The sequence below is a fragment of the Thermomonospora sp. CIF 1 genome (assembly GCF_001896795.1).
Lineage (GTDB): Bacteria > Actinomycetota > Actinomycetes > Streptosporangiales > Streptosporangiaceae > Thermomonospora > Thermomonospora curvata.
In genome coordinates this window covers 226,605-338,674 of record NZ_MOYN02000018.1, presented here as the reverse complement: position 1 = coordinate 338,674, position 112,070 = coordinate 226,605, and the positions used below count along the sequence as shown (strand labels likewise).

The window sequence follows — 112,070 nt, the reverse complement described above, 5'->3', positions numbered from 1 at the left end:
CGCTACCTCAAGGACGTGGGCGGGGAGAGCTGGCTGGAACGGCTGGACCGGGGCGAGCTGGACGGCGAGCTCAACGACCCGCAGAACCTGGCGGAGTTCGCCGGGCGGTTGTGCTACCGCTCCTGGGAGCCGGGGCTGAACCCCAACGTCACCCGCGTCCGCACCGACCAGACCGAGTACCTGCAGAACATCCTGCGCAGCATGCACGGCTCGGTGCTGGAGCACCTGAGCTTCAGCTTCGTGCTGCACAACGTCAGCCGGGTCGCCACCCACGAGCTGGTGCGGCACCGGCCGGGCGTGGCGATCTCCCAGGAGTCGCTGCGGTTCGTCCGCCTGACCGACATCCCCTTCTGGTTCCCCGAGTGGGCGCGCCAGGACGCCGAGCTGATGGAACGGGCCACGGCCCTGCTGGAGCAGATGGAGCAGTTCCAGCGCTGGATGGCCGACCACTTCGGCCTCGACGAAGAAGGCGTGCCGTTCAAGGAGAAGAAGCACAAGACCTCCTTCATGCGCCGTTTCGCACCCGAGGGCGTGGCCACCGGCCTGGTGTGGACGGCCAACGTGCGCACCCTGCGGCACACCATCGAGACCCGCACCGCCCCCGGCGCCGAGGAGGAGATCCGGCTGATCTTCGGCAAGATCGGCGAGCTGATGCGGCGGGAGGCGCCGGCCCTCTTCGGCGACTACACCGTCGAGGACGGCGCCTGGATACCGCGCTGGCGCAAGGTCTGAAAAGGCCGCTACCCGACCTCTGCGCGCAGCACCCGGTAGCAGCCGATCAGCAGCGGCACCAGCAGCCACACCGCCTCCGAGACCGCCAAGCGCGCCCACATCTCGGCGGTGAGCTGCACCCCGGGCTGCAGCAGCGGCTCGGTGGTGCGGTTGAGGTCCAGCCATCCGGCCGCCTTCTCCAGCGCCGAGACGGTCTCGCCCAGGATCGTCCAGACGGTCGGCAGCAGGAACAGCAGCACGATCGCCAGCGGCGAGTTCAAAAAGACCATCCCGAACGCCACGCCGCCCAGCATGCCGAGCACCGCGAACAGCAGCGCGGTGCCCAGCAGCTGCGGCGGCAGGCCCCAGCCGGCGTCGGTGCGGTCCAGCGCGGCCGCCGCCGCCCGTCCCGCCCAGGCGACGAGCGCGGCGGCGGCCAGGCACACCGCCGCCAGCACCGCACCGGCGGCCAGCTTGGCGGCGATCACCCGGCGGCGGTCGGGGACGAGCACGAACGTGGTCAGCGCGGTGCGCTGCGACCACTCGCCGGTCACCGACAGCACCCCGACGACCGGCAGCAGCAGGGACACCCCCGAGATCGCGGCGCTGAACAGCTCCGGCATGGTCAGCTCGGCGCGGGGCACGGCCACCAGCACCACGACCACCAGCGCCACGCCGATCAGCGCGACGAACGCCAGCAGCCAGCGGCCCGCCCGGGTATCGGTCATCTTGCGCAGCTCCACCAGCGTCAGGCGGGCCAGGGACGGGGCGGCGGGACGGTTCACTGCGGCGGTCATCGCGGCTCCTCCTGCGGCGCGGCGGTCAGGGACAGGTACAGCTCCTCCAGAGCGCCGCCGCCGGCGGGGCGCAGCTCCAGCAGCACCACACCGGCCTTGGCCGCGGCCCGGCCGACCGCCTCGGCGTCCGCGGCGACGGTGAAGGCGCCGTCGCCGCAGTGCCGAGCGCTCAGCCCCGCCTCGGCCAGCGCCGTCTCCAGCTCCGCGGAGTTCAGGGCGCGCACGAACGTGGCGGCGGAGGCGGTCAGCAGCTCCCGGCCGCCTTGGGCGACGATCCGGCCGCCGGCGATCACCACGAACCGGTCGGCGACCGCCTCCACCTCGCGCAGCAGGTGCGACGACAGCAGCACCGTCCCGCCCCGGTCGGCGAAGTCGCGCAGCATGGTGCGCATCCAGTGGATGCCCTCCGGGTCCAGCCCGTTGGCCGGCTCGTCCAAGATCAACACGCGGGGGTCGCCCAGCAGCGCCTGGGCGATGCCCAGCCGCTGCCGCATGCCCAGCGAGTAACCGCCGACCCGGCGGCGCGCGGCGGCCGGCGGCAGCCCGACCCGCTGCAGCATCTGAGCGGCCCGTGCGGCGTCCACGCCCAGGGTCCGCGCGGTCAGCTCCAGCGTCTCCCGGCCGGTGCGGCCGGAGTGCTGGGCGGAGGCGTCCAGCAGCACCCCCACGTGCCGGCCGGGGTTGGGAATGCGCCGGTAGGGGACGCCCAGCACGGTGGCCGACCCGGAGGTGGGCGGGGTCAGCCCGCAGATCATCCGCATCGTGGTGGACTTGCCGGCGCCGTTGGGGCCGAGGAAGCCGGTGACGGTGCCCGGTTCGCAGCGAAAGGACACCCCCTGCACGGCGACCGCGTCCCCGTACCGCTTGGTGAGGTCGGTGACTTCGATCATGCGCCCCAGGCTGGCGGCACGGCGGCGGGCCGCGCAGCGGCCGGTGGTCGACGCCGCGGCGACTCCGGTCGAACCCCGCGGCGACCGAGGTTCGCCGCAAGGGCCGTCTCAGGTCTGGGCGGGCGGCTCGTCCTCCAAGGCGGCGTCGTGCACCAGCAGCGCCACCTGCACCCGGTTGTTGAGGTCCAGTTTGGTCAGCACCCGCGACACATACGCCTTCACGGTCGCCACGCTCATCGACAGCTCCCGGCCGATCTCGCCGTTGGAGCGGCCCTGGCCGATCAGCAGGGCCACCGCCCGCTCGCCCGGGCTGAGCCGCTGCAGCGCGGCGCGGGCGCGTTCGCGGCGCGGGTCGGGCGGGGCGGCGGCCAGGTCGCCGACGTAGTTCATCAGGCGGCGCAGCACCGAGGGGGAGATGATCGGCTCCCCGGCCGCCACCTGCCGGATGGCCTGCACGATCTGCGGCGGCGGGGTGTGCTTGAGCAGGAAGCCGCACGCTCCCACGCGCATCGCCCGCAGGATGTGCTCGTCGGTGTCGAAGGTCGTCATGATGATGACCTCCGGCGGATCGCGGCGGGCGCGCAGCCGTTCGGTGGCCGTCAGGCCGTCCATGCGCGGCATGCGGATGTCCATCAGCACCACGTCGGGACGCAGCTCGCCCGCGGCCGCCAGCGCCTCGGCGCCGTCGGCGGCCTCGCCGACGATCTGCAGGTCCTCGGCCCCGGCCAGCATCATCGACAGGCCCAGCCGGACCAGCGCGTCGTCATCGACGATCAAAATCCGGATCGGAGCGCTCATGGCGCAGGCCACGGTAGCCAGGCGTGCAGCCGGAAGTCGCCGTCGGGGGTGTCGCCGTGCTCCAGGCGCCCGCCGACGAGCCCGACGCGTTCGCGCAGCCCGATCAGGCCGGCCCCGGCGCCGGGCAGGGCGGGCACGGCGGTCCCCACCGGCAGCGGGTTGGTCACCTCGACCGTCACCCCCTCGCCGGGCACCGCCGCGACCTTCACCCGTACGTGCGCGCCCGGGGCGTGCTTGCCGGCGTTGGTCAGCCCTTCCTGGACGATCCGGTAGGCGTGCCGCCCGATCCGGTCCGGGACCGCCGGCCGGGCGGGGACCTGTTCTTCCAGCGTGATGCGCATGCCGGCCTGCCGGGACTGCTCGATCAGCTCCGGCAGGTCGGTGAGGGTGGGCTGGGGCCGGTCGGCGCCGGCCTCGGCGCCCCCGCGGAGCATCCTGATCACCTCGCGCAGCTCCTCCAGCGCCTCATGGGCGCACTCCCGGATCACCTGGGCCGCTCGCTGCTCGGCCTCCGGAAGGTTGCCCCGGTACTCCAGCGCCCCGGCGTGCAGGGCCAGCAGCGAGATCCGGTGCGCCAGCACATCGTGCATCTCCCGGGCCAGCCGTTCCCGCTCGTGGTGGCGGGCCTCCTCGATGCGCAGCCGCTGCCCTTCCTCGGCCTGCCGGGCGCGTTCCTGGGCGGCCAGCACCAGCTGCCGCTGGGAGCGGATCAGCATGCCCAAGGCGATCAGCGCGACGTACAGCAGGGCCAGGACGGTCACGCCCTCCCAGTAGTCGCGTTCGGTGCCCGGCTCCAGCCGCCACAGCAGGCTCACCACCGTCAGGTGCAGGGCGGTCAGCGCCACCGTGATCCGCCAGGGCCGGTGGATCGCCAGGTTGAACAGCGCCATGGCGGTGAAGCCCAGCCCGCCGGCCGACATGATCCCGCCCGCCTGGAAGATCACCGCCAGCGCGACCGGCCTGCGCCGCCGCAGCCACAGCGTCAGCGCGGCGCACAATACGGCGATGGCCGCCTCATAGCCGAGCGGCGGCACGTCCACCTGGTCGGGGTCGGTGCGGATGGCGACCACGAAGAAGGCGCCCACCAGCGTCGCCAGGCCGAGGTAGCACAGGTCGGTGCTCCATTCCCGGAGCGATCGTCGCGGCACGGACTCCACCGTAGGGCCGGTTCCGGCCATGGGCATCATCCACCGGTCGGCGGCGGCATCGACTTTGGTCTATCTCCGGGGGCCGCGGGCGTCTGGGGGAGAGCCGATGGGATGTCCCGGGCCGCTCGCCGGGAGGCGAGGGCGAGCCGGACGGTTCCCGCGGCCGGCCGTGAGCGGCGCCGCGTCCTCGTGACGCCGGGCGGGCGCCGCATGCGTCCTCTCCGCCCAAAAGAGATCTACGTTGTAAAGGCGTCGGCCCGCTCGTCACCCCACGGGTAATCGCCTGCGCGAACGCGCCGGTTGGTGAGGGCGGCCGGAATGCGGCAGAGCGCCCGTGATAGACACCTGCACCGAGATCGTTCCCCGGGACGAGGAGCGCGCGGTGCAGCACCGGCGTGGCAGGACAAGGTGCTGCCGCCCGTCGAGCGGGTGCGGCCCGGGCTGTGGTCCTTCCCGGCGTTGCCGCGGGGGTGCGGCTGCGCACGGTGTGGACGCCGGGGCACTCGCCGGGCCACCTCTGCTTCCTGGACCTCGACCGCGCCCTGCTGCTGTCGGGGACCATGTGCTGCCGCGGATCACCCCGGTCATCTCCGTCCACCCCCAGCAGCGCCACGACCCCCTGGAGAAGGTGCGGGCGCTGCCGGTGGAGGAGGTGCTGCCGGCGCACGAGTACCGTTTCGCCGGCCTGGCCGACCGGGGCGATGCGATGGTCGCCCACCACGCCGGCCGGCTGGAGGAGATCGCCCGGCAGGTGGAGCAGGCCGACGCGGCGGGCGTCACCGCCTGGGCGCCGGCGCGCCGGCTGACCTGGTCGCGCCCCTGGGAGCAGATCCGGCCGTTCATGCGCCGCTCGGCGCTGCTGGAGACGCTCGCCCACCCGGCGGCGGGTCGCCGCCACGGCGGAACGGCCCGTCAGATGGCGGGCTGTCGAGCGGTGACCCGCTGCTCGACAAACCTTGCCGCGGCGACCTGCGGCTCGGCCTCCTCAGGCTCATCGTGGTGGATCCGCTCCGGCGGCACGCCCCGGTCGCGCAGCACGCCGACCGTGCGGGCGACCATCGCGGCGGGGCCGCTCACATAGACGTCGGTGTCGGGGCCGAGGGGCTCGTCGAGCCGGTCGAGCACGTCGGCCGCCGTGCCCTGCAGCCCGTCGAAGGAGGGATCGTCGGAGACCGCCACGGTGACCCGCAGCCCGGCGCAGCCGGCCTCCAGCGCCCGCAGCTGCGGCAGGGCGTACAGGTCGACGGTGGTCCGCACGCCCCACACCAGGTGGACCCGGCGCCCCGGCTCGGTGGCGGCGACCTGCTCGGCCAGCGCCTTGAGCGGGGCCAGCCCGGTGCCGCCGGCCACCAGCAGCAGATCGCCGCCGGAGGAGGCCTGCAGGGTCAGGCCGCCCATCGCCGGGCCGAGCGTCAGCCGGTCGCCGACCTTGGTGTAGCGGACCAGGGCGCCGCTCACCCAGCCGCCGGGCACCGCCCGCACATGCAGGGTCAAGGCGCCGTCCGGGCGAGGCGCGTTGGCCACCGAATAGCGCCGCCACACCCGCGGCCAGCGCGCGGTCTGCACCGAGATGTGCTGCCCGGCGACATGGCGCAGCGGCTGGTCGGGGCGGATGGTCAGCACCGCCAGGTCGTGGCCGTAGCGTTCGTGGCCGACCACCTCGCCGACCCACCAGGGCGGCGAGTGCTCGGCCTCGGCCTCGGCCGCGTCGATCATCGTCGCCGCGGCGGCGGAGAACGCCGCGGTCCAGGCCGCCTCCATGCGCGGTGTCCACCACGGCCCGCCGAACTTGCGCAAGGTGGCGATCAGCGCCGTGCCGACGGCGGCGTAGTGCTCGGGCCGGATGCCCAGCTTGCGGTGGTCCCGGCCCAGGTCGCGCAGGTAGCCGGTGAGGGAGTCGGGGTCTTCCAGGCTCCAGACGATCCGGGTCAGCGCCCGCAGCATCCGGTCGCGCTGGCGGTCCATCGCGGGCGGAAACAGCGTCCGCAGCTGCGGATGCTCGGCGAACAGCCGGCCGTAGAAATACGCCGACGCCTTATCGGCCTCTGGCGCCATTAGTGCGAAACTCTCTTTGATGATCCGGGAGTCGGACGACATGAGCCAAGCACGCCCCCTGGAGGTTTCCGTGATTTTCCGGTGAGTCGGCATGCGGAGCAGCGTGATCGGCCCGCATGGGCACGGCATGTCCGGCTTGCTGAGAGTCTCGCACCTTCCGTATGCACGCTCAACCGATTCGCGTTGAAAATTGCAATCGAATCGTCGTCTGCGCCGGTTGAAGTCGCCGATTTATTAGATCTCTTTCATGGATACCGGTTGGTATATTCGCCGAATATTCCGCAGTGGAAGTCACCGATCGTGACCATTCGCCGGGACCACGGCGGGGCTGGGCTTTTCTCGTGTGCGGCCCGGTGGGCAAGGGGGCGGCCGAGTAGTTCCCGAGGTCGAGAATCCCCAGGTCACGGTGCTGTCCTCGGTCGCGGCGCCCCGCCTGCGAGCGGCGGGGCGGCACACTGGAAAGGCCGGGCGTGTACGTTCGGTGGTCACGGCGAGAGGTCGGCGGCGGGCCCGCCCGCATCGCGGTGCAGAGATTTTCACCCGCCGGTGCATCTATCGTCGGACCCGCCCGACGATCGTCCGCGGCAGGGCGCCGTGCATGCCGGAATCGGGCATCGTGCATCATGGTGACCGCCAGGGGAGAAGAGCGACGAAAACTGTACGATGACCATCTTTCCGGCGTGCCGATCCGCGGGCCCGGCCGCCCCCCGCCCCCGGCGGGCGCGGACGGCGGGCCGGAAAGATCCGTTGGGCGAACCGGAGGCCTGGAGCACCAGGAGCGTTCACGAGCAAAGGAGAGTCCCCCATGACCGAGGGCAGGACCGGAACCGGCGAAACACTGGGGCGGACTCCGCCGATCATCGGCGTGACGGCTTACGAGGAACCGGCCCGGTGGGGGGAGTGGGTGCGCGAGGCCGCCCTGCTGCCGTCCTCTTACCTGCGGTCGATCGAACGCGCCGGCGGAGTGCCGGTGCTGATCCCGCCGCAGGAGACGCTGCGCGGCCTGGCCACGCTGATGCGGCAGCTGGACGGCCTGGTGCTGGCCGGGGGATCTGACCTGGACCCGGCGCTGTACGGGGCGCAGCGGCACCCGAAGACCGGCCCCGCGCACCCCCGGCGGGACCGTTTCGAGCTGGCCCTCGCCCGCGCCGCCATAGAGGCGGACCTGCCGTTCCTGGGCATCTGCCGGGGCCTGCAGGTGCTCAACGTGGCCCGGGGCGGCACCCTCATCCAGCACCTGCCGGAGGCGGTCGGCCACCACGAGCACCGCCCCGCCCCGGGCAAGATCGGCACCCACCGGGTGCGGATCGACCCGGCCAGCCGGCTGGGCAAGATCCTCGGTGAGACGGCCGACGTGCCCACCTACCACCACCAGGCGGCCCAGCGGCTGGGCAGCGGGCTGGTCGCGGTGGCCTGGACCTCCGATCAGGTGGTGGAGGCGGTCGAACTGCCCGAGCACCGGTTTGGACTGGCGGTGCAGTGGCATCCCGAAGACGGAGATGACCTTCGTCTGTTCGAGAGCCTGGTGGCCGAGGCCGCCGGGCGCTGACCCCCGGGAGGCCGATTGAGCCCGCATCCGCAGATCGTCAAGTTCCGGGAACTGCTGGCCCTGTGCGGGCAGATGGTCGGAGACGACCTCAGCGTGGAGAATCTGCGGCGGGCCGGCCGGCACGGCCTGGGAACGGGGCCGACCGGTCCCGCGCTGCCGGAGGTGCGCGACCTGCACGTCGCCGGGCCCGGGGGACCGATCCCGGTGCGCCTGTACCGGGCCGTGCCGCGCGCTGCGGGAGCGCTGCCGACCCTGGTGTACCTGCACGGCGGCGGCTGGGTGATCGGCGGGATCGAGGATGTGGACGCCCTGTGCCGGGAACTGGCGGCCGGGATCGGCTGCGCGGTGGTCAACGTCGGCTACCGGCTGGCGCCCGAGCACCCCTTCCCGGCCGCCACCGAGGACGCCTGGGCGGTGCTGGCCGACGTGGCCGCCGACCCGGGCCGCTATGGCGCCGACCCGGCGGCGCTGGCGGTCGCCGGGGAGAGCGCCGGGGGCAACCTCGCCGCGGTGACCGCCCTGCGGGCCCGCGACGAGGGCCTGCGCCTGGCCCACCAGCTGCTGGTCTACCCCGTCACCGACACCGCCATGGACACCCCCAGCTGGGAGCGGTACGGGACGGGCCTGGGCCTGGACGCGGCGGCGATGGCCGCGTTCATGGAGATGTACCGGGCCGGCGCCGACCCCGCCGACCCCCGCCTGGCCCCGCTGCGCGCCCCGGACCTGTCCGGCCTGGCGCCCGCCACGGTGATCACCGCCGAGTGCGACATCCTGCGCGATGAGGCCGAGGCCTACGCCCGCCGGATGGCCGAGGCCGGCGTGCCGGTCGAGCTGCACCGCTACCCCGGGATGATCCACTCCTTCTTCCTGCTCCCGGAGATCTTCGAGGCCGGGGCGCAGGCCCGTGCGCTGGCGGTGCGGCGGCTGCGGGAGGCGTTCACGGCGGTGCGGCGGCCCGGCCGGGTGTGACGGGCCCGCCCGCCGCCGTCAGCGAAAGCGCCGGCGCAGCAGATCCAGCCCCGGCCCCAGCACCGCGCGGTCGAAGGTGGCGGTCATGGCGCGCTCGTCGGCGGCGTCGGCGGTGAACTCCGCCTGCCACTCCACGAACGCCTGCCCGGTGTCGGTGACCGGCGCCACCCGGATCGTGGCGCGGCAGTCGCGCACCGGCAGCGGGCATTCGAGGATGTCGTAGGCGCAGCAGCGGGCCTCGTCGTCCAGCAGGGTCAGCCGTTCGCGGAAGGTGCTGCCCACGCCGATGAGCCGGCGCACCGAGCCCACCCGGTCCGCCGGCCCGTCGTCCTCGATGGCGCAGGTGGTGATGCCCGGCCGCCACTGCGCCAGGTTGCCGCTGTCGCGCACGTAGGCCCACACCTCGTCGGCGGGCGCGTCGATCACGGCGCTGGCGTAAGACCTGGGCATGGCGATCTCCTCGGCGTCCGGTGAAGCGGGTCCGACGCCCCCATGATCCGCCGGGAGTGTGATATGGGCAACACCCCGCTATCGGGCATGCCCGGTCAGTACGACTTGGGCAGTCCCAGCTCGTGCTGGGCGATGTGGGCCAGCACCAGCTCCTCGGCCACCGGGATGTTCTTGGCGATCCGGGCGTCCCGGAAGAAGCGGGCCACCGGGTACTCCAGCGAGTAGGCCATGCCGCCGTGGACCTGGAAGGCGCGGTCGGCGGCCTGCCAGGCGGCGTCGGCCGCGGTCAGCTTGGCGATGTTGGCCTCCGCGCCGCAGGGGCGGTGCCGGTCCCACAGCCAGGCGGCCTTGTAGGTCATCAGCCGGGCCAGCTCCACCTGGGCCTTGATGCGGGCCAGCGGGAAGGCCACCGCCTGGTTGGCGCCGATCGGCTTGCCGAAGGGGGCGCGCTCGCGGGCGTAGTCGCAGGCGATCTTCAACGTCAGCTCCGCCGAGCCCACGCCGCCGGCCGCCGCCAGGATCCGCTCGGGGTTGAGGATGTCCCACAGCACCGCAAAGCCCTGGTCGACCTCGCCGAGCACCCGGTCGGCGGGCACCCGCACATCGTCCAGGAACACCATGTTGGAGGCGACCGTGTTGGTGCCCAGCTTGGGGATCGGCTGGTAGGTCAGCGTCCCGGCGGCCACCGCCTCCTTGATGTCCACCAGCAGCACGGTGAACCCGTTGGTCCGCGGCCTGGCCTCGGCGGCCGGGATGGTGCGGGTCACCAGCACCATGTAGTCGGCGCGCTCCACCCCCGAGATCCAGATCTTCTGGCCGCGCACCAGGAAGTGGTCGCCGTCGCGCACGGCGTGGGTGGAGATGTTGATGGAGTTGCTGCCGGCGTCCGGCTCGGTGATGGCGAAGCAGGTCTCCAGCTCACCGGCGGCGATCTTGGGCAGGAACTCCCGGCGCTGGGCCTCGGTGCCGTGGCGGGCGATGGTCAGCCCGCCGAAGGCCGGGGTGAGCAGGTACATGAAGGTGGCCGCGCCGCCGGCGCCGCCGGCCGCCAGGTTCTCCAGGGCCACCGCCAGCTCCAGCAGGCCCTGCCCGGCGCCGCCGTACTCCTCGGGGATGGCCAGCGCCGTCCAGCCGCCCTTGACCAGTTCCTGCCAGACCTCCTCGGGCCAGCGCTTCTCGGCGTCGCACCGGTCCCAGTACTCCTGGTCGTATCGCTCCGCGATGGCGCGCACTCCCTCGCGCACCGCGTTCGCGCTCTCCGGCAGGTCGAAGTCCACCGCGCCTCCTCACCTTCGTCGGTCCGCAGCACACGGTACCAACTCCAGTAAGGGATTACTGACGCACCTTGGGGGGCGGGCACGGCTCGCCCAGGTAGCGGGCGACCATCCGGGCGATCTGTCGGGCCACCTGCTCGGGCGGATCGGCCGGCAGCAGCATGTGGCTCATCGTCAGCCGGATCGCCGCGTCCGCCACCTCCGCCAGCGCCCGCCGGTCCAGCTGCGGCCACTGCGCGGCCACATGCTCGATCAGGCGCGTGCGGGCGCCGAACAGCACCGGCTCGGCCTGGGTGGTCATCAGCGGCAGCAGCTCCTCGCCGCCGGCGCCGGTCAGGACCGCCTTGGAGACCGGGTCGTCGGCCGACATCTCCAGGGTGTAGGCGACCGCCGCGGCCACCGCCTCATACAGGTCGTCGTGCCGGCGGAACACCTGGTCGATGCCGTCCAGGTACTGCTCGTTGCGGCGGATCATCAGGGCCTGCGCCAGCCCCCACTTGTCGCCGAACTCGTTGTAGACCGTCTGCCTGCTGACCCCCACCGCGTCGGCCACGTCCTGCATGCGGACGCCCCGGTAGCCGCGCAGGGGGAGCAGCTCGGCGAACGCGTCCAGCAGCGCATCGCGCAGGGAACGCCGGCCGGTGGTCATGTCTGCCTCGCCTCCGTCCGCCCTTGCTCGCCGGCATTACCTTATGCGGTCGCCGCTGCGCACCGGCGGGCGGGAGCGGACCAGCCGGTCGATGAGCTCCTCCCAGCGGGCGCCGATCACCGGCAGCCGGTAGGCCTCGGCCGAGCGGCGGGCGTTCTCGCCCATCCGGCGCCGCAGCGCCGCGTCGGAGACGATCTCATCGAGCGCGGCGGCCAGGGCGGCCACGTCCCGCGGCGGCACCAGCAGCCCGTCGTGGCCGTGGCGGATCAGCTCGGCCGGGCCGGTGGGGCAGTCGAAGGCCACCACCGGCAGCCCTTTGCTCATCGCCTCCAGCACCACCATCGGCATGCCCTCGAACCGGGAGGAGAGCACATACACCGACGCCTTGGCCATCTCCGCCCCCAGATCACCGGTCGGGCCGCACAGCTCGACCACATCCTCCAGGCCATGGCGGGCGATCAGCCTGCCGAGCCTGCGGCGCTCCCGGCCCGACCCGAAGATGCGCAGCCGCCAGTCCGGGTGGGCCGCGGCCACCTGCGCGTACGCCTTGATCAGCAGGTCGTAGCCCTTTTGCGGCACCAGCCGCCCGGCGGTGATGATCACTTTGCGGTCCGGGTCGGCCATGCCGCCGTTCAGCGGCGGGACCGCGTTGGGCACCCGCACCACGCGCGGCCCGCGCTCGCCCAGCAGCTCCCTAAAGCCGCGCACCGAGGCGTGCGTGAGCACGGCCAGCAGGTCCAGCCGGGGATAGGAGCGGGCGATCCCCGCGCGCAGCCACGGCCGGTAGGCGGTCAGGTTCATGTGGTCCTGCCCGATCGCGGCCACCGAGCGCGGGGCGACCTCGGCGATCAGCATGTTGTGCACCGGCTTGGTGCCGATCAGCACGTCGGTGCGGCCCCTCAGCAGCGCGCGGGCCAGCCGCAGGTCCGTCAGCAGCGAGACCCCGGGGGCGGTCACGTCGCGGGGCGGGGTCAGCGCGCTGGGCAGCCTCGCCAGCAGCCGGCCCAGCGGCCCGGGCCGGACGGTCTGGTCGTCGACGTCGACGATGCGCACCCCCGGCGGGACGGCGAAGAACGGCTCCCGCCGCTTGCGGATCACGCTGAGCACCTCGACGTCGTAGCGGTGGGCCAGATGCCCCGCCAGGTTCAAGGCCGTGCGGATCGTGCCGCCCATCCCGTAGGCGTGCTGCAGCAGGATGCGCACCCGCACCCGCTCCCCGTGCCGCTCGCCGTGCCACCGGGCCGCCACCGCGAAGGCCAGCCGCAGCAACAGCAGCGCCAGCCGCCGCGGTATCCGGTGGATCCGCCCGGCCACTCGGCGCCCCGCCCGCCTGATCGATCGTCCGCGCACTTCGTTCCCCCGTCGTTCCCCGTCAAGCGCGCTCGTCAGCCGCCCCAGGCGGGGGATATGCCCCCCGATCACCCGGAATATCGCCCGGCCTCTTTTTGGAGGACGCCCGGACCTGCGGGGTTGTTGCCTGCCGAAGGGCCCAGATCGCGTGATCAAATGGCCAGATCGGGACATAACGGGACGCTCGGGTGTGTTCATCGGGGGCTGTTACCGGCATGTGTCGTCCGGGTGACATGCCGATTTCGTGAACACGCCTGACGGAAAGCGGCTTACGAGAGATGCTTGCCCGCAGGGGGTGAGGGGGAGAGGCAAAGCCGCGCCGGGCCGCTCGGCGAACGGCTGGCGGAACGGCGTTCGGGTAGGAGGCCCGAGATGGCGAACACGGCCGAGATCCTGCGGGTGAAGACGCACCGGGTCGGTTTGTGGACGGTGCTGGAACTGACCGGCGAACTGGATCTGGCCGGGCTCCCCGCCCTCCGGCGGCGGGTGGACGAGGCGTGCGCCGCGCCGGGCCCGCCCCGCCTGGTGATCGACATGGCCGCGGTGACCTTCATGGACTCCTGCGGGCTGGGCGGGCTGGTGCGCTGCTGGAAACGGGTCGGCGAACGCCAGGGCCGCTTCATCTTGGTCGGGCTGCGACCGCAGGTGGCCAGGGTGCTGGACATCACCGGGATGCGCCGTGCCTTCGAAAGCTACGGCAGCCTGGAGGAGTTCACCCGCTCCTGAACGCGGCCGGAGCCGGCGGCCCGGCACCGCCGCGCGGCGCGACGGCACGCCCTCCTCCACGGCCCCGCCTGAACCGGCGAACCTTTTCGCCATGCCGTTTCCGCGGCCCGGGACGGGAATGCCGCACCCGGGGGCGAGGCGGTTGCAGGGCGCCACCGGGCTCGGTGCCCTCCGGCTTCTCGGCTCCCGCAGGGAAAAGCAGGCACCGGGAAAGTTCGGCGACCGATTTCGCGCAACTCGTCCAGAATGCGGCTCGCTTGTCGCTGTGTGCGAAAAGAGCGCTGACCAGGACGCATACCGGCAGTGAGGAACCGCTGTGACCGCGCGTTTCCGCTGAGCGGAAAGACGACGGCCGCGTGCGTCCCGTCCGGCGGCAGGATCGTGGAGAATCCCGGACGAGGAGGGCGCGATGCGGACCGAGCGGACTCAGGTGGCGATCGTGGGCGCGGGCCCGGCCGGCCTGCTGCTGTCGCACTTGCTGCACCGGCGCGGGATCACCTCGGTGGTCCTGGAGATCCGTTCCCGCGACTACGTGGAAAAACGCGTGCGGGCGGGCGTGCTGGAACAAGGCACGGTCGACACCCTCATCGAAGCGGGCGTGGGGGAGCGGCTGCAACGCGAAGGAATGCCGCACCACGGCATCGAACTGCGCTATGGAGGACAAGGGCACCGCATCGCCTTCGAAAAGCTGGTGCCCGGCCGCTGCATCACCGTCTACGGGCAGCAGGAAGTCGTCAAAGACCTCATCGCCGCACGGCTGGCCGACGCGGGCCGCATCGAGTTCGAAGTCTCCGACGTGGCCGTGCACGATGTGGACTCCCCCGCCCCGTCGGTCACCTACACCGACTCCCACGGCCGGGACGTCCGCCTGGAGTGCGACGTGATCGCCGGCTGCGACGGCTTCCACGGGGTGACCCGGCGGTCCATCCCCGAGGGGGTGCTGACCGTCTACGAACGCGACTATCCCTTCGCCTGGCTGGGCGTCCTGGCGCGCGTGGCGCCCTCCTCACAGGAGCTGATCTACTCCCGCACCGAGCGCGGTTTCGCGCTGCACAGCATGCGCACCCCCCAGATCAGCCGCTTCTACCTGCAGGTCGCCCCGGACGAGACGCTGGAGGCCTGGCCGGACGAGCGGATCTGGGCGGAGCTGAAGGCCCGGTTGGAGACCGTCGAGGGCTTCACCCTGCAGACCGGCCCGATCCTGGAAAAGGGCATCACCCCGATGCGCAGCTTCGTGGTCGAGCCCATGCAGTACGGGCGGCTGTACCTGGCCGGGGACGCCGCCCACATCGTGCCGCCCACCGGGGCCAAGGGCCTCAATCTGGCCGTGGCCGACGTGCGCGTGCTGACCAACGCGCTGGTGAGCTGGTACCGCACCGGGTCGACCGAGCTGCTGGAGCGCTATTCGGCCGACTGCCTGAAGCGGGTCTGGCGGGCCCAGCATTTCTCCTGGTGGATGACCACGCTGCTGCACACCTTCGACAGCGACGACGCCTTCGGCCGCCGGCTGCAGCTGTCCCACCTGGACTACGTCACCGGCTCGGAGGCGGCGGCCACCACCCTCGCCGAGAACTACGTCGGCCTGCCCTTCGAAAGCGCGCTGTATGACTGACGGGCTGCTGTCGCCGGTCCGGGCGGGCAGCGGGGCCGAGGCGGCCACCGGGGATGAGGCCTGGCTGCGGGCGCTGCTGGACGCCGAGATCGCCCTGGCCCGCGCCCAGGCCCGCCTGGGCCTGATCCCCGCCGACGCCCCCGCGGCCGTCGCCCGCGCCGCCGGGCGCATCACCGACGCCGGCCGGCTGGCGGTGCAGGCCCGCCGGTCCGGCAACCCGGTGGTGCCGATCGCCGCCGAGCTGCGCGCGGCCACCCCCCACGCCCACCACGGGGCCACCAGCCAGGACATCGCCGACACCGCCGCGATGCTGGTGGCCTCCCGCACCCGCGCGCTCATCCTGCGGGACCTGGACCGCACCTGCGCGGCGCTGGCCGGGCTGGCCGAACGCCACCGCGGCACCCCCATGGCCGGACGCACCCTGGGCCGGCCGGCGCTGCCGGTCACCTTCGGGCTCAAGGCCGCCGGCTGGCTGCTGGGCTGCCTGCAGGCGCGGCGCCGCCTGGCACAGGTGCGCCTGCCGGTGCAGCTCGGCGGCGCCGCCGGGACGATGTCCGGCTATGGGGAGCGCGCCGTGGAGCTGCTGCCGCTGTATGCCGCCGAGACCGGTCTGGACGAACCCGTGCTGCCCTGGCACACCGTCCGCACCCCGGTGGTGGAGCTGGGCGCGGCGCTGGCGCAGACCGCCGGGGCGCTCGGCAAGTTCGCCACCGATGTGATGCTGCTGTCCCAGGAGGAGGTGGGAGAGGTCGCCGAGCCCGCCGCCCCCGGCCGGGGCGGCTCGTCGGCCATGCCGCACAAGCGCAACCCCGTGCTGTCCACGCTGATCCGCTCGGCCGCCCTGCAGGTGCCCGCCCAGGTCGCGGTGCTGCTGACCGCGCAGGGCGGCGCCGCCCACGAACGGCCCGCCGGGGAGTGGCACGCCGAGTGGCAGCCGCTGCGCGAATGCCTGCGGCTGACCGGCGGGGCCGCCGAGACGGCCGCCGAGCTGGCCGCCGGCCTGCAGGTCTTTCCCGACCGGATGCGGCAGGCCCTGGACCGGCTGGTGCAGACCCTGCGCGCACACGGCTCGGGCACCGGCCTCGGCTCCGCCCAGGCCCTGGTGGACCGGGCACTGGCGCACTACCGGACGTCCGGGGCATAGGGCGGCATGTCCTCGGCGCGGCGTTCTGCGGCACGGCGGCCCTTGGGCGTGGCCGGCAAGGTCATGGCGATCCTGGAGGCGTTCGCCGACGTCCCCGGCGGCCCCGGGGGCGGCGGGCTCACCCTGACCGAGATCTGCCGCCGCACCGGGCTGCCGCTGGCCACCGGGCACCGGCTGGTCGGCGAGCTGACCGCCGGCGGTTTCCTGGAACGCGGCTCCGACGGCGCCTACCGGATCGGGATCCGGCTGTGGCGCATCGCCGCCCAGACCCCGGCCGCCGCCGCCCTGCGCGAGCTGGCCCTGCCCTACCTGGAGGACCTGTATGAGGTCACCCGGGAGAACGTCCAGCTCGCCGTGCTGCGCGAGGGCCGGGCGCTGTATTTGGAGCGGCTGCGCGGGCCGCGCTCGGTGCCGATCCTCACCCGCGTGGGCGCCGAGCTGCCGCTGCACGCCACCGGGGTCGGCAAGGTGCTGCTGGCCTTCGCCGCCGAGCCGGTGCAGCGGGAGGTCATCGAGGCCGGGCTGACCGCCTGCACCCCCTACACCATCACCGACCCCGACCGGCTGCGCAGGGAGCTGGCCGAGGTGCGCCGCCAGGGCTATGCGGTGACCCGCGAGGAGATGACGCTGGGCTCCTGCTCGGTGGCCGCGCCGGTCCGCGACGGGCGGCAGCGGGTGATCGCGGCGATCTCGCTGGTGGCCCGCAGCGGCACCGCCGACCCGCGCCGCCTGGCGCCCACCGTGCTGACCGCGGCCCGCGCCCTGTCCCGCGACGTGGCCGCCTCCTGGGTCGCGCTGCCCGAGTGAGGGGAGGAGGGCGAAGTCAGCCCCAGCCCTCCTGGACGGTCTCTGCGACCGGGCGGAGCTTGGCGGTCTGCTCCCGGAGGGTCAGCGCATCGCCGCCCTCCACCGTGGAGGAGAACCCGCATTGCGGGGACAGGCACGGCTGCTCGATCGGCATGTGGCCGGAGGCCTCCTCGATGCGGCGTTTGAGGCGGTCCTTGCTCTCCAGCGCGCCCCGCTTGGCGGTGACCAGCCCCAGCACCACCGTCTTGCCCTTGGGCACGAACCGCAGCGGCTCGAACCCGCCGGAGCGCTCATCGCCGTACTCCAGAAGAAGCCGTCCACCGCCGGCTCGTTGAACACCGCCTCGGCGACGAACTCGCAGCCGCCCCCGGCCATCCAGGAGGAGCGGAAGTCGTCCCGGCACATGTGCACGGTGACCGTCATGCCCTCCGGGCGGCCGGCTCATCGCGCAGGAACACGAAGCCGTCGGCGAAGATCGTCTCCTCCGGCCGCACCCGCTCGTGCACCCGCGGCGCGGTGCCGGTGAGCTCAAAGCGCCCCTCGGCGTTGCGGAAGCTCATCGTGACCCGCTCCCGGCCCGGGCCGGTCCCGCCCAGCCGGTAGATGAAGTCCATGTTCCAGGAGGCGCGGCGGAACCCCCGTCGGTGGCCGATCGCAGCCCCGCCTCCCGCTGCGGGGCGATCGCCGAGCGGATCGCCTCGTCCTCGGCGCGGCGCAGCTCCCGGCGCCCGATCCGGCCCGCGGCGGCGTCGGCGCGGGCCTTGAGCGGCTTTGGCGGCCGCAGCAGGCCGCCCACGTGGTCGGCCGCGGAACGGCGGGGTCTGACGCATGGCATCACTCCTTCAACGGCCGCCCGTGTGCCCTGGATTTCGGGCATAGGCGTCACCACCGCCACCTGTCCATTGAGAATGCGGGCCGGGCCCCGAGTGACCGCCCGTCCTCCGGGGAGACAGCGGGAAAAGAGGAGCTGAGCCGGGAGGACGCATGGCACATGAGGTTCGCGGGGTGATCGCCCGCGGCAAGGGCGAGCCCGTCTCCGTGGAGACCGTGGTGGTGCCCGACCCCGGCCCCGGCGAGGCGCTGGTGCAGGTCCGCGCGTGCGGGGTGTGCCACACCGACCTGCACTACCGGGACGGCGGCATCACCGACGACTTCCCGTTCCTGCTCGGGCACGAGGCCGCCGGGGTCGTGGAGGCGGTGGGCCCGGACGTCACCGCCCTCGCCCCCGGAGACTTCGTGATCTTGAACTGGCGGGCGGTGTGCGGCCAGTGCCGATCCTGCCTGCGCGGCCGGCCCTGGTACTGCTTCGACAGCCGCAACGCCGTCCAGAAGATGACGCTGGCCGACGGCACCGAGCTGACCCCCGCCCTGGGCATCGGCGCCTTCGCCGACAAGACGCTGGTGGCCGCCGGGCAGTGCACCAAGGTGGACCCGGCCGCCGACCCGGCCGCGGCCGGGCTGCTGGGCTGCGGGGTGATGGCCGGGATCGGCGCGGCGCTCAACACCGGGGCGGTGACCCGCGGCGACAGCGTCGCGGTGATCGGCTGCGGCGGGGTGGGCGATGCGGCCATCGCCGGCGCCCGCCTGGCCGGCGCGGCGAAGATCATCGCGGTGGACATCGAGGACCGCAAGCTGGAGTGGGCCAAGGACTTCGGCGCCACCCACACCGTCAACTCCGCCAAGACCGACCCGGTGGCGGCGATCCGCGAGCTGACCGGCGGGTTCGGCGCGGACGTGGTGATCGAGGCGGTCGGCCGCCCGGAGACCTACGAGCAGGCCTTCTACGCCCGCGACCTGGCCGGCACGCTGGTGCTGGTGGGCGTGCCCACCCCGCAGATGAAGATCGAGCTGCCGCTGCTGGAGGTCTTCGGCCGGGGCGGGGCGCTCAAGTCCTCCTGGTACGGCGACTGCCTGCCCTCGCGGGACTTCCCCATGCTCATCGACCTGTACCTGCAGGGCCGGCTGGACCTGGCGGCGTTCGTGTCGGAGACCATCGCCCTGGAAGAGGTCGAGGCCGCCTTCGACAAGATGCACCGGGGCGAAGTGCTGCGCTCGGTGGTGGTGCTGTGAACATCCGGCATCTGGTCACCTCAGGGCAGTTCACCCTGGACGGCGGGACCTGGGACGTCGACAACAACGTCTGGCTGGTCGGCGACGACCGCGAGGTCATCGTGATCGACGCCGCCCACGACGCCGAGGCGATCGCGGCGGCGGTGGGCGACCGGGAGCTGACGGCCATCGTGTGCACCCACGCCCACAACGACCACATCAACGCCGCGGCGCCCCTGGCCGACCGCACCGGCGCCCCCATCTGGCTGCACCCGGCCGACCGGGTGCTGTGGCGGATGGTCTACCCCGATCGCGACCCCGACGGGGACCTGGCGGACGGCCAGGAGCTCACCGTGGCCGGGACCGTTCTGCGGGTGCTGCACACCCCGGGCCACGCCCCCGGGGCGGTCTGCCTGCACGCCCCGGAGCTGACCACGGTGTTCACCGGGGACACCCTCTTTCGCGGCGGCCCGGGCGCCACCGGCCGGTCTTATTCCGACTTCGCCGCCATCATCGCCTCCATCCGGGAGCGGCTGCTCACCCTGCCCGCCGAGACGGTCGTCCGCACCGGGCACGGCGAGACCACCACCATCGGGGACGAGGCGCCCCACCTGGAGGAGTGGATCGCCCGCGGCTACTGAATCGCCGCCGTTCCCGCAAGACAGAGCGGTACCTGATGGTGAACCGGCCCGGCCGGGGCATTGCGGCCAGGAACTGACCGCAATCACCCCTAGCGTGGATCCTGAAAGACCCGCACGCTTCGCAGAGAGGGAGCCGCCATGCCGGCCGACCGGGTGCTCGGGCTGCGCGAGCTCAACCGCGCCACCTTGGCCCGCCAGTTCCTGCTGGACCGTACGACCCTGCCGGTGCCCGAGGTGATCGAGCACCTGGCCGGGCTGCAGGCGCAGACCCCGCACACCTGGTACACCGGCCTGTGGAGCAGGGTGGAGGGCTTCAAGCCCGAACAGGCCGCCGAACTGCTCACCGGCCGCCGGGCCGTCCGGATCGCGCTGATGCGCTCCACCCTCCACCTGGTCACCGCACGGGACTGCCGGTGGCTGCGCCCCCTGGTGCAGCCGGTGATCGAACGCGCCACCGAGGGCATGTACGGCCGGGACCTGGAGGGGGTGGACCGCGGCGAGCTCGCCGCCGTGGGCCGGGCGCTGGTGGAGGAACAGCCCCTCACCCCGGCCGTGCTCGGCGCCCGGCTGGCCGAACACGGCCGGGCGGCCGGGTGGGGTGAGCGCCACCCCCACGCCCTGGCCCAGATGGTCCGCGCCCTGGTGCCACTGGTGCAGGTCCCGCCGCGCGGCCTGTGGGGCAGGAGCGGACCGGGCGCCCACACCAGCGCCGAAGCGTGGCTGGGCGAGCCGATGGACGCGGAGGCCTCCGTCGAGGACCTGGTGCTGCGCTACCTGGCGGCCTTCGGGCCCGCCACCGTCAAGGACGTCCAGACCTGGTCGGGACTGACCCGGCTGCGGCAGGTCCTGGAGCGGCTGCGGCCCCGCCTGGTGATCTTCCGCACCGCCGACGGCCGGGAGCTGTTCGACCTGCCCGAGGCTCCCCGGCCGGATCCGCAGACCCCGGCGCCGGTCCGCTTCATGTACGACTTCGACAACCTGTTCCTGTCGCACGCCGACCGCAGCCGCGTGATCACCCCCGCCTACCGGCGGCACACCCTTCCCCGCAACCTCATGCCGTCCCTGCTGCTGGTGGACGGGTTCACCGAAGGCACCTGGAAGATCGTCCGCAACCGGGGCGCGGCCACCCTGCTGATCAAGCCGTTCCGCCCGCTCACCCGCGCCGAGCGGGCCGAGACGGCCGAGGAGGGCATCCGGCTGCTGGAGTTCGCCGAGGCCGAGGCCGACCGCCACGACGTGCGGTTCATCCCGCACGATGCGCCGGAGGAACCCTGGCGTGCGGGCGCGCGGTGAACGGGGATGTTTGTTCCGCTTCCTGCGCGGTAGACGAAAGCGGTGTTCATCGTCAGACCGCCGGGCGTCTACCGGCCGCAGGGCGACACCGCCCTGCTGACCGAGGCGCTGCGCCAGGCCCCCATCCGCCCGGGAGCGCGGGTACTGGACCTGTGCACCGGGACCGGCGTGGTGGCGATGGCCGCCGCGCGGGCGGGCGCCCGGCAAGTGGTGGCCACCGACGTGTCGGTCCGCGCGGTGCTGGCCGCCCGGCTCAACGCCCGGCTGCGCGGCCTGCCGATCCGGGTGTTACGGGGCGACCTGGTCGAGCCGGTCGCCGGCGAGCACTTCGACGTCATCACCGCCAACCCGCCGTATGTGCCCTGCCGCGGCGGCCCGCCCGCCCGGCACGGACGCTCCCGCACCTGGTACGGCGGGCCGCACGGCCGGCTGTGGCTGGACCGGCTGTGCGCGGCGGCCCCGCCGCTGCTGGCGCCCGGCGGCGTGCTGCTGGTGGTGCACTCGGCCCTGTGCGGGGTGCAGGCGACCGTGGAGGCGCTGCGCGCCCACGGGCTCAAGGCGGCGGTGACCGCCCGGCGCCGCGAGCCGTTCGGCCCGGTGCTGCGCAGCCGCGCGGCCGAACTGGAGGCCGCCGGGCTGATCCGGCCCGGCCAGCGTCATGAGGAACTGGTGGTGATCCGTGCGGACCGCACCGACGTCCCCCAGCGGCCCTGAGCGCCGCCGCGTCATCGTCGAACCGGGCGGCCCGGTGCTGGTGGAGGGCCCGGTGGAGATCGTCATGGCCGACGGCGCCACGGTGGTGTGCGACCGCTTCATGGTGGCGCTGTGCACCTGCCGCCGCAGCCGCACCATGCCGCTGTGCGACACCAGCCACCGCCGCACCCGCCGCGCGGGCTGAACGCCCGCCCAGGGCCCGGCGTGGGCCGTCACCCGGGCGGCAGCGGGTGCAGCAGCGAGCTGCGGCCCGCCCGCCAGCGGTCCAGCAGGTGCTCGCCCAGGCGCCGCTCCAGCAGCGTGGTCGCCTGCACGCCCAGCACCACGTCGGCGGCCAGGTCCGGCTCGGTGCGCAGCAGGTCGCCCAGCACGTCGTGGCGCAGCACCTGCTCGTGCACCGCGTCCGCCTCCACATGCTCGGTGAAGAAACGCACCCCGCGCGCACCCACCCCCAGCCGCTCCAGCGCCTGCGCCATCCGCCGGGCGCTGGGCGCGGTGGTGATCTCCGCCGCCGCGAAATGCCCCGCCATCGCGCCGCGCAGCGACCGGTGCAGCCCGAACAGCGACATCATCGTGACCGTCGCCAGCGTCACCGCCGGCACCGCGTCCAGGTAGCGCAGGTAGCCGGTGTCCAGGCCCATCTCCTCCATCAGGTCGGCGTACAGCCGCGAGTGCATCCGCGCGCCGTGCCCGCCGCCGTACTCGTCGAACTCCACCGCCACCAGGGACGCCTTGGCCTGGCCGCGCAGCCGGGGGATGAGCCAGGCGTGCGGGTCGGCCTCCTTGAGGTGGTAGATCGACCGGTGGACCAGGTACTCGCGCATCTGCCACCGCTCGCCCTCGTCCCGCAGAAAGTGCGAGACCCCCTTGGCGCCGGCCGGTTCGACCAGCAGCTCCTCCAGCGCCGGACCGACCCGGTCGCCGCCGGGCACGCGGGCCCGCAGCTCCGCCAGGAACGCCCGCTCCATGGCCGCCCGCAGCCGCAGCAGATCCGGATCCCATTCCCAGGCGGCGTCCACCCCGGCGAAGCCCTGGTAGTGCAGCTCGTAGCACACGTGCAGGGCCAGCTGCAGGTCCTCGCCCAGCGGGTCGGCCGCGGCGGCCCGTCCCGGCAGGACGCGGTCGGCGAGGGCACCCGATCCCGGCGCCCGTGTCCCCAACGCCGAGATCACCGTCTCAGACAGCGGTCCGCGAGGCGCCGGCAGCGCCGCAGCCGACGGGCCGGCACCGGCGGCGGGCATGGTGGCCGAGGTCATGGCGGTCTCCCCTCGGGCGACGTTCATGGGCGGGCCGTGCCTACCCGCTCAGGCGCCCGCCATGCGGGCCGGGCGGTCTGGCGGATCAGCATGGCGGCCGCCCCGGCCGTCCCGTTGACCGCGGCCGCGCGGCGCTGCCGCACCGCGCCCGTCCCCACGACGCGCAGCCGGGCCAGCGCCGCCTCCACCGCCGCCAGGTCACCGGACTCCTCCAGCGCCGGCCGCACCCGTCCCATCAGCTCCTTCACCAGACGCATCGCCGGCACCGCGGTCCCCTCCAGCGGGTGGACGCCCGGCCCGTCCAGCCCGTACCGGGCCGCCGACCACACCGCCGCCGCGCACACCTGGTCGTCGACGCGCGGCGCCTGCCGCCCGGCGGCCAGGTCCCACAGCGCCCGGCGCACCAGGGCGCGGGTCAGCGCCGCCTGCAGCACCGCTTCGTCCACGGTGCCGGCCGCGTCCGCCACCCGCACCTCCACCGTCGGCAGGTGCGGGGAGGGACGGGCCAGCCAGAACGTCATCGCCGGGTCGGCCAGCACCCCGCCGTCCACCAGGCGCTGCACCCGCCGGTCGAACTCGGCCGCGTCGGCGGACCACGGCGGCACTCCCGCCCCCGGGAAACGGGACTGCTCCACGATGCGCCAGGAGGCGTGGCCGCTGTCGCGTCCCCGGTCGAAGGGGGAGTTGACCGACAGCGCCAGCAGGGTCGGCAGCCAGGGCCGCAGGTGATTGACCACGGCCACGGCCGTCTCCCGGTCCGCCACGCCCACGTGCACATGGCAGCCGCAGCACTGGTACCCGGCCACGACCCCGGCGTACATCCGCCGGATCCGGGCGAAGCGTTCACCGGGGCCGGGCGGGGGATCGGGGCCGGGCCGCACCGGCGTGCCCGTCGACACCAGGCGGGCGCCCTCCGCCGCGGCGGCCGCCGCCAGCCGGCCCCTGCCCTCGCGCAACTGGTGCCGCAGGGAGCGCAGCGTGGTGCACACCCCCGTGGCGGCCTCGACCTGGGTGCTCGCCAGCTCGGGGTGAAAACGCGTCCCGGACGAAAGCGGATGCCGCCCGGCCCGTGCCAGCACCCGCGCGGCCCGCGGCACCGTCGCCCCGGTGACCGGGTCGACCAGGAGGAACTCCTCCTCCACCCCCAGCGTCACCCCGGATCCCGCCGCGACCGCTGCCACGCGTCCTCCCTGCCGTGCGGTGACTCGGCAGGCCCGTCCTACCCGCACCCCGCCCGGTCACGCCCGCGCCGATTTTGACCCGGTACGCCGTTAATCCGGCTGGGCCGGGGTAGGGGAAGCGTCCGGCCGAGGAAGCCGGGGCAAGCTGACACCGCAGGGAGGGAACCCCGCCATGACGGACGTTTCACGCCAGGGACTGCAGCCCGGCGACGAGCGACCGATTCTGACCAACCGCCAGGGACACCCGGTCCACGACAACCAGAACCAGCGCACCATCGGCGCCCGCGGCCCCGCCACGCTGGAGAACTACCAGTTCCTGGAGAAGATCAGTCACTTCGATCGCGAACGCATCCCCGAACGGGTGGTGCACGCCCGCGGCATCACCGCCTACGGCTACTTCGAGGCCTACGGCACCTGGGGCAAGGAGCCCATCAGCCGCTACACCCGCGCCAAGCTGTTCCAGGAACCCGGCAAACGCACCGACGTGGCGGTCCGCTTCTCCACCGTGATCGGCGGGCGCGACTCCGCCGAGACCGCCCGCGACCCGCGCGGCTTCGCCGTCAAGTTCTACACCGAGGACGGCAACTGGGACCTGGTCGGCAACGACCTGGCGGTGTTCTTCATCCGCGACGCCATCAAGTTCCCCGACGTCATCCACGCCCTCAAACCCGACCCGGTGACGTTCCGGCAGGAGCCGAACCGGATCTTCGACTTCATGTCGCAGACCCCCGAGAGCATGCACATGCTGGTCAATTTGTTCAGCCCGCGCGGCATCCCCGCCGACTACCGGCACATGCAGGGCTTCGGGGTCAACACCTACAAGTGGGTCAACCAGGAGGGCCGGACGCACCTGGTCAAGTACCACTGGATGCCCAAACAGGGCGTGCGCAGCATGACCGAGGAGGACGCCGCCGCCGTCCAGGCCCGCGAGCTGGGCCATGCCACCAGGGATCTGCAGGAGGCCATCAACCGGGGCGACTACCCCGAGTGGGAGCTGCTGGTGCAGATCATGAGCGACGCCGAGCACCCGGAGCTGGGCTTCGACCCGCTGGACGACACCAAGGTCTGGCCGGAGAACCAGTTCCCGCCGCTGCCGGTCGGCCGGCTGGTGCTCAACCGCAACGTCTCCAACTTCTTCGCCGAAAGCGAGCAGATCTCCTTCGGCACCGGGGTGCTGGTGGACGGCCTGGACTTCTCCGACGACAAGATGCTGGTGGGGCGGACCTTCTCCTACAGCGACACCCAGCGCTACCGGGTCGGCCCCAACTACCTGCAGCTTCCGGTCAACCAGGCCAAGAACGCCCAGGTGCGCACCAACCAGCGCGATGGCCTGATGACCTACTTCGTCGACGCCGCCGGGGAGAACCCGCACGTCAACTACGAGCCGTCCATCACCGGCGGGCTGCGCGAGGCGCCGCGTCCCCTGCACGAGGAGCAGGGCCCGGTCATCACCGGGCGGCTGACCCGCAAGCGCATCCCGCTGACCAACGACTATGAGCAGGCCGGGCAGCGTTACCTGCTGATGGAGCAGTGGGAACGCGACGACCTGGTCGGCAACTTCATCACCAACCTCTCCCAGTGCGACCGGCCCATCCAAGAGCGCATGGTCTGGCACCTGCTGATGTGCGAGGACGAGCTGGGCCTGCGGGTCGGCGAGGGCCTGGGCATCACGCCCGAGGACGTCAAGGACCTGCCGCCGCTGCCCACCCAGACGCTCAGCGACGCCGAACGCGAGCGCATGGCCAACCTCGGCAAGAACGGGCCGCGCGACGTCAGCGGGCTCAAGATGACCCACTGCGTCCCCAACGAGCGCGCGCAAGTGACGTACGCCGGGTAAGGGAGGCCGGGTAGGCAAGACACGCGAAGGAGCGCCCAGGACGCCGCGCCGGTCCTGGGCGCCCCTCGCCGTCGCGATGCATGCGGCGCCCCCGCCGCGGGGACCAATGCGATATCGGCCTTTTCAGCACGCGGCCCGCGGCCCCGAGCGGTCCGCGCGGCACCGGGCAGGGGGTTGAAGAGGCGCACCGAAGAGTCGGGGGACTGGGGGGTCCGATGCCAGGCAAGGCGATGGTCTTCGCGCCGATACCGCTACTGAGCGTGACTGTTGATACGCGTGAGGAGATGCCCGACATCCGGCTGCGCGCCGAGGGCCCGGGATGCCGGCAGACCCGGGTGCTGGCCGCCTTCGGCGTCTCCACGGTGCTGTGCGGGTGCTTCGGCGGGGAGAGCGGGCCGGTGCTGCGGCAGCTGCTGGCCGAAGAAGGCATCGAATGCCGGGCGGTGCGGCGGCCCGGCCGCAACGGCACCCGCGTCCGCGAGCAGGGCGCCGGCACGATGCGCACCGTCGCCGAGTCCCCGGGCGATCCGCTGACCCCCCAGGAGGCGGACCGGCTGCGCGCGGCCGCGCTGGAGGCCGGGGCGCGGGCGGACGTGTGCGTGCTGACCCAGGAGGCGGACCCCGCCGCGGTGCCCCCCGGCCTCTACCGCGGGCTCACCGGCGACCTGCGCGCCCGAGGGGTGCGCGTGGTGGCCGCGTTGAGCGGCGAGGCGCTGGCCGCCGCGCTGACCGGGGGAGTGGACGTGCTCTGCCTGGACCAGCGCCGGCTGCCCGTCGGCCCGGGCGGTCACGCGGCCCATGCCGGGGTCGGTGACCTGGTCGCCGCGATGCGGCGGCTGCGCTCGCGCGGCGCCGGCACCGTCGTGCTCCGCCGCGCCGAGCGGCCCGCGCTCGTCCTGATCGGCGAGGACGTGGTCGCCGTTCCCGCGCCGGTGCCGCCCGGCGGCACGGCGGCCGCCGGCCTTTGCGGCGACCGCCTCATCGCCGCGATCGCCGCCGGCCTGGCCACCGGCCTGCCGGAAGAGGACGCCGTCCGGCTCGGAGTGGCCGCCGGGACGCCGCACAGCGACCGGCCGGAGGCGCCCAGCGGCATGGATCCGGAAACCGCCCGGCAGCTGGCCGGGCGGGTGGAGCTGCACGAGCCCGCCCTGGAGGAGACCCCGGGCGGGTCCGGCGCGTTCTGGTGACCTGCGCCGCAGGGCCCGCCGAGGGCCGGACGGCGAGCGGGCGGCGGAAACCGGGGCGGTGCGATGACCCGGGACCGCCCGGAAACGGGCGCCGCCCTTCGAAGCCGCAGAGTGCTCCTTGAAAAGGGATCAATGGCTGCACATGCCGATCTCGGCACTCTGGATTTGGCGTGAGTTGCTGACGAGTACACACCGTGTGTTGTGATCAGTCAAGAGCCGGGACGGCATTGTGAGGTTCCCCGATAACGACCGGGAGCTGTCGCCGATGCCATTGTTCACCGTGACAGGGGAACCGGTCTGCATGGTGACGTGATGTGGTCCGGCCGGGAAGGTGCGCAAAGGCCGGCGCGGGCGCTTGCGGTGGGGCGGCCGGCGGGACGTAAAAACTGAAAAAATCTCCCGCCGTCCTTCTCTCGCTCCACCAGATGGCTGATGACCTGCGGTTTCGTCCCTCAGATCCGGGGCGGGCGAGCCGGTGCCATAAAGAGTTTTGCCCGCCGGAGGCGCTGATCGCCTTGCGGACCTGCGGCGTGCCCGGGGATTCTCTTCCTCGGCCGCACGCCCGCCGGAAGGGAATTCATCGGTTATTCACCCTGGTCCGCGACCGCGGCTCCGGGGAAGATAAAGGTCGGCGGTCGACGGTTTCCTGGAGTTGTGATGACACAGCAGGCCGAAGGACCGGGGGCAATTCTGGACGATGTACTGCGTACGGGGCCTTTTGACCGTGCGCTTCATCTGGCGATCCAGGCGCGGGGGCTGAGCCTGGAACGCCTTCACGCCCGGCTGCGCCACCGGGGGGTGCGCGTCAGCGTGGCCAGCCTCAGCTACTGGCAGCGCGGCCGCTGCCGGCCCGAACGCAGCCAATCCCTGCGGGCGGTGGAAGCGCTGGAGGAGATCCTGGAGCTGCCGGCGGGCGCCCTCATCGGGCTGCTCGGCCCGCGGCGGCCGCGCGGCCGCTGGCTGAGCCACGCCTCCGGCGACGCGCTGAGCCCCCGCGATGTCTGCCCCGCCTATTCGGGGCTGCGCGACCTGCTCGGCGAGCTGGCCGTGCCGCTGGACGACCAGCTGGAGACCCTCAGCCACCATGAGATCTTCACCGTGGGCCCCGACCGCGGGGAGCGGTCGGCCCGGTCGCGGATCGTCTTCCGGGCCCGCCGCGACGGGGTGGACCGGCATGTGGCGATCCACCACTGCCAGGGCGGCCCCCCGCCCGAGGACTTCAGCAGCGAACTGTGCCGGGTGGGACGCCGCCGCATCAGCCGGGACGACGGGCTGGCCGCGGTGGAGCTGCTGTTCGACCGCCCCCTGGCGGCGGGGGAGACCTACGTGGTGGAGTACGAGTTCCGCTGCGGCGACGGGCGGCCCGAGGTGCGCCGCTATGTGCGCGGCTTCCGCTTCCCCACCCGCGAGTACCTGCTGCAGGTGCGCTTTGCGGACGGGGCGACGCCCCGGCGCTGCTTCCGGGTCTGGCAGCCCACCGTGGGAGCGGCCTGCACCGACCGCCAGGAGCTGCGGCTGACCACGTGGAACTCGGTCCACCTGCTCGAACACGGCATGCGGCCGGGGATGTACGGCATCCGCTGGGAGTGGGCCTAGCCTCCGCAGCGGGCGGCCTGCGGCAGCCAGCGGCGCAGCCGGTCGTCGGTGAGGTTGGCGCCGCAGGCCACGGTGCCCACCGACAGGCCGGCGAAGGCCGCCGGATCGGCCAGCACCGCCGCCGCCCCGGCCGCCCCGGCCGGCTCGGTGACCAGCCCCAGCGTCCGGTGCAGCAGCCGCATCGCCGCCACGATCGCCTCATCGGGCACCACCACCACATCGTCCACGCAGCGCCGCATGACCTGCAGGGCGTAGGGGATCGGCACCCGCACCGCGATGCCGTCGGCGATGGTGTCGGCCGTGGGAGTGGTGATCAGCGCGTGCTCGTGCCAGGAACGGGCCATGGCGGGCGCGCCCTCGGCGGCGACCGCGATCACGCGCGTGCCGGGCCAGGCGTGCTTGATCCAGGTCCCCACGCCGCCGGCCAGCGCCCCGTTCCCCAGCGGGACGAGCAGCACCTCCAGCGGGTCGGCGACCTGGCGGGTGAGCTCCCAGGCGATGGTGCCCGCCCCCTCGGCGATGCGCGGCTCGTCCCCGTCGGTCACCAGGCGCCCTCCACCGGCCCGGGCGTGGGCGATGGCCCGCGCCCGGGCCTCGTCGAAGTCCCGGCCGCCCAGGCGGACCTCGGCGCCCAGGCGCCGCATCGCCGCCACCTTCACCGGGCTGGCGTTCTCGGCGGCGAAGACGGTCAGCGCCCGGCCGCGGCGGCGCGCCGCGTACGCCATGCCCTGCCCGAAGTTGCCCACCGAGGCGGTCACCAGCGGCTCGGTGTCATCCGCCGGCAGATGCGCCATGAACCAGTCGGCGCCCCGGCCCTTGAAGGAGCGGATGGGATTGCCGGTCTCGTCCTTGACGACGGCCCGCCGCACCCCCAGCGCCTTGGCCAGCTCGGCGCTGTCGTGCGCGGGGGAGCCGGTGAACACCGGGTCGATGGCACGGGCGGCTCGTTCGATGCCCTCGGCGGTCGGCAAGGGCCGGCGGGACGGCGGCAGGTCGCGCATGCCTCCAGACTAGTGACCGAATGTGCACAGAAAGTGTGCATACTATGCTGATCGCGCAATGAACGTGCATGAACGGCCTTCCGGACGGTGAAACATCGACCTGGACGACATCGACCGGCGGATCCTGGCGCTGATCCAGCGGGACGCCCGCCTCACCGCCGCCCAGATCGGCGAGCGGGTGGGCCTGTCGGCCTCGGCGGCGCACCGCCGCCTGCAGCGGCTGTGGCGGAGCGGGGTGATCGAGGCTCAGGTCGCGGTGGTCAACCCCAAACTGGTCGGCCGCCCGCTGGTGATGATCGTGGGGGTGGAGATCGAGCGGGAGCGGCCGGAAGACCTGCACGAGCTCAAACGCTGGCTGGCCGCCGAGCCGGCCGTGCAGCAGGCCTGGTACGTCACCGGCGAATCCGACTTCACCCTGGTGATCACCGCCCGGGACGCCGAGGACTACGACGCGTTCATGCAGCGCCTGGTCGCCGAGAACCGCAACGTCCGCCGCTTCCGCACCAGCATGGCGCTGTCCACCCTCAAACGCGGACTGGCCGTCCCCGTGGAGGAATAGATCCTCCGACCCGCCGCCCCGGAAAAGCCGCAGTGCGCCCGCGGCGGTCGCCGCAAGGTCAGCGCAGCGGCGCCACCGGGCCGTCCGGACGCTGCCGGCGGGCGCCCACCACCGACTCGGTCAGCTCGGCCACCTCCTGCTCCGGCAGCCGCCGGTACCCGTCGGCGGTGACCGTCGCGATGGTGGGGAAGATCCGCCGGGCCAGATCGGGGCCGGCGGTGGCCGCATCGTCCTCGGCGGCGTCATAGAGGGCCTGCACGCACACCGCCGCCGCCTCCGCCTCGGTCAGGTCCGGCCGGTACAGCTTCTTGAGCGCGCCGCGGGCGAACGGGGAGCCGGACCCTTCGGCGTGGAAGTCCCGGGACTCCTGAGGCATCCCGGTGATGTCGTAGTTGTAGATGCGGCCGACCCCGGCGTCCAGGTCATAGCCGGCGAACACCGGCACCACCGCCAGGCCCTGCATGGCATGGGCCAGATTGGCCCGGATGACGGCGCCCAGCCGCCGGGCCTTGCCCGGCAGCGACAGCTTCGCCGACTGCAGCTTCTCGTAGTGCTCCAGCTCCACCTGCAGCAGCCGGATCATCTCCAGGGCCAGGCCCACGGTGCCGGCCATCGCCACCGCCGAGTGCTCATCGGCCCGGTGGACCTTCTCCAGGTCTTTTTGCGCGATCAGGTTGCCGGAGGTGGCGCGCCGGTCACCGGCCAGCATCACCCCCTCCGGGTAGCGCACCGCCACGATCGTCGTGCCGTGCGGGATGTCCGGCATGGGGTGCGAGCCGTCGCGGACCCGGTTGACCGGCAGCAGCTGCGGCGCGGTCCGGCTGAGCAGCTCGACGAAGGACGCCGTGCCGACGGCGAAGAACTCCGCGGGCAGTCCCTGCCCCCGCTCCCGCTCTGTCATCGCTGCCCCCTTCGTCGTGGTCGCCGTGCGCTGATCCCGATCTTTGCACGGCCGGGCGGGTCACCGCACACGGCGCGACGAACGCGATCTTCGGCCGTGAATCCGTGGAGCGCGGACGCGCCGCCTGAGCAGGGGCGGCACCGGCCGGCCTCGGGAATGCGAAGTGAACACAGAGTCATCAGTTGTGGGCAATACGCTTAATTTTTCGCCCTTGCCGGGCCGGGTCTCCTTAATGACGATTTGACAAGGGTCAAGGGCAGTTCAACCCTCTCCACCCACACCCGCAGGAGGCACCGTGAGGATGAGACCCGTCCGCCTGGCCGCCCTGGCCGCAGCCGCCGCGACGGCGACGGCCACAACCCTGCTGACCGCGCCGGCGGCCACCGCCGCCCCGGCGCCGTCCGACCCGGGCCGCCTGGCCGCCACCCTGGCCGAGCGTCTCGGCTCCCGAAGCGCGGGCTCCTACTACGACAACGCCCGCGGCAAGCTCGTGGTGACCGTCTCCGACGACGCCGCCGCCCAGACCGTCGCCCGCGCCGGCGCCCTGCCGCGCCGCGTCGCCCGCAGCGGCGCCGAGCTGCAACGGATCATGGCCGACTTCGACCGTTCCATCGACGTGGCGGGCACCGCCTGGGCCATCCAGCCGGCGTCCAACCAGGTGGTGCTGACCCTGGACGCCACCGTCACCGGCGCCGAACTGGCCAAGGTGCGCGCCATCGCCGCCAAGTACGGTACCGCCGTGCGCATCGAGCAGGTCTCGGGGACCTTCCGCACCACGATCGCCGGCGGCCAGGCCATCTACGCCTCCGGCGCGCGCTGCTCACTGGGCTTCAACGTGCGCGACAACAGCGGCAACCTCTACTTCCTGACCGCCGGTCACTGCACCAACATCTCCTCGACCTGGTACGCCAACTCCAGCGGGACCACCGTGCTGGGCACCCGCGTCGGCACCAGCTTCCCCGGCAACGACTACGGCATCGTCCGCTACACCAACACCGGCATCGCCAAGCCCGGCACCGTGTACCTGTACGGCGCCGGCGAGCAGGACATCACCTCCGCCGGCAACGCCTACATCGGCCAGTCGGTGCGCCGCAGCGGCAGCACCACCGGCGTGCGCAGCGGCATCGTGACCGCCCTCAACCAGACCGTCCGCTACGCCGAGGGCACCGTGTCCGGCCTGATCAGGACGACGGTGTGCGCCGAGCCGGGCGACAGCGGCGGCCCGCTGTTCGCCGGCACCACCGCGCTGGGGTTGACCTCCGGCGGCAGCGGCAACTGCCTGTGGGGCGGCACCACCTTCTTCCAGCCCGTCACCGAACCGCTGAGCGTCTACGGCGTCAGCGTCTACTGAGAACGGATCCGCCGGACCCGGCCGGCGGTTCCACCCTGTCGTTCCCGAAGACCACGGCCGGAGACCAGGCCATGGCCCGCGGCGCCACCGGGCGTCCGCGCGGCACGGCGGGGTGCGCCCTGCTCGGGGCGCACCCCGGCAGGTAGATCCGCCCGCCGGAGGCGGTGAACTCCTCGGCCTTGGCCCGCATGCCCTCCCGGAGGGCCTCTTCCTCGGTCAGCCCTCGCTCCCGGGCGAAGCGCCGCACATCCTGAGTGATCTTCATCGAGCAGAAGTGCGGCCCGCACATCGAGCAAAAGTGCGCGGTCTTGGCCGGGGCGGCCGGCAGGGTCTCATCGTGGAAGGACCGGGCGGTGTCGGGGTCCAGCGACAGGTTGAACTGGTCCTCCCAGCGGAACTCGAACCGGGCCTCCGACAGCGCGTCGTCCCAGGCCTGCGCCCCCGGGTGCCCCTTGGCCAGGTCGGCGGCGTGCGCGGCGATCTTGTAGGCGATCACCCCGGCCTTGACGTCGTCCTTGTTGGGCAGCCCCAGGTGTTCCTTGGGGGTGACGTAGCACAGCATCGCGGTGCCGTACCAGCCGATCATGGCCGCGCCGATCGCCGAGGTGATGTGGTCATAGCCCGGCGCGATGTCGGTGGTCAGCGGCCCCAGGGTGTAGAAGGGGGCGTCGTCGCACAGCTCGCGCTGCAGGTCCACGTTCTCCTTGATCTTGTGCATCGGGACGTGGCCGGGCCCCTCGTTCATCACCTGGGTGTCGAACTCGGCGGCGATCTTGGTCAGCTCCCCCTGGGTGCGCAGCTCGGCGAACTGGGCCTCGTCGTTGGCGTCGGCGATGCACCCGGGCCGCAGCCCGTCCCCCAGCGACCAGGTGATGTCGTAGGCGGCGAAGATCTCGCACAGTTCCCGGAAGTGGGTGTAGAGGAAGTTCTCCTTGTGGTGGGCCAGGCACCAGGCCGCCATGATCGACCCGCCCCGGGAGACGATCCCGGTCTTGCGCCGCGTGGTCAGCGGGATGTACCGCAGCAGCACCGCCGCGTGCACCGTCATGTAGTCCACGCCCTGCTCGGCCTGCTCGATGACGGTGTCGCGGAAGACCTCCCAGCTCAGGTCGGCGGGGTTGCCGCCGACCTTCTCCAGCGCCTGATACAGCGGGACGGTGCCCACCGGCACCGGGGAGTTGCGCAGGATCCACTCCCGGGTGGTGTGGATGTCCCGCCCGGTGGACAGGTCCATGACCGTGTCGGCGCCCCAGCGGATCGCCCAGGTCATCTTGTCCACCTCCTCCTCGATGGAGGAGGCCACCGCCGAGTTGCCGATGTTGGCGTTCACCTTCACCAGGAAGTTCCGCCCGATGATCATCGGCTCCAGCTCGGGGTGGTTGACGTTGGCCGGCAGCACCGCCCGCCCGGCCGCCAGCTCCTGGCGCACGAACTCCGGATCCACGCCCTCGCGCAGCGCCACGAACTCCATCTCCGGGGTGATCTCCCCGCGCCGCGCGTACGCCCGCTGCGTCACCGCCTTGCCGGTGGCGCGGCGCGGCCTGCGCGGCGGGAAGGCCCCCTGGTCCCGCAACGGGTCCGAGGACCTGCGCCCGTCGTCTTCGGGACGGACGGGCCGCCCGTCGTATTCGGCGGTGTCGCCGCGTTCGGCGATCCACTTCGCCCGCAGGGCGGGCAGTCCGCGCCGCACGTCCACCTGGTAGGAGGGGTCGGTGTACGGGCCGGAGGTGTCGTACAACACCAGCGAGTCGCCCGTGGTGAGCACCACCTCGCGCATCGGCACCCGGATGTCGGGACGGGATGCGCCGGTCAGGTAGGTCTTTCGGGCAGCGGACACTGAGGCTTGCGTCATGGCGATTCGACTACTCCCTACGCCGGCATTACCCGGTCAGGTTCCAGCGGTCAGCGGCCGTCTCAGCCGCACTCTCAGCCCGGTTCGCCAGGCTCCCGCGCTCGTCCGCCCCAGACGTTAACCCGCCTCCGCCCCGTTGCCGCAAGGCCCGGTCATCAGGTATAGGAGGGCGGCCAGGGTGCTGCCGGCGCCGATCTGGCCCCGGGCGGCCAGCTCCGGCACCCGCTCCAGCGGAACCCACTCGATCCGCTCGGCCTCCACGTCGGTCGGCTCCCCGACACGCACCGCGCCCTCGGCCCGGAAAATGTGATGAACGCCATCCGTCAGGCCCGGAGAGGGGCGGATGTCCAGCAGATGATGGAGCGGTCCGGGCCGCCAGCCGGTCTCCTCCAGCAGCTCCCGGGCCGCGGTCTCGGCGGGGTCCTCGCCCGGCTCCACACGTCCCCCGGGAATCTCCCAGCCCCAAGAGTCACTGATGAAACGATGCCGCCAGATCAGCAGCGCCCGGCCGCGGTCGTCGAGCGCCACCACGCCCGCCGACGGGCGCACCCGCACCAGGTGGTGCTCGAAGCGACGGCCGTCGGGAAGCTCCACATCCGCCACGCGCAGGTCCACCCACGGACTGCGGTAGATGGACCGTTCTCCATGCCGCCTCCACTCCATGGGGCAGGACGCTACCGAGGCCGAGCACAATCCGGCAGGTAGGGTCAGGATCATCGGGACGGGAGGTGAACGGGGTTGGAGGTACGGGCCGATCCGGCCGAGGGGCGGGCCGGAGGGGCCGCCGACCGCATCTGGACGGTGCCCAACGCGCTGAGCCTGGCCCGGCTGCTGGGCGTGCCGCTGTTTTTGTGGCTGGTGCTGGCCGGGCACGACACCTGGGCGCTGGGCCTGCTGGTGGGCGCCGGACTGTCGGACTGGCTGGACGGCCGGCTGGCCCGCGCGCTGGGCCAGACCAGCCGGCTGGGCGCGCTGCTGGACCCGGCCGCCGACCGCCTGTACATCCTGGCCACCCTGGTCGGGCTGACGATGCGGGAGATCATCCCGCTGTGGCTGACCCTGCTGCTGGTCGGCCGCGAGGCGGCCATCACCCCGATCGTCCCGGTGCTGCGCAGGCTCGGTTACAACGGCACGCTGCCGGTGCACATGGTGGGCAAGGCGGGAACGCTGTGCCTGCTGTACGCCTTCCCGCTGCTGTTGCTGGGGGACCACTCCGGCGCGGTGGCCACCGCGGCCCGGGTCTTCGGTTGGTCCTTCGCCATCTGGGGAACGGCACTGTACTGGTGGGCGGCCGTCCTCTATTGGGTCCAGGTGCGGCAGCTCGTGCTGGCCGACCGCACCGGCGCCGGACCGCCGGGCGTCCCGCCGGGCGGCTCCGGCGCGGACCCCCGAACCTCGGCCGGCTGACCGAAGGGAGCGCGACACGCCCATGAAGGCCGTTGTGATGGCGGGCGGGGAGGGGACCCGGCTGCGCCCGATGACCGCCAACCAGCCCAAGCCGCTACTGCCGGTCGTCAACCGGCCGATCATGGAACATGTGCTGCGGCTGCTCAAACGCCACGGCCTGACCGAGACCGTGGTCACCGTGCAGTTCCTGGCCGCGCTGATCCGCAACTACTTCGGCGACGGCGAGGAGCTGGGCATGTCGCTCAGCTACGCCACCGAGGAGGTGCCGCTGGGCACCGCCGGCAGCGTCAAGAACGCCCAGGACGCGCTGCGCGACGACCGCTTCCTGGTCATCTCCGGGGACGCCCTGACCGACATCGACCTGACCGACATGGTGCGCTTCCACAAGGAGAACGGCGCACTGGTCACCATCGGCCTCAAACGGGTGCCCAACCCGCTGGAGTTCGGCATCATCATCGTCGACGAGGCCGGCCGCATCCAGCGCTTTCTGGAAAAGCCCACCTGGGGGCAGGTCTTCTCCGACACCGTCAACACCGGCATCTACGTGATGGAGCCGGAGATCCTCGACCACGTGCCCGCCGGCGAGGTCGTGGACTGGTCCAGCGACGTGTTCCCCAGGCTGCTGGCCGAGGGCGCCCCCCTGTACGGGTACGTCGCCGACTGCTACTGGGAGGACGTCGGCACCCACGAAAGCTACCTGAAGGCCCAGGCCGACATGCTCTCCGGCAAGGTCGACGTGGAGATGGACGGCTTTGAGGTCTCCCCGGGCGTGTGGATCGCCGAGGGCGCCGAGGTCGACAGCGACGCCATCCTCAAAGGCCCCCTCTACATCGGCGACTACGCCAAGGTCGAGGCCGGGGTCGAGCTGCGCGAGTTCACCGTGCTGGGCAGCAACGTGGTGGTCAAGGAGGGGGCGTTCCTGCACCGGGCCGTGGTGCACGACAACGTCTTCATCGGCCCGTCGGCCAACTTGCGCGGCTGCGTCGTCGGCAAGAACACCGACGTGATGGCCGGCGCCCGCATCGAAGAGGGCGCGGTCATCGGCGACGAGTGCGTCATCGAATCGGAGGCCTACGTCTCCAACGGCGTCAAGGTCTACCCGTTCAAGACCATCGAGGCCGGCGCGGTGGTCAACACCAGCGTGATCTGGGAGTCGCGCGGCCAGCGCCACCTGTTCGGCCCGCGCGGGGTCTCCGGCCTGGTCAACGTGGAGATCACCCCCGAGCTGGCGGTCCGGCTGGCCAGCGCCTACGCCACCACCCTCAAAAAAGGCGCCACCGTGGTCACCGGCCGCGACGCCTCCCGCGCCGCCCGCACCCTCAAACGCGCCGTGATCAGCGCGCTGACCGCCAGCGCCATCAACGTCCAGGACCTGCAGGCCTGCGCGCTGCCGCTGGTGCGCTTTGAGACCGCCCGCGAGGACGCCGGCGGCGGCATCTACATCCGCACCACCCCCGGCGACCCCCAGGGCGTGGACATCCTCTTCCTGGACGCCGACGGCGCCGACCTGTCCTCGTCCGCCCAGCGCAAGCTGGAGCGGGTCTTCGGCCGCCAGGAGTTCCGCCGCGCCTTCCCCGGCGAGATCGCCCAGCTCGGCTACCCGGCCCGCACCCTGGAGACCTACACCCGCGACCTGCTGAGCCGGGTGGACCAGCGCGGCGTCCGCGAGGCCGGGCTGAAGATCGTGCTGGACTGCGCCGGCGGCACCGCCTCGCTGGTGCTGCCCGCCCTGCTGGGGATGATGGGCGTGGACGTGCTGACCATGAACAACCGGCTGGATGAGGCCAACCCCACCGAGACGCTGGCCGAGCGGATGCGCGACCTGCAGCGGCTGGGGGAGCTGGTCTCCTCCTCCCGGGCGGCCTTCGGCGCCCGCTTCGACCCGGTCGGCGAGCGGCTGTCGCTGGTCAACGAGAACGGCGAGCTGATCGACGACGAGCGGGCGCTGCTGGTGTTCTTGGACCTGGTGGCCGCCGAGAGCCACGGCGGGAGGGTGGCGCTGCCGGTCACCACCACCCGCGTGGCCGAGCAGGTCTGCCGCTTCCACGGCGTCCAGGTGGAATGGATCTCCACCTCCCAGGACGCGCTGACCAAGGCCGCCGCCGCACCCGGCGTCGTCTTCGCCGGGGACGGCCGCGGCGGGTTCGTCTTCCCCGAGTTCAGCAACACCGTCGACGGGATCGCCGGGTTCGTCCGCCTGGTCGGGCTGGTGGCCCGCACCCGGCTGACCCTCTCCCAGATCGACGCCCGCATCCCCGAGGCCCACCTGCTGCGCCGCTCGGTGCCCACGCCGTGGGCCGCCAAGGGCGGTGTCATGCGCCGCGTGGTGGAGGCGGCCGGCGACCGCACCATCGACACCACCGACGGGGTGCGGGTGGTCGAAGACGATGGCCGGTGGGTGCTGGTGCTGCCCGACCCGGCCGAGGCCCTCACCCACCTGTGGGCCGAGGCCGGCGACCACGACGCCGCCCAGGCCCTGCTGGAGGAGTGGGCCGGCGTCGTCGAACGCGCCGTGTCCTGAAAGGCCGGCTCCCGGTACGACTCGTTCCCGGCCGCAGGGTCCTGCGGCCGGGAACGAACCGCGGGCGCTCTGGTGGGGAGGGTCAGCCGACCTTGCCGACCCCGGCGCCGGCCGTCACGATCGCCTTGACGTTCGGCGCCCCGTCGGGGATGTAGGGGTAGGGGATCGGGGCCACCAGGGACGGGTTGCGCGAAGCCGGGGTGCCGGAGTTGACCAGGTGGTTGTTGAGCAGCTTGATGTTGCCCGGGTCGGAGTCGCCGGTCTGGGTCACCGTGGGCCTGCGGGTGTTCTCGAAGTAGTTGCGCTCGACATAGACCCCGGCGTTCTCGGTGGAGGCCACCCCGTAGCTGCCGATGTTGCTGTAGTAGTTGTTCAGCACGTGCACCGGGTTGCCGAAGCGGACCCGGGGATGGCGCTGGTTGGTCCCGTCGAACCAGTTGTGCACGTAGGTCACCCGCAGCCGTCCGCGGTCCTCGGAGCCGTTGTCGTCGGAGTGCCCGAGCAGGAACGTCTTGTCCTGGTTGCGCAGCCGGTTCCAGGAGACGGTGATGTAGTCCGAGCCGCGCTTGATGTCGATCAGCCCGTCCTTGGCGCCGCTCAGGTCGTTGTGGTCGATCCAGATGTTGGTCGAGGACTGCTCGATGTTGATCGCATCGTCCCGGGAGCCGGTGAAGGTCAGGTTCCGGATGATGACGTTGCGGACCTTGCTGAGCGTCAACCCGCCCCCGGTGATCCGCCCGGAGGCGCCCACCCCGATGATCGTTTTGTCGGAGGACACCTTCTGCATCCCCGGCAGGGAGATGGTGCCGCTCACCCGGATCACATACCGTCCGCTCGCGGTGGCGTAGCGGGCGAACTCGGCGGCGGTGCGCACCGTCACCGTGGCGCCGCCCGCCCCGCCCGTGGTGCCTCCGTTGAGACTCGCGAATCCGACCGGGCTGTTTTCGAAGGCCGCGACGCGCTGCGCCTGGACGACGGGCGCCCGGACGGCGCCCGCGCAGCCGGCGGCGGCCAGGGCGAGCGCGATGCCGCTGCCGGCGAGCATGGTCGAACGCGTGATGGACATGCCTCCTCCTCGTGCTGCGGGGCCGACAGTCCAGCACGGAGCTTTCCGGCCGCTCCAGGGCCGCGGGAAAGTTTTCACGCCTTCGGGGAGCGCCCCCAACGGGCGGCCGGGACGGCTGTGAGCCGGCACCCGGCGCCCGGTGCGCCGGGGCGGGAATGAGCGCGGCGCCGCGGGGTAGACGCCAGGGGCGCCGGGTGAATCCGGCCGGCGACCTGGGAGGGGCAGATGACGCGGCACCGGGCTGTCGGCGAGATACGGGTGCAGGAGACCTCCGTGCCCGACACCGTGCGGCTGGGCGGCACCCTGCTGGTGCCCTGGCCGGTGCGGGGCCAGGGCCCCGGCGGCTCCCGCCTGGCCGCCCTGACCGCCAGGCTGGGCGCCGACCGCCGTCTCGTCCGCCTGCTGGCGCACCTGCGCCGCCGCTACGGCCCCGGACCGCTGCGGCTGGCCGTCCCCGGCCGCCGGCTGGTGCTGCCGCTGCTGCGCGAGGACGTCCGGCGGCTCTTGGCCGACTCCTCCGGGCGTTTCACGCCCGCGATCGACGCGCGGGCCAAGGTCCCGCCGCGCCTGCAGGCCCACGGCGTGCCCGCCCCGGCGGGGGAGGACCGGCAGCGGCGCCGCCGCGCCGATGAGACGGTGCTGGACACCTATCAGGTGGTCCACCGGCTCGCCGGCCCGTTCATGGTGCGCATCTACCAGGAGGCGGCCGCCCTGCTGGGGGGAGAGCGGTCCGCCGGCCGGGAGCTCACCTGGCGGGAGTTCTCCGCCGCCTTCGGCCGCCTGGGCCGGCGCCTGGTGCTCGGTGATTCGGCCCGCGAGGACCGGATGCTCACCGAGCTGCTCGCCCGGACGGCCACCGGCCGGCGACGGCGGGGCGGGCGGGAGAGGATCGCCGCCGAGGTCTGCCGGCGGCGGCTGCGGGGGTATGTGGAGCGCGCCGAGGCCGACAGCCTGGTCGGGGAGCTGTCCCGCCTGCCGGAGGGGATGCCGGGCGACCCGGTGAGCCAGGTCTCCCGGTGGCTGGCGGGTTTTGAGGCGACCGCGCTGGTCTCCTACCGGACGCTGGCGCTGCTGGCCGCCCATCCCGGCCACCTGGCGCGGGTCCGCGGCGAGCTGTCGGTGCTGCCGGGCACCGCCCTGGCCGGGCCGGTCGCGGTGCCCTACCTGCGCGCCTGCGTGCTGGAGGCGGCGCGGCTGTGGCCGGTCGCCCGCACCGTCCTGCGGCAGAGCCGCGGCGAGACCGTCTGGCACGGCCGCACCGTCCCCGCCGGCAGCGTCTTTGTGATCGTCGTGCCGTTCTTCAACCGCGACCGCGAGGCGCTGGCTCATGCCGACCGCTTCGCCCCCGAGGTCTGGCTGGACGGCCGCGCCGTTCCCGACGAGGCGGTCGTCCCCTTCGGCGGGGGAGCGGGCCGGTGCGCGGGGGAGAACCTGGCGCTGCTGGCCGCCACCACCTTCCTGGCCGCCCTGCTGCGCCGGCACGAGCCGTTGCCGATCCGTTCCCCCAGGCTGGGGGAGGGCCGCCCGGTGCCCTACGGCCTGGACCACTTCGCCACGCGGCTGACGCTCGTCGCGGCTCCCACCCCGAACCGCTAAAAATCTACAATGTAAAGCTCGTGGCCGTTATGACCTTCGCCACTGTGCGCCAAAGGAGGCCCAAAACCGGCTCTGAGCCCCCATTCGCCGATGCGTCCCTGGTCACAGCGCCGTACGATGCCCTGACCGCGCGGTTCGGGCCCGCGGACGGGGCGGCGGGGGCGCCCGGTGGCATTTTCCGGCCGCCAATGCGTGCGCCTCGTCCCGCGCGGCGGCGTAGACCTGCGATCATTGAAGAAGTAGCTTGGATGGTCCCGGGCCTTGTCTCGGTTGACCCTCCGGGCTCACCCGGCATAAGTTGCGGCAACCGTTGTATTGACGGGCGGGAGCCGGGAAGAGCAGCGCGGGTCGTCGCGTTCGCGCAAGCGGGCGCGCCGTAGCACGCCGAAGGTAGGAGGCCGAGCCGATCGATGCCGAGCGTCTACTGCACGCAGTGCGGTCACGCCAATCCGGACGATGCCCGCTTCTGCTCTCAGTGCGGAACTCCGCTGACCCGTAACGCCCCGCCCCCCATGCCCCCGCGGGAGTCGCCCGGCGAGTCCACGTCCACGATCTCCCTCAGCGGGATCGAGGCGTTCGAACCCGACGCCCAGCCCGCCGACGAGGCCGGGGCCGACCACGTCGCGGTGGAGGCGCTGCCGCCGGGCACCGCCCTGCTGGTGGTCAAGCGCGGCCCCAACGCCGGCAGCCGCTTCCTGCTGGACAAGGACCGCACCTCGGCCGGCCGGCACCCCGAAAGCGACATCTTCCTGGACGATGTGACGGTCTCCCGGCGGCATGCGGAGTTCACCCGCCACGGCAGCGCCTTCGCGGTGCGCGACGTGGGCAGCCTCAACGGCACCTACGTCAACCGCCGGCGCATCGACTCCGCCGGCCTGTCCAGCGGCGATGAGGTCCAGATCGGCAAGTTCCGCCTGGTGTTCCTGACCAACCCGCACCACGGCTGACGGACGCGGCAGGCGAGCGGTGACGGGCGGTGGCAGGCGCGTGAGCGATCCGCGGGCGCCGGAGCGGGCGGTGCGGCGGCCCGCGCCCTGCGGCGCCGTCGCGGCGGCGGGAGGGGCCCGGTGAGCGCCCAGCCGGCCCGCCGGATGATGAACATCGGGGACGCCCTGGCCCTGCTGCGGGAGGAGTTCCCCGACGTCACCGTCTCCAAGATCCGCTTCCTGGAGGCCGAGGGCCTGATCGAGCCGCAGCGCACCCCCTCGGGGTACCGCAAGTTCAGCCACGCCGACGTGGAGCGGCTGCGCTTCATCTTGACCGCGCAGCGCGACCACTACCTGCCGCTGCGGGTCATCAAGGAGTACCTGCAGGCCATCGACCGCGGGGAGCGGGTGCCGCCGCCGTGGGAGGCAGCCTCCGCCCGCGGCCCCCGGCGGCTGGTGGCCGCCGGCGCCGCCGGCCGGGCGCCGGCGGACATGCGGCTGACCCGCCGCCAGCTGCTGGACGGCGCCGCGATCGACGAGGAGCTGCTGGCGGAGCTGGAGGAGGCCGGGCTGGTGCGGCGCTCGGGCCGCCACTACGACGGCGACGCCCTGGCCATCGCCCGCGCCGCGGGCGCCCTGGGCGCCTACGGGGTGCAGGTGCGGCACCTGCGCGTGCTCAAGGCCGCCGCCGACCGGCAGCTGGCGCTCATCGAGCAGGTGATCGCCCCGCTGCTGCGCCGCCGCGACGGGCATGCCGAGGCCGAGCGCACGGCCCGCCGGCTGGCGGAGCTGTCGCTGAGCCTGCACTCGGCCCTGGTGTCGGCGGGACTGCGGGAGAGCCTGGGCCCATAAGGGGGGTACATCTTCCGGTGAACGGCCCGGCGCCGGGCGCCGAACCCGGCCGGGAGGCGCTAAGCGGCGGAGGGTGTACGTTGGCATACAGGGTTCACCAAGAGTCGATCTAGAAAGCCGTCAATCAGCAGGGAGCCGCTGTGAAACAGATGGAGGTCGTCGGCGTCCGGGTCGAGATGCCCTCCAACCAGCCGATCGTCCTGTTGAAGGAGGCGGCTGGGGATCGGTACCTGCCCATCTGGATCGGCGCCGTGGAGGCCACCGCGATCGCCTTCGCCCAGCAGGGCGTGCTGCCCGCCCGGCCGCTCACCCATGACCTGTTCCGGGACGTGCTGGAGGCGCTGGGGGTGCAGCTGCGCACCGTCAACATCACCGCGCTGCGCGAGGGCATCTTCTTCGCCGATCTGGTGTTCTCCAACGGCGTGGAGGTCAGCGCCCGCCCGTCGGACTCGATCGCGCTGGCGCTGCGCACCGGCGCCACGATCTTCGCCAGCGAGGACGTGCTGGAGGAGGCCGGGGTGTCCATCCCCGACGAGCAAGAGGACGAGGTGGAGAAGTTCCGCGAGTTCCTCGACACCATCTCGCCGGAGGACTTCGGCCGGTCCGGCTGAGCGCGTCCGCCCGCCCCTGTCGCATCTGCGTTGTCACACCGTCGGCATGGCGTGAATGGGCGCACCTCCATGCGCGTGCGCATCTGAACGCGCCCCCGCCATGGCCGTGCCATGTCCGTGTTACGGCCGTGTCACCGAAAAGGTGACCTTGTGTCAGGGCCGGTATCGGCCGTTGGTTACTCTGGGAAACGGGGTAAGGGAACCAAGAGGGCGACGGCGTGCAGTTTGCCCACGTGAAGCCGGTTCATCCGGGCATGCGACGCGCCGACGCCGAACGTTGACCACACCCTGACCGGCACCTACCGTGCTGGTGGAACACCCGTGGTGTTAATTCGTCAAACCCCCTTGACGAAGCGGCACGGGATGATAGAAGCCGGAGGTCCGCGTGGCGGTGAGCAGCGGCGAGGGCAAGGCGCACTCTGGGCACCCTGACAGGCGAGTCGCCTCACGGCGTGCCGGGGAGCAGGGACTGCTGTTCGACACTCAGGTATCCCCCCCGCCTGAGAACGTCGGTTACCGCGGTCCCACCGCGTGTGCGGCGGCCGGGATCACGTACCGGCAGCTGGATTACTGGGCCCGCACCCAGCTGGTGGAGCCCAGCGTCCGCGCTGCGCACGGATCGGGCACCCAGCGGCTGTACAGCTTCCGCGACATCCTGGTGCTCAAGGTGGTCAAACGGCTGCTGGACACCGGGGTGTCGCTGCAGCAGATCCGTGCCGCGGTGGCCCATCTGCGCAATCGCGGGGTGCGCGACCTGGCCCAGATCACCTTGATGAGCGACGGGGTCAGCGTGTACGAGTGCACCTCCGCCGATGAGGTGGTCGATCTGCTGGCCGGGGGGCAGGGAGTGTTCGGCATCGCCTTGGGGCGCGTGTGGCAGGAGCTGGAAGGCAGCCTGGCCAAACTGCCGGCCGAGCGCGCGGTGCGCGACGACGACCGCGATGAGGTCCACTCGCACGACGAACTCGCCCGCCGCCGGGTCCGCCGCAGCGGCTGACTCATTCGTCCACCCCCTTCACAAAAACCCCCGTTTTTCAAATCCCCCCAACTCCCCCATATTTCGCAAACGATCATATACGCGCTGGGGTTCCCGCTGGAACCGAGCACGATCGTCAGATCGCCTCCTTGCGCTGCAGATAAGCGAACGCCGCCCAGCCCGGCAGCACCGGCAGCCAGAAAGTCAGCAGCCGGAACAGCAGCACCGCCGAGGTGGCGGTTTCCGCCGGCAGCCCCGAGATCGTCAGCCCCACCGACAGGGCGCCCTCCACGGCGCCCAGCCCGCCCGGCGTGGGCGCCGCCGAGCCCAGCGCGTTGCCGGTCAAAAAGACCACCATCACCGCGCTCCACTCCAGCTCCCCGCCGAAGGCGCGGATGGAGGCGTCCAGGCACACCACGAACCCCACGGTCAGCAGCAGCGTCCCGCCGAACCCGGTGGCCAGCTTGCGCGGCGACTGCACCACGTCCGCCAGGCGCGGCACCACGCCGGAGAACATCGACCGCAGCCGCCGGACGGCCATCCGGCGCACCGCCGGGATCGCCGCGGCGACCCCGGCGGTGACCGCCACCGCCAGCAGCACGATGACGATCACGGGGGAGGGGGCCAGGTTCTCGGTGGCATGGGCGCTGGAGCCGGTGATGAAGCCGAACAGCACCAGCAGCAGCACATGCACCGCCAGCCCCACCAGCTGCGAGGCGCTCACGCTGGCCACCGCCGGCCCCGGCCGCACGCCCGCCCGCTGCAGGTAGCGGGTGTTGAGCGCCACCCCGGTGACCGCGGCCGGCGCCACCAGCTTCACGAACGAGGCGGCCAGCTGCACCAGCAGGGTGCGGCCCAGCGGCAGCCGTTCGGGCACGAACCCCATCAGCATCCAGGCCGCCGCCAGGTAGGTCGCCGCCGCCCCGGCCGCGGCCACCGCCACCCACCACCACTGGGCGCGCGCCACCAGCCCGCCGATGTCGACGTTGCTCAGCTGCGGGAAGACGATGTAGGCGGCGATGGTCAGCGCGACGATGCTGACGATGGTGCGGGGCCGGAAGCGCTCCAGATTGACCGGGGCGACCTCGATCTCCGGCTCCAGGCGCACGATCTGCTCGCGGATGCGGGTCAGCAGCTCCCGGTCCTGCCGCAGCGCCGCCCGGGTGCCGCGGTGCAGCGCCACCGGCTGCAGCAGCGGCACCGCGGTGGCCAGCGCCTGCGCCCCCAGCACCCGGGCGGCGCTGCGCACGGCCCGCTCGGCGCCCACCCGCAGCGCCAGCGTGGTCAGCAGCTGCGCCAGATCCAGCCGCAGCAGCAGGTCGTTGGCGGCGGTCTCCCCGGCGCGCAGGTCCACGATCCAGGCGGCGCCGGCGGCATCGCACACGATCGCCTGCGGCTCCAGCCGCCGGTGCGCCAGGCGGGCCCGCTGCATCACCTGCAGCTGCCGCCAGATGTCGGTGAGGAAGGCGTCGCTGATCTCCGCGTCGTCCAGCTCCGCCAGCGTGCGTCCCGGCACCTGCTCATAGGCCAGCAGCGCCGCCTCGGTGCCCACCTCGCTGGTGCCCAGCAGCCGGGGGGTGCGCACCCCGGCCGCGTGCAGCGCATAAGCCATCAGCGACTCCTGCTCCAGCGAGCGGCGCAGCGAGCGCACCGCGCGGCGGGTGGAGCGGTCGCGCAGCCGCACCAGCCGCCACACCCGGTACAGCAGCCCGGCGGTCTGCTGGTCGCGGTCCAAGACGATGACCTCCAGCCGCCGGCCCTGCGGCCCGGCGGTGGTCACCTCATAGCGGCGGACCTCATCCAGGTCGGGCAGCCGGTGGGCGCGCACCGGCTGCAGGCCCAGCCGGCTCAGCGCCGCCATCACCGCGGTGCCGGGCGGGCGGGGGTTGGGGGTGCCGACCGCATACAGCGTGCCGTAGCCGATGGCCCGGCCCAGGAAGTAGGTGGCCACCAGCGCCGTCACCGAGGCGTACTGGGCGGTCAGCCCGGTCAGCGCCGCCAGGGCGATCATCGTCCAGATGGCGGCCTGCCAGCGCGGCCGGCCGGTCATCCGCACCGCGGTGACGAACGCGATCACCGGGGTGATGTCGGTGTGCAGCGGCACGGTGTGCGTGCCGCCCCAGATCAGCGAGTCCAGCACCCCGCCGGGGGCGGCCGAGATCTCCCAGCCGTCCAGCACCACGGTCAGCGCGAAGGCCAGCACCGCGGCCAGCAGCCCCACCGCCAACCGCAGCCCGTCGCGGCGGATCAGCCGGTCGACGGCGAAGGCCACCGGGACCGCCAGCACCCCGAAGCTGGAGATCAGCGTGGCCAGGCTCAGCAGCAGGTGCGGGGCCAGGCGGGTGCCCTCCTGGATGTCGGTCTGCAGCCCCTGGGTGGTGCCCTGGGCGACGTTGACCAGCAGCAGCATGCCGGCCACCCCGGCCACCGAGCCGGCGAACTTGAAGGCGTCGGCGGGACGGCGGATGCGCTGCGGCTGTGAGGGCTCCTGCACGAAGGGCACCGCCGCGGCGTGCGGGCCCTCGCCCGGGGCCGCGGCGTCGGTCTGCGGCCCGCATGCCGCGGGCCGCTGGGCGGATTCCTCGGCGTGCACCTGGGATTCCTCTCCGGCGGGCCTGCCGGGGGAGGCGACCGGCCGGGTCACCGCGTGGTCACGGGCCGCCGTCATGCGGCACCACCGTCCGGGCGCTTCATCGCGATCAGCGTCCCAGAACCGGCGGCGGCGCGTCGAGGGCCTCCCTCAGCTCCACGTCCGCCTGCTCCCAGCCACGTCCCGCCGTTCCCGGCCTCAAGCCGTCCAACCATCCGTCGTGCCGGGACATCGTAGCGGCCCCCGCGGACCGCCCATGCGGCACTGGCCTGCGCCTTCCCGGCGGGAGCGGGCCGGTTTGGGCCGCAGCGGCGACGGTTGGATAGAGTTTTCCGGCATAGCCGACGACCCCGTGCGGGAGAGACCCCACACCGCCAGTGTGGGGCGCCGAAGGGGCAACCCTCCCCGGAACCTCTCAGGCAAAAGGACCGTGCGGGCGAGGCAGCTCTGGAAAGCAGGCGTGTTCCCGGGCATATCTGGGAACGGCGTCTCACCGACGGTGCAAGTCCGCCGCGCAGCGGGCGGGCGAAGCTCTCAGGTGCAGACGACAGAGGGGGAGACCGGTGGTCATCGGCCGCCCGAGGCGGCCGGGGGCCCGCACGACCGCCAGTCCGCCGCGCCGGCCGCGGTGCAGCCCAGGGAGGCTCCCCAGCGATGACGACAGCACAGACCACGTTCGCCGACCGGCACATCGGACCTTCCCCCGACGAACGCGCGCGCATGCTGGCGTATCTCGGCTACGCCGACATCGACGCGCTGATCGACGACGCGGTGCCCGAGGCGATCCGCACCGCCCGCCCGCTGCGGCTGCCGCCCCCGCTCAGCGAGAGCGCCGCCTTGGCCCGGCTGCGTGAGCTGGCCTCCCGCAACCGGGTGCTGACCTCCATGATCGGGCTGGGCTACCACGGCACCGTCACCCCCGGGGTGATCTTGCGCAACGTGCTGGAGAACCCCGGCTGGTACACCGCCTACACCCCCTACCAGCCGGAGATCTCCCAGGGCCGGCTGGAGGCGCTGCTGAACTTCCAGACCGTGGTGGCCGACCTGACCGGCCTGCCGGTGGCCAACGCCTCCATGCTGGATGAGGGCACCGCCGCGGCCGAGGCGATGGCGCTGGCGCACCGGCTGACCAAGGCCAAGACCGGCGGCACCTTCCTGGTGGACGCCGATGTGCTGCCGCAGACCATCGAGGTGGTGCGCACCCGCGCGCTGCCGCTGGGCATCGAGGTCGTGGTCGCCGATCTGACCGCCGGCCTGCCCGAGGGGGCGTTCTTCGGGGCGCTGGTGCAGTACCCGGGCACCGGCGGTGCCGTGCGCGACCTGGCCCCGCTGGCCGCGCAGGTCAAAGAGCGCGGCGCCCAGCTGATCGTGGCCGCCGACCTGCTGGCGCTCACCCTGCTGCGCCCGCCCGGGGAGCTGGGCGCCGACATCGCCGTGGGCTCGGCCCAGCGGTTCGGCGTCCCCTACGGCTTCGGCGGCCCGCACGCCGGGTACCTGGCCGTCCGCGAGGGCATCCAGCGCCAGCTGCCCGGACGGCTGGTCGGGGTGTCGGTGGACGCCGACGGCCGCCCGGCCTACCGGCTGGCGCTGCAGACCCGCGAGCAGCACATCCGCCGCGAGAAGGCCACCAGCAACATCTGCACCGCCCAGGTGCTGCTGGCGGTGATGGCCGGCATGTACGCCGTCTACCACGGCCCCGAGGGGCTGCGGGCGATCGCCGAGCGGGTGCACCACCGCGCCCGCTCCCTGGCCGCCGGGCTGCGGGCGGCCGGGATCGAGCTGGTCCACGAGGTGTTCTTCGACACCGTGCTGGCCCGCGTGCCCGGCCGGGCCGCCGAGGTGATCGCCGCCGCGCTGGAGCGCGGCATCAACCTGCGCCCGGTGGACGCCGACCATGTCGGGATCACCTGCGATGAGACCACCACCGACGAGCACATCTCCGCCGTCCTGGAGGCCTTCGGCGCCGGGCCGCAGGCGCCCGAGCCGGAGGGGGACCTGCTGGCCGGCCTGCGCCGCGACAGCGACTACCTGACCCACCCGGTCTTCCACGCCCACCGCTCCGAGACGGCGATGCTGCGCTACCTGCGCCGCCTGCAGGACAAGGACCTGGCGTTGGACCGCACGATGATCCCGCTGGGCTCGTGCACGATGAAGCTCAACGCCACCACCGAGATGGAGCCCATCACCTGGCCGGAGTTCTCCGGCATCCACCCGTTCGCCCCGCTGGACCAGGCCCAGGGGTACCTGGAGCTGATCGATGAGCTGGAGGGCTGGCTGGCGGAGATCACCGGGTACGCCAAGGTCTCCGTGCAGCCCAACGCCGGCTCCCAGGGCGAGCTGGCCGGGCTGCTGGCCATCCGCGGCTACCACGCCTCCCGCGGCGAGGGCCACCGCAACGTGTGCCTGATCCCGGCCTCGGCGCACGGCACCAACGCCGCCAGCGCCGCCATGGCGGGCATGCGCGTGGTGGTCGTCAAGTGCGACGCCGGCGGCAACATCGACATGGACGACCTGCACGCCAAGATCGCCCAGCACGGGGAGAACCTGGCCGCGATCATGGTGACCTACCCCTCCACCCACGGGGTGTTCGAGGAGACCATCACCGAGGTCTGCCGGGCCGTGCACGAGGCCGGCGGCCAGGTGTATGTGGACGGCGCCAACCTCAACGCGCTGGTGGGGCTGGCCCGGCCCGGGGAGTTCGGCTCCGACGTCTCCCACCTGAACCTGCACAAGACCTTCTGCATCCCGCACGGCGGCGGCGGTCCCGGCGTCGGCCCGGTGGCCGTGCGCGAGCACCTGGTGCCGTTCCTGCCCGGCCACCCGCTGCGCCCGGAGGCCGGCCCTGAAGGCGGCGGGATCGGCCCGATCTCGGCGGCGCCGTGGGGCTCGGCGGGCATCCTGCCGATCTCCTGGGCCTACATCGCGATGATGGGCGCCGACGGGCTGCGCGAGGCCACCGAGGGCGCCATCCTGGCCGCCAACTACGTGGCCCGGCGGCTGGACCCCTACTACCCGATCCTGTACACCGGCCGCGGCGGGCTGGTGGCGCACGAGTGCATCGCCGACCTCCGCAAGATCACCAAGGAGACCGGCATCACCGCCGAGGACGTGGCCAAGCGGCTGATCGACTACGGCTTCCACGCCCCCACGCTGGCCTTCCCGGTGGCCGGCACCTTGATGATCGAGCCCACCGAGAGCGAGAACCTGGCCGAGCTGGACCGCTTCTGCGACGCCATGATCCAGATCCGCCGGGAGATCGACCGGGTGGCCGACGGCACCTACGACCGCGCCGACAACCCGCTCAAGAACGCCCCGCACACCGCCGAGCACCTGATCGGCGACGACTGGAAGCACCCCTACAGCCGGGAGGAGGCCGCCTACCCGCTGCCGTCGCTGCGGGAGTCCAAGTACTGGCCGCCGGTGCGCCGCATCGACCAGGCCTACGGCGACCGCAACCTGGTGTGCTCCTGCCCGCCTCCGCAGGCCTTCGAGGACTGAGACGCTCCGGGCGGAGCGCCGGGAAAACCCGGCGTTCCGCCCGGCGTTTCGCCGCCCGGGCCGCCGGCCGCTCGGTAGGCTCGGACGGACACGATCCGCCCGCCGACCCTGCGAAGGCACCATGAGCACCACGCCGGATGAGGCCACCGCAGACCCCGCATCGCTGTGCGAGCAGGCCCGGCTGCTCGCCGAAGGCGGCCGGCCCGCCGAGGCCGCCGACCTGTTCCGGCGGGCGCTGGAGACGGGCGAGGGACCGGTGCGGCCCCGCGCCGCCCTCGGGCTGGCCGTCGTCCTGGACGATGTGGGGGATGAGGCCGGGGCCCGCCGGGCCGACTGGATCGCCATCGACAGCGGCGACCCCGAGTACGGGCCGCGCGCGGCCTACCATCTGGCGCTGCTGCACGAGCGGGCCGGTGAGGCGGAGGAGGCCGCCCGGGCCTGGCGGATCGTGGTGGACTTCGGCAACCCCCGCTACCTGCCCCCGGCGCTGCTGGCGCTGGCCCAGCTCGCCGACGAGGCCGGCGACTTCGAGACGGCCCGGCGGTGGTGGGAGCGCACCATCGACACCGGCGACCCGCAGTACGCCCCGGCCGCCGCCCACGATCTGGGACGGCGGCTGCTGGAGCGGGGCGAGCCCGCCCGCGCCCAGCGGGTGCTGGCCGAGGCGCTGCGCATGATCGACCGGGAGTCGGCCCCTTACGCCTACGCCCGCCTGGCCACCGCCGTCGGCATCGCCTACCTGGACCAGGCGATCGGGGCGTTCGGCGCGGTGCTGGAGGACCCGGAGGCCGCCGCCGACCCGGACATCGGGCCGCTGGCCACCGAGCTGCTGGCGCGCACCCTGCCGCTGCGCGGCCGCACCGAGGAGGCCGCGCGGGTGTGGGCGCACGGCCTGGCGCAGCCGGGCGTGGCCGAGCAGGTCCGTGCCAGGCTGCGCCGGGATTTCGCGGCCGGCGGGGAGGAGAGCGGCGCCCGCTGGTGGGAGCCGGTGGTGGAGTCGGCCGTGGCCGAGGGCGCCCTGCCCGCCCTGGCCGGTGAGGCGTTCGAGGCCGTGGAACGCATGTACGCGCTGGCGGCGGTGGGGCAGGCCGACGACGCGCGCCGGCTGCGCCGGGCGCTGCTGGATGTGGCCGCCGACTACCCCTGGGGCGACCTGCTGCGCGACAGCCTCACCGATCCCGCCTCCGGCCCGCCCGGGCGCTGACCGCACCCGGAGGGCGCCGGAGCCGGCGCTAGCGTGGGCGCATGCAGATCACGACGGCGCAGGGGCCCGCGGAGGTCACCTTGGACGAGGTGGCGCGGCCCCGGTTCTGGCTGGTGCTCACCCACGGCTCCAGCGGGGGAGTGCAGGCCCCCGACCTGCTGGCGGTGCGGCGGGTCGCGCTCGATCTCGGCGGGGCGGTCGCCCGCGTCCTGCAGCCGTTCCGCCTGGCGGGACGGCGGGCGCCCGGTTCGCCCGCCCGGCAGGACGAGGCCTGGCTGGAGGTCATCGAGGCGCTGCGGGAACGGATCGGCGACCGTCCGCTGATCCAGGGCGGACGCAGCAACGGGGCGCGGGTGGCCTGCCGCACCGCCCGCAAGGCGGGCGCCGTCGGCGTGGTGGCGCTGGCCTTCCCGCTGCACCCGCCGGGCCGCCCGGAGGTCTCCCGGGCAGAAGAGCTGCGCACCGCCGGCACCGAGGTGCTGGTGGTCAACGGAGAACGCGATCCCTTCGGCGTCCCCGGCCCGGCCGACGCCACGCACGTGACGGTGCTGCCGGGGGAGCGGCACGAGCTGGCCAAGAACCCGGCCGCGGTCGGGGCGGCGGTGGAGCCCTGGCTGCGCCGCTGGAGCGGAACCGGGCCCGAAGCCGTGGGATGAAGACGGCTCCGGGCCCGGATCGGCGGTGGTCACGGACGGGTGGTGACGCCCCCGAGGAAGATCACCCTGATGGACTAGTCCCCCGAGGGGACCGAATCTGCGCCTCGCCCGCCGTCTCGGCGGGCGAGGCAAGGCTCCCCCGCTTTCAAGCCGAGGTCGCAGCCGGCCTGACGACCGGCCGGTGCGGTGCGATGACTCCCCCGTCGGGCAGCAGCTCACCGGTGTCCTCGAACACCACCACGCCGTTGCACAGCAGGCTCCACCCCTGCTCGGGGTGACGGGCCACCGTGCGCGCGGCGTCACGGTTGGGTGCATCGTGCGAGGGACAGGGCGGCTGGTGCGGGCACATCGGCGTGCCTCCGGTCTTCGACTAACAGTGGACGTACGGATCTGTCTCTTTGGACGTTCACCAGTTTGCTGTGGTTCAGACCACTGCGATATAGCCCGTTGGGACGATTTGTTGATCTGGCACTCACCTGCATTCATAGGCGGTCCGGGCCATACCCGCACTTTGCGCTGCGGAGTCGTTGCGCCACGCCGAGTGATGGAATTCCTCGTGTGATCATGAAACTTTCCTAAGATGCCGCTGACAACGCAGGGGTGAGGGAGGGACCTGATGCGCGTCGCGCTCTTCGTGGCCTGCTTCAACGACGCGTTGTTCCCCCGCACCGGCGAGGCCGTCGCCGCCCTGCTGACCCGGCTGGGCTGCCGGGTGTCCTTCACCGCCGAGCAGACCTGCTGCGGCCAGATGCACTGGGCCACCGGCTACCACCGGGAGGCCGCCGCACTGGCCCGCCGCCTCACCGGGCTCTTCGACGATCCCCGGCAGGTGGTGGTGACCCCCTCGGCCTCCTGCGCGAGCACCATCCGCGACGCCTACCCGCGCATCGCCCGGGCCGCCGGGGACGAGGCGCTGGCCCGCGCGGCGGCCGCACTGACCGTCTATGAGCTGACGGAGTTCCTGGTGGACGTGCTGGGCACGGTGGACGTGGGCGCCTATTTCCCGCACCGGGTCGCCTACCACCCCACCTGCCACTCGCTGCGGGCGCTGCAGCTGGGGGACCGCCCGCTGCGGCTGCTGCGCGCGGTGCGCGGGCTGGAGCTGGCCGAGCTGCCGGCGGCCGAGGAGTGCTGCGGCTTCGGCGGCACCTTCGCGATGAAGAACCCGGACGTGTCGGTGGCCATGGTCGCCGACAAGGTCCGCCACATCCGGCACAGCGCCGCCGAGGTGGTCTGCGCGGTCGACAACTCCTGCCTGACCCACATCGGCGGCGCGCTGTCGCGGCTGCGCAGCGGCGTGCGCACGATGCACCTGGCAGAGATCCTGGCCGCCACGGAGCACACCTCATGAGCCCGCTCCCGCCCGCACCCTCGAAGTTCGCCGTCGCGGCCCGGCAGGCGCTGGCCGACACCGGCCGGCGCCACAACCTGAGCCGGGCCATGGCGGCACTGCGCCGCCGCCGGGCCGCCGCCACCGCCGAGGCTCCCGACTGGGAGCGGCTGCGCCGGGCGGGCCGCGCCGTCCGCGACCGCGCCCTGCTGTCGCTGGACACCCAGCTGGAGACCTTGGAGCAGGCCGTCACCGACGCCGGCGGCACCGTGCACTGGGCCGTCACCGGCGCCGAGGCCGCCCGGATCGTGATCGACCTGGTGCGGGCCGGCGGGCAGACCGAGGTGATCAAGGCCCCGGCCCCGGTGCTGGGGGAGATCGGCCTGGAGCGGGCGCTGGAGCGGGCCGGGATCGCCGCCGTGCACACCGGGCTGGGCGAGCTGGTGCTGCACCTGGCGGGGGAGGACCACCCGGCGCACTTTCTGCTGCCGGCGATCCATCGCGACCGCGCCGAGATCCACCGGCTGCTGGTGCGCAGGCTGCCCGGCGTGCCCGAGGAACTGGGCACCGATCCGGCCGAGCTGGCCGACGCCGTGCGCGCCCAGACGCGCGAGCGGCTGCTGTCGGCCCGCATCGCCGTCATCGGGCCGGCCTTCGCCGTGGCCGAGACCGGCACGCTGGTGCTGCCGGAGGGCGACGGCGGCGGCCGGGTGTGCCTGACCGTGCCCGAGACGCTGATCTGCGTGCTGGGCATCGACCAGGTGGTGCCGTCCTGGCGGGACCTGGAGGTGGTGCTGCAGCTGCTGCCGCGCGCGGCCGCCGGCGAGCGGATGAGCCCGTACGTCAGCACCTGGACCGGGGTGTCAGAGCACGACGGTCCCGCCCGCATGCATCTGGTGCTGCTGGACAACGGCCGCACCGCGATGCTGGCCGACCGGGTGGGGCGGTCGGCCCTGCGCTGCATCCGCTGCGCGGCCTGCCTGCCGGTGTGCCCGGTGTACGAACGCACCGGCGGCGCCGCCTACGCCGCCGCCGGGGGAGGGGAGCTGTCCGGTCCGATCGGCGCGGTCTGGACGCCGCAGACCCGCGGGGTGGACGGCGCCGCCGAGGCGTCGCTGCCGTTCGCCTCCACGTTGTGCGGGGCGTGCGGCGACGTCTGCCCGGTGGAGATCGACATCCCGGGTGTGCTGGTGCACCTGCGCGGCAAGGTCGTCCAGGCGCGCCGCAGCCTGCCGGTGCCGCCGCCGGAGATGGTGCTGATGCGCACCCTGGCCTGGGCGATGAGCGACCGGCGGCGGTATGAGTCCACGCTCCGCCGGGGAGTGCGCTGGGCCCGGCTGCTGGCGCGGGACGGCCGCATCCAGCGCCTGCCGGGCCTGCTGGGCAAGTGGACCGAGGCCCGCGACCTGCCCGCCCCGCCCCGCGACCCCTTCCGCTTCCGCTGGAGGCGCAGGTGAGCAGAGAACAGATCCTGCAGCGGGTGCGCCGGGCGCTCGGCAAGGGCGACGGCGCCCTCCCGCAGGTCCCCCGGGACTATCACCACCGGCTCACCGGCCAGGAGGCCGCCGAGCGCGCCGATGTGATCGCCCTGTTCAGCGAGCGGATCGCCGAGCAGCGGGCGGCCGTCCGCCATGTGAGCGCCGATGAGCTGGCCACCGCGATCGCCGCCGCATTGTGGGCCCGGGAGACCAAGCGCATCGTGGTGCCCCCCGATCTGCCCTACGGCTGGCTGTCCCAGCTGGAGGGGGTGGAGGCGGTGGCCGACTCCGGCGGCGCGCTGGCGACGTCCGTGCTGCAGAGCGCCGACGGGGTGGTGACCGGCTGCGCGGTGGCGGTGGCCCGCACCGGCACGGTCGTGCTGGACGGCGGCCGGGCGCAGGGCCGCCGGGCGCTGACGCTGGTGCCCGACTACCACCTGTGCGTGGTGCACGCCGACCAGATCGTCGGCACGGTGCCCGAGGCGATCGCCCGCCTGGACCCCTGCCGCCCGCTGACCTGGATCAGCGGCCCGGCGACCACCTTCGATGTGGAGCTGGAACGGGCGCCCGGGGTGCACGGCCCGCGCGCCCTGGAGATCCTGGTCGTGGAGGACTGAGCAGGAGGCCCGGGGCGGCTCAGCGGGGCCGCAGGGCGTCGATGTGGGAGGCGATGAGCTTCTCCACGGCGTCGGCGGCCAGTGCCGCGGGGTCGAAGACCAGCTGCAGGGTGAGCCCGTCGGCCACGGCGATGAGCCAGGCCGCGGTCGCCTCGCAGTCCAGGTCGGCGCGGAAGACGCCGGCGCGCCGGCCGGCCCGGAGGATCTCGGCGTACTGCCGCCGCCAGCGCGCATAGACCTCGCGCTGCAGCGCCGCGACCTCCTGCCGGACCAGGGCCCGGTCCAGGAAGGCCAGCCAGGCGCGGGCCTCGGCGCGCCGTTCGGCGTCCAGCGGCAGCACCGCGGTGATCGCATGGTGCAGCAGGTCGGCGGGGTCCCGTTCGGCGGAGACGGCCGCCACCCTGCGGCCGACCCGCCGGGCGACCTCGACGAAGGCGGCGGCCAGCAGCTCGTCCTTGTCGGCGAAGTAGTGCGCCAGGGCGCCGGTGGACAGCCCCGCGGCGGCGGCCGCCCGGCGGACCGTCACGCCTTCTGCGCCCTCCTCGGCCACCAGCGCCAGGACGGCGGAGATGATCTCGGCCCGCCGGGCTTCATGATCGACCACTCGCGGCATGGTGGTAGCGTACCGGATGTAACACGGACGTTCGAAATAAAAACGGAGCGGTCGATGCGAGGGAACGGAACGCACAGGGATGTCGGCGGCCTGCTGTGGTTCTACGGCGTGACCATCGCCGCCACCTGGCTGTGTTATGCGCCTCCCGTCGTGGCGGCGCGGCGCGGCGAGCCCTTCGACCCCGGCCTGACGGGGCTGTTCGCGCTGGGCGGGATCCTCGCCCCGGCGTTGACGGCGTGCGCGCTGGCCGCGCTGCGGGGAGGCCGGCGGGAACTGCGCGATCTTTTGGGCATGGCCCTGCGCGGGCGCTTCCCGCTCCGCTGGTATCTGGTGGTCGTGGCGGTGCCGTTCGCCGTGCCGCTGGCGGCCGTGGCGCTGGACGGCCTGCTGGCGGGCGCCGTGCCGGCCGTCTGGGCGGTGGCGCCGACCGCCCAGACGCTCGCCACGTTCTGGATCGCGCCGATCGGGGAGGATTTGGGCTGGCGCGGCTATGCCCTGTCGCGGATCCTGGCGCTGGGCGGCCCGATGACGGCGAGCCTCGTGCACGGCGTGCTGTGGGCGCTGTGGCACCTGCCGATGTTCTTCATCCCCGGCACCGCCCAGGCCGACCAGTCGCTGCCGCTGTTCATCGTCCAGCTCGTCGGGGCGAGCATGCTCTTCACCCGGGTGTTCCTGGCCACCGGCGGAAGCGTGCTGGCCATGATGCTGATGCACGCCGCCGCCAACCTGGCCTTCAACACCGTTCCGGTGTTCGCCGGCGAGGGCGGCAACGGCACGCGGACCGCGCTGATGTCCCTGCTGTACCTGGCGGTGGGGGTCGCCGCCCTGGCCCGGCGGCCGCGCGCCGGCGGCGCGGTCAGGGCCGGCGCGCTTGCGCCGACAGCCCGGTGAGGATCAGCTCCAGACCCGCGGTGAAGCGGGCGTCCCAGTCCACGGGGGGCTCGCCGGGGGAGGGGCCGCGCATCTCCAGCGCCGCCTGGCCGATCACATAGCCGAGCAGGGCGTGCGCGCCGTCGGCGGCGGCCCCTTCGGGCAGCCCCGCCCGGTACAGGATCTCCCGCACCGAGGCGGCGGTGTCGGTGAGGGCGGCCGGGTTGCGCCGGGTGACCACCAGCGGCAGCACTCCCGAGTGCGCCATCAGCCGGGCCCGGTAGGCGGCCGCCCACTCCCGCAGCGCCTGCCGCCAGTCGCCGCCGGGCCGGGCCGGCAGCACGGCCACGTGGGAGACCAGCCCGTCCAGCAGCTCTTCCTTGCCGCGCGGCATGTGGTGGTAGATCGCCATCGCCTCGACCTGCAGGGCGTCGCCGAGCCGGCGCATGGTGAGCCGGCCCAGGCCCTGACCGTCGACGATGTGCAGCGCCGCCTCGATGATCCGGTCGCGGGTGAGCGGCGGCCGGTTGTGCGCCGCCATGCCGGGCTGTCTGACCATGGGATGACCTTACTGCGTAAAGGGGGCGGGTGGTATGTCACACCCCCGACAAGGGCCGAATCTGCCGGCCGACCCCACACCGGAGCGGCAGTGCGCGTACCCTGTCGTCCGGATGCGATCGTGAGAGGAAGGACCGCCATGCTGCTGGGCCGCCGGGTGTCCAAGGACGTCATGGAGCGGTACGCCGCCGATCAGGAGCTGGCCGCCGCCTACCGCGACAAGCTGGCCGCCGCCACCGCGGCCGAGGACGAGCTGCGGCGTGCGCGGGCAGAAGGGGCGGCGCGTCCCGGCGAGGAGCTGCGCGCCCTGGCGGTCGCGCTGGACCGGGCGCTGACCGAGGCGCTGCGGGCCGCCGAGGCGGCCGAGCGGGTGGCCATGGGCCCGAAGGTCTACGTCCCCCAGGACGCCAAGGACCCCGCCAAGGCCCGCCGGGAGGCCGAGATCGCCCGCCGCAAGGCCAAGGCCCGTCCCTCGGTGAAGCCCTGGACCGAGGAGGTCAACCGGCTGCGCACCGCCCGCGAGGCGCACCGGCTCAGCTACCGGGTGGGTCCCCGCGTGGCGGCCTGACGGCACGGCCGGCCGCGCCGCCGCGCGCAAAGGAGACGGGATCGCGATGCGGCCGGGTGCTCCCCGGGGGGTGAGGATCTACCCGCCCGGGGATGCGCCACTGCCGCCGTGTGCTGGACGATGCTGGAGCACGTCCGTGGACAGTCGGGGGACGGGGAGATTCCTTGGAGCACACGCCGCCTGATCGGCATCGTCTGCTGGAGTCCTACCGGGCCGGGGTGCACGCGATCCGCAGGCTGGCCGCGCAGGTGGAGGACTGGTCGGTTCCCACGCCCTGCACCGAGTGGACGGCGCTGGATCTGGCCGGGCATCTGCGCTGCGTGGCCGAGAACCAGCTGGAGTACCTGCAGGACGCGCCCCACAGCCGGCTGGCCAAGCTGTTCGCCCAGAACGCCCCGGCGGCGGTGCTGATCCGCCAGCAGGCCCGGCAGAACGCCGCCGAGTTGGCGGTGCTGCCCGCCGCCTCCGGGCCGGAACGGATCTTGACCTTCACCGTGTCGGCGGACGCCTACGCCGACCTGCTGCCGGACGCCTGGGACCGCCTTCACCTGGTCTACCGGGGCACGGAGTACACGGTCGGCGACTATGCCGGGGCGGCGTGCCTGGAGTGGCACTTGCACGCCTGGGACCTGGCCCGCGCCATCGGCCTGGACCACCGGCCCGCCGACCCGCAGCTGCTGGCGGACGCCTGGCGGCGGGGGGTGCCTCACCTGCCGCTGATCGAGGGGGACGACCCGTGGGAGGCGGTGCTGCGCTCTTCGGGCCGCTCCCCCCACTGGCCCCGGGTGGAGCACCCGCTGAAGACCAGGCTCGCCGCCCGGGCCGGCTGACGGCCCTTCACCGGGGCACAGGCCGCGAGTCTCATCTCTTCACAGGCGATCGGTTTCGCCGTGCGCATGTTGTATCGCCGCGGGTACATGATCGGCTGTCCCCCGTAACGCGGCGTTCCTAGCTTCCACGGTGTCCACGCAGACATCTGGAGGCGGAACGATGACGGTTCTGACCGACCCGCAACAAGGCCGCACGACCTCCGCGGCGAGGTCTGCGGTCAAAGGCGGCCGCTGGATCGACGATTGGGAGCCGGACGACGCGGACTTTTGGGCCAGGACCGGCCGTCGGGTCGCCGCGCGCAACCTGGTCTTCTCCATCCTCACCGAGCACCTGGGCTTTTGCGTCTGGCTGCTGTGGAGCATCGCGGTGCTGAACCTGCAGTCGGTGGGCATGCAGCTGTCGGTGGGCCAGATCCTGTGGCTGACCACGCTGCCCAACCTGGTCGGCGCGGCGATGCGCATCCCCTACACCTTCGCCCCCGCCCGTTTCGGCGGGCGCAACTGGACGATCGTCAGCGCGCTGCTGCTGCTGATCCCCTGTGGTCTGTTCGTCTACGCCGTGGAGAACCCCGACATTCCCTACTGGGCGCTGCTGCTGATCGCGGCGACCACCGGCCTGGGCGGCGGCAACTTCGCCTCCTCGATGGCCAACATCACCCACTACTACCCGACCGACAAGCAGGGCCTGCCACTGGGGCTGAACGCCGCCGGCGGGAACATCGGAGTCAGCGTCACCCAGCTGGCGATGCCTCCGCTGATCGTGGCGTTCGGGCTGGCCGCCGTCGGCTGGGTGTGGATGCCCTTCATCCTGCTGGCCGCCGCGGGCGCCTACTTCTTCATGAACAACCTGCGCGGCGCCGCCTCCGCCTACACGGCCAAAGAGATGATCGCCGGCTGCAAGGACCGGCAGACGATCATCATGTCGGTGCTCTACATCGGCACCTTCGGCTCGTTCATCGGCTACTCCTTCACCTTCGGGGTACTGATCACCTCACAGTTCCCGGGCATCAAGGCCTCCGACTTCATCTGGCTGGGCGCCTTCGCCGGATCCCTGGCCCGGCCGCTGGGCGGCTGGCTGGCCGACCGGTTCGGCGGTGCCCGGGTCACCATGCTCGACTTCCTGCTGATGGGGCTGGGCATCGTCGCGGTGGCCGTCGCGGTGCAGGCCGGCAGCTGGCCGTTGTTCCTGGCGGCCTTCCTGTTCGTGTTCGTCGCCACCGGCATCGGCAACGGCTCCACCTACAAGATGATCCCGGCCATCTTCCGGACCCGGGCGATGCAGGGAGTGGACGCCGGCGATGCCGCGGCGGTCAAGTCGGCCCTGGCCGCGGCGCGCCGGGCCGCGGCGGCCTCGATCGGCATCTCCTCGGCGGTCGGTGCGCTGGGCGGGGTGCTGATCCAGCAGGCCTTCCGCATCTCGCTGGAGTCGGTCGGCGGGATCGGCCCGGCGCTGGCCGGCCTGGCGGTCTTCTATGGCCTGTGCGTGGCGCTCACCTGGGCGACCTACCTGCGCAAGGTCCACATCGGCGGGGTGCGGATGAGCCTGGCGCAGGCGGGGGTCTGACCGGCCGGCGCCCGGTCCGGCCGGGGACGCCGCGGCCTTTCGTCCCCTGGTGCCGGCGGCCCGCGGAGCAAAGGGCCGGGCGTGAGGGCGGCACCGGTGGCCTGCACCGGTGCCGCCTCGCCGTCGTCCCCCGTGGCCTGCTGTGTCAGGCGTGGTCGGCGACCAGTTCCGCGCTGCGGGGGTCGGCGGCGCGGGCGCAGTGCGCGCTGCAGTACCAGTGCCGGTTCACCTCGACCCCGTGGCCGAGGATCCGGCACGAGCAGTGCTCGCAGATCGGCGCCATCTTGGTGATGGCGCATTCGAAGGAGTCGAAGGTGTGCACCGCTCCCTGTGCGTGCACCTCGAAGGCCAGCTCATAGTCGTTGCCGCAGACCTCGCATTCGGCCATGGCGTTTCCCCCCTGGTTCACCGGCCCGTGCGTACCCCGGTCACCTACCCGGCGGCGCGGCGTGCTACCCCTTCGCCGGCCCCGTCGGGGCGTTCCCGCGCCGCCGTGGCGGGCCTGGTCAGCGGGTGAGCCGCAGCGCCGCCCCGAACCCGGGCTCATAGCCGTCCTCCAGGTAAACCGTGCGGCCCTCGGCGATGCCGCGCAGGCTGGGGATCATCCGGCGGGCCACATGGGGGGCGGCCAGTTCGGGGATCTGCTCGGGGGTGACCATCGCATGGTCGGACAGCTCGTCGGGGGGCAGCCGGATGCCGCTGATCTCCTCGGCGGTGACGCTGCCGCCGAACACGAACACGTTGACCGCATCGGCCCCGCCGTGCCCGCCGTTCGGCGGTCCCCAGTCCACGCAGACCAGCCCGGTCAGTCGGGGGGTGAAACCGAGTTCCTCTTGGCATTCGCGGATGCAGGCGGCCAAGGGGGATTCGCCGTGCTCGATCACTCCGCCAGGCAGGAACCAGCCCTCTTTGTAGGTGGGTTTGACCAGCAGCACCCGGCCCCTGTCGTCTTGCAGCAGGGCCGCGGCGGCGCCCCGGGTACGGGGAAGAGAGGCGTAATAAGCAGCGTCCGGCATGGCATGAGGCTAAGCGCTGCGCGGCCGTCCTCTTCGGGGGGCGCGGCCGCAACCGTCTGCGGAAACGCCTGTGGCCGTCGATCCGTTCGCAAGCGCGGCTCAGGGCGCCGAATGGCGTTCACGCATCCGGCGGAAAAGCGGGGGATGCGAGCGCCCGTCCACGGCCCCTCACCGCCGTGGAGCGTGCCAAAACAACGCTCTGACCTCAGCGAATGCGTCCTCGTGAGCCGCTTTTAACACCCGGGACACAACCGAGACCCGCTCATGAAACGCCCCCCGCACACGATCGGCCCCATGGCGGTGAGTGAACACATGAGTCCAGAGCGCCTCCCCCGGGCGCCGGCGACGGCCGCGGGCACCCCCACCCACTGCCCGTACTGCGCCCTGCAGTGCGGCATGACGGTGGGGGGAAGCCCGGTGCGGGTGGAGCCCCGCACGGACGTGCCGGCCAACCGCGGCGGGCTGTGCCAGAAGGGGTGGACGGCCGCCGAGCTGCTGACCGTCCCCGACCGGCTGACCACGCCGCTGATGCGGGCGCACCTGGGGGCGCCGCTGGAGCCGTGCACCTGGGAGGAGGCGCTGGAGCGGATCACCGCCGAGATCACCCGGCTGCAGGAGCGGCACGGCCCGGACGCGGTCGGAGTCTTCGGCGGCGGCGGGCTCACCAACGAAAAGGCCTACCAGCTGGGCAAGTTCGCCCGGATCGCGCTGCGCACCTCGCAGATCGACTACAACGGCCGCTTTTGCATGTCCTCGGCCGCCGCCGCGCTGAACCGGGCGTTCGGGCTGGACCGGGGACTGCCGGGGCCGATCACCGACCTGGCCCGGGCCGATGCGATCCTGCTGGCCGGGGGGAACCCGGCCGAGACCATGCCGCCGTTCATGCGGCACCTGACGCAGATGCGCGAGCGCGGCGGCGCGTTGATCGTCGTCGACCCGCGCCGCACCGCCACCGCCCGGCAGGCCGATCTGCATCTGCAGCCGTCCCCCGGCACCGATCTGGCGCTGGCCAACGGGCTGCTGCACGTGGCCATCGAAGAGGGCTTCCTGGATGAGGCGTTCATCGCCGAACGCACCAGCGGGTTCGAGGCGGTGCGGGTGTCGGTGAACGCCTACTGGCCGGAGCGGGTGGAGCGCATCACCGGCGTGCCGGTGCCGCACCAGCGCGAGGCCGTGCGGCTGCTGGGCCGCGGCGCCCGCGCGCTGATCCTCACCGCCCGCGGCGCCGAGCAGCACGCCCACGGCACCGACACCGTCACCGCCTTCATCAATTTGGCGCTGGCGCTGGGGCTGCCCGGCCGGGAGGGCGGCGGCTACGGCTGCCTGACCGGGCAGGGCAACGGCCAGGGCGGGCGCGAGCACGGGCAGAAGGCCGACCAGCTGCCCGGCTACCGCAGGATCGACGACCCGGCCGCCCGCGCGCACGTGGCCGCGGTGTGGGGGGTGGACCCCGGCATCATCCCCGGCCCCGGCCGCAGCGCCTTCGAGCTGCTGGAGGCGCTGGGCACCGAGCACGGCCCCAAGGCGCTGCTGCTGTTCGGCTCCAACCCGGTGGTGTCGGCGCCGCGTTCCCGGCGCATCGAGGAACGGCTGAACTCCCTGGAGTTCCTGGCGGTGTCGGACTTTGTGCTCTCAGAGACCGCCCGGCGGGCCGATGTGGTGCTGCCCACCACCCAGTGGGCCGAGGAGTCCGGCACGCTGACCAACCTGGAGGGGCGGGTGCTGCGCCGCCGCCGCGCGGTGGACCCGCCCCCGGGCGTCCGCAGCGACCTGCAGATCCTGGCCGAGCTGGCCGGGCGGCTGGGCGCGCCGGGCACCTGGAGCGCCGACCCGGCCGAGGTGTTCGACGAGCTGCGCGCCGCCAGCGCCGGCGGGCCGGCCGACTATTCGGGCATCACCTATGAGCGGATCGACGCCGAAGGCGGGGTGTTCTGGCCGTGCCCGTCGCCGGACCATCCCGGCACGCCCCGTCCCTTCCTTGAGCGTTTCCACACCCCCGATGGGCGGGCCCGGTTCGTCCCGGTCGACTACGGCGGCGTCGCCGAGCGCATCGACGCCGATTACCCCGTCTACCTGACCACCGGCCGGGTGCTGGCGCACTACCAGAGCGGGGCGCAGACCCGCAGGATCGCCCCGCTGGTGGAGCGCGCCCCCGAGCCGTTCGCCGAGATGCATCCCGATCTGGCCGCGCGGCTGGGCGTGCGCGAGGGCGCGCTGGTACGGGTGTCCAGCCGCCGCGGCTCCGTGGTGGTGCGGGCCCGTCTGGTGGAGACCATCCGGCACGACACCGTGTTCATCCCCTTCCACTGGGCGGGGGAGGGACGCGCCAATCTGCTGACCAATCCCGCGCTCGACCCGCTGTCTCGGATGCCGGAGTTCAAGGTGTGCGCCGTGCGGGTCGAGCCGTATGAACGGAACGGAGCCGCTCAGTGAACCCTGTCCCGCACGCCGTCCAGGACCGGCCCGGCGAGGGCGGGCGCCGCTCGGGGCCGCGGGCCGGTGACGCCGGGCCGATCGTCGTCGTCGGCAACGGCATGGCCGGCTCGCGGTTCGTCACCGATCTGCGCCGGCGCGACCCGCATGTGCCGGTGACGGTGTTCGGCGCCGAGCCGCAGCAGCCCTACAACCGGATATTGCTGTCGAACGTGCTGGCCGGCGTGGCCCGGCCGGAGCAGATCGGCCTGGTGGAGGCGTCCTGGTACGCCGAGCACCGGGTGGACGCCCGCCTGGGCGTGGCGGTCACCCGCATCGACCGCAAGGCCCGCGTGGTGCACGCCGCCGACGGCAGCGTGACCCCTTATGGGACGCTGGTGCTCGCCACCGGCAGCACCGCGGTCGTGCCGCCGCTGAAGGGCGCCGAGGACGGCCTGCCCGCCGGTGCGCTGCCCTTTCGCACGCTGGAGGACTGCCGCAAGATCTTGGAGCTGGCCGGTGCCGCCGACCGGGCCGTGGTGGTCGGCGGGGGCCTGCTGGGCATCGAGGCCGCCCGCGGGCTGGCCGGGCGCGGCCTGCCGGTGACGGTGGTGCACCAGGCCGGGCACTTGATGGAGCGTCAGCTCGACCCCGGCGCCGGCAAGGTCCTGGCGCGCACCCTCGACCGTCTGGGCGTCCGGGTCCGCCTGCAGGCCGCCGTCCGGGCGCTGCGCACCGAGGGCGAGGGGGAGGAGCGGCGGGTCGTCGGCGTCGAGCTGGACACCGGCGAGTTCCTGCCGGCCGAACTGGTGATCTTGGCCTGCGGGGTGCGGCCGCAGGTGCGGCTGGCCCGCGCGGCGGGGCTGGCCGTCGAGCGCGGGATCGTGGTCGATGAGATGCTGCGTTCGGTGACCGACCCGGCGGTGCGGGCGATCGGCGAGTGCTCCCAGTACGGGCGGACGGTCTACGGGCTGGTGGCGCCCGCCTGGCAGCAGGCGACCGTGCTGGCCGACCTGCTGTCGGGGGCCGACCGCGGGGCGCGCTTCACCGGCGCCCGGCAGATCACCCGCCTCAAGGCCGCCGGCGTGGAACTGGCGGCGATGGGGGACAGCCGGCTGGGCGACGAAGACCCCCAGGTGGAGGTCGTGCAGTTCTCCGACCCGGCTCGCGGCACCTACAAGAAGGTCGTCGTCCGGGAGGACCGGCTGGTCGGGGCGATCCTGCTGGGGGAGACCGGCACCGCCGGCACGCTCGCCCAGCTGTATGACCGGGCGGCGCCGCTGCCTTCGAACCGGCTCGGCCTGCTGTTTCCGGGACTGGACGGCGGCATGGGCGACTCGCCGGCCCGGCTGCCGGACGCGGCGACGGTCTGCCACTGCAACAACGTCTCCAAGGGGCAGATCCGCGCCTGCTGGCGGCAGGGCGCCCGCAGCGCCGGCGAGGTGGCCGAGCGCACCCGGGCCGGCACCGGCTGCGGGACCTGCCGGGACGCGGTGGAGGACATCGTCCGCCTGCTGAACGAGCAGCAGGAGGCGGTGCCCGCCGGCTGACCCCGAACGAAAAAACTGAAAAACTTCTCAAAACCCGCCGTTTCCGGGCGGGTTTTTTCTTGGGAGAGGTCACGAGATGACCACGAAAGCATTTCAAGGTGAGCGGCTTTTAACACGCCGGTGACAAAGGAGACGCAACTGCGAAACGCCTTCTGCTGAGTATCACCCCATGGACGTCGGAGGGGATACCTACAGGCAGCTGGTCGTGGTCGGCCACGGCCCGGCCGGTCACCGGCTGGTGGAGACCCTGCGGGAACGGGACACCGCGGGCCTATGGCGGATCACCGTGATCGGGGAGGAACCCCGCCCCGCCTACGACCGGGTCGCGCTCACCTCCTACCTGACCGAGGAGGCGGACCTGACGTTTCCCGCGCATGACGCGCAGGTTACGGTCCGCATCGCAGAAACGGTCACCGGCATCGACCGCGCGGCCCGCACGGTCACCACCGCCTCGGGGGAGGTCATCGGCTACGACGCGCTGGTGCTGGCCACCGGCTCCGCCCCGTTCGTGCCCCCGGTGCCGGGCCGGGACCTGCCCGGCGTGTTCGTCTACCGCACCATCGACGACCTGGAGGCGCTGCGCGCCCACTGCACCGCCCGTCCCGGCGCCGCCGGCGTGGTGGTCGGCGGGGGCCTGCTGGGCCTGGAGGCGGCCCGGGCGCTGCAGGGCCTGGGCATCGACGTGCACGTGGTGGAAGCGGCGCCCTGGCTGATGCCGCGCCAGTTGGACGAGGGCGGCGGCGCCATGCTGCGCCGCCACATCCAGCAGCTGGGGCTGACGGTCCACACCGGCGCCCCGCTGCAGGGGCTGCACCCCGGCCCGGACGGCACGGTCGCCCAGGTGACCCTCGGCGACGGAACGGCGATCCGGGCGCAGGTGGTGGTCTTCTCCGCCGGCATCCGCCCCCGCGACGAACTGGCCCGCGCCTGTGGCCTGCCGGTGGGCGAACGCGGCGGCATCGTCGTGGACGCCACCTGCCGCACCGCGGACCCGGCGATCTTCGCCATCGGCGAGTGCGCCCTGGTCGACGGCACCGTCTACGGGCTGGTCGGCCCGTGTTTTGCGATGGCCGAGACGGTGGCCGACCACCTGGCGGCGCTGGCGAACGGCACCACCGCCCAGGCCGCCTTCGGCGGCGCCGACACCTCCACCAAGCTCAAGCTCATGGGCGTGGAGGTGGCCAGCTTCGGCGACCCGTTCGCCTCCCGGGCGGGCGGCGCCCTGGACGTCACCTACACCGACCCGGTCGCCGGCGTCTACAAAAAACTCGTCGTCAGCGACGACGCCCGCACCCTGCTGGGCGGCGTGCTGGTCGGCGACGCCTCCGCCTACCCCGTGCTGCGCACCCGCGTCGGCGCGCAGCTGCCCGGCAGCCCCGAGCAGATCCTGTTCGGCGGCACCGAGCCGCCCGGCGGCGAGCTGCCCGGCGATGCCGTCATCTGCAGCTGCAACAACGTCTCCGCCGAGACCATCCGCGGCGCCATCCGCGCCGAAAGCCTCACCGACGTGCCCGCCGTCAAGGAGTGCACCCGGGCCGGAACCTCGTGCGGAAGCTGCGTCCCGCTGGTGAAGAAGCTGCTGGACGCCGAGCTGACCGCGGCCGGCGTCCAGGTCGGCAAGGCCTTGTGCGAGCACTTCGACCACAGCCGCGCCGAGCTGTTCGACATCGTGCGCGTCCGCCAGATCACCACCTTCACCCAGCTGATCACCGAGCACGGCCGGGGCCGCGGCTGCGACATCTGCAAGCCGGTGGTGGCCTCGATCCTGGCCAGTCTGGGACGCGGCCACATCCTCGACGGCGAGCAGGCCGCCCTGCAGGACACCAACGACCACTTCCTGGCCAACATGCAAAAGAACGGCACCTACTCGGTGGTGCCGCGCATCCCCGGCGGGGAGATCACCCCCGAGAAGCTCATCGTGATCGGCGAGGTCGCCCGCGACTTCGGTCTCTACACCAAGATCACCGGGGGGCAGCGCATCGACCTGTTCGGGGCCCGGGTCGAGCAGCTGCCGAAGATCTGGAAGCGCCTGGTGGACGCCGGGTTCGAATCCGGCCACGCCTACGGCAAGGCGCTGCGCACGGTCAAATCCTGCGTCGGCTCCACCTGGTGCCGCTACGGGGTGCAGGACTCGGTGGGCATGGCGATCCGCCTGGAGCTGCGCTACCGGGGGCTGCGCGCCCCGCACAAGCTCAAGGCCGCCGTCTCCGGCTGCGCCCGCGAATGCGCCGAGGCGCGCAGCAAGGACTTCGGGGTCATCGCCACCGAACGGGGCTGGAACCTGTATGTGGGCGGCAACGGCGGCATGCGCCCCCGCCACGCCGACCTGTTCGCCTCCGACCTGGACGATGAGACGCTGGTCCGCTACATCGACCGGTTCTTGATGTTCTACATCCGCACCGCCGACCGGCTGCAGCGCACCGCCGGCTGGCTGGAGGAACTGGACGGCGGGATCGACTACCTGCGCGAGGTGATCATCGAGGACCGGCTGGGCATCTGCGCCGAGCTGGACGAGCAGATGGAACGCCACGTGGCCGGCTACTCCGACGAGTGGCGCGACACCCTGGAAGACCCCGAGAAGCTGCGCCGCTTCGTGTCCTTCGTCAACGCCCCCGACGTCCCCGACCCGAGCATCGTCTTCGAACCCGAACGCGACCAGATCAAGCCGGTACTGCTGGCCGGACCGAAGCTGGAGGTAGTGACCCGATGACCGCCGACGTGCAGACCGCGCCCGTCGTCCCGCCGCAGCCGACGACCCGCTGGCATCAGGTGTGCCGCTATGACGACCTGCTGCCCGAGCGCGGCGTGTGCGCGCTGGTGGAGGGCGTCCAGGTGGCGATCTTCCGGACCTTCGACGGGGAGCTGTTCGCCCTGTCCAACTTCGATCCCTTCAGCGGCGCCTACGTGATCGCCCGGGGCATCGTCGGCACCCGCGGCGGCATCCCCACCGTGGCCTCTCCCATGTACAAGCAGGTCTTCGACCTGCGCACGGGCCGCTGCCTGGACGACGGGCAGGTGGCGCTGCCGACCTTCCGCATCCGCCGCACCCCGGCCGGAGGGGTGGAGGTCGCGCTGTCATGACAACCGCGACCGATCCGGGGGTGGGCTCGGCCGGCCATGAACACTGACCATGAACCGCTCGCCGGGTTCGCGGTCGGGGTGACCGCGGCACGGCGGCACGAGGAGTTGGCCGCGCTGCTGGAACGGCGCGGGGCACGGGTGGTGCACGCCCCCGCGATCCGGCTGGTGCCGCTGGCCGACGACGCCGAACTGCTGCACGCCACCAACGTGTGCATCGCCGACAGGCTCGACTATGTCGTCGTCACCACCGCCATCGGTTTCCGCGCCTGGCTGGAGACGGCCGACGGCTGGGGGCTGCGCGACGCCTTGATCGAGCGGCTGCACAAGGCCCGCATCCTGGCCCGCGGCCCCAAGGCCCGCGGCGCCATCCGCTCGGCGGGCCTGCAGGAGGAGTGGTCGCCGGATTCGGAAAGCTGCCAGGAGCTGCTGCGTCACCTGCTGGCCGAGGACCTGACCGGCACCCGCATCGCGGTGCAGCTGTATGGGGAGCCGCTGCCGGACTTCACCGGCGCGCTGCGCGCCGCCGGCGCCGAGGTGATCGAGGTGCCGGTCTACCGCTGGTCGCGCACCGACGACTCCACGCCGCTGCGCCGGCTGGTGGGGCAGGCCGTGGCCGGCACCATCGACGCCATCACCTTCACCAGCGCCCCCGCCGTCACCGCCACGCTGGCGGTGGCGGCCGAGGACGGCCTGGAGGAGGCGTTGCTGGAGGCGCTGCGCACCCACACGGTGGCCGCCTGCGTCGGCCCGGTCACCGCCCAGCCGCTGACCGACCGCGGCGTGCCCACCGTCCAGCCCGAGCGGGCCAGGATCGGGGCGCTGGTGCGGGCGCTGGCCGCCGACCTGCCGCGGCGGCGGGCCCGGCGGATCAACGTCCGCGGCCACACCCTGGAGCTGCGCGGGCACGCCGTCGTGCTGGACGGGCAGCTGCGGCCGATCGCCCCGGCGCCGATGGCGATCCTGCGGGCGCTGGCCCGCCGGCCCGGCCATGTGGTCTCCCGGGCCGAGCTGTGCACGGTGCTGCCCAGCCGGGTGATCACCGGAAGCGGCTGGGGCCGGGACGGCCGCCCGCAGGCCGATGAGCACGCGGTGGAGATGGCGGTGGCCCGGCTGCGGCGCGGCCTGGGCCGCTCGGGCATCGTGGAGACCGTGGTCAAACGCGGCTACCGGCTGGCCTGCGACCCGGTACGCACCGATCGTCCCTTTTGACGCGTCCTTTCGCGGGGCACAGAGGGCGGGCGCACATCGCCCGCCCTCTGTCATGCAGGCGAGCCCTTCCCAGCGGGAAGGACCGAAGAGACCGCCCGCAGGCGGTCGGCCGGGCTCTTTGCGCAGACCGCGGCGAGGACCCGCGGGGTCATGCGGAGCCTGCGGCGCCCGGGGCGGTTCGGGCGGCCGAGGCGGTGAGGAGATGGTGCGGCGGTGGAGTGGCGATCGGTCTTCACCCTGAGCGTTCCGCTGCTGGAGGTGTTCGTCCGCGGCACGGTGACCTATCTGGTGCTGCTCATCCTGTTACGTCTGGTCGGCCGGCGCGAGGCGGGCGGCCTGGGGGTCACGGACGTGCTGCTGGTCGTCTTGGTGGCCCAGGCCGCGGCGGCCGGGCTGCAGGGCGAGGCCGAGACGGTCGCCGACGGCCTGCTGCTGGTCGTGACGATCCTGTTTTGGAGCGTGGCGGTCGACGCCGTCGCCTACCGGTTCCCGTGCATGGCGGCGCTGCTGAAGGCCCGGCCCCGGGTGCTGATCGAAAACGGCAGGCTGAACCGCAAGGCGATGCTGAGGGAGTTCATGACCGCCGAAGAGGTCCTCTCCCAGATGCGGCTGCACGGCATCGAGGACATCGCCATGGTCGAGCGCGCCTGGATCGAACCCAACGGCATGATCAGCGTGATCCGCCGGGACCGCGCCGCGGGCGACCCGGTCGAGCCGCCCCGGGGACTGTGACGGCGCCGCCCTGCCGGACCCGGCCGCCCGCTTGTTTCTGAATATTGGACTTACATACGGTTGGGGGATCTGACTGTCGGTTCTGGGCCGAGGGAGTCGTGCATGGCCACGGGGGAGCCCGCGATCGCCGTCACCGGGCTGGTCAAGCGTTTCGGCGAGGTCACGGCGGTGCAGGGCATCGACTTCACGGTGGAGGCCGGCGAGATCTTCGGCTTCCTCGGCCCCAACGGGGCGGGCAAATCCACCACGATCGGCATGCTGTGCACCCTGCTGCGGCCCACCGCCGGCAGCGCCCGCGTGGCCGGCTACGACGTGGTGCGCGAACGCGACGACGTGCGGCGCAACATCGGGCTGGTCTTCCAGGACCCCACCTTGGACGGCTACCTGTCCGGCGAGCAGAACCTGCGTTTCCACGCCGAACTGTACGGGGTGCCCCGCGCCGCGCTCGCCGGCCGGATGCGCCAGGTGCTGGAGATGGTGGGGCTGTGGGAGCGGCGGCGCGACAAGGTCAACACCTACTCCGGCGGGATGAAACGCCGATTGGAGATCGCCCGCGGGCTGCTGCACTCGCCGCGGGTGCTGTTCTTGGATGAGCCCACGGTGGGGCTGGACCCGCAGACCCGGGCGTCCATCTGGGACTACATCCGCCGCCTGCAGGCCGCCGAGCAGATCACCATCTTCATGACCACTCATTACATGGAAGAAGCCGAGTTCTGCGACCGCATCGCGATCATGGACTCCGGCAAGATCGTGGCGCTGGACTCCCCCGAGGCGCTCAAGGCCCGCGTCGGCAAGGACCGGGTGCGGCTGCACACCGACGACGACCGGGCCGCCATCGCCGCGCTCAAGGAACGCTTCGGCATCGACGCCGACGTGCGCGACGGCGCCGTCACCTTCTCCGTGGCCGGCGGGCAGGAGTTCGTGCCCCGGCTGTTCGCCGAGCTCGGCCAGGCGATCCGCGCGGTGAGCGTGGCCCGCCCCTCCCTGGACGATGTGTTCATGTCCTACACCGGCACCAGCATCCGCGACGCCGGGGGCTCTGCGCGGGACTGGATGCGGGTGGCCGCGCGACGAAGATGAGAGGGGATGAGGCGATGACGGCGACGGCGCCGCAGCCGGTGCGGGTCCAGGTGCCCCCGCGCAGCCTCCGGCACGACCTGCGCGCGGTGAAGATCGTCTTCCACCGGGAGGTGCTGCGTTTCGTCTCTGAGCGGATGCGGGTGATCTCCAGCCTGATCCAGCCGGTGCTGTGGCTGCTGGTGCTGGGCACCGGGCTGTCGTCCCTGATGGCCACCGGCGGCGGTGACGGGGTGGACTTGAAGACGTTCATCTTCCCCGGCGTGTGCGCCATGACGGTGATGTTCACCGCGATGTTCTCGGCCGCCTCGATCGTGTGGGACCGGGAGTTCGGTTTCCTGCGGGAGATGCTGGTGGCGCCGGTCAGCCGCGGCGCCATCGTGATCGGCAAGTGCCTGGGCGGGGCGTTCGTGGCCACCGCCCAGGGGGTGGTGATCGTGGCGCTGGCCGGGCTGGTCGGCGTGCCCTATCACCCGGCGCTGATGCTCACGCTGGTCGGGGAGCTGTTTTTGGGGGCGTTCGCGCTGACCGCCTTCGGGGTGCTGCTGGCGGCCCGGATCACCAACATGCAGTCCTTCTTCGCCGTCATGCAGATGGCGATGATGCCGATGCTGTTTTTGTCCGGGGCGCTGTACCCGCTGTCGGGGCTGCCGGCCTGGCTGGGGGTGCTGACGAAGCTGAACCCGCTGACCTATGCGGTGGACCCGATGCGGCAGGCGGTCTTCTCCCGCCTGCAGCTGCCGCCGGAGCTGGAGCGGGCCTTCAACGCGGGCGTCACCTGGAACGGCTGGCCGGTCCCGGTCTGGCTGCAGCTGCTCATGGTCGCCGCCATGGGGCTGGGGCTGCTGGGGCTGGCCATCGTCCAGTTCCGCCGCGGCGACTGACCTTCGTGCGGGCAGGGGAGAGCCCCCGGCGCAAGGCGCCGGGGGCTCTCCCGGGTGCGGCGGTCAGACCGCGAAATCCAGCAGCGGCGTGGCGTTGCTGGGGTGCCGCAGCTTCGACAGGGACTCTTTTTCCAGCTGGCGGATCCGCTCCCGGGTCAGCCCCAGGTGCTTGCCGATCTCATCCAGCGTGCGGGGCGTGCCGTCGTACAGCCCGAACCGCATCGACATGATCATCTCTTCCCGGGGGGAGAGGATCGACAGGCTGCGGCGCAGCTGGTCGGCCATCAGCTGCCGGTCGACCATCTCCGAGGCCTCGGGGCTGTCGATGTCCTCGATCAGGTCGCCGATGCGGGTCTCGCCGTCTTCGCCGATGGTGGAGTCCAGGCTGATGGGCTGGCGGCTGGTGCGCAGCAGCTCGCGCACCTGCGCCGGGCTCTTGTCCAGTTCGGCGGCCAGTTCCTCGGGGGTGGGCTCGCGGCCGAGCCGCTGGTGCATGTCGCGTTCGACCCGGCTGAGCTTGCTGAGCATCTCCAGCACGTGCACCGGCAGCCGGATGGTGCGGGCCGAGTCGGCGAAGCCGCGCTGGATCGCCTGCCGGATCCACCACATGGCGTAGGTGGAGAACTTGAAGCCCTTGGTGTAGTCGAACTTCTCCACCGCGCGGATCAGCCCCAGGTTGCCCTCCTGGACGACGTCCAGCAGCGACAGCCCCCGGTCGGAGTACTTTTTGGCCACCGACACCACCAGGCGCAAGTTGGCCTCGAGCATGTGGGATTTGGCCTCGCGCCCGTCGGCGGCGACCCACTCCAGCTCCTCGCGCAGCTCAGGCGGCAGGTCGGGCTCGTTTTCCAGCTTGTATTCGGCATACAGCCCGGCCTCGATGCGCTTGGCCAGCTCGACCTCCTGCTCGGCGGTCAGCAGCTGCCGGCGGCCGATCGACTTCAGGTAGGTGTGCACCGAGTCGCCCATGGAGCTGGACATGTCGTCCAGGTCGAGGGCGTCGGCGGTGTCGGCCTGGAGCGCGTCGATCTGCAGGGCCTCGTCCTCAAGGGGCTCTTCGGCGGCCTCTGGGACGTCGGCCTGCTCCGGCGCGGCGGTCCGGTTGCCGGTGGAGGCGGCCTTGGCGCCGGCGGTCGCACCGGGCTTCTTGCCGGCCGCCCGGGTGGACTTGCGGCCGTTGGAGGCCGGGGCCTCGTCCTCGGCGGCCAGGCTGACCCCGGCCTCGGAGATCTCCCGCAGGATCGAACGTCCCTGCGCCGGGCTGATGCCGGCGGCCCGGAAGGCTTCGCGTACCTCGCCGAGGGAAAGGTGGCCCTGCGCGCGGCCGCGCTCCAGCAGCGCTTCGAGCGGTGTGGAGCTTGCCTCCTGGAACGGGGCCGGTACCGCTGCTCGCGGCATGGGCACACCCCCCTCCCTTCCGTGTGACATAGGTGATGAACGCATGCCTGATCTAGGGGCGGATGCGTTGATGGGTGGTGGTTTGCGTTCCCGTGCGCACTATTCGGAACGCCGCGCATGCCCGTGGTTGTTCCCGGACGGCATGAAAGCCCAGCTCAACCTAAACCTTACTTTGTCAAGGCCGGGGGTGGGAAGACACCCGAAACCCCCTGCCGATCACGGATAAGGCACCCGCGAACCCACAAGAACAGAAAGGCCCGTCAGGGTTTGCGCAGCGCCTGACGGTCGGGCTTGCCCGAAGGCAGCAGCGGGATGGCCGTCCGCAGCTCCAGCTCGCGGGGCGCGGCGTGGGCCGGCAGGCTGCGGCGGACCAGGTCGCGCAGCTCCCGCAGGGTGGGCGGGTCCCCGGCGGGGACGACGACGGCGGTGACGCGCTCGCCCCATTCGGCGTCCGGGCGGCCCACCACCACGACGTCCTTGACGCGCGGGTGCCGGGCCAGCACGGCGGCGACCTCGGTGGCCAGGACCTTCTCCCCGCCGGTGTTGATGACATCGTCCATGCGGCCCAGCACCCGCAGCCGGCCGCCGTCGAAGGCGCCCAGGTCGGGGGTGCGCAGCCACTGCCCGTCCCTGGCCTGAGCGGTGGCCTGCGGGTTGAGGCGGTAGCCGGAGAACAGCACCGGCCCGGCCAGCAGGATCCGCCCGTCGGCGTCGATGTCGACGCGCACCCCGTCCAGGGGAAGGCCGTCGTAGACGCAGCCGCCGCTGGTCTCGCTCATCCCGTAGGTGGTGTGGATGCGCGCGCCGCGGGAGCGGGCCTGCTGGAGCAGGGCGGGGGAGGCCGCGGCGCCGCCCAGCAGGATCGCACCGAAACGCGCCAGGTCCACCCCGGCGTCCAGCAGCCGCCGCAGCTGGGTGGGGACCAGCGACAGGTGCTGGACGGGCGCGGCGGCGACGGCGTCGATGTCGAACCGGGGCGTGATCAGCGGGGTGGTGCCGGCGATCAGGGAACGCACCAGCACCTGGATGCCGGCGATGTGGTGGGTGGGCAGGCAGCACAGCCAGCGGTCGCCGGCGGCGGCGCCGATCCGCTCCAGGGAGGCGGCGGCCGAATGCCGCAGCGCCTCGGCCGAAAGCTCCACCAGCTTGGGGGCGCCGGTGGACCCGGAGGTGGCGATGATCACAGCGGTGCGGGCGTCGGTGGGCCGGCCGGCCGGATGGGGCCGCACCCCTTCGTCGGTGTGGACGGCCGACGGCGCCAGCGCCCGCAGCAGCGTCTGCAGCGCCGGGCGCGGCAGCTGCGGCGACAGCGGGCAGATCGCCGGCCCGCTGCCGTCCAGGGCGGCGGCCAGCGCCTCCTGCAGGCGGGGGCCGGGGGGAAGGAGGAGGGCGTGCACCTGACGATCCATGTCGCGGCCCAGCCTAGGGGACCCCGTCGGCGGCATCGGCACCCAGATGGCGGTTGAATTGGGGGCGGCCGGCGAGCGGCGCCGGCCCGAGGAGAGGAACACATGGTTTCGGAGCTGTTCGACCCGGACGCCTGGAAGGAAGTCGAGGGGTTCGACTTCACCGACATCACCTATCACCGGGCGGTCGACCAGGGCACCGTGCGGATCGCCTTCAACCGGCCCGAGGTGCGCAACGCCTTCCGCCCGCACACCGTCGATGAGCTGTACCGGGCGCTGGACCATGCCCGGCAGACCAGCGATGTGGGGTGCGTGCTGCTGACCGGCAACGGCCCGTCCCCGCGCGATGGGGGCTGGGCGTTCTGCTCCGGCGGCGACCAGCGCATCCGCGGCCGGGACGGCTACCGGTACGCCAGCGGGGAGACCGCCGACACCATCGACCCGGCGCGGGCCGGCCGGCTGCACATCCTGGAGGTGCAGCGGCTGATCCGCTTCATGCCCAAGGTGGTCATCTGCGTGGTGCCCGGGTGGGCGGCCGGCGGCGGGCACAGCCTGCACGTGGTGTGCGACCTGACGATCGCCAGCCGCGAGCACGCCCGCTTCAAGCAGACCGACGCCGATGTGGCCAGCTTCGACGGCGGGTTCGGCTCGGCGTACCTGGCCCGGCAGGTGGGGCAGAAGTTCGCCCGGGAGATCTTCTTTTTGGGGGAGACCTACGACGCGGAGACCGCGCACCGCATGGGCATGGTCAACGCGGTGGTGCCGCACGCGGAGTTGGAGCGCACCGCACTGGAGTGGGCCCGTAAGATCAACGGTAAGAGCCCGACCGCGCAGCGGATGCTGAAGTTCGCCTTCAACTTGATCGACGACGGTCTGGTCGGCCAGCAGGTGTTCGCCGGGGAGGCGACCCGGCTGGCGTACATGACCGATGAGGCTGCCGAGGGCCGGGACTCCTTCCTGGAGAAGCGCGCACCGGACTGGTCGCGTTTCCCCTGGTACTACTAGGTCGCGATACGGTTCGGTACGGGCCGATACGAGGTGATGTGGGCGCAGAGTGCGCACATGGCAGGGGGTCGAGCGGGTGCGGGTCTACTCCATCCCGATGCGGACGCGGTTTCGCGGCATCACGCGCCGGGAAGGCGTGCTGATCTGTGGTCCCGCAGGCTGGGGGGAGTTCTCTCCGTTCCCCGAGTACGGCCCGCGTGAGTGCGCCCGCTGGCTGGCGGCGGCGCAGGAGGCCGCTTTCGCGGGGTGGCCGCCGCCGCTGCGGGAGGCGATCCCGGTGAACGTGACGGTCCCGGCGGTCGATCCGCAGCGGGCGGCCGCCTTGGTGCGGGCCTCCGGCTGCCGGACCGCCAAGGTGAAGGTCGCCGAGCGCGGCCTGGATGCGGCGCTCAGCGACGCCCGGGACCTGGCCCGGGTGGAGGCGGTGCGGGAGGCGATCGGCCCGCACGGCCGGGTGCGGATCGATGTCAACGGCGCCTGGGACGTGGAGCGGGCGGTGCGGATGATCCGGCTGCTGGACCGTTTCGACCTGGAGTACGTCGAGCAGCCGTGCGCCACGCTGGAGGAGCTGGCCCTGGTGCGGCGGCGGGTGGACGTTCCGGTGGCGGCCGATGAGTCGATCCGCCGGGCCGAGGATCCCTTGCGGGTGCGCGCCGCCGAGGCCGCCGACATCGCTGTGCTGAAGGTGCAGCCGCTGGGCGGGGTGCGGGCGGCGCTGGAGGTGGCCGAGCGGACCGGGCTGCCGGTGGTGGTCTCCAGCGCGGTGGAGACCTCGGTGGGGCTGGCGGCCGGGCTGGCGCTGGCCGCCGCGCTGCCGGAGCTGCCGTACGCCTGCGGGCTGGCCACGCTGTCGCTGCTGGAGGGCGATGTGGTCGCCGACCCGCTGGTGCCGGTCGACGGGATGATGCCGGTGCGCCGGCCGGTGGTCGATGAGGAGGCGCTGGGCCGCTATGAGGTCGATGACGAGCGGTGGCGGCGCCGGCTGGCCGACGCGCAGGCCGCGCTGGATGCGCCGGTGATCGGAGTTGCGCGATGAACCCCGCGACCGCCCTGTCCCGGGTGCTGGTCGATGAGCTGGTGCGCTGCGGCATGACCGATGCGGTGCTGGCTCCCGGCTCGCGGTCGGCGCCGCTGGCGCTGGCGCTGCACGATGCGGCCAAGATGGGCCGGCTGCGGCTGCATGTGCGCATCGATGAGCGGTCGGCGGCGTTCGTGGGGCTGGGGCTGGCCAAGCGGTCGGGGCGGCCGGTGGCGCTGGTGTGCACCTCGGGCACCGCGGCGGCCAACTTCCACCCGGCGGTGATCGAGGCCCACCATTCGGGGGTGCCGCTGATCGTGCTGACCGCCGACCGGCCGCCGGAGCTGCGGGACACCGGCGCCAACCAGACCATCGACCAGATGCGGCTGTATGGGACGGCGGTGCGCTGGAGCTGCGAGGTCGGCGTGCCGGAGGAGCGGCCGGGGATGGTGGCCTATTGGCGGTCGCTGGCCAGCCGGGCCTGGGGGCTGGCGCTGGCGCCTTCGCCGGGCCCGGTGCACATGAACGTCGCCTTCCGGGAGCCGTTGATCCCCGATGGGGACGAGTCCTGGTGCGAGCCGCTGGATGGGGACGTCACCGGCGCCTGGACGCGGGTGCGGCCGTCCACGCCGGGGTCGGTGCTGCACGCTCCGCCGACCCGCCGCGGCGTGCTGGTGGTGGGGGACGGCGCGGTCAACGTCAAGCGGTATGTGGCGGCGGCGTCGATGGCCGGCTGGCCGGTGCTGGCCGAGCCGCACGGCAACGCCCGTTACGGCGACCACGCCTTGTCCTCCCACCACTTTTTGCTGGGGACGCCGGAGTTCGCCGAGCGGCACCGCCCGGATGTGGTGGTGACGCTGGGCCGTCCGGGCCTGTCCCGGCCGCTGCTGTCGCTGTTGCGACGGGCCGAGGAGCATATCGTGGTGGCGCCGGATCTGAGCCGCTGGCCCGATCCGGTGCGCTCGGCCACCCAGGTCGCCCAAGAGGTGGAGATCCCGGTGCTGTCGGGGGGCGATGACAGCTGGCTGCGGTCGTGGCGGACGGCGGATCTGGCCGCCAGCCGGGCGGTGGACGCGGTGCTGGACGCCGGGGATGAGGTGACCGAGCCGCGGCTGGCGCGGGATCTGGTGGCCTCGCTGCCGGGCGGGTCGCTGCTGTTTTGTGCGGCGAGCATGCCGATCCGGGATCTGGATCAGACGATGCGGCCGCGCCGGGGCATCCGGATTCTGGCCAGCCGGGGCGCCAGCGGCATCGACGGGCTGGTGTCCACGGCGATCGGCGCGGCGCTGGCGCACAGCGGCCGTTCGTATGCGCTGCTGGGGGATCTGGCGTTCCTGCACGACCAGAACGGCCTGATCTTGGGGCCGCACGAGGCGCGTCCGGACCTGGCGATCGTGGTGATCAACAACCGGGGCGGGGGGATCTTCTCGATGCTGCCGCAGGCGTCGCTGGAGGAGCCCTTTGAGCATGTCTTCGGCACTCCGCACCAGGTGGATCTGGCGTATGTGGCGGCGGCGCACGGGGTGCCCTACACGCTGCTGGAGTCGGCCTCGGATCTGCCGAAGGCGATCTCGGGGCAGGGGTTGCGGATCGTGGAGGCCCGCACCGACCGGCGGGCCAACGCCGAGTTGCATGCGCGGATGCGCCGGGCCGCTCAGGAGGCGGTCCGCGCCGTCATGGCCTCCCGGTAGGGGCGCCTTCGGCTTTTCTCTCCTCCTCCGCCTAGTGATCTACAACGTAAAGGCGGTCAGATAAGAAGGCTCTCCCGCAATGCCGCCGTATCGCCATCCCTCCACCCGTGTTCAGCGAGCCAGCCGAGGGTGCCTCCGAAGCGTTCGTCCAGGACGGTCAGGAACTTCTCCATGGTCGTGGCCTGGGGGAGGTGGCTGTCGGCGGGGCGGGAGTCCAGGTCGGCGGCGTAGGTGCCGCTGGCTCGCAGTCGTGCCAGGATGGCCTGCAGCCGCAGGCCGGTGGCGGTGTAGTCGGCGATGATGTGGTCGCGGCGCACGCCGACCGCGTCCAGGGCCAGGGCGCAGACCACGCCGGTGCGGTCCTTGCCGGCGGCGCAGTGCACCACGGCCGCGCCGCGGGTGCGTGCCATGACGCGCAGTGCGGCGATCACCGAGTCGGCGCGGTCGCGCAGGTAGCCCAGGTAGTGCTCGACCGGCCGGTCGGGTCCGGCGGCCGAGGGGTGCGTCTGCCAGGGCAGCACCTTGTCCGTATCCAGGGTGTCGGCGGTGACGTCGGTGTGCCGGCCGCTTTCGGCGAACAGTGACAGGTGGTGGATGGTCACCTGGGGCACCCGGGTCAGCGGGCCGGGTCCTTCCAGGTCCACCTCGGTCCGGCTGCGCAGGTCCACCACGTCGGTCAGGCGGTAGTTCTCCAGCAGTGTCCGCAGGTCGCGGGGGGTGAGGTTCTGCAGGTTGTCTGAGCGCAGGACTTTGCCGAAGCGGGTGGTCCGGCCGTCGGTGGTGGCCAGCCCGCCCAGGTCGCGGACGTTGACCGCGCCGTCCAGTTCGATCCACCGTGCGTTCATCGCCGCACACCTTATGCGCCCGGTGTGTTCAGGTTCGTGGTGTGGTGAGGAGGATCACGTCGTTTTTGCGGCAGGGGCGGAGGGGGCCCGGGACCCCGAAAGGGTCCCGGGCGTGTGGCCGGGGTTATTTGAAGGATCGGACCGTCTTCAGGACGCTCCGGGCCGCCGGGCCGTGGTAGGGGCTGAAGGCGATCTTGTTGTGGCGGTGGTGGGCGCTGTTGAGGCCCACGATGTACCAGGTCTTGCCGTATTTGTGGAGCCAGCCGCCGCCGCTGGCGCCGTTGCCCATGGTGCAGCGGGTGGCCAGGCCGACCGGCCAGCCTTTGCCGGCGATGTTGTAGGGGGTGCTGGGGCCCTGGCAGTAGTACATCTTGCGGGTGTTGGTGGGTTTGCCCGACGGCAGGAAGAGGTGCGGGTAGCCCAGGTTGAGGATGCCGAGCTTGCGGGCGGGTTTGATCTTGACCGGTTTGCCGCCGACCACCTGCTGCAGCTTGCGCTTGCCTTTTTTGTTCTTGGGCTTGTTTTTGACGGTGAAGGCGGCGATGTCGTAGGCGAAGGCCTGTGGTGTGGGGTTGCTGATCCAGCCGTAGGTGGTGACCCAGCGGTCGACGACCCACCTTTGGAAGGGGGCCTTGCCGTTGTGGTAGGCGGGCACGAACAGGCCGTAGGTGCTCCAGTCGCCGCCGCGGCCGCTGTGGACGCAGTGGCCGGCGGTCCATACCGATCGTTTGTTGCCGGCGGTGGTGACGGTGGCGCTGCAGTAGCCGTCGTAGCCGTCTTGGACCAGGAAGAGCTTGCCGGTGGTGCGGTTGAGCTTGGTCTTGGGGTTGGGGCGGATCTTGGCGTTGGTGACCGCGTTCGCCGTGACGTCCGGTCCGGCGGCGGGGCCGTTCAGGCTGCGGTCCAGCGGCTTGGCCTTGGCCATGCGTTCGGGGGTCCAGTAGTTGAGCACCGAGGCGGCGGAGACGTCGCCGGCCGGGTGGGAGATCGCCTGGAAGGGGGAGGGTGCGGCCGTGGCGGCTGTTTCGGGTGTTGCGGCGGTGGCCGTGCCCGGCAGGAGGAGGGTCATGGCGGTGGCCATGGCGATGAGTCCTGCTGCGGTGCGGGTGGGTGGTCGCATGGAGGATGTTTCCCTTTGCTTTTCGTCGTGCGATCGTGACGCGGGTCGTTCTGCCGCAATATGAACCGATGGGTGCCGGTTGGTCTCTTCCTTGAAGGGGGGAGTTTGTAGTCTTTGGCCGGTATCGGCCAACGACGCTGCGGCATTCGATCCCCGGTGGGTTCGCGGTCGTCTCTGGAAAAGCCGGTGGTGGCCGCCTTCGCTGCGGCCACCACCGATGATCGCGTGGGTCTTTGTTTCAAGGGCGGATCTCGTAGACGAGATCGAACGCCGTCTGCACCACTTGCCGGAAATGAGCAAATTCGGCCTTGGTGGCCAGTTCCCGGATGGCGGCCGGGCCGTTCTGCGCGCCCAGCGCATAGCCGCTCTCTCGGGAGAGGGCGTTGGGCACGCACAGGAACGTGGAGCCGTTGTCGCACAGCCGTCCCACCGGGGTGAAGTTCTCCTCGACCTTGCCGGAGGCGAACGGCTCCACCAGCAGCCACGTGCCGTCGGGGGCCAGGACCCGGCGGGTCGTCCATGTCGTGCAGGCGGTCGAACATCGTCACCAGGTCATAGCCGGTGCCGGGGAAGCCCTGGACGGTGGCGACCTGGAAGTCGGCCCGGTCGGCAAGACCGGCCTCGGCGGCCTTCTTGATGCGTCGTTTCCGGATCGGCGCCGCCGCGCGGCGGGCTCCCACGGCGAAAGCCGGGTTCGGGCGCCGGTGAAGGGGCGGCGTTGCCGGTGCCGTGTGGTTTCGAGCCTGGCAGGCAGGGCTTGCAGGGGCTTTCGCGGTGCTGTCGTCTTCGGTGACGGCGCGATGCCCGGCGTTTTGGTGAGCTCGACGAGCGAGTGCTTTGCCCGTCTTCGGTGATCTATAACCCAAGGTGGACGGTACCGTCACCCGGCACGGCCCGGCGGCACCGAAAACGACCCCCTCGGGGGTGGGGGTCAGCCCTGGAAGGCCTCTTGCATGGGACGGAATTTGGCCTGGGCTTCGGCGAGCTCGGCGGCCGGGTCGGAGTCGGCGACGATGCCGCAGCCGGCGAAGAGGCGGGCGCGGGTGGGGTCGTGGGCGTCGATCTCGGCGCAGCGCAGGGCGATGCCCCATTCGCCGTTGCCGTCGGTGTCGATCCAGCCGACGGGGCCGGCGTAACGCCCGCGGTCCATGACCTCCAGTTCGCGGATGAGGTCCAGGGCCGGTGCGGTGGGGGTGCCGCAGACGGCGGGGGTGGGGTGAAGGGCGGCCAGGACGTCCAGGACGGAGTGCTGGGCGGCGAGGGTGCCGTGGACGGGGGTGGCCAGGTGGATGACGTTGGGGAGGGTCAGGATCTGGGGCCGGTGGGGGACGTGCAGGTCGGTGCACAGGGGGGTGAGGGCCTGGCGGACCATGTCGGCGGCGTAGGCGTGTTCGCGGCGGTCTTTGGCGGACCGGTACAGGCGCTGGGCGCGTTCACGGTCCTCGCCGGGGGTGGTGCCGCGGGGGGTGGTGCCGGCCAGGACGAGGGAGTCGATGCGGTCGCCGGTGCGGCGGATGAGGAGTTCGGGGGTGGCTCCGATGAGGCGGTCGACGGCGAAGGTGAAGCAGGTGGGGTAGCGGGCGGCCAGGCGGGAGAGCAGGACGCGGGTGTCGATGGGCTGGGCGGCCTGGACGGTCAGGTCGCGGGCGAGGACGGTTTTGCCCAGGTCGCCGCCTTGGATGCGGTCGACGGCGGTGGCGACGGCTTTTTGCCAGTCGTGGGCGCTGAGGGTGCCTTCCCCCCAGCGCAGCCCGGTGGGCGGGGCGGGTGGCCGGGTGAGGGTGAGGGGGTCGGCGGTGGGGGCGCCGATGGTGGTGAGCCAGGCGTGCCCGTCGCGGCGGCCGAGGATGTGGCGGGGGATGATGAGGACCGAGCCGTCGGTGGCGGGGTCGAAGGTGAAGCTGCCGAAGGCCAGGGGGCCGGTGCCGGGCAGTTTGAGGGGGTCGTCGATGGCGGCGCCGGCGAACAGGTCGCTTAGGCGGCGGGCGGCGTGGGTGAAGCGGTGGGGGCCGCCGGGGATGGTGATGCGGGCGGTCTGTCCCCAGGCGACGATGCCTTCGCCGTGGTGGATCCAGGCCAGGGCGGTGGGGTGGGGCAGGTGGGCGGTCAGGTCGCCGGGGTCGGGGATGGGCTGGGTGCGGGCGGTGAGGGGGGTGGTGGCTTCGGCCGCGAGCTTCACGGCGTCCACTCTACGGCAGAGTTGAACTTGTTCAAAAGTGTGGGGGTGTGGGGTGGGACACCCCGCGGGGGTGGCGGGCGAGGTAGATGACGTCGGGGTGGGCGCGGCGGTGGGGGACGGTGCGGGTGGTGACGTGGGTGAAGTGGTCGCGCAGGCGTCGCCGGAAGGCGGGGGAGGGCGCGGCGCTCCAGACGGCGAGGGTGCCGTCGGGGGTGAGGCGGTCGGCCAGCAGGCGCAGCCCCGAGGGCTGGTAGAGGCGGGCGTTGCCGTCGCTGACGGTCCAGTCGGGGCCGTTGTCGATATCGAGGCAGATGACGTGGTGGGGGCGGGGGTTGCGGTGCAGCCAGGTGAGCAGGTCGGCCTGGTGGAGGCGGACGCGGGGGTCGTCGAGGGCGCCGGCGGAGCAGGGGCGCAGGTGGGTGCGGTGCCAGGCGATGACGGCCGGTTCGCGTTCGATGACGGTGATGGTTCCGGCGTGGGGGTGGGCGGCGGCCGCGGCCAGGGAGAAGCCGACGCCGAGGCCGCCGATGAGGATGTCGGCGGGCGGGGGGTGGTGGTCGAGGGCGGCGGTGACCAGGAGGCGTTCGGAGGCGCCGTCGCGGGTGTCCATGAGGAACACGCCGTTGCTGATGATCTCGTAGTGGGGGCCGCTTTTGCGGAGGATGAGCTCTCCGGCGGCGCCCGGTGCGCGGTCGACGATCACGGGGGCGGGAGAGGACTGCATCGAGGTCAGGGTAGCCGGGTGCTTGGGTGCCTGCCGTCGGCTGCGGGAAACCGTGGGGGTTGTTTCCGCGGGCCGCATCGGGTCTTGCAGCCGGGGTGTCTCAAGGTTCTTGCCGGGGCTGTGAAGGGCGCACCGACATGCACTGAGACGGTCGGGTTGGTTGTGCGAGTAGAGCACAGATGGGACGGATGCCGGGATTCATGTAAAGGGGGTGGGATGTTCCCGCAGGGAGCGGAGGTGCTTTCACGGGTTTTGGCGGGCAGGTCCCGGTAGGTAAATTTTTCGGTCCGCTTCCCCCATGGGAAGGGGGATGTGGGCGTAACAGGCCTGCGGGGTTCAGTGTTTTGGTCATGGCATGCCCGCTTGTCGGTAAGACTTGAGGGCTATGGCGTGGCTATCGGGGAGCAAAGAACGCATAAAGATCGCCTCGGCGGCGGTGGCGGCTTCGGGTCTGCTCGCCGGATGCACCTCGGCGGCCGGAGGCGAGGTCGGGGCGCTGCGGGCGGACGCCCCGATCGCCGCCGGCATGGCCGAATGCCCGGACATCAAGCCCCCCGGGGATTCGGCCGCACGGCAGGTGCGGGGCATGTGGATCGCGACGGTGTCGGGCATCGACTGGCCGTCGGACACCGCGCACTCGGCCGAACGCAAGAAGGCCGACTACCGCAAGCTGCTGGACCAGGCCAGGGCGTTGGGGTTGAACGCGGTGTTCGTGCAGGTCCGTCCCAGCGCCGACGCCTTCTACGACTCCCCCTATGAGCCGTGGTCGCAGTGGATCAGCGGCGAGCAGGGCCGTGACCCGGGGTTCGATGTGCTGGAGTTCTTCGTCTCCGAGGCCCACAAGCGGGACCTGGAGTTCCATGCCTGGTTCAACCCCTACCGGGTGGCCTTGCACAACGACCGCGGCAAGCTGCACCCGGACAATCCCGCCCGCAAGAACCCCTCGTGGGTGCGTGAATACGACGGCAAGCTGTGGTACGACCCGGGGCTGCCGCAGGTGCGGGAGCTGGTCACCAAGGTCGTGCTGGATGTGGTCGGCAAGTACGACATCGACGCCGTCCACCTGGACGACTACTTCTACCCCTACCCCTCGGGCGGGGACTTCCCCGATGAGGACACCTACCGGCGGTACGGGCGGGGGATGAGCAAGGGCGACTGGCGGCGCGCCAACGTCGATGCGCTGGTCAAGGGCCTGCACGAGGAGATCCACCGGGCCAAGCCGCAGGTGCGGTTCGGGATCAGCCCCTTTGGGGTGTGGCGCAACCGCCGCAGCGACCCGGCCGGGTCGCAGACCACGGCGCTGCAAAGCTACGACGACGTCTACGCCGACACCCGCAAGTGGGTCAAGCAGGGCTGGGTGGACTACATCACCCCGCAGCTGTATTGGGAGATCGGCAACGCCGCCGCCGATTACTCCACGCTGGTGGCCTGGTGGGCCGAGCAGGTGGAGGGCACGGGGGTGCAGCTGACGATCGGGCAGGCCTCCTACCGGGTCGGTGAGCGCGGTTTCGACGCCGGGGAGCTGTCGCGGCATCTTGCGGTCAACGCCCGTCACCGGCAGGTGCGGGGGGATGTGTACTTCAGCGCCAAGGACCTGGTCGGTGACAAGGGCGGGGCGACCAGCCGGCTGCGCAAGGACCACTATGGGGCGGCGGCGATCCCCCCACCGGTGGCGGGGGGCGCCGCGCCGTCCCCGGCCGGGTCGGTGCGGGCCGAACCGGACGGCAAGGGCGTGCGGGTCAGCTGGCAGCTGTCGCCGTCGAAGCAGGCCACCTCGTATGCGGTGTACCGGGTGGAGGGCCGGGGCAAGGCGTGCGCCCAGGTCGATCCGCGCAGGCTGCTGACGACGGTGCGGGGGAGCGCGATCGTGGATCCGACCGTCAAGCCCGGCACGACGTACACCTATTACGTCACCGCGCTGGACCGGTTGCACCATGAAAGCGCCCCGGCGCGGGGGGCGACGGTGACCACCGAGCACGGCTAATGATCTTGGTGGTGGGGCAGATAAGAAGACACCGGACACCCCCCGGAGGTAGGCATGGCGCTGTCGATGGAGGAGCAGCGGATCCTCGCCGAGATCGAGACGCGGCTTCGGCGTGACGATCCCCACTTGGCGGCCCGGCTGTCGACGCTGGGCAGGTCGCATCGCCTTCGCCGCTCAGTGCTGGTCATGGCGGCGGTCGTGGTGGTGGCCGCGGCGGCCGCCGTGGCGGTGGCGGTGCTGTAAGGCCGCGGGAGGTTCTTCTTGCGGCCTGGGCGGCGGCAGGTGAACGTGCATGGGGGTCCGGCCTGAGAAGGCCGGGCCCCCTCACGCGTTGCGGGCCGGTGTGGTGGTCGCCTCACGGCGAAGGGCACAACGTGGCTCCTGCGCGGCCTTGGGGGCCGCCGGTATTCCACGAAGGCTTAGGGTGCGGCCCGGGGGACACATGCCACACCGGCCTTCCCTACCTTAACGGGATTCTCCGTGGCCGCAGCCGGCGGAAGCGCGGCGGGGGTGTCCGGAAGGTGAGGGTGGTGTGGATGCGGGGTGGGTTCTTGCCGTCCGGGGTGCACCGCGGCGTGGTGCGGGACGTCTTTGACAGCGCGCAGGGTGCGGGCCGGTGGCCTTCCGTTCCCGCAAGGCGGGCCTTGCCTTGGGGGCAGTTCTGGAGGGCGGGCCTCTACCGCCGGTCCCGCACCGGGAACATGCCGGTATGGAGCCGTCGACTCGCACGGCCAGACGGGGTGAGGAGAGCGGATTTGAAGATCAAGCGGCTCGGGGCCGACGGGCGGAGGCCGCACGGCCGGCAGGCCGGCGGGCGGACAGGCGGGCGGGCCGCGGCGGGGGCGCTGGCGTGGGAGCTGGCCGGGGAGGCCGCCGCGGTGTCGCGGGCGCGGGCGTTGACGCGGCGGGCGTTGGCGTTGTGGGGGGCGCAGGATCCCGGCGAGGTCGACGATGTGGTGCTGATGGTCGATGAGCTGGTCACCAACGCGGTGGTGCACGGCACCGGGCCGGTGCGGCTGCGGCTGCGCCTGCGGGAGGGGGAGCTGGTGGCCGAGGTGGGGGATGACAGCCCGCTGGTGCCGCGGCCGGCCGGTGCGCAGGCGGCGGACTGGTCGGAGAGGGGGCGTGGGCTGCTGCTGGTGGCGGCGCTGGCCGCGGCGTACGGCAGCAGGGTGTGCGGGCACGGCAAAGTGGTGTGGTTCAGCAAGCCGCTGCGCCTGGCGCCGGAGGCGCCGCGGGTCCATGCGGACCTTGACGGAGGACGCCGCTGACAGCACCCGGTAAGAGGGGCTGCGGGAGGCCGGCCGGTCAGGGCGGGGACAGTTCGGCGGCCAGGCCGTGGAAGTCGTCGGCGGTCAGCACCAGCTCCTGGGCGCTGCCGATCGCCTGGGTGGCCACGGCGCGTCCCAGGTGCCGGGTGGCGGCGCGCTCCAGATAGGTTTCCACCAGCCGGGCCCCGGTCAGGCGTCCCCGGCCGCGCAGCGTCGGCAGGTCGGCGGTGACGACCTGCCAGGCCGTCTCATCCAGGCGCAGCCGCCGTTCACCGGCCAGCAGGGCCAGCAGGGCGCGTTGCAGGTGGGGCTGTGACAGGTCCGGCAAGTGCACCACCCGCAGGTCGGCGATCAGTTCGGGGGCGGCCTGGGACAGCGGCTGGAGACGGTCGGGGGCGCAGGTGGCCAGCAGGGTGGTGTCGCTGACGCCTTCGGCGCGCGCCCGGTACAAGGCGGCGGCGCAGGCCGGCCCGTGCGGCTCTTCCAGCAGCAGCTCATCCAGCCCCTCCAGCAGCAGCACGTGGCCGGAGTGCCGGCTGAGCGCGGCCTGCAGCGCCTGCGGGCCGCCGGGACGCAGCTCATCGGCGTGGACGCTGTGCATCTGGCCGCTGCTGACGTTGACGTCGGCCAGTGCCCGCGCCACCATCCGGCCCAGGCGGCGCTGGCCGCTGGAGGGGGCGCCGACCAGCAGCAGCGCCGGCATCGAGGCGCTGGAGACCTCTTGGCCGCGCAGCCGCTGGGCCCACTTGCCGCGGCGGCGGACCTCGGTGATGAGACGTTCGATGTCCTCATCGCCGCTGACGAAACGGATGCCGTAGGCCTCGGCGATGGGGACGTCCCCGGCGACCTGCGCAAGGTCGACCGGAGAAGCGGGGGCGGGGGCCTGCACGGTGGGGGGTGCCGCCTGCGCGGGATCGGGTGCGGCCACCGTGGGCGGGGGCGTGGAATCGTGCGGCTGGGGCTGAGCGGGGGGCGGGTCGTCGCGTGGGGGCGGCGCGGCCAGGGGGCCGGGGTTGGCGGCCAGGTGCGCGCGGGCGGCCTCGATGATCTGCCAGGGGGTCAGCTCCCCGGTGGACGGTGGCCGGGCGGCCTCGGTGAGCGCCCCGGCCGCCGCCACGGCCAGGGCGAACCCGGTCGGCGGCGGTGGGCTTTGGGCCAGGCGGCACCAGGTCAGCCCGAGGATGTAGGAGGTGGCCAGCAGGGCGTGCAGCGCGGTGTCCTCCCCGCGCAGCCGTTCCGGCAGCCGCCCGTTGTGGGGCCACCACTGCCGGCCGGGGTGGGAGGCATCGGAGAGGACCGCCTGCAGGGTGCGGGCGCTGTCGGGGTCCAGCCACGGCAGCAGGGCGTGCGCGGCGGCGGGGGCGGCGTGCAGGTCGGCGGCCAGCAACGCCATGGCTATGCGGCGGACTTCGTTGTGGTCCAGCGGGCGGCCGTGCAACCGGGTGACCAGCTGCTGCAGGTCATATAGGCCCAGCCGGAAGAACTCCCCCGGGGAGGCGTCCCGCAGCAGCGGGAGGGCGAACTCCGCCGGGCAGCGGCGCCGCCACTGCTCGACCAGGGCGGGCAGGCCGTAGCGGAGGGTGGCCGCATCCTGCTGGACCATCGGCAGGGAGGCGGCGGTGATGGCGGCCAGGGCATCGGCGCCGGGCCGGAAACGCTCATCGCCGCGCAACGCGATGGCGACCTTGTGCAGCAGGCGGACGATGAAGGAGGCGCCGCTCCAGTCCCCGGCGCTCAACGGCCCGGCGTACAACGCCACCAGGGTGCCGAAGTCCGGGGGGCTCATCCAGCGCAGCCGCTCCGGCGGGGTGGTCAGGTAGGGGGCGAACAGCTGGATCATGGGGTGGTCGCCGAGGGCGACCGGTGCGCCGGCGCACCACAGCAGCGCGCTCCAGGCGGCGGCCAGGGTGCTGGGGGTGCCGGGGGTGAAGGTGGGGTCGGCCAGGGTGAACTGGGCGACGTTGACGCCCAGGGCCTCGATTTGGGCCTGCTGCAGGGCGGCCACGGTGGCCGGGTCGGGCAGGGGCCCCACGAACCCGGCGGAGGTGATGCGTCCGGCGTTCAGGTCGGGACCGGCGGGGACCAGCTGCGGTGGGATGGGGGGGTTGCCGGCGCCGCGGGGCGCGGTGGTGGTGCGGCGCCGGACCGCGGGGTCGAGGGGCGGGGGGCAGGGCTGCCAGGTTCCATCCAGCCCGCAGCGGTACCAGCGGGCCCAGGCGCCGAACAGCCACCATTCTCCGGCGCCGGTCAGCATCCGCGAGGCGATCGCTTCGGCGCGCTGCTGGGGTGGGGCGGTGTTCCACCAGGGCGCCGCCGCCATGGCGCGGACCTGGGTTTCGGCCGCGGCGAAGGGGTCGTCTGTTCCGGTGCCTGTGCCGGGCCCGGTCACCTGCCAGCTCACGTGGCGATAGTAGCGGCTGCCCGCCTGGTGGGCGGGGTGAGCGGCCCCCGGGCCGGCGGGCCTGGGGCATGCAAGGCGGTCATTTATGGCCGCCGGGGGAGGGGGGCGGGTCCGCGGTGGCGGTTTCGTCGTCTGGGGAGGCGCCGGGCCCGGTGGGCGGGGCGTGGGCGGGAAGTTCGGTGAACTGGCCGTCATCGCCGCGCGGAACGTCCCCCTCCTCGGGCCGGGCGGCAAGGGCTGGGGGTTCGGGCAGGGACGGCAACGGGCCGGTCTGGTCCGGCGGTTCCAGGCCCGGCGGCGGGGGGAGCGCCCCCGACAGGGCCAGATCGGCGTCGGTGACCGTTCGCTGCGGCCCCGAGGAGGACGGGGAGGGCCACAGCTGGATCAGGTAGTGCTCCACTCCCTGCAGTTCCTGCAACGCCTGCTGGAACTGCAGGCTGAAGCCGTCACGGAACCGGTCCAGCAAAGCGTCATACAGCCGGGCGATCGCCGCGCGGTGCTGGGCGCGGATGCGCATCTGGTAGCGGCCCACCCCGCCCAGCAGCCGCACCCCGTGCAGCACCGGCTCGCCGGTGGCGGTGCTGATGGCGACCGCTCCGCGCAGGTACATCTCCCCGGCGGCCTCCTGTTCCCAATCGCCCCGGCCGGGGGGCGGGTGGCCGTCCCATTCCTCCAGCAGCACCGTGACGTCGACGTCGTCTTGCAGGCTGCCGATCCACATCTGGTCATAGCCGATGCTGACCAGGGCGCCGCCGGCGGGCGGGGCGGGGGCCTGCAGGCCGGAGGGGTCGGCGCCGCGGTCGTGGACGCGGAAGGCGGCCTTGTCGGGATGCAGCCGGACCCCCAGTCGCAACAGTCTCCGGCTCACCTGCGCACCTCCCCCTCCTGGACGCCGTTTTTCTCTCCGGCCGCCGGATGCGGCTGCCGGTATCCTGCCGTATCCGCCGGCGGGGCCGGGCGGGATCTGGGGGTTGCGGGCGGGATGTGCTCTATCGCCGGTTTTCCGGGGCGGCCGTGGCCGCTTTCAGCATGTGAAAAGCCGGGACGGCCACGGGGTCGCTTTGCCCCGCCGCCTCCCGGCACACTCAAATGAAGCCGCTCCAGGCCGCCCCCCGGGCCTGGAGACGACCCGGCCGCAGGCCCCGCCGCGCCCCCCTCACGCGGCGGGGCCGCCCCCTGCCTGCGCCCAGCAGACGGCGATCTGCGCGGCCAGGGCCGCGTTCGCCCGCACCGCCGCCACGTTGGCGCGCAGCGCCGCGCCGCCGGTGCCGTGCACCAGCCGCTCCAGCAGGAACGGGGTGACGGCCTGCCCGGTGATCTGCCGGCGTTCGGCCTCGGCCAGCGCCCCGGCCAGGACCCGGTCGTGCAGGGCGGGGTCCAGCTGCCGGTCCGGCGGCACGGGGTTGGCCACCACCAGCGCCGCCCGCGGCCCGCCCAGGGCGTCCTGGGCGCGCATCACCTGGGCCACCTGCCGGGGGCTGTGCAGCGTCCAGTCCACCGGCAGCCCGGATGAGTGCAGGTAGAAGCCGGGGAAGGTGGAGGTGCGGTAGCCGACGACCGTCACATTCAGCGTCTCCAGGCGTTGCAGGGTGGCCGGCACGTCCAGGATCGACTTGACCCCGGCGCACACCACCGTGATAGGGGTGCGGCTCAGCAGCGCCAGGTCGGCGGATTCGTCCCAGGTGTCGGCCCAGCCGCGGTGCACCCCGCCCAGCCCGCCGGTGGCGAACACCCGGATCCCGGCGCGGGCGGCCAGGAACGCGGTGGCCGAGACGGTGGTGGCGCCGCTGGCGCCGGTGGCCATGGCCACCGGCAGGTCACGGCAGCCCAGTTTGCGCAGGTCTTCTTGGCCGGCCACCCGTTCCAGGCCACCTTCTTCCAGCCCGATGTGCACCGTCCCGTCCAGCACCGCGATCGTCGCCGGGACCGCTCCCTCCCGGCGGACCAGCGTCTCCAGCTCTCGTGCCACGTGCAGGTTGTCCGGCCGGGGCAGGCCGTGGGCGATGAGCGTCGATTCCAGCGCCACCACCGGCCGGCCACGTTCGAGCGCGTCGGCGACCTGCGGGGACAGGCGGAGGGCGGGCGTGTCAAGCGGCTGGGGCATGGGTGTCGGCTCCTTGGGTGTGCGGCGGGTTGTCACTGGTCTGCCTGCCGGTGCGGCGGAGGGTCGCCGGTGCGGCCGGCCCGGGCCGCCAGTTCGGCGGCGACTGCGCGTTCACGCTGGGCGGTGGCCTCGGCGCGGGCCTGGTCGCGGTCGCGTTCCAGTTCGGCGACCAGCAGCCGCTCGGCCCGCAGTTCCGCGCGCAGCTGCTGCAGCTCCTCACGCAGCTGCCGCAGCCGGCGTTCGGCGTCGGCGGCCTGGGCGCGGTGGTGTTCGGCCTGCTGCATCGCCTGCTGCGCCGCGGCCTGGGCCTGCTGGGCCTGGGCGAGTGCGGCGGCCCGCCGTTCGGTTTCCTCCCGGGCCTGCTGTTCGGCCCGCTGCCGGGCCTGGTCGGCGGCCTGGGCCGCGGCCTGGGCGGCGGCGCGTTCGGTTTCGGCGCGCGCCGCCTGCCGGCGGGCCTGCTCGGCTTGCTCGTGGGCGCGTTCGGCCTGCCGGCGGGCCTGGTCGGCGCGTTGTTCGGCGGCTTGGGCCGCCTGGCGGGCCTGCTCGGCCTGCCGGTGGAACTCCTCTGCCCGGGCGGTGGCCTGCTCGACTTGCTTGCGGGCCTGCTGCTGGGCGCGTTCGGCCTGCCGGCGGGCGGCCTGGATCTGCTCGTCGGCCTCCTGCCGCACCGCCTGCACCGTCTGCTCGGCCTCGGCCCGGGCCGCCGCCGCGTCCTTGTGGGCCTGCGCGACGGTCTCCTTAGCGGCCCGCAGCGCCTCTTGGCGTTCCCGTTCGGCCTGCTCGGCGCGTTGCCGTGCGGCTTTTTCCCGCTCGGCGGCCTGGGCGGCGGCCTGCCGGGCCTGCGCGGCCTGCTCAAGCGCCTCCTGCCGCCCGGCCAGCGCCGCGGCCACCTCGGCCTGGGCCTGGGCGCGGATGGCGCTGATCTGCGCCTCGACCCCGCGGGGGGACAGCTCCGACTCCAGTGCCTGCGCCAGCGGCGCCAGCGCCGCAGCCAGGCCCTGCTCGATGCGTTCATACAGGTCTTCGGCCCTGGCCAGGGCCCCTTCCAGGCCGGGGGCCGAGCGCCGCAGCTGGCGTTCCCGCTTGGCGCGGGCCTGGCAGTCGCTGTCGGCGCAGTAGCGGCGGGGCCGTCCCCGTCCGGGACGCTGGGGCACCGGCCGGCCGCAGTAGGCGCACGGCCGGGTCGTCTCCTCGGCCGTTCCCCCCTCCTCCTGGGGTGTCGTCGCAGCAGCCACAGGGCACCGCCTCGTTTTCTCCTGCCGGGGTCTGCTCGCCGCCCGCGGTGGGATCACCGGCCCGCACCCCAGCCCTTAATTTTCTGGTTTTCTGTTTCCAGAAAACAATAATACACGAAAACCAGATCCACCTAACTTACGGGAATGCACATTCCCAGAAGCCAGACTGGAAGGGGGACACGACCCCGGCGGGGCAGAACCCCTGCCCCGGGAGACGTGAACCTCCGCCATGCGCACTGCCGGACGGCGTCATGCACCCCCGGTCCCAGCACGGGCCCCTGGGAAAGCCGCATCCGGCCTTACACGCCGCTCAAGCGGACGCACCCACCACGGCCCCCAGGCAGGCGGCATGTGCACCGCGCCCCCGGCGCTCCCACCCCACGTGAGCGCCGGACCCGCGGTGCCGGGGGCAACGGGTTCACAGGAGGTGACGGCGCCCGCCGGCTCACCGTGATCCCGGCGCATCCCGACAGGCGGACGGTCAGGCGGCCCGCAGGAGTTTTCGCATCACCGCCGCCGGCGCGGGCGGGCGCCGATGCGGCCAAGACCCGGCCGCCGGCGGCGCGAAACCCCCGCGCACAAGCCCCTTGGGGCGGCACCGGCGGCGGTAGATTGCCGCCATGTCCCGCATCGTCCCGCTCCCGCCGCGGCACGTTGAGACGACACCCCTCCCGCCCCTGCCGCACAGCCCCGATGCGGCCGCCGGCCCGTTCGCGGTCTACCTGGCCTCCCTCAACAGCCCGGGCTCACAACGGGCGATGGCCGCCTGCCTGCACCGCATCGCGGCGATGCTGCTGACGGCCCACGGACAGGACCCCGGGCCGGCCCCGGCCGAAACCTTCCCCTGGGCGGCGCTGCGGGCCGAGCACACCGAGGCCATCCGCGCCCTGATCGCCCAGCAGACCACGCACGGCCCCGAAGGCCCACGGCCCTGGTCGCCGGCCTACCGCAACAAGCACCTGTCGGCGCTGCGGGGAGTGCTGCAAACAGCCTGGCGGCTGGGGTTGATGAGCACCGAAGAGCACCGCCGGGCCACCGCGGTGCGCAACTTCCCCGGCACGCGCCTGCCGGCCGGCCGCAGCGTGCACGCCGAGGAATTCGCCGCCCTGCTGCAGGTCTGCCGGGCCGACCCGACACCGGCCGGGCGGCGGGACGCGGCCCTGCTGGCCGTGCTGTACACCACCGGGGCGCGCCGCTCAGAGATCAGCACACTGCGCCGGGAGCACTACGACCCGGGGGAGCGGTCACTGCGCATCATCGGCAAGGGCGACAAAGAACGCCTGGAATATGTGCATCCACAGGCGGCGCAGCTGCTGGGCGCCTGGCTGGCGCTGCAGGACCGCCCCACGGGCCCGCTCTTCACACCGGTGCACCGTTCAGGGGCCATCCAGCAGCGGGCGATGAGCGACGCGGCGGTCCGCAACGTGGTGGTCAAACGCCGCCGCCAGGCGAACCTGCCGCCGATGACCCCCCACGACTTCCGCCGCACCTTCATCGGGAACCTGCTGGATGCCGGAGTGGACCTGGTCACCGCCCAGCAGCTGGTGGGACATGCCTCCCCGGCCACCACCGCCCGCTATGACCGCCGTCCCGAACGCCGCCGCCGCGGCGCAGTCGACCGGCTGCCCTTCCCCACGGACGCACCATACGCCCCCTGAGCGTCCCCCCTTGATGCGCCACCGGGGTTAGCCGGGGCGCTGTGGGGGCAGGATGCGGGCGGTAAGTCGCACACCACGACTTTCGGGGGACAACCGATGATCAAGATGCTGCGGAAGATGGGCCTGTCGTCCAACATGATGTACGCGGCCGGGTTCGGGTCGATCGCGCTGTCGGTGGCCAGCTGGTTCACCTCCAAGAACGTCGAAAGCGCCGGGCTGGACCGGGCCGACCGGTGGGGCATCTTCATCGGCCAGTGGGCCCCGACCTTCTTTGCGCTGGGCACGGCCATGCGCCTGGAAGAGCAGTGGGGCGAAGAAGGCCAGGAGGAAAGGCAGCTCATGGGCCAGCCGGCCAGGGAGGCCATGCCCGTCAGCTGACCGGCGCCCCGCCGGCGGCGGGCAGGCCCAGACCCCGCCCGGCAGGCCGCACGCACAGAGGAGGTTCGGTGCCGGCCCGGCCGGGTTATCGTGAAATCCACCTGGCACGGGGGAAGGCGGGGCGGGCGTGGACGAACCACCACTCACCAGTGATCCGGACCACGAGCACGCGCAAGCGGGACAAGGCGGCAGGCCGCTGCGGCAGATGAGCCGGCAGGCCGCCGAACGGGCCGCCGAGCGGATCCTGCAGCGCATGGCCGGAACGCCCCTGATGGAGGCGGTGGAACAGGCGGCCATGGAGGCGGCCCGCCAGGTGGCCGTCCAGACCGCCCGCAAAGCGGCCCGGGAGGCCCGCCAGGCGGCCTCGGCCCATCCCCTCACCGGCACCGCCTGGGAGGCCGCCGCCGCGGCGGCCGCCCTGGCGGGCGCCGCGGCCACCCACCCGCTGACCGCGCAGCTCGTGCAGCGGGCCGCCCGGCATCCCCTGTCGCGGGCGACCGCACAAGCGGCCCACAAGTGGGCGACGCGCAACGCACCCGCCGTGCAGGCCGCCCGGCGCCTTGCCGATGCGCTGGCAGAGCCGGTGCTGGAGGCCGCCGTGGACGCCGCCGTCGAAGCCGTCTTCAGCACCGGCCGGCAGGTGATCGCCGAGGCGGTCACCGAGACGCTGGCCGACGCCACCCGCCGGGCGGCGCTGGAGGCGACCTTGCGCGCCCGCCGCGCAGTCACCTCCAGCAGCGCGTTCCCGCTGGCGGCGGCGGTGGCGGATCTGGCCGTGTCCGTGGCCGACGACGTGGCCGCCGACCTGACCGGACGGCCTGCGGCCGATGCCGCGCACGATGCGCTGCAGGCCGCGGCCGCCCACCCGGCGGCCGCCGCGGCGCGCGCCCTGCTGGCCTCCACGGCACAGCGGGCGGTGGAGACGGTGATGGGGGAGCTGGTACGGGAACCGCTGAAAGCGGCGTTGAAGACCATGCTGCGGGAGCGGATCAGGCAGCTGGTCCAGCAGGTCGCCCTGGAGACGCTCGGCGTGGCCGCTGCGCCGGGCCCGCAGGCGGTCACCGCAGAGCCCGACCCGAAACACCCGCCGGCCGCAGCGCACAGGCCCGCACTCCCACCCCCCGCCGCAGGCACGGCGGGTGAGGAAAGCGGCGGCTGAAACCGGCCGTCTCACCGGCAAGGCCGCCGAGGCACCGACCACCCGATCCGCCGGGCTCGCCCACCGGGGCGTGCGCGCTCCCGGTGTCTTCGACCGGCGGCACACCTTGCGCAGCGTCTTGTGCCCGCCGCCACGAACCGGCGGCCAAGGCGGACGAGCCGAGCGCGCCCTTCCGGGAAGCGCTGGAGCCGCCGGCATGGAGCGAGGCCACCTGCGGGCCACCGATGCGTCCGACCCGGCGGACCGGAAGCGTCCTGCTCCCAAACCGGCGCGGCCGTGGGCTTCCGGCCCGCAGGGGAGGCCCACCGGCGGTGGACCGGCGAGCAGACCCGCCCCCAAGGCCGCCCCCGGCCGGGCCGACAACCGGCCCGTCCGAGAGAACGCACCGGACCCCAAAAACCCAGGCCGTGTTCTAGAGCCCCCGGTTCACCTGCTCGCCCAGCCGGGCGGCCGCCGCCGTCAGCTCCTCCAGCAGCGCCGTCACCGCCGGGGGACGCGCCCCCTCGGGCAGCAGCGCGACCACCTGCCGCTCTCCCAGCTCCGGCAACGCCCGTACCCGCACCCCAGGGTCGCGGTGCAACCAGAACGCCAACGCCGGCAGCGCACTGATCGCCAGGCCGAGGCCGACCAGCCGCTGCACCGCCACATAGTCGTCGGTGGCGAACGCGATGCGCGGGTCGAACCCGGCCCGCCGGCACGTGTGCACCAGATGCCGCCGACACCGCTCACAGCCCGCCGCCCACGCCTGATCGGCCAGATCCGCCAGGCGCACCTCCCGCGCATCGGCCAGGGGATGCCCGGCGGGCAGCGCCAGGTGCAGCGGCTCGCTCAGCAGCACCACCTGCCGCCAGCGGCCCTCCTCCTCCGCCCCGTCCTGCCCGTGCCCGCCCGCATGGGAGAACACCACCGCCACATCCACATCCCCGGACCGCAGCGCCGCCAGCGCCTGCGGCGGCTCGGCCTCCAGCAGCCAAACCCCCACCCCCGGCGCCCGCCGCCGCAGCGCCGCCAGCGCATCCGGCAGCAGCGCCCCGGCCGCCGTCGGGAACACCGCCACCCGCACCCGCCCGGCCCGCAGCCCCGCGATCGCCGCCAGATGCTCCTCGGCGTCGGCCAGCCGCGCCAGCACCTCCTCGGTGCACTCCACCAGCACCCGCCCGGCCTCCGTCAACCGCACCCCCCGGCCGTGCCGGACCAGCAGCGGCGTGCCGACCTCGCTTTCCAGGCGGGCGATGTGATGGGAGATCGCCGGCTGGGTGTACGACAGCGCCTGCGCGGCGGCCGTCATCGAGCCCAGCCGGGCCACCTCACGCAAAATCCGGGCGCGATGCAGATCCAGCACCCCACCAACCTATCAACGAAGTTAATGAAAAACCCAGAAAACAATCATTTGCCTCATGGGTGAGGGAGACCCCAGGATCGAACCATGTCCGACACCACCCATCCCGCCCTGGCCGCCGCCCAAGCCGAATTCACCGCCACGGTGGCCTACCTCAACACCGCCTCCTACGGCCTGCCGCCCCGCCGCGCCCACCAGGCCATGCTCGACAGCGAACACGACCGCGCCGCAGGCCTGCTGGAAATACCCGCCATGGACGAGGCCGCCGCCCGCTGCCGCACCGCCTTCGCCCACCTGATCGGCCTGCCGCCCTCCTGCGTGGCCATCGGCTCCCAGGCCTCCTACTTCGTCGGCCTGGTCGCCGCCGCCCTGCCCGAAGGCGCCACCGTGCTGGTCGCCGAAGAGGACTTCACCTCCCTGCTGTTCCCCTTCCTGGCCCGCCCCGCCCTGACCGTCCGCGCCGTGCCGCTGGAACACCTGCCCGAGGCCATCGACTCCACCGTCGACCTGGTGGCGGTCTCCGCCGTCCAATCCGCCGACGGCCGCATCGCCCCCCTGGAGGACCTCTCCCAGGCCGCCCGCGCCCACGACGCCCGCCTGCTGCTGGACATCTCCCAGGCCGCCGGCTGGCTGCCGCTGCCGGCACACCGCGCCGACCTGCTGGTCTGCTCGGCCTACAAATGGCTGCTGGGCCCCCGCGGCACCTGCTTCCTGGCCGGCACCCCCCAGGCCCTGGCCGAGCTGCCGCCGATCGGCGCCGGCTGGTACGCCGGCGCCGACATCTGGGACTCCCTCTACGGCCCGCCCCTGCGCCTGGCCGGCGACGCCCGCCGCCTGGACCTGTCACCGGCCTGGCAGTGCTGGGTGGGCCTGGCCCCCGCCCTGGAACTGCTCAACGAGGTCGGCGTGCCCGCCATCCACCGCCACAACCTGGCCATGGCCAACCGCTTCCGCACCGCCCTGGGCCTGCCGGAGGGGGATTCGGCCATCGTGTCCCTGCCGGCCCCCGCCGGCACCGCCGAGGCGTTGCGGGAACGCGGCGTCATCGCCGCCGTCCGCGACGGCCGGCTGCGCTGCTCCTTCCACCTGTCGACCACCGCCGACGATGTCGACCGCGCCGTGGAAGCCCTCACCGCCCTGCTGGACGGCCCCGGCCGGTGAACGCCCCCACCGGCCGGGGCGGCGGGGGAGGGGGGAGGCGCCCTCACCCGCCGGGCGCCTGATCTTTCAACAGGGGATGCACCCGCATCGCCGCCTCCAGCTCCCCGGGAAGCTCATCGCGGTACCGGCTCAGCGTCGCCAGATCCGCATGCCCCAGCACCCGCCGCACCGCGTCCATGTCCGTGGCGGCCGCCAGCAGGTGCGTCGCCGTCGTGTGCCGCAGCCCGTGCGGGGTCACCGCCCGCCGCCGCGACGGCTCCACCCGCGCCAGCACCCGGTCGATCACCGCCTGCACATCACCGCGCGCCAGCCGCCGCCCCCGCCACGACAGCAGCAGCGCCTTGGGTTCGACGCCCCGGTCCAGCAGCGGACGGCCCCGCTCCAGGTAGGCCTGCAGCACCCGCGCGACCGCCTCCGGCAGCGGAACGTCGCGCGTCCGGCCGCCCTTGCCGAAGATCCGCCAATACCACCGGCCGTCGTTGACGAAGAAGTCCTCCACGTTGGCGCCGGTCAGCTCCGACACCCGCGGGCCCACCGTCGCCAGCAGCAGCACCACCAGCCCGTCGCGTATCTCGGTGCGCTGGTCCCGCCGCGCCGCCCGGCCGGTGCGGGCCTCGGCCGGGCCGCATTCGGCCAGCCGCCGCGCCGCCTGCACCAGCCCGCCGGCCTGTTCGGCGGTCAGCGCCCGCCGCTCGGCGCGCAGCCCACCCCGCTGGCGGGGCATGACCGTCACCGCCCGCATCGGGTCCAGCCGCACCCACCCGGCGGTGGCCGCATACCGGAAGAACACCGACACCGACCTGCGGAAACGCGCCTGTGAGGCGGCGCTTTGCAGTGCCCGGCCCGCCGGTGGGGGATCGTGGCGGCGGCGCCGGCCATCAGGGCGGCGGGCGAAGGCCAGCAGCACCGCGTCCACATCGGCGCCGTCCAGATCGTCCAGCAGCCGGCCGGGGCCGGCCAGCTCGGCGAAGACCGCCATGTCACGGCAGTACACCTCGGCGGTGGCGGGGGAGAACTGCCCGGTCAGCGCCTTGGCCCGGACCATCTCCACATAACGGTCGACGGCCTCTTGCACGCAGATGGGTTCGAACTCGGCGGGCCGCATGCCCCACACCGTAACGGCCTGCGCCGACAAAACCACCGGATGCGGGCGGGCCGCCGGGCATGCGGGCAGACCTTCCCCGTAACCCTACAGAAGATGGATTCTGTAGGGTTTAAGAGTTTTCGCGTCTCCCGCCCGCCCCGGGGGACGGCCGGGCTCTGCACCCGGCCTGCACGCCGCCGGCGTGCGCGGGCACCCCTCACGGCGGCCGGGCCTTCCGGCGTCGCATCCCGGCCGGGACGCACGCGGTCATGCGGACTCGTTTCGCGGCCTTCTGCGGATCCGCCGCAAGCGGCGGCGTTCACCCCGGTGGCGCGCTCGTCGGGGCGGGACGGGTGGCGCGCAGGTGCCGCAGCACCGGGGCCACGCGGGCGACGTCCTTGAGGCCTTCGGCGGCGACCTTGGTGTAGATGCTGGTCGTCGCCAGGTTCTGGTGGCCGAGCACGGCCTGCAGCTCATTGAGCGACGCCCCGTTCTGCAGCACCCCGACCGCGTAGGTGTGGCGGAAGACATGGGCGAGTTCCCCTTCGGGACGCCGCACCGCGGCGCGGCGGAACCACTGGTCGACCCGGTATTCGATCATCCCGGTGGTGATCGCCTTGCCGTTGCGGGCGACCAGCAGCGGATCCTCGGCGTCGAAGGGGCCCAGCAGGGCCCGCCGTTCGTCCAGGTAGTCGGTGACCGGCTGCATGGCGTCGGCGTGGAGGGGGACGTTGCGGTGCGCGCCGCCCTTGCCGCGCAGCCGCAGCAGCCCGCCGCCGTCCTCTTCGCAGATCACATCGCCCACGCGCAGGGCCACGACTTCGCCGGTGCGGGCGCCGGCCCCGGCGAAGAGGGCCAGCAGCGCGCGGTCCAGCCGCACCCATTGGGCGCGGGCGCCCTGCCAGGGGGTGGAGGCGGCCTGCACGATCGCGGCCAGCTGGGCGTCGGTGAGCGCCACCGGCAGGCGTCGCGGCAGGCGGGGGGTTTCCAGGTCGGTGGTGGGGTCGGCGGTCAGGTGGCCGGTGCGCACCAGCCAGGCGCACCAGCCGCGCAGGGCCGAGATGCGGCGGCTGCGGGTGGCGGCGGTCTTGCCTTCGCGGTAAAAGGACGCGGCGGCCGCGGTGAGCGCTTCGGCGGTCAGGTGGCCGGTGTGCAGGGCCTCCAGCGGCCGGGTCTGGTCGGGGGTGTCGATGGCGTGGTGGTCGGCCAGGGCGCGTCCCCAGGCGTTGAGGTCGGCGCGGTAGGCGGCTTCGGTGTTGTCGGACATGCCGCGGCCGGAGGCGCGTTTGTGGTCCAGCCAGCGTTCGGCCAGGTCCTGCAGGGTCGGTCCGTCCACGCTCCCCCCTCCTTATCCGGGATAATACATATTATCCTGGATTCAGGTTCCGCTTCCCCGCAGGGGCGCCGCGCCCCCGGCGGGGTCATCCTTTCGCGGCGGCCTCTCCCCGCACGAGGTGATGGCCGCCTGTGGCCGGTGGACGCGCGGTGTTCGGGAAGCGTCTGAAGGGCTTCCAGGCCGGCCGGTGCAGGCGGCGCCGCCCGGGCGGTCTTGCGTCTTGGCGATGAGGCGGGCACGGCCTCAGCGGGCGGAGATCAAGCGCCTCCCAAGGCCGGGGGCGCCATGGTTTGCTTCCTGAAAGCCGCCCCGGCCGGCCACTCTCCCCTGCGCCGGGCCGTCCGGACGTCGAAGGGCGGCCAGGATGCCGGCCCGGCCGGCCTCTCCCCCGCCGTCGCGGCGGCGGTATCCCGCGGCGGCGGGTGCGGGTGGCGTTCCCTCGGTGCGCCGGTGGCCGAAGGGTCGCTCAGCGTGACGACGGGCATGTGCCCGGACCCGCCGCCGCGCGGTGGCCGGAATGGGCGGCGCCCTGGCGGGATTTGCCGTAGCGTGGCTGTGGCCGCCGGCGGGTGCGCCCGCCTTCGCATGCCCGCGGCATCCATCTCATCGCTTTCCGTCATCGCGGTGGTGGGCGGGTTCTTGGGCCGCCGGCGTCCGGGCAGGGATGTGATCATGCCCTCTTCGGGTGAATGGCATGTGAACTTCGTGTATCTGGTGAACGATCTACAGCCGTACATAGCCTTCACGCGGGGCGTGAGGGGCAGGGTCCAAGGTTTGAGGAGAGCATGCAGGCGCCGGAGTTCAGCGCGGAGTGGTATCGCAGCATCACCGAGTTCGCGTACGGTACGCCCTCGTGGCTGCACACGGTCGCCGAGGTCGGCACCGACGCGGGGCTGCTGCTGTTTGCGGCGCTGTTTGTGGCCTGCTGGTGGCGGGCGCGCAGCCGGCCGGAGCGGGCGATGGCGCTGGCGTTGCTGGCGCCGGTGGTGACGGTGGCCGCCTACCTGGTCAGTGAGGTGTCCAAGAGCCTGATCGAGCAGGAGCGGCCGTGCCGGGCGGTGGCGGGGGCGATGAACATCGCCGAGTGCCCGGCGGTGGGCGACTGGTCCTTCCCCAGCAACCATTCGACGATCGCGGCGGCCTCGGCGATGGCGATCGTGGTGGCCTGGCGGGCGATGGCGCCGCTGGTGCTGCCGCTGGCGGCGGTGATGGCGTTCTCGCGGGTGTTCGTGGGGGTGCACTACCCGCACGATGTGATGGCCGGGTTCCTGCTCGGTTCGGTGGTGGCGGCCGCTTTGGCGCTGGCGTTGGCGCCGCTGGTGGCGGCGCTGGTGGTGCGTTTGCGGGAGCTGCCGGTGACCGGCCCGTTTTTGGGGGGCCCTGCCGGTGCGGCGGCGCCGGGGCCGGAGAGGGCCGCAGTGGGCGTCGGACGTGAGGGCAGGGGCGTGTAAGGCCGGCGCCGTGGCGTTGTAGCTGCGGGCTATGGCAGGCGGCGGCTCGTCTTTCGGGGCGGGCCGCCGCTTGTGTGTCAGCAGGGTCGGCGGGGTCTGCGCCGTTTGGTTTCGTCGGTGCGTTCAGATGCAGTGTCTGCAGGCGGTGTCGATGCCGGGGGGCGGTGCTTGGGCGAGGTGGTCTCGGCGGCCGGTGTGCTGCCGCCGTAGCGGGATCGCGCCGCTGGTCGATTCACCGCTGTCCGCATCGTGAGGAGGGTCCATCCCGGTTTATCCGCTGAGTTTTCGCCTGCGAACCGGTGAAGGGGTGTGCCCGAGGCTGCCTCTCCCCCGCCGGCCGCATGGGGAGCGGGCCAGGTGGGGCGCCGGCGGTTGTGGCCCGTGGGGTGGCGTGGGCCGGGTTGTTCGCCGGCCACGGTGGTGGCCGCGGGCGTAGGGTGCGCCGAGAGGGTCGGTACCGCACCGCCCGGCTTCTCTCCTCTTCATGCGGCTTATGCCGGGGTGGTGTATTTCAGCGGGATTCCGCTGCCAGGCGTGCGCCCAGTCCAACGAGCAGCGCCCCACAGGCCTGTTCCAGCCGCCGCTGAACCTGCGGCCGGGTCACCAGCGGGCGCAGCGTCCCCACCAGCCACACCATCCCGAGATACCAGATCACATCGATCGCCACCCACAGCAGCGCCAAGGCCGGCAGCATCGCCGGCACCGGCGCCCCCGGGGGGATGAACTGCGGCAGGAAGGACACCACGAACACCCCGGCCTTGGGGTTGGCCGCCGCGGTCACCACTCCGGTGCGGAAGCTGCGCCACAACCGGCGTTGCGACGTGGCGGCCGGAAGACGGTCACCGCCGGGGGCGGGCGGGCGGCGGGCCCGCCAGAGGGTCTGCGCGCCCAGCCACACCAGCACCGCCGCCCCGGTGACGCGCAGAACGTCGTAGGCCAGTTCGGACACCGCCAGCAGCGCCGACAGGCCCGCGGCCGCGACCAGGGCCCATCCCAGCATTCCGGCCTCGTTGCCGGCCAGGGCCGCAATGCCCGCCGCCCGTCCCCCCAGCGCCGACTCCCGCATGATCACCACGGTGCTGGGGCCGGGGGCCATCGACACCAGCAGCGCCGCGCCGCAGAAGGCGACCAAAGCCTCCACCATTGCCCCATCGTCACCGGCAGGGACGGGCCGGGGCAATCCCCCTGCCGTCTACAGGTCCCCGCCGATGCCGCCCGGGCCGCCGGTGCCGCCCGGCTCCCCCGGCGAGGGCGAGGTCGGGGCCGGTGAGGTGGGCGAGGGGGATGAGGGCGTCGGGGAGGGAGAGGGTGTCTGGGAGGAAGGCATGGTGTCCGCAGGCGGGTCCGGGGGCGGGGCGGTCACCTGCGGGCGGCAGGCGAACAGCATGAGCATCAGCAGCGTCAGCAAGGCCAGCAGCACCGCCAGTGCCAGCACGGCCGCCGCCAGCCGCCGCGGCCCCGACGGCGCGGGCGCCCGGGGGGCGGGCGGGGCCGCCTGGGCGGCGGCGGGGCCTCCCCTGCCGGCCCAATACGGCACGAACCCCGGCCCGCGGCGCCGCCTGCCCGTCAGCGCCACCGGTTCCAAGAACCGTTCGGCCCCGGCCGGGCGGGGGCCGCCGGATGCGCCCGGCTCATAGCGCACCGCCACCCACGGGGTGGGGCCTTCCGGCTGGGCCGCCACGATGGGCGCTCCCCCATCGGCGTCCGGGCCGCCGGGGACCGCGGCCAGGATCGCCGCCTTGAACCGGTCGCGTGCGGCCGCATCATCGGCCGCGCCCTGGCGCAGCACCGCCACGGTGGCCTGCCGGCCCTGGTCGTCTTCGCCCAGGAACACGATCCCGGCAGGGGTCTCCAGCAGCCGCGCCGACAGGCGGAACGGCCCCAGCTGCGCTGGATCATCGGACGGCAGCGGCCTTGACATACCCGTCACACTAAAGCACCCGTGACGGTTTCCTCCGTCGTGCGGCGCGCAGCGGGTAGAAGAGATCACATACAGTCGACCAAGGAAGCCGGCCGGGCGCACCGGCCCGACGACGACGCACTTTGAGGTCCAAGCCCTATGACCGTGGCCGCTCATGACATCGACCAGGCAGCAGCGCTGCTGCAACGCACCGTCGCTGAGATCAAGAAGGTGATCGTCGGTCAAGAGCACATGGTCGAACGCATGGTGGTGGCGTTGCTGGCCAAGGGCCACTGCCTGCTGGAGGGGGTTCCCGGTGTCGCCAAGACACTGGCGGTGGGCACGCTGGCCCAGGTGGTGGGGGGGACGTTCGCCCGCCTGCAGTTCACTCCCGACCTGGTGCCCTCCGACATCGTCGGCACCCGCATCTACCACCCCTCCACCGAGCAGTTCGATGTGGAGCTGGGCCCGGTCTTTGTCAATTTCGTGCTGGCCGATGAGATCAACCGGGCCCCGGCCAAGGTGCAGTCGGCGCTGCTGGAGGTCATGGCCGAGCGGCAGGTGTCGCTGGCCGGGCGGACCTTTCCGCTGCCCAAGCCGTTTTTGGTGATCGCCACGCAGAACCCGATCGAGTCCGAAGGGGTCTATCCGCTGCCGGAGGCGCAGCGGGACCGGTTCTTGATGAAGGTCAACGTCTCGTATCCGGCGGCGCACGAGGAGATGCAGATCCTGCAGCGCATGAGCGTGGAGCCGCCGCAGGCCGAGCAGGTCCTGGACCCGCAACGGCTGATCGCCCTGCAGCAGACCGCCGCGCAGGTGTCGGTGCATGAGCTGGTCGCCGACTACATCGTGCGTCTGGTCATGGCCACCCGGGAACCGGCCCACTACCACCTGCCGGATCTGCGGCAGGTCATCGACATCGGGGCCAGCCCGCGGGCCACGCTGGGGCTGGTGGCCGCCGCGCGGGCCCTGGCGTTGCTGCACGGCCGTGACTTCGTGCTGCCCGATGACGTGCGCGCCGTCGCCCCCGATGTGATGGCCCACCGGATCGTGCTGACCTTCGATGCGCTGGCCGACGGAGTGGATCCCGGCGAGGTCATCGATCAGATCCTGGCCGCCGTCCCCCCGCCCCGGGTGGTGTGGAACCACGACCACACCGTCCCGGCGTGACGCCCAGCCGTCATGCACACGTCACGCACCTCACGCGGCGCCCTGGCCCGCCTGGCGCCGGAGCGGACGCTGCGGCGGCTGGAGCTTGCGGTCACGCGGCGGCTGGACGGGCTGCTGCACGGCGAGCATGTGGGGTTGCTGCCCGGGCCGGGCACCGAGCTGGCCGAGGCCCGGCTGTATCAGCCCGGCGAAGACGATGTGCGGTACATGGACTGGGCGGTGACCGCCCGCACCACCGCCCCGCATGTGCGTGACCTCATCGCCGACCATGAGCTGGAGACGTGGGCGCTGGTGGATGTGACCGCCAGCATGGACTACGGCACGGCCGCCCTGCCCAAACGGGATCTGGCGGTGGCCGCGCTGGCCGCCGTGGGGTTTTTGACCTCCCGGCTGGGGGACCGCACCGGCGCCTACCTGATGCGCGGGGACGGGTTGCGGCGCTGGCCGGCCCGCACCGGCAAGGCCGCCATCTACGCCCTGCTCGCTGACATCCTCACCGCCCCGCCCCAGCAGGCCTCAGGGCGGCCGTCGCTGGCCGAGGGCATCGCCGCCCTGGCGCGTTCCCAGACCCGCCGGGGGCTGCGCGTCATCATCACCGACTTCCTCGATCAGCCGGCCGACCCGCAGGGCCGGCCGGACTGGGAGCGGCCCTTGCGGCGCCTGGCCGCCCGTCACCAGGTGCTGGCCGTGGAGATCATCGATCCTCGTGAGCTGAGCCTGCCGGAGGTGGGGATGGTGAACGTGGCCGACCCGGAAACCGGCGCGACCTATGAGGTCTCCCTCAACCGCAAGGTCACCGACGCCTACGCCCGCGCCGCGGCCGCGCACCGCCGGGCCGTGGCGGCGGCGCTGCGCCGGGCCGGCGCCGGGCACCTGCAGTTGCGCACCGACCGTGACTGGATCACCGACATCGCTCGTTTCGCCCTGCGGCAGCGCCGCGTCGCCGGACGCGGCCACCGCACCCTCAGGGGGGCACGCCCATGACTTTTCTGTCTCCTGGCCGGCTGTGGGTTTTGGCGGTCGTTCCGCTGCTGGTGGCGGTGTATGTGCTGGTGCAGCGGCGGCGGCGCCGTTATGTGGTCCGCTTCACCAATGCGGCGCTGCTGCACCAGGTCGCGCCCCGCCGCCCGGGGTGGCGGCGGCATGTGGCGGCCGGGTTGTTCTTGGCCATGGTGACGGTGATGTGCCTGGCCTTTGCGCGTCCGGCCACGCCGGTGAAGGTGCCGCGGGAACGCGCCACGGTGATGGTCGCCATCGATGTGTCGCTGTCGATGATGGCCAAGGACGTGGCGCCCAACCGGTTCGAGGCCGCCAAGGCCGCCGCCAAGAAGTTCATCCAGGACCTGCCGGCCCGCTTCAACGTCGGGGTGGTCGCCTTCGCCGGCAGCGCCAACGTCGTGGCCACCCCCAGCGGGGACAGGGCCGCGGCCATCTCCAGCATCGACACCCTCACCCTGGCCAAGCGCACCGCCATCGGGGAGGCGGTCTTCACCAGCCTGCAGGCCATCCGGTCCTTTGACGCCCAGGCCGGCCAAGATCCCCCGCCGGCTCACATCGTGCTGCTGTCGGATGGGGACAACACCACCGGCCGGTCGGTTCCCGAGGCCATCGACGCCGCGCGCGCCGCCGACGTCCCGGTGTCGACCATCGCGTTCGGCACCCCGTATGGGACGGTGGAGATCGACGGGGAGACCACTCCGGTGGAGGTCAACAAGGTCACCTTGGCGGGGCTGGCGCAGGGCACCAACGGCAAGGCCTATGAGGCGGCCGACAACGATCAGCTGTCGCAGGTGTATGCCAACATCGGCACCTCGCTGGGGTGGCGGATCGAGCACCAGGACGTGGCCGCCCGTTTCACGGGGATCGCGTTGCTGCTGGCCCTGGCCGCCGCGGGGGCGTCCTTGGCGTGGTTTTCCCGCCTGCCGTAAAAACCGCAAGAGCCCACCCGGCCCAGGGCAGGACGCCGGCGTCCTTCATGATCCCTTCATGATCGACGGTGGCGCATCGCGGGCCGGAACGCTGATAGCGTCACCCCCCGTGGGGGAACACTACTTCACCGAACGGCCGGAGGCCGCCGGGCGCCGCCGCACCGTTCACCTCGTCCTGCCGGATGTGCACCTGCGGCTGACCACCGACCGTGGCGTGTTCTCCCCCGACCGCATCGACCCGGGCACCCGCATCCTGCTGGAGACCGTGCCCGCACCCCCCGCCGAAGGCGACCTGCTCGATGTGGGCTGCGGGTACGGGCCCATCGCCTTGGCCATGGCGCTGCGCTCCCCCCGGGCGAGGGTGTACGGCGTGGACGTCAACGAGCGGGCGCTGCAGCTGGCGCGTCTCAACGCCCGCACCGCCGGGATCGGCAACGCCAGTTTTCACCGGCCCGAGCAGATCGACCCGGCGATGCGGTTCGCCGCATTGTGGTCCAACCCGCCCATCCGCATCGGCAAGGCCGCCTTGCACGAGCTGCTGACCACCTGGCTGGCGCGGCTGCTCCCCGGCGCCACCGCCTACCTGGTCGTGCACAAACACCTGGGTTCTGACAGCCTGCACCGCTGGCTGCAGCGGCAAGGCTGGCCCACCGAACGCATCGCCTCCCGCTCGGCCTACCGCGTCCTGGCCGTCACCGCCCACCCCGATGCGCCGGCCGCGCCGTCCCGCCAGGAGAGACCATGACCCGCACTGAACAACGCCGGCAGCTGCGTCCCACCGACGTCAAACGCCTCAACCGCGCCTGGCGGCGCCGCACCCACGGCCGCCTGGGACTGATCGTCGAGTCGGTCACCCAGCCGTTCAACGTCGGTTCCATCGTGCGCACCTGCGCGGTCTTCGGAGTCGAACACCTGTGGCTGGCCGGCAACACCACACCCCCCACCCACCGCAACGCCGGGAAAACCGCCCTGGGCACCGAACGGCTCGTGCCCTGGTCCCAGGCCGGCACCCCCCAGCAGGCCGTCCGGGAAGCCCACGACCAAGGGCTGCGCGTCATCGCACTGGAGCTGGCCGGCGGGGCGATCCCGCTGCACCGGGCGCCGTTGGAGGGCGATGTGTGCCTGGCCGTCGGCGGTGAAGACCACGGCTGCTCCCCCGCCCTGCTGGAGGCCGCCGACGCCGTCGCCTACATCCCCCAAATCGGCCGGGTCGGCTCCCTCAACGTCGCCGTCGCCACGGCCATCGCCCTGGCCGAGGCCCGCCGCCGGGAATGGGCCGCCCTCGGCGAAGACCTCCCCTAAGACGGGCGTGCCCGGCTGCGCCACGGCCGCACGGCAGGCCATACTCGCTGAGATGCAGGCCGGCTACACCTTCCTCGACCATCCCGGGCCGATCCCGTTCGCCCACCGCGGCGGCGCCCGCCACGGCCTGGAAAACTCCATGCCCGCCTTCCAGTACGCCGTCGACCTGGGCTACCGCTACCTGGAGACCGACGTGCACGCCACCGCCGACGGTGTCCTGGTGGCCTTTCACGACCGGACCTTGGACCGGGTCACCGACCGGCGCGGCGCCATCGCCCGCATGACCTACGCCCAGGTCTCCCGCGCCCGCATCGCCGGAGTCGAACCCATCCCGCTGCTGGAGGACATCCTGGGCAGCTGGCCGCACGTGCGGGTCAACATCGACATCAAAGACGCCCCCGCCATCGACCCCCTGGCCCGCGTGCTGCACCGCACCCGCGCCTGGCACCGGGTGTGCATCACCTCTTTCTCCTCCCGGCGCCTGGCGGCGCTGCGGGCGCGGCTGCCGCTGTACACCGACCAGAAGGTGTGCACCGCGTTGGGGCCGCGGGGGGTGATGGCGCTGCGGGCCCGCTCGGCCGGGGGGCCGGCCGCCAAACTCGTCCGCCTGGCCGCCACCGGGGTCGCCTGCGCCCAGGTCCCCTACGGGCTGGGGCCGTTGCCTTTTGTCACCGCTTCTTTCATCGAGCAGGCCCACCGGCTGGGGTTGAAGGTGCACGCCTGGACCGTCAACCGCCGCGAGGAGATGGAACGGCTGCTGGATCTGGGCGTCGACGGCATCATGACCGACGACCTGATCACCTTGCGGGAGGTGCTGATGGCCCGAGGGCTGTGGACCCCCGCTGAGGCGTTCCGCTGAACCACGCCGCGGCTCACCAGCCCAGCCACCACAGATCCTCCGGGTAGGGGGCCAGGTAGGTCTGCGTCCCGATGTACTCATCCCCGTCGCGTTCCGCCTGGTGGCGGATCAGCGTGGCGGGCACGTCGAAAGGCACCAGCCCCACCCGGTAGGAGTCGATGGCCGCGGCCAGCACCCGCCGCCGGTGGACGTCGGTGGTGAGCATCCCCAGGCAGTGTTGCAGCGCATTGACATGCCTGCCGACGTCGGCCCGGACCGCCAGCGCCTCCTGGAACAGGCGGGTGTAGGCGGCGGTGGTCTCTTGGCGTGGCCGTCGGCTCGCCTGCGCCACGATACGGCCGGCCTGCCGGTAGCGGAGCGGGTCGTGGGCCAGCAGCTGCATCTTGTGGCCGGCGTGGAAGGCCACCAGTTCGCCGGTGCGCCAGTCGGGGCGTCCCAGCAGCTCACGCAGCCGGGCGTGGGCGAAGGCCCGTTCGGCGAAGTCCATGCCCGCCAGCGGGTCCTGCAGGTGCGCCTCATCGATCACCGGCGCCAGATGCCACACGCCCGCGACACAGACCGGCAGGCTGCGCACATCCATGCCGGCCGGGCACACATAGCCGTCGGCGTCCTCGGCAAGGAGCGGAGGCGGCGGGGAGCGGCCGTTGCGCAGTGCCCGCAGGGCCTCCTCCAGGGTCTGCTGTGTCCGCAGGTCCAGCCACACCCATTGGGCGTGGCGGCCGGGCGGACGGCCATCGGCCGGCACCGCGATACGGGGCCTGCTCATGGCCGCTCCCACCGCAGAAACGCAAGGGGGGTGAAGTCTGTAATTTCCGTCATAACACACTCTTGCCCAGCAGATTCCCCCCTAAAGTCACCCGCGCCCCCTGGGCAGGGCACGGCTTGGGCAAAGCGCACGCCCAGGTCAAGAATCGGTGTAGCGGGGGGTGCGCCGCTCCAGGAAAGAGGTGATCTGCTCGGTGTGGTCGCGGGTGTAGGAGGTCAGCACCTGGGTGCGGTTCTCCAGGTCGATACCGGCCTGCAAACTGGCGACCTCCAGCTGGCTCCAGGCCACCTCCTTGGTCATCCACACCCCCATCGGGCTGTTGGCGCAGATCAGCTCGGCGGTCTCCAACGCCGCCCGCACCACCTGGCCGTCATCGACGACCCGGTTGACCAAACCGATGCGCTCGGCCTCCTCGGCCTCCACGAACCGCCCGGTCAGCAGCAGCTCATGGGAGCGGCCGGCGCCGATCAGCCGCGGCAGCAGCCAGCTGACGCCGATGTCGCAGCCGGAAAGCCCGATGCGCACGAAAGCGGCGTTGAACTTGGCCGAGGCGGCGGCGATGCGGACATCACAAGCCAGCGCCAAGGCGAAACCACCGCCGGCGGCCGGGCCGTTGACGGCGGCGATGACCGGCTGACGCAGATTGCGCAGCTTGGGCACGAGCGCGGCGATGGCCTGCTGGACGTGCAGGCCCGCCTGCGGGCTGCGCCGCCGGGCCTCCTGCTGCGGGGAGGCGGGAGCAGTGGCCTCGCGGACGGGCGGATCGTGCAGGTCCAGCCCGGCGCAAAAAGCACGACCGGCGCCGGTGATGATGAGGACCCGGCATTCGTCGTCCACGGCGACCTCATCGAGCGCGGCGTGCAGGTCTTTGATCAGCTCGCCGGACATCGCGTTGAGCCGGTGCGGGCGGTCCAAGGTCAGCAGCCGCACACCGGGGGCGGGCCGCTCCATCCGCACCGTCTTCCCCGAAGCGGGGGTGTCGCGCAGGTAGGCGTCGCTGTCGGTCAGCATGGGCGTTCCTTCGTCAACACTTCAGGTCCGTGCTCTTTTGCGCCCAGACGGCCGGCGCCGGCCCGGGCATCGCCGAGGGCCGCCGATCAATGAGGGACCAGGCCGCCATCGGCCAGCAGGACCTGCCCGGTGACGAAACTGGCGGCATCGGAGGCCAAAAACAGCGCCGGGCCGACCATCTCATCAGGGTGCGCCATGCGCTTTTGCAGCGAGGCCTGCTCCATCAGCCGCTGAAACTCCGGCGGGTTCTTGCGGACCATGGTGGTGTCGACGGTCCCGGGGGCCAGCGCGTTGACCCGGATGCCCCGCGGGGCGAACTCAGCGGCCATGGAACGGGTGTAGGACACCATGGCGGCCTTGGCCGCCGCATACATCGACACGTTCGGGGAGAACATGAACGCCCCCGCCGAGACCACGTTGATGATCGCGGCATGCGGGCTCGCGGTCAGGTGCTCCAGCGCCCGCTGCACCAAAAAGACCGGGCCGCGGACGTTGACGTCCTGGGACTTGGCGAACGCCTCGGGAGTGAAGGAGCCCAGCGGCAGCGC

Annotated in this window: 102 protein-coding genes and 3 riboswitches (2 of these 105 cut by a window edge); of the genes, 59 read left to right on the top strand and 43 right to left on the bottom strand. The window is 72.9% G+C overall.

Annotated features, from left to right (window positions below; genetic code table 11):
- Positions 1 to 732: the 3' portion of an FAD-dependent thymidylate synthase gene (thyX, locus tag BUE48_RS12265; RefSeq protein WP_041439594.1), read on the top strand. The gene continues 66 nt to the left of window position 1, outside the view; the window shows 732 of its 798 coding nt (coding positions 67–798); the start codon falls outside the window, past its left edge; it ends in the stop codon at positions 730 to 732.
- Positions 733 to 740: 8 nt separating this feature from the next.
- Here the strand turns inward: thyX and BUE48_RS12260 are convergent, their stop codons facing one another.
- The 5 genes from BUE48_RS12260 to BUE48_RS12240 form a co-directional block, all read right to left on the bottom strand.
- On the bottom strand, positions 741 to 1,508 hold the full coding sequence (locus BUE48_RS12260) for a hypothetical protein (protein ID WP_012852816.1): 768 nt from the start codon (positions 1,506 to 1,508) through the stop codon (positions 741 to 743).
- The gene (locus tag BUE48_RS12255) at positions 1,505 to 2,398 is read right to left on the bottom strand and encodes an ABC transporter ATP-binding protein (RefSeq protein ID WP_012852815.1); all 894 of its coding nucleotides are present in this window, start codon (positions 2,396 to 2,398) and stop codon (positions 1,505 to 1,507) included. The genes BUE48_RS12260 and BUE48_RS12255 overlap by 4 nt, the downstream gene beginning before the upstream one ends.
- A 108-nt stretch (positions 2,399 to 2,506) precedes the next feature.
- Positions 2,507 to 3,196: a response regulator gene (locus tag BUE48_RS12250; RefSeq protein WP_012852814.1), complete on the bottom strand. Its 690-nt coding sequence runs from the start codon at positions 3,194 to 3,196 to the stop codon at positions 2,507 to 2,509.
- Positions 3,193 to 4,344, bottom strand: coding sequence for a sensor histidine kinase (locus BUE48_RS12245; RefSeq protein ID WP_169313019.1), 1,152 nt, complete (start codon positions 4,342 to 4,344; stop codon positions 3,193 to 3,195). Before BUE48_RS12245 ends, BUE48_RS12250 begins: the two co-directional genes overlap by 4 nt.
- A gap of 912 nt (positions 4,345 to 5,256) precedes the next feature.
- Positions 5,257 to 6,399, bottom strand: coding sequence for a globin domain-containing protein (locus tag BUE48_RS12240; protein ID WP_353745286.1), 1,143 nt, complete (start codon positions 6,397 to 6,399; stop codon positions 5,257 to 5,259).
- 805 nt (positions 6,400 to 7,204) lie between these two features.
- Between BUE48_RS12240 and BUE48_RS12235 the strand changes: the two genes are divergently transcribed.
- Positions 7,205 to 7,948 (top strand): gamma-glutamyl-gamma-aminobutyrate hydrolase family protein, encoded by a 744-nt coding sequence (locus BUE48_RS12235; RefSeq protein ID WP_286989836.1) that lies wholly within the window; start codon positions 7,205 to 7,207, stop codon positions 7,946 to 7,948.
- A gap of 15 nt (positions 7,949 to 7,963) precedes the next feature.
- Positions 7,964 to 8,917 carry an alpha/beta hydrolase gene (locus tag BUE48_RS12230; protein ID WP_012852810.1) on the top strand — a complete coding sequence of 318 codons (954 nt, stop codon included), beginning with the start codon at positions 7,964 to 7,966 and terminating at the stop codon, positions 8,915 to 8,917.
- An 18-nt stretch (positions 8,918 to 8,935) separates the two neighbouring features.
- Here the strand turns inward: BUE48_RS12230 and BUE48_RS12225 are convergent, their stop codons facing one another.
- From BUE48_RS12225 to BUE48_RS12210, 4 genes are all read right to left on the bottom strand, one after another.
- Positions 8,936 to 9,367, bottom strand: a complete 432-nt coding sequence (locus tag BUE48_RS12225; protein ID WP_012852809.1) for an SRPBCC family protein — start codon at positions 9,365 to 9,367, stop codon at positions 8,936 to 8,938.
- Positions 9,368 to 9,462: 95 nt separating this feature from the next.
- Positions 9,463 to 10,644 carry an acyl-CoA dehydrogenase family protein gene (locus BUE48_RS12220; RefSeq protein ID WP_286989834.1) on the bottom strand — a complete coding sequence of 394 codons (1,182 nt, stop codon included), beginning with the start codon at positions 10,642 to 10,644 and terminating at the stop codon, positions 9,463 to 9,465.
- A 55-nt stretch (positions 10,645 to 10,699) separates the two neighbouring features.
- Complete coding sequence (locus BUE48_RS12215) at positions 10,700 to 11,290, bottom strand: TetR/AcrR family transcriptional regulator (RefSeq protein WP_286989833.1); 591 nt, start codon at positions 11,288 to 11,290, stop codon at positions 10,700 to 10,702.
- Between the two features lie 36 nt (positions 11,291 to 11,326).
- Positions 11,327 to 12,604 (bottom strand): glycosyltransferase family 4 protein, encoded by a 1,278-nt coding sequence (locus BUE48_RS12210; RefSeq protein ID WP_286989831.1) that lies wholly within the window; start codon positions 12,602 to 12,604, stop codon positions 11,327 to 11,329.
- A gap of 408 nt (positions 12,605 to 13,012) precedes the next feature.
- Between BUE48_RS12210 and BUE48_RS12205 the strand changes: the two genes are divergently transcribed.
- The 4 genes from BUE48_RS12205 to BUE48_RS12190 all read left to right on the top strand — a co-directional run bounded on the left by BUE48_RS12205 (position 13,013) and on the right by BUE48_RS12190 (position 16,929).
- Entirely contained in the window at positions 13,013 to 13,366 is a 354-nt protein-coding gene (locus BUE48_RS12205) for an STAS domain-containing protein (protein ID WP_012852805.1), read from the top strand.
- 409 nt (positions 13,367 to 13,775) lie between these two features.
- Entirely contained in the window at positions 13,776 to 14,978 is a 1,203-nt protein-coding gene (pobA, locus tag BUE48_RS12200) for a 4-hydroxybenzoate 3-monooxygenase (RefSeq protein ID WP_012852804.1), read from the top strand.
- On the top strand, positions 14,971 to 16,122 hold the full coding sequence (locus BUE48_RS12195) for a lyase family protein (RefSeq protein WP_286989829.1): 1,152 nt from the start codon (positions 14,971 to 14,973) through the stop codon (positions 16,120 to 16,122). The genes pobA and BUE48_RS12195 overlap by 8 nt, the downstream gene beginning before the upstream one ends.
- 48 nt (positions 16,123 to 16,170) lie before the next feature.
- A complete protein-coding gene (locus BUE48_RS12190) occupies positions 16,171 to 16,929 on the top strand; it encodes an IclR family transcriptional regulator (RefSeq protein ID WP_245536852.1) in 759 nt (252 codons plus the stop codon).
- Between the two features lie 16 nt (positions 16,930 to 16,945).
- Here the strand turns inward: BUE48_RS12190 and BUE48_RS12185 are convergent, their stop codons facing one another.
- Together BUE48_RS12185 and BUE48_RS12180 are read right to left on the bottom strand one after the other, a co-directional pair.
- Positions 16,946 to 17,188 carry a uroporphyrinogen decarboxylase/cobalamine-independent methonine synthase family protein gene (locus BUE48_RS12185; RefSeq protein WP_286989828.1) on the bottom strand — a complete coding sequence of 81 codons (243 nt, stop codon included), beginning with the start codon at positions 17,186 to 17,188 and terminating at the stop codon, positions 16,946 to 16,948.
- Positions 17,189 to 17,348: 160 nt separating this feature from the next.
- The gene (locus BUE48_RS12180) at positions 17,349 to 17,543 is read right to left on the bottom strand and encodes a hypothetical protein (RefSeq protein ID WP_286989826.1); all 195 of its coding nucleotides are present in this window, start codon (positions 17,541 to 17,543) and stop codon (positions 17,349 to 17,351) included.
- Between the two features lie 370 nt (positions 17,544 to 17,913).
- On the opposite strand from BUE48_RS12180, the gene BUE48_RS12175 reads away from it, so the two are divergent.
- From BUE48_RS12175 to BUE48_RS12155, 5 genes are all read left to right on the top strand, one after another.
- Complete coding sequence (locus BUE48_RS12175) at positions 17,914 to 18,999, top strand: S-(hydroxymethyl)mycothiol dehydrogenase (RefSeq protein ID WP_012852801.1); 1,086 nt, start codon at positions 17,914 to 17,916, stop codon at positions 18,997 to 18,999.
- Positions 18,996 to 19,619: an MBL fold metallo-hydrolase gene (locus BUE48_RS12170; protein ID WP_012852800.1), complete on the top strand. Its 624-nt coding sequence runs from the start codon at positions 18,996 to 18,998 to the stop codon at positions 19,617 to 19,619. The genes BUE48_RS12175 and BUE48_RS12170 overlap by 4 nt, the downstream gene beginning before the upstream one ends.
- 138 nt (positions 19,620 to 19,757) lie before the next feature.
- Positions 19,758 to 20,912: a winged helix DNA-binding domain-containing protein gene (locus BUE48_RS12165; protein ID WP_012852799.1), complete on the top strand. Its 1,155-nt coding sequence runs from the start codon at positions 19,758 to 19,760 to the stop codon at positions 20,910 to 20,912.
- A gap of 42 nt (positions 20,913 to 20,954) precedes the next feature.
- Positions 20,955 to 21,626 carry a HemK2/MTQ2 family protein methyltransferase gene (locus tag BUE48_RS12160; protein ID WP_286989824.1) on the top strand — a complete coding sequence of 224 codons (672 nt, stop codon included), beginning with the start codon at positions 20,955 to 20,957 and terminating at the stop codon, positions 21,624 to 21,626.
- The gene (locus BUE48_RS12155; protein WP_012852797.1) at positions 21,592 to 21,810 is read left to right on the top strand and encodes a CDGSH iron-sulfur domain-containing protein; all 219 of its coding nucleotides are present in this window, start codon (positions 21,592 to 21,594) and stop codon (positions 21,808 to 21,810) included. Before BUE48_RS12160 ends, BUE48_RS12155 begins: the two co-directional genes overlap by 35 nt.
- Positions 21,811 to 21,838: 28 nt before the next feature.
- On the opposite strand, the gene BUE48_RS12150 is transcribed toward BUE48_RS12155, so the two are convergent.
- Both BUE48_RS12150 and BUE48_RS12145 read right to left on the bottom strand, forming a co-directional pair.
- Positions 21,839 to 22,909 (bottom strand): iron-containing redox enzyme family protein, encoded by a 1,071-nt coding sequence (locus BUE48_RS12150; RefSeq protein WP_286989823.1) that lies wholly within the window; start codon positions 22,907 to 22,909, stop codon positions 21,839 to 21,841.
- On the bottom strand, positions 22,906 to 24,063 hold the full coding sequence (locus BUE48_RS12145) for a carboxylate-amine ligase (RefSeq protein WP_286989822.1): 1,158 nt from the start codon (positions 24,061 to 24,063) through the stop codon (positions 22,906 to 22,908). Before BUE48_RS12145 ends, BUE48_RS12150 begins: the two co-directional genes overlap by 4 nt.
- 172 nt (positions 24,064 to 24,235) lie before the next feature.
- Here BUE48_RS12145 and BUE48_RS12140 point away from each other — a divergent pair, with 172 nt between their 5' ends.
- The 3 genes from BUE48_RS12140 to BUE48_RS12130 all read left to right on the top strand — a co-directional run bounded on the left by BUE48_RS12140 (position 24,236) and on the right by BUE48_RS12130 (position 28,683).
- Entirely contained in the window at positions 24,236 to 25,900 is a 1,665-nt protein-coding gene (locus tag BUE48_RS12140; protein ID WP_286989821.1) for a catalase, read from the top strand.
- A gap of 260 nt (positions 25,901 to 26,160) precedes the next feature.
- Complete coding sequence (locus tag BUE48_RS12135) at positions 26,161 to 27,087, top strand: PfkB family carbohydrate kinase (RefSeq protein WP_169313018.1); 927 nt, start codon at positions 26,161 to 26,163, stop codon at positions 27,085 to 27,087.
- Between the two features lie 657 nt (positions 27,088 to 27,744).
- Positions 27,745 to 28,683 carry a hypothetical protein gene (locus tag BUE48_RS12130; protein ID WP_012852792.1) on the top strand — a complete coding sequence of 313 codons (939 nt, stop codon included), beginning with the start codon at positions 27,745 to 27,747 and terminating at the stop codon, positions 28,681 to 28,683.
- Here the strand turns inward: BUE48_RS12130 and BUE48_RS12125 are convergent.
- Entirely contained in the window at positions 28,680 to 29,684 is a 1,005-nt protein-coding gene (locus BUE48_RS12125; protein WP_286989820.1) for a threonine ammonia-lyase, read from the bottom strand. The genes BUE48_RS12130 and BUE48_RS12125 overlap by 4 nt on opposite strands.
- A 94-nt stretch (positions 29,685 to 29,778) precedes the next feature.
- On the opposite strand from BUE48_RS12125, the gene BUE48_RS12120 reads away from it, so the two are divergent.
- Positions 29,779 to 30,243, top strand: a complete 465-nt coding sequence (locus BUE48_RS12120; protein WP_041439589.1) for an Lrp/AsnC family transcriptional regulator — start codon at positions 29,779 to 29,781, stop codon at positions 30,241 to 30,243.
- A gap of 58 nt (positions 30,244 to 30,301) precedes the next feature.
- On the opposite strand, the gene prcB is transcribed toward BUE48_RS12120, so the two are convergent.
- Positions 30,302 to 31,144, bottom strand: coding sequence for a proteasome subunit beta (prcB, locus tag BUE48_RS12115; RefSeq protein ID WP_012852789.1), 843 nt, complete (start codon positions 31,142 to 31,144; stop codon positions 30,302 to 30,304).
- A gap of 301 nt (positions 31,145 to 31,445) precedes the next feature.
- Between prcB and BUE48_RS12110 the strand changes: the two genes are divergently transcribed.
- A complete protein-coding gene (locus BUE48_RS12110) occupies positions 31,446 to 32,495 on the top strand; it encodes a S1 family peptidase (protein ID WP_012852788.1) in 1,050 nt (349 codons plus the stop codon).
- On the opposite strand, the gene thiC is transcribed toward BUE48_RS12110, so the two are convergent.
- Together thiC and BUE48_RS12100 are read right to left on the bottom strand one after the other, a co-directional pair.
- Positions 32,482 to 34,347, bottom strand: coding sequence for a phosphomethylpyrimidine synthase ThiC (gene thiC, locus BUE48_RS12105; RefSeq protein ID WP_286989819.1), 1,866 nt, complete (start codon positions 34,345 to 34,347; stop codon positions 32,482 to 32,484). The two genes, BUE48_RS12110 and thiC, sit on opposite strands and share 14 nt — an antisense overlap.
- Positions 34,343 to 34,456, bottom strand: a riboswitch (TPP riboswitch). It overlaps the preceding gene by 5 nt.
- A gap of 8 nt (positions 34,457 to 34,464) precedes the next feature.
- Positions 34,465 to 35,010 carry an NUDIX hydrolase gene (locus BUE48_RS12100; RefSeq protein WP_012852786.1) on the bottom strand — a complete coding sequence of 182 codons (546 nt, stop codon included), beginning with the start codon at positions 35,008 to 35,010 and terminating at the stop codon, positions 34,465 to 34,467.
- Between the two features lie 75 nt (positions 35,011 to 35,085).
- On the opposite strand from BUE48_RS12100, the gene clsA reads away from it, so the two are divergent.
- Positions 35,086 to 35,754 carry a cardiolipin synthase ClsA gene (gene clsA, locus BUE48_RS12095; RefSeq protein ID WP_012852785.1) on the top strand — a complete coding sequence of 223 codons (669 nt, stop codon included), beginning with the start codon at positions 35,086 to 35,088 and terminating at the stop codon, positions 35,752 to 35,754.
- Between the two features lie 22 nt (positions 35,755 to 35,776).
- Entirely contained in the window at positions 35,777 to 38,275 is a 2,499-nt protein-coding gene (locus BUE48_RS12090) for a mannose-1-phosphate guanyltransferase (RefSeq protein ID WP_286989818.1), read from the top strand.
- Positions 38,276 to 38,357: 82 nt separating this feature from the next.
- On the opposite strand, the gene BUE48_RS12085 is transcribed toward BUE48_RS12090, so the two are convergent.
- Positions 38,358 to 39,341, bottom strand: a complete 984-nt coding sequence (locus tag BUE48_RS12085; protein WP_012852783.1) for a pectate lyase family protein — start codon at positions 39,339 to 39,341, stop codon at positions 38,358 to 38,360.
- 273 nt (positions 39,342 to 39,614) lie between these two features.
- Between BUE48_RS12085 and BUE48_RS12080 the strand changes: the two genes are divergently transcribed.
- The 5 genes from BUE48_RS12080 (at position 39,615) to BUE48_RS12060 (ending at position 44,323) form a co-directional block, all read left to right on the top strand.
- Positions 39,615 to 40,937: a cytochrome P450 gene (locus BUE48_RS12080; protein WP_148233001.1), complete on the top strand. Its 1,323-nt coding sequence runs from the start codon at positions 39,615 to 39,617 to the stop codon at positions 40,935 to 40,937.
- A 410-nt stretch (positions 40,938 to 41,347) separates the two neighbouring features.
- Positions 41,348 to 41,884: an FHA domain-containing protein gene (locus tag BUE48_RS12075; protein ID WP_012852781.1), complete on the top strand. Its 537-nt coding sequence runs from the start codon at positions 41,348 to 41,350 to the stop codon at positions 41,882 to 41,884.
- 120 nt (positions 41,885 to 42,004) lie between these two features.
- On the top strand, positions 42,005 to 42,715 hold the full coding sequence (gene ftsR, locus BUE48_RS12070; protein ID WP_286989817.1) for a transcriptional regulator FtsR: 711 nt from the start codon (positions 42,005 to 42,007) through the stop codon (positions 42,713 to 42,715).
- 140 nt (positions 42,716 to 42,855) lie between these two features.
- A complete protein-coding gene (locus tag BUE48_RS12065) occupies positions 42,856 to 43,326 on the top strand; it encodes a bifunctional nuclease family protein (RefSeq protein WP_012852779.1) in 471 nt (156 codons plus the stop codon).
- A gap of 385 nt (positions 43,327 to 43,711) precedes the next feature.
- Positions 43,712 to 44,323 (top strand): MerR family transcriptional regulator, encoded by a 612-nt coding sequence (locus BUE48_RS12060; protein WP_012852778.1) that lies wholly within the window; start codon positions 43,712 to 43,714, stop codon positions 44,321 to 44,323.
- A 115-nt stretch (positions 44,324 to 44,438) separates the two neighbouring features.
- Here the strand turns inward: BUE48_RS12060 and BUE48_RS12055 are convergent, their stop codons facing one another.
- Positions 44,439 to 46,970: a flippase-like domain-containing protein gene (locus BUE48_RS12055; protein ID WP_286989816.1), complete on the bottom strand. Its 2,532-nt coding sequence runs from the start codon at positions 46,968 to 46,970 to the stop codon at positions 44,439 to 44,441.
- A gap of 267 nt (positions 46,971 to 47,237) precedes the next feature.
- Positions 47,238 to 47,333: riboswitch (glycine riboswitch) on the top strand.
- Positions 47,334 to 47,453, top strand: a riboswitch (glycine riboswitch).
- Positions 47,454 to 47,546: 93 nt separating this feature from the next.
- Between BUE48_RS12055 and gcvP the strand changes: the two genes are divergently transcribed.
- The 3 genes from gcvP to BUE48_RS12040 all read left to right on the top strand — a co-directional run bounded on the left by gcvP (position 47,547) and on the right by BUE48_RS12040 (position 52,250).
- On the top strand, positions 47,547 to 50,390 hold the full coding sequence (gcvP, locus tag BUE48_RS12050) for an aminomethyl-transferring glycine dehydrogenase (protein WP_286989815.1): 2,844 nt from the start codon (positions 47,547 to 47,549) through the stop codon (positions 50,388 to 50,390).
- A 121-nt stretch (positions 50,391 to 50,511) separates the two neighbouring features.
- Positions 50,512 to 51,594, top strand: coding sequence for a tetratricopeptide repeat protein (locus BUE48_RS12045; protein WP_012852775.1), 1,083 nt, complete (start codon positions 50,512 to 50,514; stop codon positions 51,592 to 51,594).
- 41 nt (positions 51,595 to 51,635) lie between these two features.
- Entirely contained in the window at positions 51,636 to 52,250 is a 615-nt protein-coding gene (locus BUE48_RS12040; RefSeq protein WP_012852774.1) for an alpha/beta hydrolase family protein, read from the top strand.
- 145 nt (positions 52,251 to 52,395) lie between these two features.
- Here the strand turns inward: BUE48_RS12040 and BUE48_RS12035 are convergent, their stop codons facing one another.
- Positions 52,396 to 52,599, bottom strand: coding sequence for a DUF5999 family protein (locus BUE48_RS12035; RefSeq protein ID WP_012852773.1), 204 nt, complete (start codon positions 52,597 to 52,599; stop codon positions 52,396 to 52,398).
- A gap of 267 nt (positions 52,600 to 52,866) precedes the next feature.
- Here BUE48_RS12035 and BUE48_RS12030 point away from each other — a divergent pair, with 267 nt between their 5' ends.
- The 3 genes from BUE48_RS12030 to BUE48_RS12020 are packed head-to-tail and all read left to right on the top strand — an operon-like array spanning position 52,867 to position 55,675.
- Positions 52,867 to 53,601 carry a (Fe-S)-binding protein gene (locus BUE48_RS12030; RefSeq protein ID WP_012852772.1) on the top strand — a complete coding sequence of 245 codons (735 nt, stop codon included), beginning with the start codon at positions 52,867 to 52,869 and terminating at the stop codon, positions 53,599 to 53,601.
- Positions 53,598 to 55,037 carry a lactate utilization protein B gene (locus BUE48_RS12025; protein ID WP_286989814.1) on the top strand — a complete coding sequence of 480 codons (1,440 nt, stop codon included), beginning with the start codon at positions 53,598 to 53,600 and terminating at the stop codon, positions 55,035 to 55,037. The genes BUE48_RS12030 and BUE48_RS12025 overlap by 4 nt, the downstream gene beginning before the upstream one ends.
- A complete protein-coding gene (locus BUE48_RS12020) occupies positions 55,034 to 55,675 on the top strand; it encodes a LutC/YkgG family protein (protein WP_012852770.1) in 642 nt (213 codons plus the stop codon). Before BUE48_RS12025 ends, BUE48_RS12020 begins: the two co-directional genes overlap by 4 nt.
- A gap of 19 nt (positions 55,676 to 55,694) precedes the next feature.
- Here the strand turns inward: BUE48_RS12020 and BUE48_RS12015 are convergent, their stop codons facing one another.
- Positions 55,695 to 56,288: a TetR/AcrR family transcriptional regulator gene (locus BUE48_RS12015; RefSeq protein ID WP_012852769.1), complete on the bottom strand. Its 594-nt coding sequence runs from the start codon at positions 56,286 to 56,288 to the stop codon at positions 55,695 to 55,697.
- Positions 56,289 to 56,342: 54 nt separating this feature from the next.
- Between BUE48_RS12015 and BUE48_RS12010 the strand changes: the two genes are divergently transcribed.
- Positions 56,343 to 57,179, top strand: coding sequence for a CPBP family intramembrane glutamic endopeptidase (locus BUE48_RS12010; protein WP_012852768.1), 837 nt, complete (start codon positions 56,343 to 56,345; stop codon positions 57,177 to 57,179).
- Here the strand turns inward: BUE48_RS12010 and BUE48_RS12005 are convergent.
- On the bottom strand, positions 57,145 to 57,717 hold the full coding sequence (locus tag BUE48_RS12005; protein ID WP_012852767.1) for a TetR/AcrR family transcriptional regulator C-terminal domain-containing protein: 573 nt from the start codon (positions 57,715 to 57,717) through the stop codon (positions 57,145 to 57,147). The genes BUE48_RS12010 and BUE48_RS12005 overlap by 35 nt on opposite strands.
- Before the next feature lie 138 nt (positions 57,718 to 57,855).
- Here BUE48_RS12005 and BUE48_RS12000 point away from each other — a divergent pair, with 138 nt between their 5' ends.
- The 3 genes from BUE48_RS12000 to BUE48_RS11990 all read left to right on the top strand — a co-directional run bounded on the left by BUE48_RS12000 (position 57,856) and on the right by BUE48_RS11990 (position 60,678).
- Positions 57,856 to 58,284: a hypothetical protein gene (locus tag BUE48_RS12000; protein ID WP_012852766.1), complete on the top strand. Its 429-nt coding sequence runs from the start codon at positions 57,856 to 57,858 to the stop codon at positions 58,282 to 58,284.
- 164 nt (positions 58,285 to 58,448) lie between these two features.
- Positions 58,449 to 59,114, top strand: a complete 666-nt coding sequence (locus BUE48_RS11995; protein ID WP_286989813.1) for a maleylpyruvate isomerase N-terminal domain-containing protein — start codon at positions 58,449 to 58,451, stop codon at positions 59,112 to 59,114.
- Between the two features lie 160 nt (positions 59,115 to 59,274).
- Positions 59,275 to 60,678 (top strand): MFS transporter, encoded by a 1,404-nt coding sequence (locus tag BUE48_RS11990; protein ID WP_012852764.1) that lies wholly within the window; start codon positions 59,275 to 59,277, stop codon positions 60,676 to 60,678.
- 145 nt (positions 60,679 to 60,823) lie between these two features.
- Here the strand turns inward: BUE48_RS11990 and BUE48_RS11985 are convergent, their stop codons facing one another.
- The gene (locus BUE48_RS11985; RefSeq protein WP_012852763.1) at positions 60,824 to 61,066 is read right to left on the bottom strand and encodes a metallothionein; all 243 of its coding nucleotides are present in this window, start codon (positions 61,064 to 61,066) and stop codon (positions 60,824 to 60,826) included.
- A 118-nt stretch (positions 61,067 to 61,184) separates the two neighbouring features.
- Positions 61,185 to 61,694 carry an NUDIX domain-containing protein gene (locus BUE48_RS11980; protein ID WP_012852762.1) on the bottom strand — a complete coding sequence of 170 codons (510 nt, stop codon included), beginning with the start codon at positions 61,692 to 61,694 and terminating at the stop codon, positions 61,185 to 61,187.
- A 312-nt stretch (positions 61,695 to 62,006) separates the two neighbouring features.
- On the opposite strand from BUE48_RS11980, the gene BUE48_RS11975 reads away from it, so the two are divergent.
- The 8 genes from BUE48_RS11975 (at position 62,007) to BUE48_RS11940 (ending at position 72,639) form a co-directional block, all read left to right on the top strand.
- A complete protein-coding gene (locus BUE48_RS11975; RefSeq protein ID WP_286989812.1) occupies positions 62,007 to 64,127 on the top strand; it encodes a molybdopterin oxidoreductase family protein in 2,121 nt (706 codons plus the stop codon).
- Positions 64,124 to 65,656: an FAD-dependent oxidoreductase gene (locus BUE48_RS11970; RefSeq protein WP_286989811.1), complete on the top strand. Its 1,533-nt coding sequence runs from the start codon at positions 64,124 to 64,126 to the stop codon at positions 65,654 to 65,656. The genes BUE48_RS11975 and BUE48_RS11970 overlap by 4 nt, the downstream gene beginning before the upstream one ends.
- 169 nt (positions 65,657 to 65,825) lie before the next feature.
- Positions 65,826 to 68,366, top strand: coding sequence for a nitrite reductase large subunit NirB (gene nirB / locus BUE48_RS11965; protein WP_286989810.1), 2,541 nt, complete (start codon positions 65,826 to 65,828; stop codon positions 68,364 to 68,366).
- Positions 68,363 to 68,737 carry a nitrite reductase small subunit NirD gene (gene nirD, locus BUE48_RS11960; protein WP_012852758.1) on the top strand — a complete coding sequence of 125 codons (375 nt, stop codon included), beginning with the start codon at positions 68,363 to 68,365 and terminating at the stop codon, positions 68,735 to 68,737. Before nirB ends, nirD begins: the two co-directional genes overlap by 4 nt.
- Positions 68,738 to 68,773: 36 nt before the next feature.
- Positions 68,774 to 69,946 (top strand): uroporphyrinogen-III synthase, encoded by a 1,173-nt coding sequence (locus tag BUE48_RS11955; RefSeq protein WP_012852757.1) that lies wholly within the window; start codon positions 68,774 to 68,776, stop codon positions 69,944 to 69,946.
- 213 nt (positions 69,947 to 70,159) lie between these two features.
- Positions 70,160 to 70,678, top strand: coding sequence for a DUF421 domain-containing protein (locus BUE48_RS11950; protein ID WP_012852756.1), 519 nt, complete (start codon positions 70,160 to 70,162; stop codon positions 70,676 to 70,678).
- Positions 70,679 to 70,780: 102 nt separating this feature from the next.
- Entirely contained in the window at positions 70,781 to 71,758 is a 978-nt protein-coding gene (locus BUE48_RS11945) for a daunorubicin resistance protein DrrA family ABC transporter ATP-binding protein (RefSeq protein ID WP_012852755.1), read from the top strand.
- Positions 71,759 to 71,772: 14 nt separating this feature from the next.
- On the top strand, positions 71,773 to 72,639 hold the full coding sequence (locus BUE48_RS11940; protein ID WP_286989809.1) for an ABC transporter permease: 867 nt from the start codon (positions 71,773 to 71,775) through the stop codon (positions 72,637 to 72,639).
- A gap of 63 nt (positions 72,640 to 72,702) precedes the next feature.
- Here the strand turns inward: BUE48_RS11940 and BUE48_RS11935 are convergent, their stop codons facing one another.
- Both BUE48_RS11935 and BUE48_RS11930 read right to left on the bottom strand, forming a co-directional pair.
- Positions 72,703 to 74,037 (bottom strand): RNA polymerase sigma factor, encoded by a 1,335-nt coding sequence (locus BUE48_RS11935; RefSeq protein WP_012852753.1) that lies wholly within the window; start codon positions 74,035 to 74,037, stop codon positions 72,703 to 72,705.
- Between the two features lie 260 nt (positions 74,038 to 74,297).
- Positions 74,298 to 75,446, bottom strand: coding sequence for an AMP-binding protein (locus BUE48_RS11930; RefSeq protein ID WP_286989808.1), 1,149 nt, complete (start codon positions 75,444 to 75,446; stop codon positions 74,298 to 74,300).
- Positions 75,447 to 75,548: 102 nt separating this feature from the next.
- On the opposite strand from BUE48_RS11930, the gene BUE48_RS11925 reads away from it, so the two are divergent.
- The 3 genes from BUE48_RS11925 (at position 75,549) to menD (ending at position 79,157) form a co-directional block, all read left to right on the top strand.
- Positions 75,549 to 76,448, top strand: coding sequence for a 1,4-dihydroxy-2-naphthoyl-CoA synthase (locus tag BUE48_RS11925; RefSeq protein ID WP_012852751.1), 900 nt, complete (start codon positions 75,549 to 75,551; stop codon positions 76,446 to 76,448).
- A 76-nt stretch (positions 76,449 to 76,524) separates the two neighbouring features.
- Positions 76,525 to 77,484: an o-succinylbenzoate synthase gene (locus tag BUE48_RS11920; protein ID WP_012852750.1), complete on the top strand. Its 960-nt coding sequence runs from the start codon at positions 76,525 to 76,527 to the stop codon at positions 77,482 to 77,484.
- Positions 77,481 to 79,157, top strand: a complete 1,677-nt coding sequence (gene menD, locus BUE48_RS11915) for a 2-succinyl-5-enolpyruvyl-6-hydroxy-3-cyclohexene-1-carboxylic-acid synthase (protein ID WP_012852749.1) — start codon at positions 77,481 to 77,483, stop codon at positions 79,155 to 79,157. The genes BUE48_RS11920 and menD overlap by 4 nt, the downstream gene beginning before the upstream one ends.
- Positions 79,158 to 79,213: 56 nt before the next feature.
- Here the strand turns inward: menD and BUE48_RS11910 are convergent, their stop codons facing one another.
- The 5 genes from BUE48_RS11910 to BUE48_RS11890 all read right to left on the bottom strand — a co-directional run bounded on the left by BUE48_RS11910 (position 79,214) and on the right by BUE48_RS11890 (position 84,025).
- Positions 79,214 to 80,002, bottom strand: coding sequence for a tyrosine-protein phosphatase (locus BUE48_RS11910; RefSeq protein ID WP_286989807.1), 789 nt, complete (start codon positions 80,000 to 80,002; stop codon positions 79,214 to 79,216).
- 124 nt (positions 80,003 to 80,126) lie between these two features.
- Positions 80,127 to 81,122 (bottom strand): trypsin-like serine peptidase, encoded by a 996-nt coding sequence (locus BUE48_RS11905; protein ID WP_286989806.1) that lies wholly within the window; start codon positions 81,120 to 81,122, stop codon positions 80,127 to 80,129.
- A gap of 238 nt (positions 81,123 to 81,360) precedes the next feature.
- Positions 81,361 to 81,597 (bottom strand): hypothetical protein, encoded by a 237-nt coding sequence (locus BUE48_RS11900; RefSeq protein ID WP_286989805.1) that lies wholly within the window; start codon positions 81,595 to 81,597, stop codon positions 81,361 to 81,363.
- A 456-nt stretch (positions 81,598 to 82,053) separates the two neighbouring features.
- Positions 82,054 to 83,301, bottom strand: coding sequence for an isochorismate synthase (locus BUE48_RS11895; protein ID WP_012852746.1), 1,248 nt, complete (start codon positions 83,299 to 83,301; stop codon positions 82,054 to 82,056).
- Between the two features lie 31 nt (positions 83,302 to 83,332).
- Positions 83,333 to 84,025 carry a spermine/spermidine synthase domain-containing protein gene (locus tag BUE48_RS11890; RefSeq protein WP_286989804.1) on the bottom strand — a complete coding sequence of 231 codons (693 nt, stop codon included), beginning with the start codon at positions 84,023 to 84,025 and terminating at the stop codon, positions 83,333 to 83,335.
- A 436-nt stretch (positions 84,026 to 84,461) separates the two neighbouring features.
- Here BUE48_RS11890 and BUE48_RS11885 point away from each other — a divergent pair, with 436 nt between their 5' ends.
- The 3 genes from BUE48_RS11885 to BUE48_RS11875 all read left to right on the top strand — a co-directional run bounded on the left by BUE48_RS11885 (position 84,462) and on the right by BUE48_RS11875 (position 87,280).
- On the top strand, positions 84,462 to 86,009 hold the full coding sequence (locus BUE48_RS11885; protein ID WP_245537036.1) for a glycoside hydrolase family 10-like protein: 1,548 nt from the start codon (positions 84,462 to 84,464) through the stop codon (positions 86,007 to 86,009).
- Between the two features lie 54 nt (positions 86,010 to 86,063).
- Positions 86,064 to 86,252, top strand: a complete 189-nt coding sequence (locus BUE48_RS11880; protein ID WP_012852743.1) for a DUF3040 domain-containing protein — start codon at positions 86,064 to 86,066, stop codon at positions 86,250 to 86,252.
- 512 nt (positions 86,253 to 86,764) lie between these two features.
- Positions 86,765 to 87,280 (top strand): ATP-binding protein, encoded by a 516-nt coding sequence (locus BUE48_RS11875; RefSeq protein WP_052305491.1) that lies wholly within the window; start codon positions 86,765 to 86,767, stop codon positions 87,278 to 87,280.
- 37 nt (positions 87,281 to 87,317) lie between these two features.
- On the opposite strand, the gene BUE48_RS11870 is transcribed toward BUE48_RS11875, so the two are convergent.
- The 4 genes from BUE48_RS11870 to BUE48_RS11855 all read right to left on the bottom strand — a co-directional run bounded on the left by BUE48_RS11870 (position 87,318) and on the right by BUE48_RS11855 (position 93,020).
- Positions 87,318 to 89,681: a hypothetical protein gene (locus BUE48_RS11870; protein ID WP_286989803.1), complete on the bottom strand. Its 2,364-nt coding sequence runs from the start codon at positions 89,679 to 89,681 to the stop codon at positions 87,318 to 87,320.
- Positions 89,682 to 89,760: 79 nt separating this feature from the next.
- Entirely contained in the window at positions 89,761 to 90,549 is a 789-nt protein-coding gene (locus tag BUE48_RS11865; protein ID WP_286989802.1) for a hypothetical protein, read from the bottom strand.
- Between the two features lie 288 nt (positions 90,550 to 90,837).
- On the bottom strand, positions 90,838 to 91,785 hold the full coding sequence (locus BUE48_RS11860) for a pseudouridine-5'-phosphate glycosidase (protein WP_012852740.1): 948 nt from the start codon (positions 91,783 to 91,785) through the stop codon (positions 90,838 to 90,840).
- 32 nt (positions 91,786 to 91,817) lie between these two features.
- Positions 91,818 to 93,020: a coiled-coil domain-containing protein gene (locus BUE48_RS11855; protein ID WP_012852739.1), complete on the bottom strand. Its 1,203-nt coding sequence runs from the start codon at positions 93,018 to 93,020 to the stop codon at positions 91,818 to 91,820.
- 620 nt (positions 93,021 to 93,640) lie between these two features.
- Here BUE48_RS11855 and BUE48_RS11850 point away from each other — a divergent pair.
- The 3 genes from BUE48_RS11850 (at position 93,641) to BUE48_RS11840 (ending at position 96,215) form a co-directional block, all read left to right on the top strand.
- Positions 93,641 to 94,678, top strand: a complete 1,038-nt coding sequence (locus BUE48_RS11850) for a tyrosine-type recombinase/integrase (protein WP_012852738.1) — start codon at positions 93,641 to 93,643, stop codon at positions 94,676 to 94,678.
- A 96-nt stretch (positions 94,679 to 94,774) separates the two neighbouring features.
- Complete coding sequence (locus BUE48_RS11845) at positions 94,775 to 95,056, top strand: hypothetical protein (protein ID WP_012852737.1); 282 nt, start codon at positions 94,775 to 94,777, stop codon at positions 95,054 to 95,056.
- 127 nt (positions 95,057 to 95,183) lie between these two features.
- Entirely contained in the window at positions 95,184 to 96,215 is a 1,032-nt protein-coding gene (locus BUE48_RS11840; RefSeq protein WP_286989801.1) for a hypothetical protein, read from the top strand.
- Between the two features lie 412 nt (positions 96,216 to 96,627).
- Here BUE48_RS11840 and BUE48_RS11835 read toward each other — a convergent pair whose 3' ends face one another.
- Complete coding sequence (locus BUE48_RS11835) at positions 96,628 to 97,557, bottom strand: LysR family transcriptional regulator (RefSeq protein ID WP_286989800.1); 930 nt, start codon at positions 97,555 to 97,557, stop codon at positions 96,628 to 96,630.
- Positions 97,558 to 97,641: 84 nt separating this feature from the next.
- Between BUE48_RS11835 and BUE48_RS11830 the strand changes: the two genes are divergently transcribed.
- Positions 97,642 to 98,715 (top strand): aminotransferase class V-fold PLP-dependent enzyme, encoded by a 1,074-nt coding sequence (locus tag BUE48_RS11830; RefSeq protein WP_012852734.1) that lies wholly within the window; start codon positions 97,642 to 97,644, stop codon positions 98,713 to 98,715.
- Between the two features lie 43 nt (positions 98,716 to 98,758).
- Here BUE48_RS11830 and BUE48_RS11825 read toward each other — a convergent pair whose 3' ends face one another.
- Positions 98,759 to 99,820, bottom strand: coding sequence for a tyrosine-type recombinase/integrase (locus tag BUE48_RS11825; protein WP_012852733.1), 1,062 nt, complete (start codon positions 99,818 to 99,820; stop codon positions 98,759 to 98,761).
- Positions 99,821 to 100,118: 298 nt separating this feature from the next.
- Entirely contained in the window at positions 100,119 to 101,135 is a 1,017-nt protein-coding gene (locus BUE48_RS11820; protein ID WP_012852732.1) for a tyrosine-type recombinase/integrase, read from the bottom strand.
- A gap of 785 nt (positions 101,136 to 101,920) precedes the next feature.
- On the opposite strand from BUE48_RS11820, the gene BUE48_RS11815 reads away from it, so the two are divergent.
- The gene (locus BUE48_RS11815) at positions 101,921 to 102,586 is read left to right on the top strand and encodes a phosphatase PAP2 family protein (protein WP_012852731.1); all 666 of its coding nucleotides are present in this window, start codon (positions 101,921 to 101,923) and stop codon (positions 102,584 to 102,586) included.
- Between the two features lie 511 nt (positions 102,587 to 103,097).
- Here the strand turns inward: BUE48_RS11815 and BUE48_RS11810 are convergent.
- Complete coding sequence (locus BUE48_RS11810) at positions 103,098 to 103,730, bottom strand: LysE family translocator (protein ID WP_286989799.1); 633 nt, start codon at positions 103,728 to 103,730, stop codon at positions 103,098 to 103,100.
- 48 nt (positions 103,731 to 103,778) lie between these two features.
- Positions 103,779 to 104,507 (bottom strand): hypothetical protein, encoded by a 729-nt coding sequence (locus BUE48_RS11805; protein WP_012852729.1) that lies wholly within the window; start codon positions 104,505 to 104,507, stop codon positions 103,779 to 103,781.
- 138 nt (positions 104,508 to 104,645) lie between these two features.
- On the opposite strand from BUE48_RS11805, the gene BUE48_RS11800 reads away from it, so the two are divergent.
- From BUE48_RS11800 to BUE48_RS11775, 6 genes are all read left to right on the top strand, one after another.
- The gene (locus BUE48_RS11800; RefSeq protein WP_012852728.1) at positions 104,646 to 105,656 is read left to right on the top strand and encodes an AAA family ATPase; all 1,011 of its coding nucleotides are present in this window, start codon (positions 104,646 to 104,648) and stop codon (positions 105,654 to 105,656) included.
- A gap of 12 nt (positions 105,657 to 105,668) precedes the next feature.
- Positions 105,669 to 106,640, top strand: coding sequence for a DUF58 domain-containing protein (locus tag BUE48_RS11795; protein WP_286989798.1), 972 nt, complete (start codon positions 105,669 to 105,671; stop codon positions 106,638 to 106,640).
- The gene (locus BUE48_RS11790; protein ID WP_012852726.1) at positions 106,637 to 107,584 is read left to right on the top strand and encodes a VWA domain-containing protein; all 948 of its coding nucleotides are present in this window, start codon (positions 106,637 to 106,639) and stop codon (positions 107,582 to 107,584) included. Before BUE48_RS11795 ends, BUE48_RS11790 begins: the two co-directional genes overlap by 4 nt.
- Positions 107,585 to 107,693: 109 nt before the next feature.
- Entirely contained in the window at positions 107,694 to 108,329 is a 636-nt protein-coding gene (locus BUE48_RS11785) for a class I SAM-dependent methyltransferase (RefSeq protein ID WP_286989797.1), read from the top strand.
- Complete coding sequence (locus BUE48_RS11780; protein WP_012852724.1) at positions 108,326 to 108,886, top strand: TrmH family RNA methyltransferase; 561 nt, start codon at positions 108,326 to 108,328, stop codon at positions 108,884 to 108,886. The genes BUE48_RS11785 and BUE48_RS11780 overlap by 4 nt, the downstream gene beginning before the upstream one ends.
- A gap of 52 nt (positions 108,887 to 108,938) precedes the next feature.
- The gene (locus BUE48_RS11775) at positions 108,939 to 109,745 is read left to right on the top strand and encodes a glycerophosphodiester phosphodiesterase family protein (protein ID WP_012852723.1); all 807 of its coding nucleotides are present in this window, start codon (positions 108,939 to 108,941) and stop codon (positions 109,743 to 109,745) included.
- Positions 109,746 to 109,758: 13 nt separating this feature from the next.
- On the opposite strand, the gene BUE48_RS11770 is transcribed toward BUE48_RS11775, so the two are convergent.
- The 3 genes from BUE48_RS11770 to BUE48_RS11760 all read right to left on the bottom strand — a co-directional run.
- Positions 109,759 to 110,511, bottom strand: coding sequence for a YbgA family protein (locus BUE48_RS11770; protein WP_286989796.1), 753 nt, complete (start codon positions 110,509 to 110,511; stop codon positions 109,759 to 109,761).
- Positions 110,512 to 110,649: 138 nt separating this feature from the next.
- Positions 110,650 to 111,522: an enoyl-CoA hydratase/isomerase family protein gene (locus BUE48_RS11765; RefSeq protein WP_286989795.1), complete on the bottom strand. Its 873-nt coding sequence runs from the start codon at positions 111,520 to 111,522 to the stop codon at positions 110,650 to 110,652.
- An 86-nt stretch (positions 111,523 to 111,608) separates the two neighbouring features.
- Positions 111,609 to 112,070, bottom strand: partial view of an SDR family NAD(P)-dependent oxidoreductase gene (locus BUE48_RS11760; RefSeq protein ID WP_286989794.1) — the 3' portion only. 309 nt of this gene lie beyond the right edge of the window; 462 of the gene's 771 nt are visible here — the last part of the coding sequence; its start codon lies beyond the right edge, outside the window; the stop codon is at positions 111,609 to 111,611.

Bases quoted from the DNA above. Each gene is read 5' to 3' on its own strand.
- BUE48_RS12260 (WP_012852816.1), bottom strand. From the start codon at position 1,508: ATGACCGCCGCAGTGAACCGTCCCGCCGCCCCGTCCCTGGCCCGCCTG.
- BUE48_RS12255 (WP_012852815.1), bottom strand. From the start codon at position 2,398: ATGATCGAAGTCACCGACCTCACCAAGCGGTACGGGGACGCGGTCGCC.
- BUE48_RS12250 (WP_012852814.1), bottom strand. From the start codon at position 3,196: ATGAGCGCTCCGATCCGGATTTTGATCGTCGATGACGACGCGCTGGTC.
- BUE48_RS12240 (WP_353745286.1), bottom strand. From the start codon at position 6,399: ATGGCGCCAGAGGCCGATAAGGCGTCGGCGTATTTCTACGGCCGGCTG.
- BUE48_RS12235 (WP_286989836.1), top strand. From the start codon at position 7,205: ATGACCGAGGGCAGGACCGGAACCGGCGAAACACTGGGGCGGACTCCG.
- BUE48_RS12225 (WP_012852809.1), bottom strand. From the start codon at position 9,367: ATGCCCAGGTCTTACGCCAGCGCCGTGATCGACGCGCCCGCCGACGAG.
- BUE48_RS12215 (WP_286989833.1), bottom strand. From the start codon at position 11,290: ATGACCACCGGCCGGCGTTCCCTGCGCGATGCGCTGCTGGACGCGTTC.
- BUE48_RS12205 (WP_012852805.1), top strand. From the start codon at position 13,013: ATGGCGAACACGGCCGAGATCCTGCGGGTGAAGACGCACCGGGTCGGT.
- pobA (WP_012852804.1), top strand. From the start codon at position 13,776: ATGCGGACCGAGCGGACTCAGGTGGCGATCGTGGGCGCGGGCCCGGCC.
- BUE48_RS12195 (WP_286989829.1), top strand. From the start codon at position 14,971: ATGACTGACGGGCTGCTGTCGCCGGTCCGGGCGGGCAGCGGGGCCGAG.
- BUE48_RS12180 (WP_286989826.1), bottom strand. From the start codon at position 17,543: ATGGACTTCATCTACCGGCTGGGCGGGACCGGCCCGGGCCGGGAGCGG.
- BUE48_RS12175 (WP_012852801.1), top strand. From the start codon at position 17,914: ATGGCACATGAGGTTCGCGGGGTGATCGCCCGCGGCAAGGGCGAGCCC.
- BUE48_RS12165 (WP_012852799.1), top strand. From the start codon at position 19,758: ATGCCGGCCGACCGGGTGCTCGGGCTGCGCGAGCTCAACCGCGCCACC.
- BUE48_RS12150 (WP_286989823.1), bottom strand. From the start codon at position 22,909: ATGAACGTCGCCCGAGGGGAGACCGCCATGACCTCGGCCACCATGCCC.
- BUE48_RS12140 (WP_286989821.1), top strand. From the start codon at position 24,236: ATGACGGACGTTTCACGCCAGGGACTGCAGCCCGGCGACGAGCGACCG.
- BUE48_RS12130 (WP_012852792.1), top strand. From the start codon at position 27,745: ATGACACAGCAGGCCGAAGGACCGGGGGCAATTCTGGACGATGTACTG.
- BUE48_RS12125 (WP_286989820.1), bottom strand. From the start codon at position 29,684: ATGCGCGACCTGCCGCCGTCCCGCCGGCCCTTGCCGACCGCCGAGGGC.
- prcB (WP_012852789.1), bottom strand. From the start codon at position 31,144: ATGACAGAGCGGGAGCGGGGGCAGGGACTGCCCGCGGAGTTCTTCGCC.
- BUE48_RS12110 (WP_012852788.1), top strand. From the start codon at position 31,446: ATGAGACCCGTCCGCCTGGCCGCCCTGGCCGCAGCCGCCGCGACGGCG.
- thiC (WP_286989819.1), bottom strand. From the start codon at position 34,347: ATGACGCAAGCCTCAGTGTCCGCTGCCCGAAAGACCTACCTGACCGGC.
- BUE48_RS12100 (WP_012852786.1), bottom strand. From the start codon at position 35,010: ATGGAGTGGAGGCGGCATGGAGAACGGTCCATCTACCGCAGTCCGTGG.
- BUE48_RS12090 (WP_286989818.1), top strand. From the start codon at position 35,777: ATGAAGGCCGTTGTGATGGCGGGCGGGGAGGGGACCCGGCTGCGCCCG.
- BUE48_RS12085 (WP_012852783.1), bottom strand. From the start codon at position 39,341: ATGTCCATCACGCGTTCGACCATGCTCGCCGGCAGCGGCATCGCGCTC.
- BUE48_RS12075 (WP_012852781.1), top strand. From the start codon at position 41,348: ATGCCGAGCGTCTACTGCACGCAGTGCGGTCACGCCAATCCGGACGAT.
- BUE48_RS12055 (WP_286989816.1), bottom strand. From the start codon at position 46,970: ATGACGGCGGCCCGTGACCACGCGGTGACCCGGCCGGTCGCCTCCCCC.
- gcvP (WP_286989815.1), top strand. From the start codon at position 47,547: ATGACGACAGCACAGACCACGTTCGCCGACCGGCACATCGGACCTTCC.
- BUE48_RS12045 (WP_012852775.1), top strand. From the start codon at position 50,512: ATGAGCACCACGCCGGATGAGGCCACCGCAGACCCCGCATCGCTGTGC.
- BUE48_RS12040 (WP_012852774.1), top strand. From the start codon at position 51,636: ATGCAGATCACGACGGCGCAGGGGCCCGCGGAGGTCACCTTGGACGAG.
- BUE48_RS12035 (WP_012852773.1), bottom strand. From the start codon at position 52,599: ATGTGCCCGCACCAGCCGCCCTGTCCCTCGCACGATGCACCCAACCGT.
- BUE48_RS12030 (WP_012852772.1), top strand. From the start codon at position 52,867: ATGCGCGTCGCGCTCTTCGTGGCCTGCTTCAACGACGCGTTGTTCCCC.
- BUE48_RS12025 (WP_286989814.1), top strand. From the start codon at position 53,598: ATGAGCCCGCTCCCGCCCGCACCCTCGAAGTTCGCCGTCGCGGCCCGG.
- BUE48_RS12015 (WP_012852769.1), bottom strand. From the start codon at position 56,288: ATGCCGCGAGTGGTCGATCATGAAGCCCGGCGGGCCGAGATCATCTCC.
- BUE48_RS12010 (WP_012852768.1), top strand. From the start codon at position 56,343: ATGCGAGGGAACGGAACGCACAGGGATGTCGGCGGCCTGCTGTGGTTC.
- BUE48_RS12005 (WP_012852767.1), bottom strand. From the start codon at position 57,717: ATGGTCAGACAGCCCGGCATGGCGGCGCACAACCGGCCGCCGCTCACC.
- BUE48_RS12000 (WP_012852766.1), top strand. From the start codon at position 57,856: ATGCTGCTGGGCCGCCGGGTGTCCAAGGACGTCATGGAGCGGTACGCC.
- BUE48_RS11990 (WP_012852764.1), top strand. From the start codon at position 59,275: ATGACGGTTCTGACCGACCCGCAACAAGGCCGCACGACCTCCGCGGCG.
- BUE48_RS11985 (WP_012852763.1), bottom strand. From the start codon at position 61,066: ATGGCCGAATGCGAGGTCTGCGGCAACGACTATGAGCTGGCCTTCGAG.
- BUE48_RS11980 (WP_012852762.1), bottom strand. From the start codon at position 61,694: ATGCCGGACGCTGCTTATTACGCCTCTCTTCCCCGTACCCGGGGCGCC.
- BUE48_RS11975 (WP_286989812.1), top strand. From the start codon at position 62,007: ATGAGTCCAGAGCGCCTCCCCCGGGCGCCGGCGACGGCCGCGGGCACC.
- nirB (WP_286989810.1), top strand. From the start codon at position 65,826: ATGGACGTCGGAGGGGATACCTACAGGCAGCTGGTCGTGGTCGGCCAC.
- nirD (WP_012852758.1), top strand. From the start codon at position 68,363: ATGACCGCCGACGTGCAGACCGCGCCCGTCGTCCCGCCGCAGCCGACG.
- BUE48_RS11955 (WP_012852757.1), top strand. From the start codon at position 68,774: ATGAACACTGACCATGAACCGCTCGCCGGGTTCGCGGTCGGGGTGACC.
- BUE48_RS11945 (WP_012852755.1), top strand. From the start codon at position 70,781: ATGGCCACGGGGGAGCCCGCGATCGCCGTCACCGGGCTGGTCAAGCGT.
- BUE48_RS11940 (WP_286989809.1), top strand. From the start codon at position 71,773: ATGACGGCGACGGCGCCGCAGCCGGTGCGGGTCCAGGTGCCCCCGCGC.
- BUE48_RS11935 (WP_012852753.1), bottom strand. From the start codon at position 74,037: ATGCCGCGAGCAGCGGTACCGGCCCCGTTCCAGGAGGCAAGCTCCACA.
- BUE48_RS11930 (WP_286989808.1), bottom strand. From the start codon at position 75,446: ATGGATCGTCAGGTGCACGCCCTCCTCCTTCCCCCCGGCCCCCGCCTG.
- BUE48_RS11925 (WP_012852751.1), top strand. From the start codon at position 75,549: ATGGTTTCGGAGCTGTTCGACCCGGACGCCTGGAAGGAAGTCGAGGGG.
- menD (WP_012852749.1), top strand. From the start codon at position 77,481: ATGAACCCCGCGACCGCCCTGTCCCGGGTGCTGGTCGATGAGCTGGTG.
- BUE48_RS11910 (WP_286989807.1), bottom strand. From the start codon at position 80,002: ATGAACGCACGGTGGATCGAACTGGACGGCGCGGTCAACGTCCGCGAC.
- BUE48_RS11905 (WP_286989806.1), bottom strand. From the start codon at position 81,122: ATGCGACCACCCACCCGCACCGCAGCAGGACTCATCGCCATGGCCACC.
- BUE48_RS11890 (WP_286989804.1), bottom strand. From the start codon at position 84,025: ATGCAGTCCTCTCCCGCCCCCGTGATCGTCGACCGCGCACCGGGCGCC.
- BUE48_RS11880 (WP_012852743.1), top strand. From the start codon at position 86,064: ATGGCGCTGTCGATGGAGGAGCAGCGGATCCTCGCCGAGATCGAGACG.
- BUE48_RS11860 (WP_012852740.1), bottom strand. From the start codon at position 91,785: ATGCCCCAGCCGCTTGACACGCCCGCCCTCCGCCTGTCCCCGCAGGTC.
- BUE48_RS11850 (WP_012852738.1), top strand. From the start codon at position 93,641: ATGTCCCGCATCGTCCCGCTCCCGCCGCGGCACGTTGAGACGACACCC.
- BUE48_RS11845 (WP_012852737.1), top strand. From the start codon at position 94,775: ATGATCAAGATGCTGCGGAAGATGGGCCTGTCGTCCAACATGATGTAC.
- BUE48_RS11830 (WP_012852734.1), top strand. From the start codon at position 97,642: ATGTCCGACACCACCCATCCCGCCCTGGCCGCCGCCCAAGCCGAATTC.
- BUE48_RS11825 (WP_012852733.1), bottom strand. From the start codon at position 99,820: ATGCGGCCCGCCGAGTTCGAACCCATCTGCGTGCAAGAGGCCGTCGAC.
- BUE48_RS11815 (WP_012852731.1), top strand. From the start codon at position 101,921: ATGCAGGCGCCGGAGTTCAGCGCGGAGTGGTATCGCAGCATCACCGAG.
- BUE48_RS11810 (WP_286989799.1), bottom strand. From the start codon at position 103,730: ATGGTGGAGGCTTTGGTCGCCTTCTGCGGCGCGGCGCTGCTGGTGTCG.
- BUE48_RS11805 (WP_012852729.1), bottom strand. From the start codon at position 104,507: ATGTCAAGGCCGCTGCCGTCCGATGATCCAGCGCAGCTGGGGCCGTTC.
- BUE48_RS11800 (WP_012852728.1), top strand. From the start codon at position 104,646: ATGACCGTGGCCGCTCATGACATCGACCAGGCAGCAGCGCTGCTGCAA.
- BUE48_RS11795 (WP_286989798.1), top strand. From the start codon at position 105,669: ATGCACACGTCACGCACCTCACGCGGCGCCCTGGCCCGCCTGGCGCCG.
- BUE48_RS11790 (WP_012852726.1), top strand. From the start codon at position 106,637: ATGACTTTTCTGTCTCCTGGCCGGCTGTGGGTTTTGGCGGTCGTTCCG.
- BUE48_RS11780 (WP_012852724.1), top strand. From the start codon at position 108,326: ATGACCCGCACTGAACAACGCCGGCAGCTGCGTCCCACCGACGTCAAA.
- BUE48_RS11775 (WP_012852723.1), top strand. From the start codon at position 108,939: ATGCAGGCCGGCTACACCTTCCTCGACCATCCCGGGCCGATCCCGTTC.
- BUE48_RS11770 (WP_286989796.1), bottom strand. From the start codon at position 110,511: ATGAGCAGGCCCCGTATCGCGGTGCCGGCCGATGGCCGTCCGCCCGGC.
- BUE48_RS11765 (WP_286989795.1), bottom strand. From the start codon at position 111,522: ATGCTGACCGACAGCGACGCCTACCTGCGCGACACCCCCGCTTCGGGG.